This is a genomic window from Halorhodospira halophila (assembly GCF_016653405.1).
In the GTDB taxonomy this organism is placed as follows: Bacteria; Pseudomonadota; Gammaproteobacteria; order Nitrococcales; family Halorhodospiraceae; genus Halorhodospira; species Halorhodospira halophila_A.
Map to the genome: position 1 here is coordinate 1 of NZ_NHSN01000002.1, position 108,695 is coordinate 108,695.

Below are 108,695 nucleotides of genomic sequence, written 5' to 3' on the forward strand. Positions count from 1 at the left end.
CTCCGCCCCGGCAACAATCCCCCCTGCCGCCGCTGCCACCACGGCCACCAGCCCCAAAAGGGCTCGGCCCCGCTGTCCACGTGTCTCGCTCATTACCGGTACACCAATTCCTTCACGCATCGGACTGGGTGCAGCGATGATAGCAGCCCTGAGACGGGACCAGCTGCTCATCCCGACCACCTGCCCCGTCCTTGGCCCCCTCGCCGCCTCTACCCGTCGGGGCTACCCCGACACACTATCGATGCAGTTCTATCGATCCATGTAAAATCGCGCCGTAACCTTGCCGTTTCCACGACCGCAACCAAGAGGATCCACCCATGTACAAGGATTGGGCCAGCACCGCCGACGAACTCTCCGCGCTGTTCAAGGAGGTCCGCAAGGGCCAGCCAGATGTTGCCAAGGGGTTCTCGGCCATCGCCCAGGCCGCGACCGCCGACGGGGCGCTCTCGCCCAAGACCAAGGAATTGATCGCGGTCGCGATCAGTGTGGCGACCCGTTGTGACGGTTGTATCGCCTTCCACACTAAGGCCGCGGCCAAGCATGGCGCCACCCGCGACGAGATCCTCGAGATGATCGGTGTCTCGGTCTACATGGGCGGCGGTCCCTCGATGACCTACGGGGCCCAGGCCCTAGAGGCCTTCGACCAGTTCGCCGCGGATCGTTAGTGCGGTAAAAAGTCCACTCCAAAAGGGAGCGCTTGATAAGCATCAAAACCACGCCGTACGGTAGGGAAGACCACTTGCTCCCTACCGTACGGCACACCGGAGTGCAGCCTGGAATCCATGGAACAGCAAATCCCCAAACGTCGCGTGCTCGAGCAGTTCGCGGTCATCGCCAAGGCGGTGGGACACGAATACCGCCTGGAACTGCTCGAGCTAGTTGCGCAGCGGGAACGCAGCGTCGAGGCCCTGACGCAGTTGACCCAGCTGCCCGTGGGCAGCGTCTCGCAACATCTGCAGCAGCTCCGGCGCGCCGGCCTGGTGACCGCCCGCAAAGAGGGTAAGTACGTCTACTACGCGCTCGCCGACGAGGAGGTTTTGACCCTGATGTCGACCCTGCGCCGGGTGGCCGAGCGCAACATAGCCGAGGTCAATCAGCTGATTGCGCAGTACTTCGAGGACCACCAGGACCTGGACACACTCTCGTCGGCGGAGCTCCTTGAGCGCCTGCAGCGTAACGAAGTCACTTTGATCGACGTCCGCCCGCCCGAGGAGTACGCCTCCGGACACTTGCCGGGCGCCATCAACGTACCCCTGGATGAACTCGAGGCCCGGCTCCAAGACTTGCCCGCCGAGCAACAGGTGGTCGCCTACTGCCGGGGACCGTTCTGCGCCCTGGCTCGCGACGCCGTGCGCCGACTGCGCCGCCAAGGCGTTGACGCAACCCGGCTCAACCAAGGCTTCCCGGAGTGGAAGGCCGAGGGGCTCCCGGTTCAATAAGAGGGTTTACCAGTTCAACCACTTGCGGCACTCGCCCTCGGCGTCGGCCGCCACGGTCTCGGCATCCACCTGCTCCGGGCGCCATTCGCGTACCTGCCCCTGACACTCCAGGTGCAGGACCGGATACTGCGGCCGCGCCGTGTCCCCGTGCAGCGCAGGGAACGCAAAGGACGGCTTGTGATAGAGGCGGCCCTCCACGGTGTAGACGCAGCTTCCCTCCGAGTCGGTTGCGACCATCAATCTGGCCCAGTGCTCGTTGTGCTCGACAAGGGCGGCAAACCCCTCGGCGATCAGGGTGTCGCGGGCCCGCCACAAGCCGGGTAGCACCGCCTCCCGGAAGCTTTGCTCGAGTTGTTGCTCGGCGTCACGGAGCTGTGCTTGCGCCGCCTCGGCATCGGCCATCTGGGGTTCGCCGCTTTTGAGGAGCTTTCTCAGCCAGCGTCTCATTGACGTTTCGTCCTTGTCTGCGGAGTGTCCGAGCTGCCCCGCGGCGGCCATCCACGGCGCCGCCGCCGGCGCTCATCCAGATAGCGGAACAGCCGTTCTAGCTTCGGCTCGGGGATGGGGCTGATCATGTCCGACTGCTGCGCATCGGCACGGAACGCCGCCCACAGCCCCCAGGCCATGAGCAGAAGGATCAGTGACAACGGCAGCGCCGCCGCAATGGTGACTGTTTGCAAGGCCTGTAGCCCGCCGGCGATCAACAGCACCGCGGCCACGGCACCGGTCATGGTGCTCCAGAAGATCTTCTGCAGCAGCGGCGGATTGGGGTTGCCGCCGGAGGCCAGGACATTCATGACCAGCGCCCCCGAGTCTGCCGACGTCACGAAATAGCCCACCACCACGGCGGTAGCCAGTGGAACCGTGATCGCCGCCAGGGGCAGCGCCTCGAGCATGGCGTAGAGCGCCTGCGGCACGCTCTCCTGTACCACTGCCGCGATGCCGGCGCCGGCCTGATCCAGATGCAGTGCACCCGCGCCGAAGGCGGTCAGCCAGACGAAGGTGAACAGCGTCGGTACCAACAACACGCCGAGGATGAACTCCCCCACCGTCCGCCCGCGGGAGACCCGGGCGATGAACATGCCCACGAACGGACACCACGAGATCCACCACCCCCAGTAGAACAGCGTCCAGTCGGCCTGCCAGTCGGGGCTCCGAAACGCGTCGGTCCGGAAGGTCAGCTCCACGAGGCCGTCCACATAGTGGCCGAGGGATTCAAAAAAGCCGGCCAGGACCAGCCGGGTCGGCCCGGCGATCAGCACGAACAACATCAGCGCCGCACCGAGGAACAGATTGGCGCGTGAGAGAAGACGGATCCCGTTGTTCAATCCGCTGACCACGGAGATGGTCGCCGCCCCCATGATGGCGATGATCAGCCCGATCTGGTGCGTCAGTGACTCCTCCAGCAGCCCGACCCGTGCCAATCCGGAGTTGACCTGCATAACCCCCAACCCCAGGGATGTCGCCACTCCGAGCACGGTCCCCACCACCGCCATGGTGTCGACCAGATCGCCAATGACGCCGTGTATACGCTGTCCGAGCAGCGGGTAGAGCGCCGAGCGAAGAGACAACGGCAAGTCGTGGCGGTAGGAGAAAAACGCCAGCGAGAGCGCGACGATGATGTAGATCGCCCAAGGGTGCAAACCCCAGTGGAAGAAAGTGATCTGCAGCGCCTCGAGGGCCGCATCCGGCGTACCCGGCTCGGCCCGGGGCGGATCGGCGAAGTGCATCAGCGGTTCGGCAACGCTGTAGAACAGCAGGCCGATGCCCATACCCGCCGAGAAGAGCATGGCGAACCACGACAGGTAGCTGTACTCCGGATAGGAGTCGGGCGGCCCCAGACGCAGCCTGCGGAAATCAGGACGCAGCAGCACCACCAAAACGAAACCGAGTAGGAACGCAACGACACCGGTGTAGACCCAGCCCAGCTCGACGGCAATGAACGTCTGCAGCCGGGCGATCCCATCACCCATCGCCTCGGTCCAGACGGCGGCGGCCACCACCAGGGTCACCACCAGGGCTGCTGCCGGCAGAAAGACCCTAGGATACATATACCCACCCAAGGGACGCGGATCGACCACCCCGACGGACGCGCGGGGGGGCGGTCATGCTACGTTCGCTCCCAGTCCATGCTCCGGCGCACAGCCTTTTGCCAACCGCTGTAGAGTCGATCACGTTCCTCCTCCGCCATCGACGGTTCGAAGACCCGCTCCAAGGCGACCTGGCGGGCCACGCTCCCCTGATCCCAGACGCCCGCGTTAATACCCGCCAGGTAAGCGGCTCCGAGGGCGGTGGTTTCGGTGATCTCGGGCCGCTCCACCCGCACCCCCAGCACATCGGCCTGGAACTGCATCAGCACGTTGTTGGCCACGGCCCCGCCGTCGACTCGGAGCGCCTTGAGCGGCAGCCCGGAGTCACGCCCCATGGCATCGATCACGTCCCGGGTCTGATAGGCCAGCGCATCCAGGGTCGCGCGGGTGACATGCTCCTTCCGCGTCCCCCGCGTCAGCCCGAAGATCGCGCCCCGGGCGTACATGTCCCAGTACGGGGCACCGAGCCCAGCGAAAGCCGGTACGACGTAGACCCCACCGGCGTCTGGCACCTTGCCGGCGAAGTACTCCGAATCCTCCGCCGAGTCGATCAGCTTCAACTCGTCGCGCAGCCACTGGATGGCGGCGCCGGCGATGAAGATCGCCCCCTCGAGGGCGTACTCCACCCGACCGTCAATGCCCCAGGCGATGGTGGTGAGCAGGCCCGACTCCGAGACCGCGGGTTGCTCACCGGTATGCATCAGCAGGAAACAGCCGGTGCCGTAAGTGTTCTTGGCCATGCCCGGCTCGAAGCAGGCCTGCCCGAACAGTGCCGCCTGCTGATCTCCGGCGATGCCGGCAATGGGGATCTGCGCTCCGCCGAGCATATCCGGGTCCGTGGTCCCGAAATGCCCACAGGAGGGGCGCACCTCCGGCAGCAGCGTCCGCGGGATCGCCAGCGCCTCAAGCAGTTCGTCGTCCCAGGCCAGGCGATGGATGTCGTAGAGCATGGTGCGCGAGGCGTTGCTGTAGTCGGTGACGTGGCATGCCCCGCGGGTCAGATTCCAGACCAGCCAGGTATCCATGGTGCCGAACAGCAGCTCACCCTGCTCGGCTCGTTCGCGTGCTCCCGCGACATTGTCGAGCAACCAGCGGATCTTGGTGCCCGAGAAGTAGGCATCGATCACCAGGCCGGTGGTGTCACGCACTTTCCGCTCCAGATCGCGCTCCTTGAGCGACTCGCACAGGGCGGCCGTGCGTCGGTCCTGCCAGACGATCGCATTGTGAATCGGGCGCCCCGTGTGGCGATCCCAGATCACGGTGGTCTCGCGCTGGTTGGTGATCCCGATGGCGTGGAGTTCGGCCGGCTTGACCCCATGCACCTCGAGAACTTCCCGCACCACCCCCATCTGCGCGCCCCAGATCTCCATGGCGTCGTGTTCCACCCAGCCCGGGTGCGGGTAATACTGCGTCAGCTCCTTCTGCGCGACGCCCACGATCTGCGCCCGCTGATCAAAGAGAATCGCACGGCAGCTGGTGGTGCCCTGATCCAGGGCCAGGATGTAGCGCTGCTGCATGGTTCGACTCCTTCGCTGCGTCCCCCGGCCTGCTTTCAGCGCGGGCCGCTGCCCCGATCATCTCTGCCCGGCCGACGATTGCAAAGAGGCTCGCGAGACTTTGCCGCTGCTGTGCGCTTTCTTGCTAGGGTTCACGCTGGTGGAACCAGATTCCCACGCTGCAACCGATGAGCCAGCCCGATGAGTGGACGGATCCCCGCGGAGCTCGAACACCCCTACGACCTGATCGTCATTGGCGCCGGGATCAATGGCGCCGGCATCGCCCGGGACGCAGCGCTGCGCGGACTCCGGGTACTGGTCCTGGAACAGGACGATATCGGCGGTGCCACCTCCGCCTGGAACAGCCGCCTGGTCCACGGCGGGCTGCGCTACCTCGAACACGGCGAGATCGGGCTGGTCCGGGAGTCTCTGCGCGATCGCGAGATCCTGCTGCGCACCGCCCCCCACCTGGTCACGCCCCTGCCCCTGCTCATCCCTCTCTACGCCGGCCAGCGGCGGGGCCCCGGAATGGTGCGCCTGGGCATGCTCGCCTACGACTTCCTATCCTTGGACAAAAGCCTGCCTTGCCACCGCATGTACGACCGCGCCACAGTCCGTGCCGTCGAACCAGGCCTGGCCGAGCAGGGCCTACTCGGCGCCGCGCGCTATTACGACGCCCAAGTCGCTTACCCGGAGCGGCTGACCCTGGAGAATCTCCTCTGCGCCCGTGCCCACGGAGCCACGGTCTATACCCACGCCCGGGCGCGGCGGGTGCAACGGGAAGCGGCCACGGGTCGTGTCACCGGGGTCGAGATCGAGGACCAGCTCACCGGCGAAACCGCCAGGGCGCGAAGCGCATCGGTGATCAATGTCGCCGGCCCGTGGGTCGACCACCTCCTTGAGGCCACCGCACCCGAGTTCCCGCGGCGCATCGGCGGCACCAAAGGCACGCACATCGTCGTCCCCCCCTTCCCCGGTGCTCCGGGCCACGCGCTCTATGCCGAGGCCCGAGAGGATGGGCGCCCCTACTTCACACTGCCCTGGAACGGGCTCTATCTGATCGGTACCACCGATACCCGCTACGATGCAGACCCCGGGACCGCAGCCCCCACCGAGGACGAAATCCGCTACCTCCTCGATGAGACCAACCGGCTCCTGCCGGATGCAGGGCTCGAGCGCAGCCAGGTACTGTACGCCTACAGCGGTGTGCGCCCCCTACCCCACGTCGCCGCCGGAGAAACAGGGGCAATTACCCGGCGCCACCTGATCGTCGACCACGAGGATCAGGCGCCAGGGCTGTGGTCGGTGATTGGCGGCAAACTCACCACGTACCGCCACCTGGCCGAGGAAGCAGTGGAGCGGATCGGCCGGTCCCGCGGCTGGCAGCTGCCCCCGTGCCCGACGCGCCGGCGGCCTCTCCCGGGAGCTGCGACCCCGGACCTGGAGACGTTTCGGCGCCGCCTAGCGGCAGCCCATGGGCTAACCCCGGTGCTGGCCCAACGCCTGGCGGCGCTCTACGGCGTCAAGGCCGAGCAGATCGCTGCACGCATGAGCGCGGACCCTCGACTGCAGGAGGTGTTCAGCCCGCAGACTGGGGCCGTCGCCGCGGAGCTGATCCACGCTTTCGAGACGGAGATGTCCGAGACGCTCACCGACGCCCTGATGCGTCGCACGATGGTCGGTCTGGGACCGGCGGCGGGGCTGGATGCGGTGGATAGCGCGGCGTGTATCGCCGGAGCGCACCTCGGGTGGGACCGTGACCGTGTGGCAGCAGAGGCGGAAGGATTCCGCACCTACATCGGCCGGTTCTGCCCGCAGACGACCGCCTCGGCACCCTAGCGGATCGGCCGGGCCTGCTCGGCGGCGGCCCGCTGCTGGGCCCGGCGAGCCCGGACGCGCAGCACGGTCCAGATGATGGAGACGGCAGCAGCCGGCAGGGCAAGCCAGCGCAGCAGCTCGTAGAGCGGTAGATGGTCCGTCACGCTCCACCCCGGTGCATAGAGGCGCACGGCCACCGATGCACTGAGGATCGTGAAGGTCAGAACCGTGGCGGCGTAGTAAGGCTCGCGCCGGCGCAGCCCGGCCGCGCCGAAGGCGGCAACGTGGGCCAGGAAGATCAGCAGCAGTAGGGTCAGACCGTGGTCGGCCATGGCAGCGCGTCCCTTCTCGCTGAACCGGACGGAACGGTCCCCATCATAGCGGCCTCAGCCGGTCCCGGCCACGGCCGGGAAGGCGGTACAGGGGGGATATCAGTCGCCCCCGGTTCCCGGCTCGAAGTCCAGCTCGGCCAGCTCGCCGAGCACCGCACTGGCGATGTTGGTCAGGTGCGCGGCCACACGCTTGTAGTGGCGAGCGAGCAGCGAATACGCCACCGCCTCGTGGAATTCGATCTCGCCCTCGTCCTCGAACAGCTCCTCGATGAGCTGATCGCAGCGGCGCTGGATGTCCCGCGCCTGCTCGCGGCGCTCACGGGCGGCCTCCTGCTGGTCCGGATCCCGGCACGCCGAGGCCAACGTGCGAAAAATCCCGCCTAACTCCCCTTCGATCTCCTCCAGGGGCTGGTGGTACTTCGCAACGTGGAAGCCCCGTGTGTAGAAGCGCCCGATTTCAAAGACGTTCTTGCAGTAGTCGCCGATGCGCTCCGCATCCCTGGAGACACTCAGTAGCGCCAGACAAACGGGGACATCGTAGCCGGGGTTCACCGTCAGGTGGCGGAGGAGCTTGCGGCGGACCGAGCGCTCGCGGGCGTTGATCCGCCGATCCCGCTCATAGATCGCGTCCTCGGCCTTTTCCGCCGGTACCCGACTGTGCAGCACCTCGTTGGCCCGCTCGAACATCCACGCCCCGTCCTGGAGCATGGCTTCCAGCTCCGCAAAGGCACGGTCGACGGCCGTCTCTCGGGCAAAGGCACTGAGGATTTCGCGGAACATCGCCATCTCCGGTGGGAGCGTTTAACGGTGAATGAGCAACACCTCGGTGACTGCCAGCCCGACAAGCGGCAGCACCAAGAATACCAAGAACAGGAACAGGAACGCGTACGGCATGCTGCGCCCGGCCAGGCGGCCGTACCAGCTGGCCATGCGGATCGGTATATAGCGTAACGGATACCAGATCGCCGTGCCCAACAGATTGAACAGCACGTGCACGAAGGCCACGGTCAGCGCCGCCGAGACGGGGTTGGCCGTAGCAGCCAGGACACTGGTCGCGGTGGTCCCGAGATTCGAGCCCATCATGAACGGCAGGACCCGCCGCATGGGCACCACACCGGCGCCGGCCAGGGGAACCATCAGACTCGTGGTAATCGTGCTGGACTGGACCATTACCGTGGAGATCGCCCCGATCCCGTAGGAGCGCGGATCCGTGCGGAAGAAATAGCTACGGAACAGACCGTCCATGTGCCGCAGCAGGGCCCCGCGGAGATTCTTCACCATGAGCACCAGGGCGAAGAACATGAGCACCAGGCCGCCGGCAGCCACCAGCAGGCCCTCCGTGCCCCCGGTCGACGCCAGCGCACTCCCGCCCGACTCGAACACGGCCACGATCGGCGCGGTCACCACCCCCACCGGGCTGTCCGGTCGCGCCACTTCCGGCAGACCGACCAACTCGGCAAGCCAGGCAGCGGTCTGGGTGATCACGCCCCGGCCACTCTCGGCGAGAGCCGAGGTCACCCACTCCAGCGGGAAGAGCACGGCAACCGTGAGGATGTTGAAGAAGTCGTGGAGCAGCGCCGCAGTGAACGAGCGCCGGAAGGTCCGGCGGATCCGCATATTCGCCAGCGCCACGAGGAGGGCGGTGACCGAGGTGCCGATGTTCGCGCCCATGATGGCGAACACCGCCGTGCCCAGGGTCATCTCGCCGGTCGCCACCAAGGTGACGATCAGCGCCGTCGTGAACGATGAACTCTGCACGATGGCCGTGACCAGCACGGCACCGAGTAGCGCGATGAACGGGTTCTCGCCATATTCGAAGGCGCGGACGAAGAAGTCGCTGGCCTCGCCGAAAGTCCCCAGCCCGCTGCCGATGACGTTCAGCGCGGCCAGGAAGAGGTACAGACAGAGCCCGGCATAGACCCCGCGCAGCCAGGCCGGCACCTCACGATGCCGGACGACTGCCGGGTCCACCCCGGCAGCGGAGGCTGATTTGCCTTGTGCCATCAGCTGATCGCCCCTGTGTCCAGAACGGTCACCCGGCACGCACCGCGAAGCCCCGCGGCCGGGCGAACCGTAAGCTGCCCACCCGGCTCATGACAGTCAAGTTACAGTTTCATTGCAGCCAATAGGCCGAGCGCCCTGCCCAGGGTCACCCCGAGGGGCGCACCCAGGCGGTGATCCCCACCATCCGCTCGATACGCACCCGATCGCCCGGACGCAGCTCCTGCCCGTCGGCCCCGCGCGCGGGGAAGACCTCGTCATCGACCAGCACTCCGATCCCCTGCCCCCGCCGAACCAGGACACCGCATCGTCCTGCATAGGCATCGGCCGGGGCGACCATCCGGTGGGCGTAGGCCCCGGCAAAACGCTGCGCAAGGCGGTAACCGGTCGGCAGGAGGATCAGTGTGGTGACCAGATAGATCAGCAGCTGGTGAGAGACGGCCATGTCCGCCTTCACTGACGTCACCACCGCCAGAACGAAGGCGGCCACGGCCAGATCCACCAGGAACAGGTGACCACCGAAGAGAGCCGCTGTCACGAGTAGCAGGATGCCGCCGGCCAGCCAGATCCAGGATGGGTCGAACATGCACACCTCCAGCTCGCGGCCACTTTCAGTCTAATCCACAAAAACTGTGGAAGGCCCTGTGGAAAACCCTGCCCCGCCCCGATCCCGTGCGGACCTGCGGCAGGTGGCGATTTTTTCGCCGGCTAGCCGCACCCACCCCGGGGTACGCTATCCTGAGCGGCCGAAACCGGACGCCGGCTCTATTCCCTGGCTCATCAACGAAGGTCTTTGATGCGACTGATCGGCCCCTTATCCACTGTCGGCCTGCTGCTCGGCACCCTGTTCTTTGCCTTCTCGCTGACCCCGAGCCTGGTCCCCCGCCCCTTCGCCTTCCAGGGCGCCATCTCCGGCCTGTCCCTGACCGCGGGATACGCCATTGGTGCCGGGATGAGCGGGCTGTGGCACTACCTGCAACTCCCCGAGCTGCGCGGGCGGCTCGAGCGCATGGTGCGCTGGCTGGCCGTGGCCGGTTGCGCCCTGGTCGCGGTCACCTTCATGTGGCGCGCGGCCGGCTGGCAGGATGCGGTGCGCGCACAGATGGAGCTGGAACCGGCCGGCGGGCTGCCACCGATCGGTGCCGCGCTGGTTGCCTTGCTGGTCTTTGCCGCCGCCCTGCTCCTGGCCCGGCTCTTCCGTGGGACCTTCCGCTTCCTGTCCCAGCGCCTGCAGCGTTACATCCCCCGCCGGGTGTCGCAACTGGCCGGGGTCGTGGTCGCCGTGGGCCTGTTCTGGGCGGTGATCGACGGCGTGCTGTTCACCATGGCCCTGCGCGCTGCCGACAGCTCCTACCAGCAGGTCGACGCCCTCATCGAGGCGGATCAGGAGCGTCCGAGTGAATCCGAACGCGCAGGCAGCCCGGACTCGTTCGTCGACTGGAAGGATCTCGGCCGTCAGGGCCGCAGCTTCGTCTCCTCGGGCCCCACGGCGACGGAGCTCGAGTCGTTTATCGATAAGCCGACCCCCACGCCCATCCGCATCTATATCGGCCTGAACGCCGCTGAGACGCCCGAGGAGCGCGCCCGGCTTGCCCTTCAGGAGCTTCACCGCACTGACGCCTTCGAACGGTCGGTGCTGGTCCTCGCCACACCCACCGGAACCGGCTGGATCGACCCGGCGGCCGCCGACCCGGTGGAGTACCTCCACCGCGGGGACATTGCCACGGTCACCGCGCAGTACTCCTACCTGCCCAGCCCGCTGGCCCTGATGGTGGAGGGGGGATACGGGGCGGAGATGGCCCGGGCCCTGTTCGAGGCCGTCTACGGACACTGGCGGACGCTGCCGGAGGATGAGCGCCCGGCGCTCTATCTCCACGGACTAAGCCTGGGTGCCCTCAACTCCGATCGCGCCTTCGACGTCTTCGATATCATCCAGGACCCCTTCGACGGCGCCCTCTGGAGCGGTCCCCCGTTTCGCAGCGAGACCTGGCGAACCGTCACCGAGCGCCGCGATGAGGGATCGCCGGCCTGGCTGCCGGAGTTCCGTGATGGTGAGGTGGTCCGCTTCATGAATCAGGAGACCCGGCTCGATGCCACCGGCGAGGAATGGGGACCATTCCGGATTGCCTTCCTGCAATACGCCAGCGATCCGATCACCTTCTTCAGCCCAAGCATCCTTTACCGGGAACCCGACTGGATGAGTGAGCCCCGCGGGCCGGACGTCTCTTCGGAGCTGCGCTGGTACCCGGTGGTGACCATGCTTCAGCTGGCCGCGGACATGGCCGCCGGCGGCGCCCCAGCCGGCTACGGACACACCTACGCAGTAGAGGACTACATCGACGCCTGGGTTGATCTCACCGAGCCGGAGAGCTGGGACAGCGACGATCTGGATCAGCTACGCCAGCATCTGGGCGGCTGAAGGCAGCGCCCGGGGAACCCCGCGGTGGCGTTCCGGTCCACTTGCCAGGCAAGGGTGGATCGCCTTTTAATGAATATTTTTGAATACCTTAGAGAGGTTACCTATGCTCAAGCGCATCCTCATCCCGCTGGCCATCGCCCTGCCGGTACTGGGTCTACTCTACGTCGGCCTGGGCATGGACTCCGAGGAGCTGCCCTCGCCCCTGGTCGGCGAACAGGCACCGCCTTTCGAGCTGGAAGACCTCCACGATGGGGACGAGACGATCACCCATGAGGATTTCGTCGGCGACGTGGCTGTCGTCCACGTGTGGGGATCCACCTGCCCGGTCTGCCACGAGGACTTCCCCCACCTTGAGCGCCTCTCGGAGCACGGGGTCAAGGTCTACGCCTTTAACTACCGCGACGACCGCGCGCAGGCCCTGCAGTATCTCCGGGTGCGCGGTGATCCCTACGATCGCATCGCCCACGACCCCGAGGGCGAGGCAGGTATGGAGTGGGGCGTCTACGCCACCCCGGAGACCTACGTACTGGATGAGGACGGCACCATCACCTACAAGGAGATCGGGCCGCTCGATGAGGAGGTGGTGGAAGAGGAGATCCTCTCGCTGGTTGATTGAACCGCAGCGCTGGGCCACGGCCGCGGATGGCCGTGGCCCAGCGCCACCCACTTACGCCACCGCCCCGACCCCTCCCTGGACGCGACGCAGCGCGTCGAGCTTCCTGAGTGCGCCCCCGGTGGCCAGTGCCTCCTTGGCCTGTTCCGTGGCCCGTGCCGGGCTTGGGGCCCGGTCGGCGAGCCAGAGCAACGCGGCCGCATTCATGGCGAAGAAATCGGCCTCCGGCGTATCGTAGCGGCCTTCAAGGGTCGCCAGGATGCGCTGCGCGTTATCCTCGGCGCGATTACTGCTGGCGATCTGTGCCAGCGGCCGCGTCGGTAGCCCGAAATCCGCCGGGGTCACCTCGAACGTGTCGATCCGCCCAGCCTTGAGCTGCACGAGCCGCGTCGGGCCGCAGGGCGAGACTTCATCCATGCCGAACCGCGGATCCTCGCCTTCGGCTCGACCGAATGGGGCCAGCGCCGCCTGCATACCGATCTCGCGCAGGATCGCCACCAGCTGATCGCACACCCCGGGCGAATAGGCCCCGATCACGATATGACTGGTACGGGCACAAGGCATGGCCAGCGGGCCGACAATGTTGAACGCCGACGTAAAGCGCATGCGCTGGATCAGCCGCGCCCATCCAGACCGCAGGAACGCCTCGCCGGGCAAATAGCCAATGCCGTGGGCCTCCAGGCAGGCCTCGGCCCGCGCCATCGGGGCCTCCAGGTCTACGCCGAGGCGCTCTAGGACGTCGGATGCGCCGGATACCCCGGTGACCAGTCGCGCCCCCTTCTTGGCCACCGGTAATCCACAGGCGGCGGCGATCAGGGCCGCAGGGGTCGATGCGTTGACCGTCTTCAGGGAGTCGGAGCCAGTGCCGACGATGTCGCCCACAGGGCCGTCCACCCGCGGGTGAATCTTCACCGTATCGTGGGCATCGAGGGCATCCCAGGCCCCGGAAAACTCCTCGGTAGTGGGTCCCCGGGCCTGATGGGCCGCCAAGAAGGCGCCCTGCTGGAGCTCGGGCTGCTCGTTCAGGATGACCTGCCGATAAGCGTCCGCAGCCTCTTCCCGGGACAGCTCCTCCCCACGGGCCAGCCGGCTGATTATCTTTCCGAAGCCCCGCAGTGCTTCTTCTTCACTGGACATAACTGATTCCCTGTAGCGGTTGCCTTTCAAGCCTGGTAACCGGCCCCCTCCGGGCGCACGACAAAACGCAGAACACCCCCCTGCCCCACTCGACGCAGGGCGTCCGGGCTCTCTTCCAGGGATATCACCGCCTCGATCAGCGCCCCGGCCGCCTTCCGGTACCCGGCCAACAGGTCCACCGCCTCCGTTACTGAGGCGTGCGTGCACCCGAAAGCCCCCACCAGATGCAGCTGCCGATAGTGCACCTCGTTCAGGCGCGAAAGATCATTCCTACCGGCCTCCTGCCGCAGGCCGCTGAAAACGACGTATCGCCCCCCGGAGCGCAACCGCTGAAGCCCCGCACACAGGGCGTGGCTCGACGAAGTGGCGTTGATGGCCACGTCCCAGCCATACCCGGGCTCCTCCCGCGTGACCACCACGCCGCTCAGGGACTGGAAGCGACTGCTCAGTGCGGCTTTCTCCGCATCGACCTCCACAACCAGCGGTTGGGCGCCCCGCGCTCGGGCCGCCAGCGCCAGCAGCAGCCCTACTGGCCCGCCACCGTGGATCAACACCCGCTCCCCCGCCTCGACCCCGGCCTGGTTCAGCGCGTTGACGCCGCAGCCCAGCGGCTCGGCCAGACAGACCACGGCATCCGGCACCTCCCCCGGTACCGGCACCAGGCTGCTACGCGGAACGCGCACCCGCTGCGCAATGCCCCCATCACGATGGAACCCGAGAACCGCCACTGCCCGGCAGAGGTTCTCGGCGCCAGACCGGCAGGCCTGACAGCGGCCACAGCTCGCCCCGGGCCAGACCGCATAGCGACGCCCATCCTCGCCGCGGACACACAGCTCATGCCCGAGGACACGGGGCAACACCAGATCTCGATGTCCGGACTGCCACATGCGTGCATCCGTCCGACAGATCGCGGCAGCGAGGACGTGCAGCACGACCTCCTCCGCCGTATCCGCCGGCAGCGCCTGTTCGACGATCCGCGCCTGCCCCGGCGCCTCGAGTCGCAGTGCCCGCACCGGCATCAAGCCACTGCACGCCAACATCGACGCCGGCACCGGTCAGTCATCGCTGCCCCCGCCCTCCTCGGCGGCCCCACCGCGATGCCCCTCCAGTGCCTGGACACGACGGAAGAGGCTGTCGAGCTGCGTAAAACGAACCGTGTTGCGTCGCCACTGCCGGACCGGTTGCGCCGGCAGCGGCGAGGCGTAGGCGCCGGGCTCCCGAATCGATCCGGTGACCCCGGTCATCCCCATCAGAGAGACGCCGTCGGCGATGCGGATGTTGTCGGTGATCGCGACCAGCCCGCCAATCATGCAATCCCGTCCGATGATGGTGCTGCCCGCAACGACTGCGGCGCCAGCGATGACGGTACGGGCACCCACGCGGCAGTTGTGGGCGATGTGGACGTGGTCATCGAGCTTGACCCCGGCCTCGATGACCGTGTCCTCAAGCGCCCCGCGGTCCACCGTGGCATTGGCACCGATCTCAACGTCATCGCCGATTTCGACCGCGCCGATCTGCGGAACCTTGCGCCACCCCTTGCCATCGGGCAGAGGGGCATAACCGAAGCCATCGGCACCGATCACCGCTCCGGCATGGATACGCACCCGTTCACCGGTGCGACACCCGCCACCGAGCACCGCATTGGGACCGAGCCAGCCGCCCGCCCCCAGCCGGGCCGCGGCTCCGACGAAGGCTCCCGGAGCCACTGTACTGCCCGCGCCGAGCATCGCCCCGGCCTCGACCACCGCGTTGGGACCGACACTGACCCCGTCTTCCAGCACAGCCTCCGACGAGACCACGGCACCGGACTGGACCCCCGTCGGCGCCGGCGCCTCGGGATGTAGAAGCTCCACCGCGTCGATGAAGGCCAGGTAGGGGTCGCCCACCACCAGCGCGGTGACCGGGCACTCGCTCTCGTATTCGGCGCGCACCAGCACGGCCGCCGCGGCGCAGCGGCGCAGGTCGCTCAAGTGGCGCTGGCTGGTGCAGAAGGCTACGGCATCATCCCCGGCCCCGAGCAGCGTGGCGGCACGGCGGACCGGGCGGTCCCCGTCACCGGCCACCCGAGCGCCGACCCGCGCGGCGAGTTCCTGGATGGTCATGGCGCTGGTCATGCTTCCTCCTGGCGGCGGTGTTCGCGGAGCCGGCCCCGACCGGGCCCATCCCGGATCCCCGCACGCGCCCCGGCCCCCCACTGTAGCCGAGGGATCGTAACCGAACGGGTTGCCCGGCCTCCAGCCGGCTCCGATCAGATCCGCCAGAAGGGCGGATAGCCAACGGCGTCCTGCGGGTTGCGGTAGATGCGCGAGCGAATCTCGCGTTCCCGCGCGATGATCTCCATCGAGCTGTCACCGGTGATCCACAGCTGCTGGAGCATCACGCCTGCGGCGGACAGTTCCGCCTCTCGGATGACCTCGTCGCGTTGGCGCACATGACGGATCAGGACGCCCTGCTCGGCCTCCAGTGCATCCACGTAATCGTAATCGAGGATATCCCCCACCCGGCCCGGCTCCCGGGCGGTGATCAGCACGATGAGCGTGAATCGGTGCGGCGCCCCCGCGCGCCACTGATCCCAAGGCGTGGGACGAGCCGGCCGCTGGCCAGCGGCGAGGAGTAGATTGTCCGCATAGAGCGAACTACCGAAGGAGTAGCGGTAGTTGTAGTGGTAACTGTGAGCCGCTCGCGGGTTGATCTCGGTCAGGTGCAGCGAGCCGTCTGGCATCACCCAGAACTCCAGATTGAAGAACTGGTTGCGGTACCCGAGAGCGGCCAGTCGCTGCATGTAGGCGGAGACCCACGCCTCGATGGTGTCGGCCATGTCCCGGCTGATCGATACCGGCGGCGTCAGGTAGCCGAGCGCCTGATGGTTGGAGAAGTAGATCTCCTCGGTCAGGCCGTAGTGGACAACCTGGCCATCGGCGGTGACATAGCCCTCGTAGCAGTATTCCGTGGCGCGGCTCATATCCACCAGATGCTCGGCCACGAAGGGGGGTGCCAGCGCCGGCACCTGCTGCGGTGCCACCCCCTCGAGGTAGGCCGCACACTGCCGCGCCAGCGCCCGCTGCAGCTCCCGGTCCTGCCGGTAATCGGCCAGCACCCGGCGCAACTCCTCCAGGTTGGCGATACGGAAGATCCCCCGGCCGAGCGACAGCGAGGTGTTCTTCAGCATGAAGGGCCACTCGTGCGCCGGGATTCGTGCGGCGATCTGTTCATCGCTCTCCTGAAGCGGGTCGACCGGGGCGTAGAAGAAGGCATCCCGCTCCAGGGTCCGCATCAGGTACTTGTTCATGCAGTAGAAGAAAGCCACCCGCGAAGGGACTGGGTTGCCCAGGCGCTCATTGATGAGCAGATGGTGGAAGGCGTCCTTCTGCGCGAACCCGGCGACAGCCACGACCCCCTGCTCCCGGCAGAACCGCGCCGTGGAGCTGATTTCACCTTCGCTCCAGTGCTCAGGGTGGAGACGCACCACCTCATGTTCCTGCTCCAGCTCCGCCAGCGCCGGCTCCATGTAGGGCTGAGGATTGATAACGCCGAACTTCATATCGGTTTCCCCCTGCAACCAAGATCGCCAGCACGGTTTCGCGCGCCTCGCTGAGGATAGCGGACCGGGCCCGCCCGGAACCGCCCGTCATGCAAATGTCACGCGAACGGCATCGCCACGTCACGGCAGACTGCCAGGCTGCCGTCTAATCTGAATAGATCGACACGAAACGCACTCAAAGGAGATTCGACAATGGCCCGCAAGAGCCCCACGGAGCTTTACCACACCGCGCTGCGCATGTACCGGCACGGCTGGACGATCGAGCAGATCGCCGACGAGCTGGCGATCCACCCGCAATCGCTGCGAACGTGGCTGACGGCCCCGGTGTATCCGGCTGCCCGCCGTAAGCACCCGACTCATGGCTACCCCGCAGAGCCCCGCCAAGTCAAACCCCAGCGGGCAGCACTCTGATCTGACCCGCGCAGGGCGGACGATACGGCTGTCCGCCGCTCACCCCTCTCCTCACAGCACCCCCTGCCCCTAGCGCCGGCATACGCCGCGCGCCGTCTGTGCCCGCGTGCAAACAGCCCGCAACCGCAACGTCTTCCCACCGTTATCCGGCCGTAACCGAACCGCAACAAGCGGCTCCCATACTGCCGCACTGTTCCCACCGCAACTGAACAGGTGCGCCATGAGTCGACCCCAAACCTCCCGGCACGATGCCGCCCGCATCGGCCTTCCCAGCCCGGGCACGCGCAGCGCCGTGCTCGCCCTCATCGCCGGAGGTATCCTGATGACGGCGGGCTGCTCCGGCGACGAGGACGTCCCGACCGGCGCGATCGATGCCGATGACGTGGACGCCGGTCAGGTCGAGCTGCGCGACGACGTGCTCACCGTCTACCTCCACGACCACGGCGATGCCATCGCCGAGCGGTTTACCGACGACACCGGGATCCCGGTCCAGATCGTGGACATGAGCGGCGGCGAGATCCTCGCCCGCATCGAGGCGGAGCGCGCCAACCCGCAGTGGGACGTGGTCTACGTCCAGGGCCACGGCAGCGTGAACCGCCTCTACCAGGAGGGACAGCTCCTCGACGATGGCTGGCAGCCGGACAACGCGGCTCGCTACAACGACCTGGGCCGCCAGATCTACGACCAGGACCCGGATGCGGCGTGGTGGCCGGTCACCGTCAACGCCCCGGCGCTCCTGGTCTACAACCCGAACTGCGCCGACACGGAGCGGGTCGAGGAACTCGGCTGGGATGCCCTGCGCGACCCGGCCTTCGAGGGCAAGGTCGGCATGCCCGACCCGGCCATCTCGGGCCCGGCCTACCCCTACGTGTCCTGGTTCTTCGAGGAGAGCATGGACGACGGCTACGCCTTCTGGGAGGACGTTTTCGACAACGGGGTCCGCATGTACCGCTCCAACAGCCCGGTGGCCGAAGCCCTGGCGGCCGGGGACATCTGCGTCGCCGGCCTTGAGGAGCCGAACACCTACGGCGAGGTGGAGAAGGACGCCGACATCGAGATCGTCTACCCCGCGGAGGGCACCCCCGGGGCCGCCCGCGCCACCGGGATCAGCGCCGACACCACCGTGGCCGATGACGCCCGGGCCTTCATCGAGTGGATGCTCGAGGCGGACACCCAGACCTATCTCACCCAGATCGAGCACCGCAACAAGTACTTCGTGCCGCTGGTCGAAGGCGCCGATCCCAACGAGCTGCTGCCGCCGAACGAGTTTCTCGACCGTGTGACCCCTTACGAGTTCACGGACTACGAGTGGGCCGGCGACGTCGAGAACGAGATCAAGCAGTGGTTCGCCGACCAGTCGGGGTCGTGAGCCGGTGCAGGCAGCTCGACTCTCTCAGGTAGCAACCAGCACCATCGCCCGGCAGGCGGCCCGCAGCGGGGCCGCATTGACCGGGCGGTGGCGCCGCCTTTCCGGCCCGGGGGACCGATCAGTGGCTTGGGCGGTGACGGCCGCCCTGATCGTTTTGGTCGGACTCCCGCTGGCCGCCATGCTGGCCCACCTGGCCTTCCCGCAGCTGTACCTGGGCAGCCTGCAACTCGGCAATTTCGATCTGTTCAGCGACCTGTGGGAACGCAGCCTCTGGCGCAACGCGGTGCGCAACTCGCTGCTGCTCGGCCTTGGGACGATGGTCCTCGGCGCGGCCATTGGCGTCGGACTCGCCTGGATGCGGCACCACTGGCGCTTCCCGGGATCGGGGTTGATCGACTTCTCCGCCTGGTTCGTCCTGGTGATGCCGTCGTTCATCATCGCCCAGGGCTGGGTGCTCTTCGCACGCAGCGGCGGCACCGCCTCGCTGCTCGGCATCCCCTGGGCCGGGGACGTCATCTTCTCGTTGCCGGGGCTGATCCTGGTGATGAGCCTGGCCAACTTCCCGCTGGCCTACCTGGCCTTCAGCGCCGCGCTGCAGTGGGACGTCAGCCGGTACGAGCACGCCGCCCGGCTCTCCGGCGCGCGGCCGTGGACGGTTTTCCGCGCCATCCGGCTACCACTGCTCCTCCCGGCCCTGCTGGCCGCTGGCATCCTCGTCTTCGTGGATACCATCGGTGACTTCGGGCTGCCAGCCGCCTTCATCTCGGTGTTCCGTTTCCCGCTCATTCCCTACGTCATCCGCACCGAGATCCAGACCGTACCCGTGTCTTTTGAGGGGGCCGCCGTGCTGGCCGCGGTCCTGGTCTCGATGGTTGCCGTGGCGATCGCCATCCAGATCCGTGTGCTGCGCGGCGGCGGCCGGGATTTCCTCACCGCGGCGGCAACGCCGCGGCAGCGCCCCAGGCCCCGGTTCTGGCCGCTCCTCTCGGCGATCACCTTCGCGTTCCTCGGCCTGGCGGTCTTCGCCCCGCTGGGAACCAGCCTCTCCGTCTCGTTCATGGAGCGCTACGGGGCCGGCCTGAGCTGGGACAATCTCACCCTGGCCAACTACCAGGCCGTGCTATCCAGCGGCTCGGCCTTGCTGCCGGCGCTCAAGAACAGCTTCGGCATCGCCTTCGCCGCTGCCGCCATCGCCCTGGTCATTGGCTTCCTGGCGGCGTATCTGCTGGCCTACAGCGGGCACCGGCTGCGGCGCTTTATCGATGTGGCCTCGACCGTCACCCTGGCAGTTCCCGGCATTGTTCTGGCCGTAGGCTACATCTTCTGGTGGAACCAGCGCTGGCTGGCCGACATCGGCATCCAGGTCTACGGCAGCGGCTGGGCGATTGCCCTGTGCTCGGCAGCGGCCTCGGTGCCCATCGCCGTGCGGGTTTTGCTCGGCGCCATGTCCCAGACGCCGGGATCGTTCCTGTCGAGCGCCGCACTCCAGGGAGCTGGCCTGTGGACGCGCATCCGCGCCATCCTCCTGCCGCTGACCCTCTCCGGCCTGCTCTCCGCCGGCCTCGCTGTATTCGCCACCAGTGTCTTCGACCTGGCCATCACCACCATGCTACAGCCGCCGGGCTTCCCGACCATCCCGGTGATCATCGACGAGCATTTCCGCACGGTGCAGTACGAATGGGCGACCGCCGCTACGGTCGTGGTCTGCCTGATCACCGCAGCGGTCATCGTCACGGTCCGTTTCAGCGCCCGACGGCTGTTCCGTAGCTACTTCGAAACCACGACGGAGACATCACGATCATGACCACGACGAAACCCGCCAACCGGGCACAGGCCGCCGGCGTGGAGGTGGACGCCGTCAGCCGCCACTTCGACGGGGTCCCGGCGCTGGGACAGGCCTCCCTGAACATCCACCCCGGCGAGGTAATCGCCATCCTCGGCCCTTCCGGTTGCGGGAAGTCCACGCTGCTTCGCCTGATCGCCGGGCTCGACACGCCCAGCGCGGGGGCCATCCGCATCGGCGGCCGGTGCGTATCCCGGCCCGGCGCCGTCGTTCCGCCCGAGCAGCGCCCCGTGAACATGGTCTTCCAGGACTTCGCCCTGTGGCCGCACATGACCGTGGAGCGCATTGTCCGCTTCGGTATGCGTCATCGCGGTGTGCCCAAGGCCGTGTGGGCTTCGCGCACGGCGGAGCTGCTCGGCATGCTCGGCCTGGACGGGATGGCACAGCGCTACCCGCGCCAGCTCTCCGGCGGGCAGCAACAGCGGGTGGCCATCGCACGCGCGCTGGCCACGGACCCGCAGGTGCTTCTGTTCGATGAGCCCCTGTCCAACCTCGATGCCCAGCTGCGGATCCAGATGCGCATCGAGCTCGCCGAGCTGCTGCAGCGGCTCGAGACCACTGCCATTTACGTCACCCACGATATCCACGAGGCGGTCGCCCTAGGGCACCGGCTGGTGGTCATGCGCGGCGGTCAGGTCGAGCAGGTGGGCTCGGCGAAGGAGGTCTTCCAGTCGCCGTCGAACGCCTGGATTGCCGGCCTGGTGGGCTACAACAACCAGCTGCAGGCCGAGATCGTCGGCCACGATGGCGAAGGCCGCCTCAGCGTCCGCAGCGGCGGCACGCACATGACGGTTCGCGGCCATGCCCGGGGCGAGCCCCGCGGCACTGGAGCCACGGTCCGCATCCGTCCGGAAGCCATCCGTCCGCTGCGCGCGGACGAGCCAGCACGCGCCGACGAGCAGCTGGTCACGGCCACCGTGGAGCAGTGCTGTTTCGAGGGTTACCACTGGCGGGTGGTATGCCGCCTCGGCGATGAGCCGCTGACGTTCTTTTCCCGCCATCCGCTGGACGCCGCCGGCCCCGTGCAGCTGGCCATCGATACCGAAGGGACCTGCGCCTACAGCGACGAGCCAACCGCTGCCAACTCCGCCCCGGAAGGCGCCGCAGACTGCCAGCTGCGGACAGCCTGACGCCGGCGGATCACTGTCATCCCCGGCTCACGCAGCCATCACGACCCTGCAACATGGCCCCCGCAGACTCGGGGGCCATGAGCAAAAAGATCTTACCCCCGCCCGCCCCATTGCAACGCGTGAGCATCGTGTCCGAAACCTACGCCCCGGAAGCCAACGGGGTGGCCACGACGCTCTCGCACCTGGTCGCCGGTTTGAGACAGGACACGACCCGGGTTGACCTGATCGTGCCCCACCACCCGGCGCGTCCACGCGGCCAGGAGACCAACCTCTACCCGGTCTGCGGCGTTTCGATACCGGGCTACCGGGAGGTCCGTTGCGGCCTCGTCCGCCCCCGCCTCCTCGAAGAGCTCTGGCGCAGCCAAAGACCGGACGCCGTCTATATCGCCACGGAAGGGCCCCTGGGCTGGTCGGCGCAGCGGGCGGCGGCCCGCCTGCGCCTACCCACCGTCAGCGGCTTCCACACGCGCTTCGATACCTACGCCAGCCACTACGGGCTCGGCCCGCTGAACGGGGCCGTCCAGCGCTACCTGCGCCGATTCCACAATCGAACCGACCGGACACTGGTTCCTGAAACCCGCTTGGCCGAGGCACTGACCGAGCGGGGCTACCGGAACGTCGAGACCCTCGGCCGGGGGGTCGACACCCACCGCTTCCACCCGGACCGGCGCTCGGCCACGTTGCGCGCTGGCTGGGGAGCCGATGACCGTGCCCCGGTTCTGCTCTATGTCGGGCGTCTGGCCGCGGAGAAGAACCTAGGCCTGGCCGTCGAGGCGTTCCGCCATATCCAGCACGTACAGCCGGCGGCAAGACTGGTACTTGTCGGCGACGGCCCGATGCGCGCGGAACTCCAGCGTCAGCACCCGGATCTGATCTTCGCCGGTGTGCGCCGCGGCGCGGACCTCGCCCGCTATTACGCCTCGGCGGATCTGTTCCTCTTCCCCAGCCTGAGCGAGACCTTCGGCAACGTGACGCTCGAGGCACTGGCCAGCGGGGTGCCAGTCATCGCCTTCGACTACGCCGCTGCCCATCGCCACGTCGAGGACGCCGTCAGTGGCCGCCTTGTTGCCCGGGACGACCCCGGCGGCTGGATCGAGGCCGCCGTCGGATCCGCGCTCCTCGCTCCGGAAACCCGCCAGCGCTGGCAAAAGGCCGCCCGCGCCGAGGTTGAATCCCTGAGTTGGCAACACGTCGCTCGGCGTTTCGGCCACATCCTGGCCGAGGCCGTGCGGGGACACGATGGCCTGAACCGAGGAGGGGTCACGCTATGCAGCAAGCCCTGATCCGCTTTCAGCAGTGGGAGCTGCTTCTCTGCCTGGCGCTGCGCCGGGTCCAGCAACGGCAGTTGTCGCGCCGGGTGTTCGTCGCGGCGAGTCGTCTGGGCGACGGTGGGCTCTGGTACGGCCTCATGGCCGGTATCCTCCTGATCGAGGGGATCAACGGAGCGACTGCGGTGCTGCACATGGCCGCAGCGGGCCTGGTCGGCACCCTGCTCTACACGCTCATCAAGCGCGGCACGCGTCGGCTCCGGCCGTATGAGGCAGACCCCTCCCTGACCCCGGGGACACCGGCCCTCGACCGCTACAGCTTCCCCTCCGGGCATACCTTGCATGCGGTCGGATTCACGCTGCTGGCTAGCGCCTACTACCCGGCCCTTGCCGTATGGCTGATCCCGGTCGCCGGGCTCATCGCCGCCTCGCGGGTGGTCCTGGGGCTCCACTACCCGACGGACGTCCTCGCCGGTGCCCTGATCGGCGCCCTGATCGCCCATGGCAGCCTGTGGCTGTTCGTGGTTTAGACTCGGGAGCTACCGCGCCCCCATCCATGGAGGACGCCCATGACCAACACGCGCACCCTGCTCTTCCTCTGCACCGGCAACTCCTGCCGGTCCCAGATGGCCGAAGGTTACGCCCGAACGATGGCGGACGAAAGCTGGCGGGTGCTGTCCGCCGGCATCGAAGCGCACGGCCAAAATCCCCGCGCGATCGCCGTCATGCGCGAGGACGGGGTTGATATAGCCAACCAACATTCGACCGTCTTGACCGAGGATATGCTGAACCAGGCCGATATGCTGGTCACGGTATGCGGACACGCCGACGAGCACTGCCCCGTGGTGCCCGGCCGGGTTGTTAAACACCACTGGCCGCTGCCGGACCCGGCCCGCGCCGAGGGCACCGACGAGGAGATCCTCAATGCCTTCCGTGCCGTTCGGGACGACATCAAGCAGCGTGTCCGCGCGCTCCTCACCGATCCGATCTCCACGACCTAGGAGAATCCACGCGGCAACCGGTCTGGCGGGCACCCGGTCTGTCGGAGTCCCGTAAAGCGCGTTTATATACGGTTGACCGGATATATGGACAAACGTACTCTTGCCGGATAACCGGAGAGATGGGCCGCGTCGATCCGCAGGAGGGCAGGCGATGAAGATCGAACGGATCATGACCCGGGAGCCGACCACGGTCCCCCCGGAAACCCCGGTTCACGAGGTGGCGAATGCGATGCTCGCGCAATGCCTGAACAGCATCGCTGTGGTCGACGCGCAGGGAACCCTGATCGGCATCGTCTCCACCGGCGATCTCACGCACAGGATGGCGGATCTGCGGGTCCCGCAGCGTGAGTCCTGGTGGGTCGAGTCCCTCTACCGCTCCCCCCTGCGCGGCGCCGCTGCCGACGAGCCGGATCGGGTGGAAGGACGCACGGCGCAGCAGGTCATGACCCGCAAGCTAGTGACCGTCACCCCGCAGGATGACACGAGCGTGGCGGCCCGTATGCTCCTCGAGCACCGCATCCATGCAGTGCCAGTCGTCAACCGCGAGGGACGTCTGCTCGGGATGGTCACGCGCTTCGATCTGATGCGCTGCCTGACGCAGCACCCGGAGTGCTGTAACCCCATGAAAGGGGATCTGCCCAGCGACGACTCATCCCCGTGACCCCAACCACCCCAACACCCTCCTGACCCCGAAGACCGGAAGCCATGCTATTAGCCGCCATCGCGATCTTCGTCATCACCATCGCTCTGGTCATCTGGCAGCCCAAGGGGCTGGGCATCGGCTGGAGCGCGACCGCCGGTGCCCTGGTGGCGCTGGTCACCGGCGTGGTCGAGCTAAGCGATGTCCCCGTGGTGGTGGATATCGTCTGGAACGCCACCCTGACCTTCGTGTTCATCATCATCATCTCGCTGCTGCTGGACGAGGCCGGATTCTTCGAATGGGCGGCGTTACACGTGGCGCGCTGGGGCAAGGGCAGCGGCCTGCGCCTCTACGCCTTTATCATCTTCCTGGGCGCAGCAGTGGCGGCGATCTTCGCCAACGACGGCGCTGCACTCATGCTGACCCCGATCGTCCTTGAGATGCTCTTGGCGCTCGGCTTTTCGGCCGGTGCGGCGTTCGCCTTCGTCATCGCGGCGGGGTTCATCGCCGATACCGCCTCGCTGCCGCTGGTCATCTCCAACCTGGTGAACATCGTCTCGGCGGACTTCTTCGATATCGGCTTCAACCAGTATGCGATGGTCATGGTGCCGGTGACGGTGGTCTCGGTGCTCGCCTCACTGGCCGTGCTCACGCTCTTCTTCCGCAAGCAGATCCCGCGGGTCTACTCCGCGGCAGGCCTGCGCGAGCCGCGTCAGGCAATCAAGGATCCGGCCGTGTTCAGGGCCGGCTGGGGCGTACTGGCCCTGCTGCTTCTAGCCTTTCTGGTGATCGAGCCGATGGGCGTGCCCATCTCCGCGATTGTCGGCGCCGGTGCGGCCATCCTGCTGGCCGTTGCCGCCCGGGGCCACGCCATTGCCACTCGACAGGTGCTGAAGAACGCGCCGTGGCAGATCGTGATCTTCTCGGTAGGGATGTACCTGGTCGTCTACGGGCTACGCAACCAGGGGCTGACCGCCGAGATCGCCGGCGCGCTCGATGTCATCGCCGCCCAGGGCGTGGTCGTGGCGACGCTCGGCACCGGCTTCATCGCCGCGTTCCTCGCCTCGGTGATGAACAACATGCCCGGTGTCATGGTGGTGGCACTCTCCATCGATGAGTCCGGCGCCAGCGGGTTGGTCAAGGAAGCCATGATCTACGCCAACGTCATCGGCTCGGACCTGGGGCCGAAGATCACCCCGATCGGCAGTCTGGCCACGCTGCTCTGGCTACACGTACTGGCCCGCAAAGGGGTGCACATCACCTGGGCGAAATACTTCGCCATCGGCATCGTCATCACCCCGCCGGTGCTGTTCGTCACGCTCCTCGCCCTCGCCGGCTGGCTTCAGGTGCTCCACGGCTAGGCCCTCACCGGCGAAAACGGGGCTCAAGCGGCTTTACTGCGCCAACCAAGCCGGGGCTATTCAAGCCGACGCGCCGCGCCCCTGGCCCGCACAGCCGGGCCCGGGGGCGCCAAGCGGGGTACCGGGTGGTTGGTTGCGCGCCGTAGCCCTAATGCCGGTCTCCGGTGGCCTCCTGAGCCATCTGCTCGAAGCTCGTGTGGCGCACGTTCTTGCCGCGGACGAAGTAGACCACGTACTCGCAGATATTGCGGGCGCGATCCCCGATGCGTTCCAGCGAACGAGCTGTCCAGACCACGTCCATGACCCGCGGTACGGTCTCCGGACTGCGCATCATCTGCTCCATCAGACGGTGGACAATCACCTCGTACTGACTGTCCGCCTGGATGTCCTGCTGCGCCACGCGCACGGCCTGCTCGACATCCATGCGGGCGAAGGCATCCAGTGAACCGCGCAGCATCCCCTGCACATGCTCGCCCATCTCGCCGAGTTCCTCGATCGGACCGTTCTGCCGGTCCAGCTCGAGGAAGTGCAGCGCCATCCGCCCGATCCGCTCCGCCTCGTCGCCGATGCGCTCCAGATCCGTGATGGTCTTGATCACCGCCATGACCAGGCGCAGATCCGAGGCGGTGGGCTGTCGGCGGACCAGGATCTGCGTGCAGTCCTCGTCCAGGGCCACCTCCAGGGCGTTGATCTGGTAGTCACTGGTTACCACCTTCTCCGCCAGTTCCGTCCGCGACTCGGCCATCGCCGCCACGGCATCGGCCAGTTGCTGCTCCACCAGGCCGCCCATGCTCAGAACGCGGTCGTGGATCGCCTCTAGCTCGGCGTTGAACCGCTGGGAGATGTGCTCCTGGAAGAAGCTCTTTTCGGTGGGGTTCTCGTCGGTCATCGGCGGTCTCCTCAGCCGTAACGGCCGGTGATGTAATCCTCGGTCTGCTTCTTGCCGGGATTGGTGAAGAGCGTATCGGTATCGTTGTGCTCAATGAGCTCACCGAGGTAGAGGAACGCCGTGAAATCCGACACCCGCGCGGCCTGCTGCATGTTGTGGGTGACGATGGCGATGGTGTAGCGCTCCTTGAGTTCGAACATCAACTCCTCGATCTTGAGCGTAGCCAACGGATCGAGGGCTGATGCCGGTTCGTCGAGCAGCAGCACCTCCGGCTCCACGGCGATGGCCCGGGCAATGACGAGCCGCTGCTGCTGCCCACCGGAGAGGCCGAAGGCGTTCTCGTGGAGCCGGTCCTTGACCTCGTCCCAGAGTGCGGCCCGGCGCAACGACTTCTCGACAACCTCATCGAGGGTACGGCGATTGCGCACGCCCTGAAGACGCAGACCGTAGGCCACATTCTCGTAGATCGACTTCGGGAAGGGGTTCGGCTTCTGGAAGACCATGCCGACCCGGCGGCGCAGCTCGGGCACATCCATGCGCCGGGCGTGGATCTCCTCGCCGTCGAGGGTGATGCGCCCTTCGATCCGGCAGTTGTCGATCAGGTCATTCATCCGGTTGAAACACCGCAGAAGCGTCGACTTCCCGCAACCTGAAGGCCCGATGAAGGCGGTGATCTGGCCTCGGGGGATCTCCAGGTCGACCCCTTTGAGCACCTGCTCCTCCCCGTACCAGAGGCTGAGCTCATGGGTCTGAAGACAGATATCGCTGCCCAACCGTTTTCTCGCCGCCGAGCCATCCCGCTGGCGGTCCTGCAGCGCCTCGCTGCTGAAACCGTGGGTGGGTGCGGACGGGGAATTGGTGGCGTTCATAGCTCCCTCTCTTAATCGCTCTCGGCCTTGTACTTCTCGCGCAGGAAGTTGCGGATCGAGATGGCCGTCAGGTTGAGCACAATGATGACCAGCACCAGGATCAGCGCCGTGGCGTAGACCAGCGGCCGCCCGGCCTCGACGTTGGGGCTCTGGAAGCCGACGTCGAAGATGTGAAAGCCCAGGTGCATGAAACTGCGCTCCAGGTGGATGTACGGGAAACTCCCATCCACCGGCAGCTGCGGGGCCAGCTTGACCACGCCGACAAGCATCAGCGGCGCTACCTCGCCGGCCGCACGGGCCACGGCCAGGATCAGCCCGGTGATCATCGCCGGCGTCGCCAACGGGATCACCACCCGCCAGAGCATCTCCGCCTTAGTCGCCCCCAGGGCCAACGCCCCTTGCCGGATCGACCCGGGGATGCGCGAGAGACCCTCCTCGGTGGAGACGATCACCACCGGCAGGGTCAGCAGCGCCAGGGTCAGCGAGGCCCAGAGCACGCCGCCCTTGCCGAAGGTTGGCGCCGGTAGGCGCTCCTCGAAGAAGAGCTGGTCCACTCCACCCCCGACGAAGTAGACGAAGAAGCCGAGGCCGAAGACGCCGAAGACGATGGACGGGACGCCGGCGAGGTTGTTCACCGAGATGCGGATCATCCGCGTCAGCGGCCCCTGCCGGGCGTACTCACGCAGGTAGATCGCCGCGAGCACGCCGAAGGGTGTGACAAAGACGGCCATGACGATGGTCATCAGCACCGTGCCGAAGATCGCCGGCAGGATGCCGCCCTCGGTGTTGGCCTCCCGCGGATAGCCGCTGACGAAGTCCCAGAAGTCGCCGACGTAGAAGCGGGCCTTGTCCCAGACGCTCATGGCGTTCGGTCGCCATGGCTTGACCACGTCGCCCATGGCGATGACCACCTCTTTACCCGCGGCGGTCTCCATCCCCACGGCGTAGCGTCCGACCTCCTCGAGCAGCTCGTTGCGCCGCTGCTCGAGCTCCGCGTACTCCCCCTCCCAGCGGTCCCGTTCGGCCTCCAGGGCCTCGAGCTGCTCGGTGCGCTCCTCCTCGCTCAGGGTTAGGTCGGCCTCGATTTGGCGCTCGGTCAGGCGGATCTCCTCGATCTCGGCGTTAACCGCGCCGATCTCCACGCGCTCGATGCGCTGGATCTCCTGGATCCGCGAGCGATTCTCCTCGTAGAGCTCCAGGAAACGGTCCCAGGTCGCGTCGCCCTCGTCGCTGACCGTCTCGACCTTCTCCCCGTCGATGCGCACGTCGCGCAGGTAGCCGATGAAATCCCCCCACTGCCGGCGCTCGATGACCACCGCATCCTTGGGGTGACTCCACTCCGACATGTTGACGTCGGCGTACCAAACAAAGTCCCGGCCATCGACGTCCCGGTTGCCGCGCTTGATCCGGTAGCGGGTGATCAGCGCATCGTCGTCGTCCACCTCGAAGCCGCGCTCGCGGGCCGCCGGCGCGGTCAGGGTCTCCGCGGCGTCGACCTCGCCGAGAACCTGCTCGGCGTCACGCCCGGGCTCTTGGTATTCGAAGGCCACGACATTGCTGGGCCAGAAGTGCTGCAGGCCGTTGTAGGCAATATGGCCGATGAGCCCCGCCACCATGACCAGTGATACGGCCACGGCCCCGGCGTTGAGCCAAATCCAGGGTGTTCCCTTGTTGAACCAGTCGCGCATCGTTGCGGCATCCTCCGTATCAGAGCGCGCTGTACTTCTTGCGCAGGCGGTGGCGCACGATCTCCGCCACGGTGTTGACCGCGAAGGTCAGGACGAAGAGCACTAAGGCGGCAAGGAATAGGATCCGGTAGTGGCTGCTCCCCTGCGCGGTCTCCTTCATCTCCACAGCGATGTTGGCCGAGAGCGTGCGCATGCCCTCGAAGAGGTTGAAATTGGTGACTGGCGAGTTGCCGGTGGCCATGACCACGATCATGGTCTCGCCGACGGCCCGGCCGAAGCCGATCATCACCGCCGAAAAGATGCCGGGGCTGGCCGTCAGCAGGACCACGGTGGCCACTGCCTGCCAGGGCGTCGCGCCGAGCGCCAAGGCCCCCTGCGAGAGGTGGCGCGGCACGTTGAACACCGCATCCTCGGAGATGGAGAAGATCGTCGGGATCACCGCGAAGCCCATGGCGATCCCCACAACCAAGGCGTTGCGCTGGTCGTAGTCGATCCCCTGATTGGTGAGCCACTGGCGCATATCACCGCCGAAGAAAGCGAGCTCCATGTAGGGACTGGCGGTGACGCCGAGCCACCCGACCCCGATCACCACCGGGATCAGCAGTGCGGCCTCCCAGCCCGGCGGCACCCGGCTGCGGATGCCCTCGGGGAAGACCCGGGTCCACAGCCAAGCGGCCATCACCATGGCGATAGGCAGGGCGATCAGGATGGAGAAGACTGCCGGGAGATTCCGCTCGAAAAACGGCGCAGCCCAGAGCCCCGCGAGGAAGCCGAGGATGACCGTTGGCAGCGCCTCCATGATCTCGATGGCGGGCTTGGTCATCTGCCGCATGCGTGCGGACATGAAGTAGGCCGAGTAGATCGCCCCGAGGATCGCGATGGGTGTCGCAAAGAGCATGGCGTAGAACGCCGCCTTCAACGTGCCGATGGTCAGCGGTACCAGCGAGAACTTGGGCTCGAACTCGTCGGTAGCGGAAGATGACTGCCAGACGTAGGCGGGCGCATCGCGGCCCTCGTACCAGACCCTCTGCCACAGGGCCTTGAACGAAACCTCCGGGTGCGGGTTGTCGACGTCCAGGTAGTTGAACCGCTCGTTGGCACCGACGGCCATCAGCGCGTTCTGTCGCGGCGCCATCGACAGCGCGGCCACTGAGGGGCCGCCCTCCAGCGCCAGCTGCGTCAACGTGCGCGACGAGGTGGCATAGTGCAGCTGCAGCGTGCCGTCGGCGGCGCCGGTAGCGAAGCCTTTACGGGCGTGCTCCGGTGCGATGCCGGTCACCGCCGCCGGGTGGCCATCGAAGGTACGGATGCGCGTAAGCTGCCGATCCCCCGCCTCGTCCCGGGTCACCATGTATTGTGACACCGATCCGTCGGAGCCACCGGCGATCATCGACGCGGCCCCGAGCAGGAACTGAAGCTGCGTGACCTCGGCATCGTCCCCCTCGATTGCGCGCACTGTGCCGACCAGACGCGGGCGGTTCAGGTTTGAGACATCGAAGTAGTGCAACCGCCCCTTGGCATCGCCAACGAAGAGGTTACGCATGGTGGTGTCGAGGAGGATCCGTGTGACCTCGATTCCCGACTCCGGCCAAGGCAGGTCGTAGACCTCGCGCTCAACGGTCGCCTCACCGGTGATGAAGTCCGTCTCCTCCTCGAAGAGCACCAGGCGCAGGGCCTCCTGCTCGTTGCTGGCACCCACCACGGCGGAGCCACGGCTCCCCCGCTGGACCCCGATGGCGTCGAGCGGATGGCCATCCTCGCCCCAGATCGCCAGGGGTTCGCCCTCGCCCTCCGGATAGGTGATCGACGGGGTGACCTGGCGCTCGCCGTCCGGGTAGCTGACGTCGTAGTCGTGACGGGCGAAGATCGCCGTGCCGTCATCGAGGCCGTAGCCCACCAGCCGATGGCGGGCTTCGGCCGTGTCGAAACTGCGGATCTGTGCCCCGGACGGCTTGTTCAGCTGCCCCTGCTCGATCAGCTCGCCGCTGCGGGGGTCGAAAAAGGCGTAACCGGCCCGGTCGGTGAAGCGCACCCCGACCTCGCGGTAGCGCTCCATGGCGACGTGGACCGTCTCGCCAAGTTCCGGTCCGCCGGGGGCGGCGTAGCTGGCGGCGGGCCGGATCTCCGGCTCGCCAAAGATGGGCATGGTTTCGGAGAAGAGGTAGACGAACATCAGCGCCAGCGCGCCGATGACCCCCACGCCGAAGGTGGCCACGCTGCCACGACTGATCCAGTCCTTGGCCCCGCGCCAGCGGCGCAGGCGGCGCCGACGGGCCGCGTCCGGCAGGCCCCGGGACGGACCCTTGCCACTGCCTCGGCCCGGTTCGGTGAGCCCTGTCGTCTGATCGCTCATGATCTTTGATCGCACCCTGCGAGAAATGAACGCTGACGCAGCCTAAGGGGGGCGGATGACGGTTTCGTGACGAAACGATGAACACCCGCTGAACCCCCTAAACAGAACGGGCCGGCGTAGGGCCGGCCCGCGTAGCGCTCAACGATGGTGCCGGGGCGTATGGGCCCCGGCCAGTGGGTTGCCCCTTACAGACCGAGACGCTCGCGCTCGCGCTCGGCGGCCTGTGCGGGCATGGGGATGAAGCCGTCGCGGCGGACCACGTCCTGGCCTTCCTCGGAGAGGACCAGCTTCAGGAACTCCCGCTCGATGGGCGGCAGTTCGCCGTTGGGGTCCTTGTTCACGTAGACGTAGAGGAACCGCGACAGCGGGTAGTCGCCGCTGACCGCATTCTCGGCGTTGGGCTCGTAGAGGTTGTCCTCGTCGTCGCCCAGGGCGATCGCCTTCACACCGGAGGTCTGGTAGCCGATCCCGGAGTAGCCGATGCCGTTGAGCGACTCGGACACACCCTGGACCACCGAGGCGGAGCCCGGCTGCTCGTTGATGGCGTCCTTAAAGTCGCCGTCGCACAGGGCGTGCTCGCGGAAGAAGCCGTAGGTGCCGGAGACGGCGTTGCGGCTATAGAGCGTGATGTCCCGATTCTGCCAGGGGCCGTCCAGCCCCACGTCGCCCCAGCGCGTGACATCGCTGCCACCACAGCGCTGCGTGGCCGAGAACATCCCGTCCACCTGCTCCATGGTCAGCCCGTCGATCGGATTGTCGCGGTTGACGAAGACCGCGATGGTGTCGATGGCCACCCGCACCTTGGTGGGCTCGTAACCGTGGGCATCCTCAAAGCTCTCGATCTCCGAGGAACGCATATCCCGGCTCATCGGGCCGAAGTTCGCAGTCCCCTCGGTCAGCGCCACCGGCGCCGTCCCCGAGCCGGCCCCCTCGATCTCCACCGAGACGTTGGGGTAAAAATCCTGGAACTCCTCCGCCCATAGCGTCATCAGGTTGTTGAGGGTATCCGAGCCCTGACTGCCCAGGTTGCCGGAAATGCCCGAAACCCGCTCGTAATTCGGCAGGTCGTCATCCACCTCGGCAGCACCCAGCGGCCCGCCGGCCACCAGGGCCATGCTGGCCATGCCCAGGAAACAACCTCTCTTCCACATGATCTCTGCTCCACTCAGCTTGTTCGGGAAGCCTGACTCCAGGCACGAAAGAGTCTGCGCCGCTTCCCTTACCGGCTCGTGAAGGCAGGGTGACGATTCGATGAAACGCCGTCGCGCTCCAAAGTCCGCGCCGGGAAGACCAACGTGAAGGTGGATCCCTGGTCGGGCTCGCTGCGCACGTTCAGCCAACCACCGTGGCGATGCATCACGTGCTTAACGATGGCCAGCCCCAGCCCGGTACCCCCGGTGGCGTTGGAGCGGGCCTTGTCCACCCGATAGAAACGCTCGGTGATCCGCGGCAGGTGCTCGCGCGGGATGCCGATGCCGCTGTCCGCGACCTCGCACCGGGCCGTGTGCGCATCGGCCTGCCAGCGCACGCGGATGGCACCACCGCCCGGTGTGTAGCGCACGGCGTTAGAGACCAGGTTCGCAACCGCGCTGCGCAACTCTCCGTACGATCCGCGCACGAACAGGCCCGGCTCCGCCTCAAGCTCTATCCGATGATTCTGGTCTCCAGAGAGCGTCCGCGCCTCGGCACAGACCTCCTCGAGCAGGGCCTGCATATCCACCGGATCCTCTTCCTCAGCCAGCGACCCGGTCTCCAGTCGGGACAGGGTTAGCAGATCCTGGACCAGTCGCTGCATCCGCGCGGATTGCTCCTGCAGCAGCCGAATCGATCCCGCCCAACCCGGTTGCTCCGGGGCCAGCTCCTCACCCATCTCCTCGGCAACGCCGTAGATCACGGTCAAGGGGGTCTTGAGCTCGTGGGACACATTGGCCACGAAGTCCCGCCGGATCGTCTCAAGCCGCTGCGTGCGGCTGATATCGCGGGCGATGAGCAACCGCTGATTGCGGCCGTAGGGGACCAGACGAAGCTCCAGTGTGATCCGCGGGTCGACCGGCGACGGCATGGTCAGCGGCGCGCTGTGTTTGGTGGCGGTATCCAGGAAGGCCCTGAACTCCGGTTGCCGGAGCAGGTTGCTGATACGCTGCCCCTCGTCGCCCGGCCAGGTCAGGCCGAGGAGCTCGCGTGCCGCATTGTTCCACCAGAGCAGACGATCATCGGCGTAGAGCACCATGGTGGCATCGGGCATCGCCTTGGCGGATTCCCGGTACTCGCGGATGACCCGGCGCAGCCGGTGCCTGCGCTCCCGCTGTCGGCGCTGGCGGCGATGCAGGGCATGGAACACCTCGCCCCAGACCCCGCGGGAGATGGGCGGATCCAGCTTGCGGCCGACCCGCAGCCAGCGCTCCAGCCGCCAGAGTTGATACTGGTTCCACAGGTAACCCAGCGCCAGCAGGATCGCCGCGGCCTCCACCCACCAGCCGGTGGCCAGCCCGGCAATCAACCAGACCGCCAGCGCGGCGAGGAGCGTCAGCAGAAACCCCGGCCAGGGATTGCGTGTCATGGAATCCGCTCTCTCAGCCGCGGATCAGGTCTGTTCCGAGAACCGATAGCCGGCCCCACGGACCGTCTGGACCAGGGCGTCGTGGCCCGTCGCGGCCAGGATCTTGCGCAGTCGGCGGATGTGCACATCCACGGTGCGCTCTTCGACATAGACATTGGTGCCCCAGACCTGATCGAGCAGCTGCGTGCGGGTAAAGACGCGATCGGGATGCGCCATGAAGAATCGCAGCAGCCGGTACTCGGTGGGACCGAGTTCCAGCGACTGGCCGTGTCCGGTGACCCGGTGGCTGACCGGATCCAGGCGCAGGCCGGCCGCCTCCAGGGGGGCATCGGTTGTCGCCGGGGCCGTGCGCCGGAGGACGGCCTTGACCCGGGCAGCCAGCTCGCGCGGCGAGAACGGCTTGGTCACGTAATCATCCACCCCGGAATCGAAGCCCCGCACCTTGTCCTCCTCCTCACCCCGGGCGGTGAGCAGGATGATGGGGATCCCGCGGGTCTGCTCATCCTCCTTGAGTCCCCGCGCCCACTCGACACCGCTGACCTGCGGCAGCATCCAGTCGAGCAGAATCAGATCCGGCGGCCGCTCGCGCAGCTGCTCCGAGGCCTGCATGGCATCAACCACCGGTATGACGTCGAACCCCTGCCGCTCGAGGGAGGTGATCAGCATCTCACGCACCGCCGAGTCGTCCTCAACCACGAGTATCCTTGCTGCCATCAGGCTGTATCCCCTTTTTCGGCATGGCCGTTCATGCCCGCGTCATTAAAAGGCAAGCACATTGCAGGATTGTGACAACGCAAGCTTCACACAAACCCCACACCACCGTCATCGCGACGTAAGAAACACCGCCTAGCGTGTCCTCCGAGTCGGGGCCGTGCTCCCCGGCGACGCTCCAAACCCGAGGAGGACCCTTGATGACAACGAGACGAATCGCGCCGTACCTCTCGACCACCGCCCTGCTGGGCGCGGGCCTGGCCGTGGCCTTCCCCTACGAGGCTCTGGCCAACCCCGAGTTCGACATCCGCGGCCGGCTGCAGATGGACTACCACATGATCGACGAGGACGAGACCGACTTCGTCGACGGCTTCAACAACCGTCGCGCCCGCCTGGGCATGGACGGCAGCATTGACGAGCACTGGGACGGCCGGGTGGAGATCAACGTGGCCGAGGGTGGCGTCAGCGCCGCTGACTTCCGCCTGCGCCGCAGCCTCGGCCCGGGGCGGCTGTGGCTGGGTCAATACAAGGTGCCGCAGGGTCTGAACCAGCTGACCAGCTCCAACAACTACACCTTCATGGAGCGCTCCTCGGTCAGCAACATCATCCCCGACTCGCGGCGCATCGGTATCGCCTATGAGCAGACCGGCGACGAGCTCGGCTTCAAGACCATGTTCTTCGGCCGATCGCTGGGGGACGGCGGTGAGTACGACGGCGATCAGCCCAAGGGCTACGCGGTGCGCGGCGTCTACGCCCCGTTCCTGACCGCCTCCCGCCACAACGAGGCGCCGCGGCTGCACCTGGGCGCCTCGCTGGTCTACGAGGACCAGGACGAGCCGCACGAGCTTGGCTTCAGCGATCGCCCCGAACTGCGCGATGGCGACGGCGGCGGTACCCGCCTGCTTGAGGTTGACGGCGTCTCCGACGTGACCGACACCACCAAGCTCGGCCTGGAGGCGGCCTACATCGCCGGCCCCCTCTCCGCCGAGGCGGAGTACCTCACCGTCTCGATGAACCGCGACAACAGCGACGAGCCCACCTTCAGCGGCTGGCACGTCCAGGGCAGCTACGTGCTCACCGGCGAGAGCCGCACCTACTCCACCGGCGGCTTCGGCGGCGTCACCCCCAGCGGCTCCGGCGGGGCGTGGGAGCTGGCGGCCCGCTACAGCCACATGGACCTGAACGACTCCGGGTTCGAAGGCGGTGAGCAGAACAACGTCACCCTGGGTATCAACTACTACGCCAGCAGCAACCTGCGCTTTATGGGCAACGTCGTCTTCGCCGACGTCAAGGACCGCAGGGAAGACGGCCTCCCGGGACGCGATGTCCTCCCGGACGAGAGTCCGACCCTGGTCGGCTTCCGCGCCCAGTACAACTGGTAGGTGCCACTGCGACGGGAGGTTCCGGAGACCCTGACCGGGCCTCCCGTACATGCCATGGATCCCGGCAGCGCCGGGATCGGGTGCTCCCTCTGGCCACGGCCAGCTTCGGGCGGCGGTCCAGTCGGGCCGCCGCCGCTTTCTCGGTAGCCAACACCATGACCGAATTCGCATTGAAATCGGCGTCGCTCGATGCGGTCATCCAAGGTGGAGGGCTCCGCCCGTTCTTTCAGCCGATCCTGGATACCCGCAGCGGCGATATCTTCGGGTATGAAGCCCTGATCCGTGGCCCGGTCTGCACCGACCTGGCCACGCCCGCCGCCCTATTCCAGGCGGCGGCCGAGCAGGACAGGCTGCTGGAGCTGGACTGGGCGGCACGCCGCGCGTGTATCCAACGGTTCGCGTCGCTGGACCTACCCGGGCTCCTGTTCATCAATGTCATGCCCCAGTCCTTGCTCGACCCGACCTTCCAGCAAGGACTTACGCTGCATTTCCTCCATGAGTACGGCGTATCGCCACATCGGGTCATCATCGAACTCACCGAACAACACCCCATCCACGACTACACGCTGCTCGGCGAGGCTGTCGCTCACTACCGGCGCATGGGCTTCCGCGTGGCGCTGGATGACCTCGGCACCGGCTATTCCGGATTGCGCCACTGGTCGGAGTTGAAACCGGATTTCGTCAAGATCGACCGCCACTTCGTGCAGCAGATCGACCATGACGCGGGCAAGCGCCGTTTCATGGAGTGGCTTCAGGAGGTCGCCGCCGACCTCGACTGCCAGGTCATCGCCGAAGGGGTCGAGACGCAGGGGGAGTATGACTGCCTCTGGGCCCGCAATTGGCGCCTGATGCAGGGGTTCTTTTTCGCCCGTCCAAGCGCCGTACCGCCCCGGAAGCTCGATTGCGCCGCCGGATCGAATCGCCGACACACGAGCCCCCCACGGGGGACCGTCGCCTCGCTCTCCCGACGGTGCGCGACCGTTGCCGCGGAGACTCCGATGGCTGAAGTGGCCCAGCTGCTCCGATGTGCCGAACAGCCGCCGCGGACCATCGCGGTGACCGAGGGGACAGAGCCGGTCGGCCTGATCCGTACCTCCCGATTCCTGTCCCGATTCGCCAACCCCTACGCCCACTCCCTTTACGGCAGACGGCCTGCCCGGGCTTTCGCCGATCCTGAGACACGATTCGTCCAGGAGGACACCTCGCTCGAGGACCTCAGCCGGCAGCTCACCGAATGCAACGAAACCATCGAGGAAGATTTCATTATCGTGGACACAGCCGGCCGATACGCGGGAACCGCTTCCGCAATCGACCTGCTACGCGAGATCACCAACCTACAGTTACGCAATGCCCGGCACGCCAACCCGCTAACGGACCTCCCCGGCAACGTCCCCATCAAAGAGGAGCTTGCGCGCCGCCTGGCCACAGAGAGGGCATTCGTGGTCGTTCACTGCGATATCGATGCCTTCAAGGCGTTCAACGATTACTACGGGTATGCTCAGGGTGATCAACTCATCCAGGCCCTGGCGGACACACTCCGGCAACAACTGCATGAGCGCGACGACTTCCTCGGACACATCGGGGGCGACGACTTTCTCATGATCCTCGGACCGGAGTCCTGGCAAGCGAAGTGCGAATCCGTGCTGGCGCGTTTCGCATGGCTGGCGCCGGAGCATTACGACGCCCATGCCCGCGGCCGTGGCGGTATCGAAAGCATCGATCGACAGCAGCGGCGTCGTTTCTTCCCCATTTGCAGCCTGTCGCTGGCCGTCCTGCCCGTGACGGCGGCGCGCTACAGCCAGCCCCACGAGATCTCCGATACGCTGGCCGAACTCAAGGCTCAGGCAAAGCGTGAGCCCGGCAACTCGATCTTCGTGGAGCGGCGAACAGCCGCCGAGTGAGCCAGGCCTCGAATGAGGAAGGAGACGTAAGCGCGCCCGGTCACAGCCCCTCCCCCTTGAGCAAGGCGCCCGGGTCCCCCCAGCACTACTCGTCCGCCGCAGGCTGCGGCGCCGGCTGATTCTGCACAATGCCGAGCGCCCGCAACCGAGGGGTCTTCTTGCGCTGGTGCTGCTGCATTCGATGGAGGATACCGTCGAGCGTGCGCAGGGCCGTCACGATGTAGGGCCCCTTGTTCAGCATCACGCACTCGGCGCGGCCGGACATCGCCGCATCGGTCAGTTCCGGGCGCGAGGCAATGCCTTTCTTGGCCAGGCTCTCCAGGACCTGCGTGGCCCAGATCACCGGCACGTGGGCAGCCTCGCAGAGCCAGAGCAGTTCCTCCTGAACCTCTGCAAGACGCTCGCCGCCGATCTCCACGGCGAGATCCCCCCTGGCGATCATCACGCCCAGATCGAAGCGCCCCATCCCGCCGAGCAGGATGTCCGGTAGGTTCTGCACGCCGCGTTGGGTCTCGATCTTGGCGATGACACCCAGGTCCACGGCGCCGCGCCGGGCCAGCGCCGCCCCCAGGGCTTCCAGATCCGAGCGGGACTCCGTAAAGGAAAGAGCCACCGTGTCCGCGAGCTCGGCGACGAAATCCAGATCCTGCTCATCCTGCGCGCTCAGCGCCGGCAGACCCAGATCGAGCCCTGGAAAGTTCAGGCCCTTGTCTTCATGCAGCACGGCACCCTGCGGACGGCTCCGCGTAATGCGCAACCGGGCGCCGTGGGCGTCGACACACTCCACCTCGGCACCGATCTTGCCGTCGTCGATCCACACCGCCTGGCCAGGGCCGAGCTGGTCGATCACCTGCGGGTGCGAGCACGCGATGCGCGCGGGCACAACCATCCCCCCGTCCTCGTCCCGCCGCCCGGGGGTTCCCGGCTCGAGCCGACGCAGGAGCACCAGGGTGTCCCCTTCAAAAAGGCGGATTTCCATCTGCGCTTCCGCAAATCCCCCGCACCGGAGGCCGCGAATCACGGTCTGCCACTTACCAGCGCCCCGCCGTTGGAGGGCAAAGCGGGTCCTGGGCGTCACGTAAGCCGTGCTCCCGATATCCGCCCGAAAGCCGCCCGGGATCGCCTCGCGGACCGCCAGCAGGCGACTGGATTTCCGGGCATCCCGAAAGCGCAGACGGTCCCCGACCCTCATACTGGCCAGAGTTTCACTGTCCAGGCAGAGACGGGGGACACCGCCCCGGCCGGTGTCACCGATCTGCTCAGGGTGCACCAGATCGACCTGTGCGCGTCGAACGGTCCGGCCGTAGGCATCCCGCATTGGTTTCAGCCGAACCACTGGAGTTCGCGGGGCAACAGGGCCGGTGCGCACCTTATGGCCAGCCAAGTCCATGTGGACCCGACAGGAACGCCCGGTACGGGCCTCGGCGTCCCGCACATGCCGAGCCATGCGGCGCCACATGGCCGGATCGTCGTGGGCGCAGTTGATTCGCGCCATATCCATCCCGGAAGCGACCAACGAGCGCACCAGATCCGGATCATCGGCGGCGGCGGATGGCAGGGTCACCATGACACGGCTGTCACGGCCTTCCGGCACCGGACCGAGCAGATCGGCTGCATGCGTCGCCAGGCGGAGGTGGGCCTGCTCGAAAGTCGGTCCACCCCGCCTTCGTTGCGTCACCCGCCCGACCCGGGCACCCAGGGCCTCAATGACCTCATTCAAGCCCGCGAGTACATGGGGTTCGTGACGCCCCAGCGACGAAAGCCCGAAGCGGGCCAGGGAGCGCTGCACACTGCGCAGATCGCGGTTGCGCAATGCCAGGTAGTGGGCGAAGTTTTCGGCGCTGGTGGTGACCCCATCCGGGAAGGCGTCCTCGTAGCGACGCAGCCAACGCTCTGCGCCCTCCTCGATGTCCCAGCGCAGCGCCTCCAGGACGTCCAGCAAAGCCTCCGGCTGCCAGACAGAACCGTCGAATCCGGTTTTCTCGTTCATAGCGCCACCGAGGCTAACCCCGCGCGGTGACAGCCGCGTGACAGGCCGGTGACGTCCCGGACATCGTCCCACCGCTGGTGCTGCTCCTGAACCGGTCCCCGGTGCCATCGCTAGCCGCAGCCCGTGTGTCATCCGAACGTCATCGGCATTTCAAAGGCCTGTAAGCGGCATTGCATACGGTGCACCGCGAGTCACGACGGGACCACGGGACGGGCCGTCTTGAGTCCCCTACGGCAACCACCAGGAGTGATCGATGAGACCTACGAGCCAAGCCCTCAGCACCGTGACCGCCGTCGCCCTGCTCAGCGCCGGCATGACGGCCGCCCACGCCGACGTGGCCGAACAGTGTCCGAGCACCCTGCGCCTGGCCGATACCGGCATCGAGGGTGCCGAAGAGCTGCGCCGCGCTTTCGGTCCCTTTGCGGAGCAATTCAGCGAGATCACCGGCGTCAACATGGAGTTCTTCGCCGTCAGCAACCGCACCGCGGCCGCCAACGCCTTGCGCTACGACTCCATTGATCTGGCCCTGGCCGGCCCCTCCGAGTACGTCGTCATGAGCAGTGAAGCAGACATCGATGTCGCCTTCGGCCTTGAGCGCGACGCCTACGGGGCCAAGATTGTCGCCAACGCCAATTTGGGCGCCGAGGACATCGAGGATCTGCGGGGCACGACCCTGGCCTTCGGCGATGTCGGCTCGACGACCAACCACATCACCCAGGGTTGGATGATCGAAGACGCCGGCCTTTCGTTGGATCGTGACCTCGACACCGTCCACGCCGGCGATGCCCGCATCCAGGCTCTGGTCAACGGCGACGTGGACGCCGCCGCTCTCGGCTATCGCGACCTGGATCTGATCCCGGAGTACGACGCGGACTTCGATTACGACGTGGTAGCCGACAGCGGCACCATGCCCAGGGACCCGATGGTCGCCCGCGCCGAGCTCGGTGAAGGTTGCATCGCCGCTATTCGGGATACCGTCCAGGAGCACGAGGAGGAGCTCTTCTCGGCCTTCGTCGAGCCGGGCAAGGATGAGGGCTTCAACGAGGCCCAGGAGCGGGCGAAGTACCTCGGCGCCCGGTTCGTCTACGACATCTCGGACGACGAATACGACATGGTCCGGGAGGCGTACGACTACCTCGGATTCGACCTTTAACCCCTTGCCATCAGCGGGACAAGCCCGACCCCGGCAGCATGACCCGCTACCGGGGTCCCATTCATTGAGGTAGGCGGATATGGCCATCATCGAGTGCAACGACCTGCACAAGAGTTACGAAAAGCTTCGGGTACTGCGCGGGATCGACTTCCGCATGGAAGCCGGCGAGGGTGTCGTTCTCCTCGGTGCCAATGGATGCGGGAAATCGACCCTAATGAGGTGCATCAGCGGGCTGGAACGACCGCAACAAGGCGGCGTCCGTGTACTGGGTACGGATCTGGCCCAGTCCGGGCGCCGCTCACTGCGAGAGGCGCGCACCCGCATCGGTATGGTGTTCCAGAAGTTCAATCTGGTGCAGAACCTGAGCGTCTTTCAGAACGTCCTTTACGGGGCCAGCGGCCGCCACCGCAGTTTCTGGTCCGTCACGGCCCCCTTCGCGGCGGCCGAGGAACGGGACTACGCCATGCACTGCCTGGAGCGGGTCAACCTCGCCGATCGTGCTGGCCAGCGCGCCGACCAGCTCTCCGGCGGACAGCAGCAGCGGGTGGCCATCGCCCGTACGCTGATGCAGCAACCCACCGTCGTCCTCGCCGACGAGCCGGTTGCGAGTCTCGATCCGCGCTCGGCCCGCGAGGTCATGGAGCTGCTCTGGGGGATCGTCCGAGAGGAGCGACTCAGCCTGCTCTGCTGCCTACATCAACTCGACTTTGCCGAAGAGTTCGGTGAACGGGCCCTCGGCATGAAGGCTGGCCGAATCGTGCTCGACCGCCCCATGGCGGACATCCGCCGCGCTGAGCTTGACGCCCTCTACGAGGGCGCCGTGCGCGTCGATGAGGCGGAGACGAAACCCCGGCTCGCCGTCGCTTCCTGAGCCGGACCGCCCTACGTCAAACACCGCACCAATCCGTCTTCGAAGAGGTCAGCGATGACTAGCCACGAGCCCCGCTCGACGGCCACGCCGGAGCGTTTCCAGCGGCCGTCGGTCTTTACCTGGGTGGTACTCGTCGGGTTCCTGGCATTCCTCATCCAGGGACTGAGCACGATCGACACAACCTTCGAGCGGCTTCTGCAAGGCATGGGCAACCTGGGCGATTTCTTCGCCCGTGCAGTACCACCTGATTTCAGCCGCTTCGACAGCATCGCCGGGGCGATGCTGGAGACCCTCAACATGGCGGTGGTCGGCGTCACCGCAGGCGTCATCCTGAGCGTGCCCATGGCGCTGCTCTGCTCCCGCAACACCACACCGCACTGGAGCATCGCGTGGATTTCCCGGGGCGTCGTGGCCACCCTACGGACGGTCCCCGAACTCGTCTGGGCGCTGATCTTCGTAGCGGCCGTTGGCCTGGGGCCTCTGGCCGGCATCCTGGCCATCGTCATGGACACCATCGGCTTCGCGGCGCGGTTCTTTTCAGAACGCATCGAGGAGATCCCCAAGGGGCCCTCCGAGGCACTCGCCTCCACCGGCGCAAGCCGAACAGGGACGATCATCGGCGCCATCCTCCCGGAAGCGAGCGCGTCGATGACGGCCACCAGCCTCTACAGCATCGAGAAAGGGATTCGCTCGGCCATCGTTCTGGGACTGGTCGGCGCCGGCGGGATTGGGGTGGAACTGAGCACCGCCATGAGCATGTTCAACTACGACGCCGCACTGGCGATCATCATCGTGATCCTGCTGGTGGTCATCGGCGTCGAGCAGGTCTCTTCGGCGATTCGACAGCGGCTTCTCTAGCCGTCGGCACGCTGCGTTCCCTGCGCAGCCTGTGCTGCGCAGGGGACAGGCCCTTCGGACAGAGTCAAACGGGAGCGGCTCGCGATCTACGCGATCGTGGCCGCGCGACGCAGCAGGTCGATGGTGGTCACGATGCCGACGTAGCGTCCCTCTTCATCAACGACCAGGCACTCGTCCCCGGCCGAGGGCAGCCCTTCCCGGAAACGGCCGAGCATAAGGCGCCAGGGCTCCTCGGCGCGCCAGATGGCGCGTGGCGGTCGGGACAGCTCATAGACGCGACTCGGCCGTTTCACCGTCACCCAACCGTCGTTCTGGCGCACCCACGCGGTCAGTTCGTCCCGCCGCAGGATGCCAACCGGGAGCCCGCACTCATCAATGACCGGCAGACTACGCAACCCGTACCAGTACCCGGCCGATAGAGGGACCGCAACCAACGGGGCAGTGGCCGCGATGGCCGGCACCCGCCGGGCGAGTTCACCCAGCGTTGCGGGATGGCCTGCCATAGCCGGTGCCGGTTCGCGGATTCCCCCTGGGTCGGACGTCAGCGCGGAGACCGGGGCACGGTCCGGGGAACTTTCCAGGGACATCATCATAGCGGCACCTCCATTGCGGTCAGAAACTGTCGAGGAGGCTACCCGCCAATGTTGTCCGGAACGTGAATGTCGCGCGACTTTTGCGTTGCGCTTATCGACTTCACGACGGTAGCCAAGCACATCCGGCGTACTTAGCATCCTCCGTTCAGGCTGCCGACCCACATACAGACTCCGAGGACTATCGATGGCTGACGCCCCCGCGCTACCCGGTCGCTGGCACACCCTCGCCAGCGTCTTTTTCCGGCCACGCCGGATCCTGGAGGAGTGGCACGACGCCGATCCGGACGTGCCGTGGATCCTGGCGCGGCTGACGGTACCGTTGTTGCTGGCCAGCGTGCTCGGGGCCGGGATCGCCCACGCCCTGATCCCCAGCGGGTTCCCGCCAGAGACCCGCCCCGACCCCATCGGTTTCGGCATCTACAGCGCCCTGACCCAGTTTGTCGGCGTCATCGCCCTGGCGGCCGCAGCGCACTATCTTTGCGACCTATTCCAGGGCTATTCGGACTTCCGGCGTCCACTGACCGCGGTCTCCGTGGCTCTGATCCCCGCCTGGGTAGGCAACGTGGTGGCTGCCCTGCCCTGGCCGGTGGGGCCACACCTGGCCCTGTTGCTGATCCTCTACAGCCTGGGGCTGCTTTACGCCGCCTTTGCCGTCATCGCCGGGGTGCGCAAGGGCAACCGCCTGGGCCACTACCTGGCCGCGCTTGGCGCCGCCCTGCTGGTGACGTTTGCCTTCGGCTGGCAAGCCATGAGCCTGATCCCCGGGGCTGCACCGGAAGTTCGCCTGGGTACCACCTGGTTGATCTAGCGACGGGCTGCAACCCTGGCCTGGTGACGCTATCCTCCGTGCAAGAGCCCGGTGCCGCCCACGGAGAATACGCCCATGTCGATCGAAGAAGGCCAGCCCGCCCCCGATTTCACCCTGTCAGACGCCGACGGCAAGCACGTGACCCTCAGCGCCCTGCGGGGTCAGCCGGTGGTCGTCTACTTCTACCCCAAGGACGAGACGCCGGGCTGCACCAAGGAGGCCTGCGCCTTTCGCGATATCTGGGCCGATTTGCAGGAGACCGGAGCGGCCGTGCTGGGGATCTCCCCCGATGACGCAGCCTCCCACCAACGCTTCCGGGACCGGCACGAACTCCCTTTCACGCTGCTCAGCGACCCGGATAAAGAGGTCATGAGCCGCTACGGCGCCTGGGGCGAGAAGAACATGTACGGGCGCAAGAGCATGGGCGTGATCCGCTCTACGGTCTTGATCGACGCCGAAGGGGTTGTCCGCAAGCATTGGCGCCGGGTCTCGAAGGCCGAGGCCCATCCTCACAAGGTCCTGGAGGCCCTGCAGCAGCTGGTCTAGTCGCGCCCGGAAGCCGGTCGTGGATCAGTCGACCTGCCACAGGCGCAGGCGGCGGTCTTCGCCCACCGAAAGACCCAGCCCCCCGTCCTGAGTGAAGGCCACGCCCCACACCGCCCGGTCGTGGCCCGCATACCTGCGCACCGGCTCGACCGGCTGATCGTCCTCCGGCTCGGCTTCCAGGTCCCAGAGCTTGAGCGACCCGTCCCGAGCCCCGGTCAGCGCACGGTGGCCGTCAGGGCTGACGGTCACCGCCAGCACCTCCGCGCGATGGCCCTCCAGGCGCAGAGCAAGGTGGCCGCGGTCGAGCTGCCAGAGTTTGACCGCACCACTCTGGGTGCCGGCCAGCGCGTGCCGGCCACGCGGGGTGAACGCCACCGCCTCCACCGGCCCTGACTCATCCGGCGCAAAGGCGCCGATCGCGCGACCGTACGTGGCATTCCAAAGCACCAGGGGCTCATCGCCAGCCCCGGCGGAAAGGGCCCGAGCACCATCAGAGTCGTAGGTCACGGCGTGGAAGGCGGCCTGCTGCTCGCGGAACGTGCGCAGCTGACGGCCGCTGGCCGTATCCCAGAGCTGCAGCTTGCCCGCCTCGGTGGCCACCAGGGCCCGCTGCCCCCGAGGGCTCAGCGCCAGTGCACGGATCGGCGAATCGGCCTCAACCAGGGTTCGCTGCGCCTGATCCCGGTCGGTCTGCCAGAGCTTCACCACCCCGGCCGCATCGCCCGAGAGGAAGCTGCGCCCATCGGCACTGGCCGTCACCGCGTTCACCGCCGCGGCGTGCCCCGGGTAGGTGCGCAGCACCTGTCCGTCCTCCAGGCGCCATAGCTTGATCCGGCGGTCCGCCGACGCGGTGAGCACCCGGCCGTCCGGCAAAGACGCGACGGCCCGCACGGCGTCGCGATGCTCCCGGTAGCTGGCCAGCGGATCGCCCGGGCCACTCAGCGTCAGGTGGAAGGTCTGCTCGGTGTCGGCACGCAGGGTCACCTCCCGTTCGGCGCGCATGGGCTCACCGTGGTCGGTGTCCTCGGCAGGGATCTTCGCCTCGATGGCATACGTGCCCGGCGGCAGCCGCACCATGAAGGTGTCCCGCGTCCGCTGCGGCGAGATCCCGTAGGGTTCGCCGTCGATGCGCAGCTCCGCCTCGCCCGGCTCGGTAGAGATGCGCAGGGTCGCGGTGGAGTCGCCAGAAACCGCAGGAGTCAGGCTCAGCAGCGCCACGCCGAGCCAGCCGACCAGGAATCGGTACCAACCCATCGCCCAACCCTCCCGGTTGATCGGTCGCACCCCCACTCGGGCGACGGTACGTTACACCTACCCGAAGCCGGGCCCGAACCGGTCCAGCACACCGCGCTGCCCGAGCAGGCGCTCGGTGACCATCGTCAGGCGCTGCGACCAGCCCTCCCGTTGACGGAAATCGACCTCCAACAGGTGCGCCTGCTCGCGCTGAGCCATGATGCAGTCATCACTGGTCTGCAGCGCGTCGATCAATCCCGCTTCCAGGGCCCGCTCAGCCAGCCAGAACTCTCCAGTGGCCACCGTCTCAACATCCAGCTGCGGGCGGTAACGACGGAGGAACCCCTTGAACTGTTCGTGGATGTGGGCCAGGTCCTCGCGAAAGCGCTCCCGGTCGGCCTCGGTGTTTTCCCCGAACAGGGTCAGGGTCCGCTTGTACGCCCCGGCGGTATGCTGCTCGAAATCGATGTCACGGTTGCGCAGCCAGCGGTGGAAATTCGGCAGGCTCCCGACCACCCCGATGGACCCGATCAACGCAAACGGTGCCGCCACGATACGGTCCCCGACCACCGCCATCAGGTAGCCGCCGCTGGCGGCAACCCGATCCACACATACGGTCAAGTAAATCCCGGCCTCGCGCAGGCGCGCCAGCTGCGAGGCTGCCAGCCCATAGGCCGGCACGGCACCGCCGGGGCTCTCGAGGCGGAGGATCACCTCGTCCTGCCCGGGGCGGGCCGCGGCGATCACCGCGGTAATCTCCTCGCGCAGCCCCTCCACGGCACGGGCCCGGATGTCGCCGCGGAAATCCAGGACGTAGACGCGCTTATCCGGCAGCTCGGCGGGCGGTGGATCCACCGGTTTACGCTGCAGCTTCCTGCGCAGCCGACCTCGCCAGGAGCTCGGGGCACCGGCGCGGCGCAGCGCCTCCGCACGCTGCCGGTAGACACCGTTGAGCGCTCGCACCTGCAGCCGACCCGCCCCAGCGCCTCCCTCCTGGCGCATGCGGAATACCGCCGCGAGGATAAACAGGACGGCGAGCACCACAGTAGCGGTCTTGGCCAGGAACAGCAGGTATTCGTTTAGCATCCGTCGGATCTCGGCAGGGCATCGCTTCGGTAACCCTAGCATGCGCGCGGCCCGATGCTCCTACCTTCCGGAAGCAGCGGCAGATCCCCCGCCTCTCAGAGCCGCTGGAGCGCGATACGCAAGGCGTCCCCCTGGTCCTTGGCCTTGAAGTAGACCTCGTGATAGGGGGTATCCGGGTCGGTGAGATCCACGCGCACCCGCAGCTGCCGGGCCAGGGGCATGGATCGACTCTCCACCTTGCGGATCTCATCGACCTGCACCTGCAGGGCCCGGGCCGCGGTCACAAAGAACGCATGCCGGTTCTCTTTGTCGAGCACCGCCCATTCGCCCCGCCCCTGAAAGACCTCGCTGATCTCAAAGCCTTCCTTCGCCAGCCGGCTCACGTTGCGCTGGCGGAGGAAAGGCGCCAGCAGTAGGTTGTAGAGCACCCCGACCACCATCGAGACCAAAACCAGGGCGAAACCTGCGACGACCACGTAGAACAGCCGCACAGCGGCATCCGCCTCAAGGCCCAGCTGGAGCAGCCCAGCCGGCAGCACCCCCTGGAACAGACCGAGCACCGCGGCCCAGGTATCCGCAGCGAGGAAGACGCTGACAAAGGAGAAGACCAGCATCACGAGCAGCCCCGTGAACGCCAGCAGGAACAGCAGCGACTCGAAAGCGACACCGACCGGATTCTTGACGATCAGCCGGGAAAATACACTGGCCATACGCGACTCCACCCCTCTGTTTGGTCAACGAGACACCCCGCGGCACCGATCCGCTGTGGGCCGCCGACTCATCGAAAACCGATGGATGGTAACGGCAACGACGTGAACCTGGCACCGCAATGCGTCCAGATACCGCGCTGGGCGTGCCCAACGGACATTCGATCGATGTTTGATGACGGATGCGCTCCGCCCCCCCAGGGCGTGAGCGTCGGGGGAAGGAACGAAGCCGCCGACAGCGCCTGAGCGCCCGGTGAGGCGGATTGGGCGGAAAGCGCGGTCAGAATCGGGAGTTGCAGGCCCTGACAATGCCGTCGGCCGAGCTGCGATAGAGGACAATGGAACCTGGGGCAGGTCGTTTCACGGGCGGGGGAGGAAATGGCGTCCCCAACGGGATTCGAACCCGTGTCGCCACCTTGAAAGGGTGGTGTCCTAGGCCAGCTAGACGATGGGGACGCTGTGCCGTAAAGCGAGCGCAATGGTAAGGGCGGCTGACGGGGGTGTCAACACTTCCGGCCATGACGATCGCACCGGCTCTGTTAAACTGGCGGAACACTGACCGAAGAGCACCCTCCAGGTCCTGCATGGCTCCGCAAACCGGCACGACGTTACACCTCCCGGAGGCGGCCCTGTACCGACTGGGGCTGACCGCACAGCCCTTCGTCGGCATCCCCGACCCTCCCTTCGAGGACAGCGCCCGAATCACGCAGATCAACGTCACGCTGAGTCTCCTGCAAAGCGGCGAACGCATCGTGCTCATTAGCGGCGACGCGGGCCTGGGCAAGACGACACTCCTGCGCCGCCTGGCCGAATCTCAGCCCCCCGGGCTGAGCATGCAGCGGGTCCAGGGCGACGGTGCCGACATCGATACCCTGTGGGGCGCTCTGGTCGCCGCCGCGGAGGCCGAGGAAGGCACCCTGGCTCCTCGATCCCGCGAACAGGCCTTGAACTACGTGCGGAGTGCCCGCCGTGGCGGCGTTCGCCCCGCCCTGCTTATCGATGATGCCCACGCCCTGCCCGCACGGGAGATCGACGAGCTGCTTGGACTGTGGACAGAACTCGCCGAGGACGACGAGGCCTTCAGCCTCGCCATGGCCCTCGAGCCCGCCGGCCTGCAGAGCCTCCCGGAGACGCCGCCCGCGGAGCGGTTTCACACCACGACCCTATACCCGCTGAGCCAGGAGCAGACCGGCGCCTACCTGGACCACCGAACCCGAAGCGCCGGTGCCGAGCACACCCTGTTCGACCCGCACGAGATCGAGGACATATTCCGGCAATCCGGCGGACACCCGGAGCGGATCAACGAGGCGGCCTATCGACGCCTGACCGCCCGGCTGGCCAGTTCCGACCAGCCGGCGCCCAAGCCGGGGCCGCGCCCGGCGAAATCGCCCGGGCTCCGCGGCACCGGCTTACGGTGGGCCCTGGCCGGTGTCACCGGGATCACGGCCGCGTCGGCGGGCACCTACTGGCTGCTCACGCACCAGCTATCCACCGGCCCGGCGACGGAGGAACTCGCCATCGAGGATTTCGAGGAACCCGAGGAGGAGACAGTCGCGGCCGAAAGCGAAGAGATCGAGCCGGCAAGCGACACACCCTTTGGCCTGGATCTACCCGGGCGCTACAGCTTCCGGGACAGCCCTGACGAACAGGAGCCACCCTCCCCCACGGGACAGTCGACGACCAACCTGCAGCTCCTCGACACCCCGGATGCTGCGCAAGGGCCAACTGACAGCGGTCCGACCGAGGGCGAGCCGGGCACCGAAACCGCGGAGGAGGACCTGGCCGATAGCGCGGACTGGATCCGCGGCGAGGACGGGGAGCGCTACACCATCCAGCTGCTGGCCGCCTCTGAGCCAGCTCCGCTGCAGGAATACGCGGGGCAACAGCCACTGGATGAGCCGACCCACGTGGTCGCTACGGAGCGCGACGACGGCGATCTGTGGTTCCTGCTATTACACGGCTCCCACGAAGACCGAGAGGCCGCTCACGCAGCCCTTGACGCCCTCCCAGAAGCGGTCGCGGAGCGCGGTGCGTGGGTGCGCTCCTTCGAGTCCGTAGCCGAGAGCCTGGCGGCCGAGGACTAGTCCGGCGTCACCAGGGCGACACCTGTAGCAGAGCGACATTTTTTTGACGCACCAAGGGTGTCAATTGCTTGACATGTCAGCACAACGTCCCACGGTGTGGATCCGCTTCCCAGAGGCCAGCGGCCGGCCGGATCTGCCGTTGCGCCTGGGGGACACCCTGGAGGCGCGGGCCCGGCTCACCGGGGCCGGGCTGATCCTGATCCTCGGCGCCCACCGCCTCCCCGCACGGGCCGATGTACCGGTGGCCGGCGGCGATCGCCTGCGACTGCGTGTGGCCAGCGTGGGCCACCCCCTGGTGCTACAGGTCACCGACCACCTTGGCCCCCGCCCGGCGCTGCAGTGGACCCTGCGCCAGGCCCTGCCCCGCCAGGCCACTGCGGAATCGCTGGTAGGCGACCTGCGCAGCGCACTCCGGCGCCCTCTTACCAACCTTGATTTGCACACAGCGTGCCAAGAGTTCCAGGATGCCGTGCCGTCGGCACGCTCACTGAGCTCCGCCGCCGGTATCCGCGAGACCTTGGCCCACGCCGGCCTCTACTTGGAGGCTCGACTGGCCCGCGGTGCCGACACGGGCGCGGATCTCAAGGGGCGGTTGAGCGCCTGGCTCGCTGCATTGCGCCCACGCCACCCGGAGGGGGGCGACCGCAAGAGGCCCACGCCGGAGTTCCCGCCGGCCGAGCGCGCCCTGCTCGACCAACTGGAGGCCTTCTTCTGGCGCATCCAGGCACTTCAGGCCCACCGTGCCCTCCACACCCGCGGGACACGCGACTGGACGCTCGACATCCCGGTACGCCAGGGCGACGCCCTGCACGCCCTGCGACTGCGCATCCGCCCCGCCACCGGGGCAGACGGCGGCGCAGCGTGGACCATCGAGGCCCGTCTGGCACTCGAGCGACTGGGCCCGGTGGCAGTCTCGCTGCACCTGGCCGGCGGGCGCGCCGATCTGGCCTGGTGGGCCCAGCAGCGTGTCAGCGCCGAGCGCCTGGCCAACGCGCTCCCGAAGCTTGAACAACGCCTCCGCGCCGCCGGCCTCGAACCCGGCGCGATTACCTGCTACCACGGGTGGCCGGCTCACGACGGTACCGCCCCTTCATCCACCGCGACCCAGGGGATCATCGATGAGCAGATCTGATCCGGAGCCGGACGAGTTCGGGCGGACCCTCCTGGAGCGAGCCGCAACCCGGGGCTTCGCGCTACCCGACGACCCCGACCTGGCCGCGGCACTGGCCCGCCTTGAGGACGACGCGGAACCACCCCCCGAGGTTGCGGAGGCCATCGCTGCCCTACTGGCGTTCACCTGGACGGTGGAGCAGGATGTCGGGCCCGCCGGCGCCGGCCCGTCACTCGATCACCCGGAGGCGCCGCCCTCTCCGCGCCCCGGACCGTGAAGCAGAACCACCAGGTCCGCCTCCACCTGACTGATCTCGCAGGTATCGGCGATCTCCCGGGCCTCGGCCCCCTTGCGCGCCATGCGGATCGCCTGATTGAAGCGGCTGCCATCCGTGCCGCCGGCTGCGGCCACCTGATCCAGACGCCGCCGCAGCCGGGCCAGGTTCTGCTCCAGCCGGGCCAGGTGCTCCCCCTGGCCGACCGCCCCCGCGGAGAGCCCCCGGAAGTGCTCGAGGATCTGCCGGGTCGTGGTCTCGACGCTCTCCATGCGTTGCTCAGCCTGCTGGACCCGCTCCAGGGTGCGCTGCACGCGGTAAACGGCATAGGCCGACGCCACCAGGGCACCGGCTAGAACGGCGAGCACCACCCCGATCAGCCACGCCATGCGGCCCTCCTCGTTAGCGGGTTCGCCGCCACTTGGTCCCCTCCGGCGTGTCCTCCAGCTCAATCCCCCGCGCCTGGAGTTCGTCCCGGATCCGATCGGCCTCGGCGAAATCCTTCGCCTTGCGCGCCGCTGCCCGCTGCGCCACGAGCGCCTCGATCTCGTCGACCTCGGCATCCGCAACATCGCCGCGCAGGTAGCTCTCCGGGTCCTGCTGCAACAGCCCGAGGACCGCGCCGAGCTCACGCAGCTCGGCGGCTGCCGCAGCAGCTCCTGCCTCGTCACCGCCCTCGCGCAGCCGGTTGATCTCACGGGCACTCTCGAAGAGCACCGCGAGGGCTTCACGGGTATTGAAGTCGTCGTCCATCGCCTCACGGAAGCGCTCCCGCGCCCGGCTGCACGCCGGTTCTGCCTCCGGCAGTCCGCGCAGGGCGTTGTAGAGCCGCTCCAGCCCCCCGCGGGCCTCGCCCAGTGCATCCCCCGTGTAATTGAGCGGGCTGCGGTAGTGACTCGAGAGCAGGAAAAGACGGACGGCCTCGGCCGGATGCTCGGCCAGGACGTCGCGCACCGTAAAGAAGTTGCCCAGCGACTTGGCCATCTTCTCGTCATCGATGCGCACGTGGCCGTTGTGCATCCAGTAGTTGACGAAACGGTGACCGCTGGCGCACTCGCTCTGGGCGATTTCGTTCTCATGGTGCGGGAACTGCAGATCGACCCCGCCCCCATGGATATCGAAGTGGCTGCCGAGTAGGTCACGGGACATGGCCGAGCATTCGATGTGCCAGCCGGGCCGACCATCTCCCCACGGCGAGGGCCAGGCCGGCTCACCGCTCTTGGCCGCTTTCCAGAGGACGAAATCCACCGGATCACGCTTGGCTTCGTCCGGCTCGATGCGCGAGCCCGAGCGCAGTTCCTCCACCCGACGCCCGGACAGCTTGCCGTACGCCGGGAAGCTGGCCACCGAGAAGTAGACGTCGCCGTTCTCGCCAACGTAGGCGTGGCCGCCGGAGATCAGCTCCTCGATCAGCGCGATCATCGACTCAAGGCGCTCGGTGGCACGCGGCTCATGGTCGGGGCGCTCGACGCCCAGCGCCGCGCAGTCCTCGTGCATGGCCTGGATGAAGCGATCGGTCAGGGCGCTCATTGGCTCGCCGTTCTCCGCCGCGCGGCGGATGATCTTGTCGTCGATGTCGGTGATGTTGCGCACGTAGGTCACCTCGTAACCCTGCCAGCGCAGATACCGGACCACCGCATCGAAGACCACCAGGGCACGGGCGTGGCCCAGATGGCAGAGGTCGTAGACCGTCATGCCGCAGACGTAGATCCGCACCCGCCCCGGCTCAATGGGCCGGAACGGCTCCTTGGCTCCGGTCAGACTGTTGTGGATCTTCAGCATCACTCCCCCTGCGCGCCTTGCTCCGCGGCGAGGGTGGCGGCGCGCCTGAGCCGCTCAACCACCCGCTCACCGCCCATCAGGTCGACCACCGGCTGCAGCTCCGGACCGCTACATCGACCGGTGAGCGCCGCGCGCAGCGGCATGAAGAGTCGCTTGCCCTTGACCCCGGTACGTTCCTTGACCGCCTCGGTCAGCCCCTTGAACCGGGTGTAGCCCTCCTCAGCGGCACCCACGGCAGCCTCGAAGAACTCCGGCCCCGCCGAGACGATGGCCGCCTCGGCGTCGGCATCGAGCCCCGGCGGCCCGGCGAAGACCCGTTTGGCCCAGTCCCGCGCATCCGCCGGGAAACGCACGTTATCGCGCACGGCGTTGACCAGGTCGTCGGCGTACCCGGGGGGCACCAGGGCATCGATCCCCATCCACGGCCGCAGGCGCCGCGCCGGGCTGCGGTGCACCGCCTCGTCCTGCCAGTGCCGCAGATGGTCCGGGTCAAAACGCGACGGCGCCGTGCTGATACGCGCCGGATCGAAGACCTCGGCCAAGCCGGCCAGATCGAGCAGCGCTTCGGACGCGCAGGTGTGCCCGACCCGGGCCAGGTAATTGAGCATGGCCTCGGGCAGATACCCCTCTCGAGCCAACTCACCGACGGAGCGACTGCCGTTGCGCTTGGACAGCGGCGCGCCATCGGCCCCGGTGATCAGCCCCATGTGGCCGTAACGCGGCGCCGACAGCCCCAAGGCCTTCAGGATGAGCAACTGCCGCGGGGTGTTCGTAAGGTGATCATCCCCCCGCAGGACATCGGTGATCCCCATCAGCGCGTCATCGACAGCGTTGGTGAACAGATACGCGGCGGTGCCGTCGGCGCGGCGGATGATGAAGTCGCCGATGTCATCCGTCCGGAAGCTCTGCTCACCGTGGATGCGATCATCGAAGCGCACCTGCTCACCGCTCGGCACCCGGAACCGCAGAGCCGGCTGCACCCCCTCGGCGCGCTTGCGCGCCACCTCATCGGCGCTGAGGCGTGCGCAGGTGCCGGGATAGCGCGGCGGCTGCCCGGCCGAGCGCTGGGCACGCCGGGCCATCTCCAGCTCGCGCTCGCTGCAGAAGCAGGGGTAAGCCCACCCCTCGGCCTCGAGCTGTCGGTAGTAGGCGTCGTAGAGAAATCCCCGGTCAAACTGGTGGTACGGCGGCGCCGGACCGCCCACCTCCGGGCCTTCCTGCCAGTCCAGTCCCAGCCAGCGCAGATCGCCCATCAGCGAGCGGGTCGCCTCCGGGCTGTAGCGCTCACGATCGGTATCCTCGATCCGCAACACGAACCGCCCGCCGTTGCCGTAGGCCAGCAGGGCATTGAACAGGGCCGTGCGCAGGTTGCCGAGGTGCAGGGCCCCGGTCGGGCTCGGTGCAAAGCGCGTCTTGACGGTCATCTCGTTCATGGCGGGGCATTTTAACAGCGTCGCCCTATTCCGGGGGCATCCCACGGCCTTGCCCGCGCTCCGCCCTCGAGGGACACTGGCGCTCCGTTAATGACACCGGACTCGGACCGACGCCATGCCCCGACCCGTTCTGGTCATCGCCGACCTGCACCTGGACCGCAGCCGCCCGGCTGCGACGGACACCTTCCTGCGCTTCCTCGAGAAGGAGGCGCCGGGCGCCGAAGCCGTCTACATCTTGGGCGACCTGTTCGAGGCGTGGATCGGCGACGACGCGGTCTCCGCCGACGACCCCGTCCTGCAGGCCCTCCGTGCAGCCGCGGCGAGCACGGATATCTACGTCATGCACGGGAATCGGGATTTCCTGCTCGGTGCCGATTTCGCCGCAGCCAGCGGCACCCACCTGCTCCCCGATCCCAGCGTGGTGACCATCCACGGCGAACACGCGCTGATGATGCACGGCGACAGCCTGTGCACCGATGACGCCGAGTACATGGAGTTCCGCGCCATGGTGCGCGATCCCGCATGGCAGCAGCACTTCCTGGCGCTGCCGGTGGCGGAGCGACTCGAGCAGGCGCGCCAGGCGCGCGGCGCCAGCACCGAGCGGAACCAGCAGCTAGACGAGGCCATCATGGATGTCACCCCGGTGGCGGTGGATGCGGCACTCAGGGAGCACCAGGTGCGCTGGCTCATCCACGGCCACACGCATCGTCCGGCCATTCACGACTTGGACACACCCTTCGGTTGGGGCAAACGCTTCGTGGTGGGTGACTGGTTCGATCAGGGCAGCCTGCTGCGCTGTCAACCAGAGGGCTGGAGGCTGGAGACCCTGCCCCACGACGCCTAGCGGGCAGCAGGCGCCGCCGTCATGCAGCCTCCCCATGGGCGACGCACTTCAGCGCGCGCTCGATCACGTCGGGGCCGGCCCCCGGCTGCTGACTGCCTTCGGTCAGGGTCCGACGCCAGGCGCGGGCACCGGGCAATCCATTGAACAGCCCCATGAGCACCTTGACCAGCTGGCTCATGGGCACCCCTTCGCGCCGACGCGCCTCGACATAAGGCAGATACGCGGTCACCACAGCGCGACGCCCGGGCAACTCGCCTCCGAACAGCATGCAATCCCACTGTGCCAGCACGTAGGGATTGGAGAAGGCCTCGCGGCCGATCATCGCCCCATCGACCCACTGCAGCTGCTCCCGCAGCGTCGCCGCATCCGCAATACCACCGTTGATCGCCACCTCCAGATCCGGCCGCCGCGCCTTGAGCCGATGCACACGGAGGTAATCCAGGGGCGGGATCTCGCGATTCTCCTTGGGGCTGAGCCCCGAAAGCCATGCCTTGCGGGCATGCACAATAAAGCTCCGGCACCCCGCTGCGGCCACGGCCTCCACGAAAGCGTCCAGGAAGGCCTCGCTGTCGTGATCGTCGACCCCGATGCGGGTTTTGACCGTCACCGGCAAGCGGGTGGCCGCCTGCATCGCGGCGACGCAGTCGGCCACCCGGGCCGGCTCGAGCATCAGGCAGGCCCCGAAACGCCCCGACTGCACACGGTCACTGGGGCACCCGACGTTGAGATTGACCTCGTCGTAACCCCACTGCTCGGCGAGGCGCGCCGCGTGGGCCAGCTCCTGCGGGTCGCTACCCCCGAACTGCACCGCCACCGGGTGCTCCGCCGGGTGAAACGGCAGAAAACGTTCCGCCGCCCCGTGCCAGAGCGCCACGGCCGGCACCATCTCCGTGTAGAGACGCACGTTGGGCGCCAGCAGGCGCAGGAAGTAGCGTGCCGGCGGCGTGGTCCACTCCATCATCGGGGCCACGCTCAAACGCCCGTGTATGCACGGCGGCTCGGTCATCAGTCCCTCTCTGCAGTCACTCAGCGATGGTTTGCCGGGGCCGGCCGGCTGGGTATTATACGCCAAGGTACGGTTGCCAGCGGCACACACGCCACCCATGACCCAATCCGTGACGCTCTACGGGACCAGCGGCTGCCACCTCTGCGACGAGGCGCGCGACCTCATCCGCCGTTATGCGGCCTACACCCCGCTGCAGCTGCACGAGGCCGACGTCCTCGACCACTTCCCGGACGACCCGGCGCTCCAGGAGCGCATCCCCTTCCTGGAGGGCGAGCACCCCGGCGGGCGCCTGTTCTGGCCGTTCGATGCCGGGGACCTGCACCAGTGGCTGCAGACCGGAGGCCGACCGTGAGCCGGATGGCGCGGCTGCTCCTTTGCCTGGCACTGCTTGCGCCGGGTCTGCTCGCGGCGCAGCAGGAGCCGCCGAACGACCTGCCGTTCAAGCCGGAGGACGATGAACGATGGGTTCTGGTGGACACCGATACCTACCGGATAACCGTGTTTGAAGGGGACCGCCCCTTCGCGCATTTTGAAAACCTCGCCGTGGGCCGCTACGGCACGGCGGAAACCCGCCGTCGCGGCGACCGGACCACTCCGCTGGGAAAATTCCGCATCAACCGGATCAATGAAGAGAGCCAGTACCATCTTTTTCTCGGGCTGAATTACCCAAGTCTGGAGAATGCGCGCAAGGCCCGGGATGACGGGACCATCGACCAAGAGGAGTATCTTGATTTTCTGGATGACTTTGCCCGCCTGGGTCGTCCGCCCCAGCGGACGGCTCTGGGCGGGCATATCGGCATCCACGGGGTGGGCGATGGTGATGTCCGGTTCCACCGGCATGTCAACTGGACAGATGGCTGCGTGGCGCTGGAAGACGATCAGGTCGAGGCGCTGGCCAGCCTTGTGGGCATTGGCACACGCGTGTATATCCGCTAGCATTCAAACACGAATAGGCGCAAAAAAACCTTCCCAGCACAAGGAGATACTCGATGCCTCAACGTTTCGCATCCGTTGCCAAGCTCGCGGCTGTCGGCGCCGCCTTCGGCCTGGTCGCCGCCTGCGCCACCGTGGATGAGGATCAGATTGGCGCCGCGGTGGACCGTGAGCTTGAGGACCTCTACGCCGAGATGGACGAAACCCGCGCCATCGCTGAAGACGCCCGCGACACCGCCGAGGGCGCTGACGAGCGGGCGGCCGAGGCACACAGCATCGCCGAGGAGGCGCTGCGCAAGGCTGAGGACAACGAGGAGAAGATCGACCGCATGTTCGAGCGGACGATGCAGAAGTAACCAACCGTCGGAACCCCGGGCGTTAACGCGACGCCCGGCATCCCCGGAAGCCCGGCCCCGCGTCGGGCTTTTTTTTCGCTCCGGGCATGGCAGCAAGGGTCGTCGACCCCACGGCGGCGCAGCACCCCGCCGATAGCCGCTATGCGGCTTGGGGGGGTGCTCACTCCCCGGACGGACGATGCGGGGTGGCGTTACTCCGGGACACACGGCGGATCCGCCCGTCCTGCTCATCGGCAGCCGCGCGGACCCGCGCGCCGTCCACCCGATGGGCCGTATCGCCGAGGGCGTGGGCGACACTCTCGACGGCCATCTCGACGCGCTCCGCCCGCGACGGATCGTCTTCCTCGAAGAACGGAAACGCCTGGAGGTGGAGCACCCCGTCGGCAGACCAACCTGCCTGGAACGGCTGATTGACGATCTTCACCGGCGTGCCCACTGACAACTGATCGTAGAGGTACTCGATATCCCGCGGATGCAGCCGGATGCACCCGTGGGTGGCCCGCATCCCGATGCCCCAGGGGCGGTTGGTGCCGTGAAGCAGATAGCCACTGATGTCGAGCAGGATGGCGTGCCGACCCAGCGGGTTGTCGGGTCCCGGGGGCACTTCGCGTGGCATCGTTTCGCCTCGCTCCTCGGCCTGCTTGCGGATCGACTCCGGCGGGTACCAGGCCGGGTCCTCGATCTTCCCGGTGACCTCGGTACGCCCGAGCGGGGTTGACCAGTCCATGCGTCCGATACTGACCGGGAAGATCTCCACCACTTGCTCGTCTTCCGGGTAGTGGTAGAGGCGCATCTCGGCCAGGTTGATGACCACGCCTTCACGCGGCGCATCGGGGAGGATGTAGCGTGACGGGATGCGAACCTCCGCGCCCTCCCCCGGCAGCCAGGTATCGACGCCCGGGTTGGCCATGCGGATCTGCTCGTAGCCGACCGCATGGCGCTTGGCGACATCCAGCAGGGTATCCTCGGCATTCGCCCGGGCGGTCTGCTCCTCACCAACGACGTCGACGCCGTCCTGCAGCTCGAAGCGGTGAAGGGTCCGATCCCAGTCGTGCTCCTCGAAGGCGTCCTCGTCGACCACCTCGCCCTCGCCCGCCTGCTCGGGCGGAGGGGCTTCGTCAGCCACGACCGGCATCGCCAGCAACAGCAACCAGATCCCCGACCCGAGCAACCCTGCACCTCGCGCAGCGTCCATCCGACACCGCACCCTGCCCGCCATACGTCCCGCCATTTAGCCTATGCCCTGTAATGCTTCTCGGAGTTGCCAGAGCATACCTGCTGTCGCCCCCCAGATCAGCTGCTCCTGATGAATCAGCGCCGGGAAGCGCTCGATCCGTCCGAAGGGGCCGGGCACCCGGACCTCGCCGTCGACACGCCCCTCGAGCAGCCGTTCCAGGGGCAGCTCGAAGACCGACTCGACCTCGCCCGGATCCGGCCGCCAGATGACCGGGCTGCGAATGACGGCAACCACCGGCTGGATCACGAACCCGGTACCCGTATGGTAGCGGCCGAGCCGCCCGAGGACTCGCACCGCGTCGGGCTCGAGCCCAACCTCCTCGTGCGCCTCGCGCAGGGCGGTCGCCTCGGCGCTGGCATCGGCCGGATCGACGCGCCCCCCCGGGAAGCTCACCTGCCCCGGGTGATCACGCAGGCCGCCGGCGCGCCGCGTCAGCAGGATTCGCGGCTGATGCTGCGGCTCAAGCAGGGCGATCAGCACCGATGCCGGCACTGGGTGCCCCGGGGATCGGCGCCACCCGCGCTCAGGCCAGGCCTGCCCGGTCAGGCGGGCCCGCAGGGCCTCCGGGCAACACGCCGGTCCGGACAGGGCGACGGGCATGGCACCGTCAACCAGCGTCCGGGCCGGGGGCTGGCAAGCCGACGTTGTTGCCCTCGAGCACGCGGTCCGCCCGGTAGCTCGAACGCACCAGCGGACCCGCGACGACCTCACGGAACCCCAGCCTGAGCCCCTCCTGGCGAAGGGCCTCGAACTCGTCCGGGCTCACGAACCGCTCCACCGGAAGGTGGTTGCGGGTCGGCTGCAGATACTGCCCCAGGGTGACGATGTCCACCTCCGCCCGGCGCAAATCCTCGAAGGCCTCATGGAGCTCGGCATCCGTCTCGCCGAGCCCCACCATCAGGCTCGACTTGGTCACCACGTCGGGGCGCAACCGCTTGGCCGCCCGCAGCACGTCCAGGCTCTGCTCATAGTCGGCACGCGGGTCGCGCACCTGCGGTGAGAGGCGCCGGACCACCTCGACGTTGTGAGCGAAGACTTCCAACCCGGACTCGACCACCGTCCGCACGGCCTCTTCATCGCCACGGAAATCCGGCGTGAGGGCCTCGACCGCGGTTTCCGGATTCTCCGCCTTGATCGCCCGAACGCACTGGGCGTAATGCTCCGCTCCGCCATCGCGCAGGTCATCACGGTCGACGGAGGTCAGAACGACGTAGCGCAATCCCATCAGGCGCACCGACTCGGCGCAGTGCTGCGGCTCCCGGTCATCCAGACGCCCTTTGGGGTTGCCGGTATCCACGGAGCAGAACCGGCACGTGCGCGTGCACACCGATCCGAGAACCATAAAGGTGGCCGTGCCGTGGCTCCAGCACTCGCCCAGATTGGGACAATGGGACTCCTCGCAGACCGTGCTCAGGTGGTGGTCGTGGACGATACCGCGCACCCGACGATAGCCCTCGCCGCCGGGAGCACGCGCCTTGAGCCACTGCGGCTTGCGTGCGCGCGGCGCCTGCTGCCCATCGCCGCGGCGCTTCACGCCGTCCTTGATAGTGCGCACCCCGTCGCGTTCAAAGACACTACCGCTGCTCACCGGAATCCCCTTGAAATCGGTCATACCCTACCCCTGGCCGCCATCGAAACCGCACCGGATGTACCATCCGGTAGGATCCCATTGTACGCGCAGCAGCGCTGCCCTGCCGAACCACCCAGCCGGGGACGAAGCCCGGCAGCGGTCGCCAACCCAGGCCAGGAGCCCTAAGATGGGGCCGAGGCCACAGGAAGGATCGCCCCATGTCCACGCCCCTGCTGCGCAGCACCACCCTGCTCGCCGGCCTTTTGTTTGCCGGCAGCGCCATCACCAGCCCCTGTGCCGAACCGGGGCAATGGTACGATCCGGGTCACCAACGCACCCTCGGCACCCATGAGGTGCTCGATGCCCTCGAGGGCGTCGATTTCATCCTGCTCGGCGAGCGCCACGACGATGCCGCCCACCACCGCTGGCAGCTCCATACCCTGGCCGCTTTGCACGGGCGAGGGGAGCTTGGGGCCATTGGCTTCGAGATGTTCCCACGCAGCAAACAGAAACCGCTAGAAGACTGGCGCACGGGCAACCTGACGCGCGAGGCGTTCCTCGAGGAGACCGAATGGCAGCGCGTCTGGGGCTACGACGCCGAACTCTACATGCCACTGTTCGAATTCGTCCGCGCGCACCGCGTGCCGGCCGAAGCCCTCAACGTTGAGCGAGACACCGTGCGCGCCGTGCGGGAACGCGGTTTCGACGATCTGGATGAGGACGAGCGTGAATCCGTCGGCCAGCCGGCAGCGGCCAGCGAGGCGTACCGGGACCGCCTGCAGGGTATCTTCCGTCATCACCCCGGCGCCGGCGAGAACGATGCCGACCTGGATCGGTTCATCGAGGCGCAGACGTTCTGGGACCGGGCGATGGCCGAGTCGATGGTCTCCGCCCTAGAGGCCTACGGCGACCCGGTCGTCGGCATCGTCGGCAGGGGTCACGCCGAGTACGGTGACGGCATCGCCCACCAGCTCCGGGATCTCGGCCACGACTCGATCCGCATCCTGCTGCCGCTCGACGCCGCCGCCGCGTGCCCGGACGCCGATCGGGCGGACTTCGTCTTCGCGCTCGAGCCCGAGCGCGCCACCCCCGATCCGCCGCGTCTGGGCATCGCCATGGAGGAGGACGATTCGAAGGTGACCATCCTCGAAGTCTTCCCCGATACACCCGCCGATCAGGCCGGGCTGGCCGCCGGCGACCGCATCGTGAAGGCAGCGGAGACCGAGATCCGGCATCCTCGCGACCTGCAGCACATCGTGTCCCGTCAGGCGCCGGGCACCTGGCTGCCGCTGGTCATCGAGCGGAATGGGGAGACCTTGGAGAAGGTGGCGCGGTTCCCCGCCGAGTAGCCGTGAGCGTTGGGCTGAGCTTCGCGCGGGGTTCCGCTTTGGCGGCCGGGCCCTGGCGACCCGGCCGCCCCGCAGGATCAAAGGGTCGAGAGCATGTACTCGATGGCCTTGACCAGATCCTCGCGGTCGGCACGCCCGTCGTAGGCCGGCATGGCGCCCTTGCCCGCGAGCGTGCTCTCGACCAGCTCGTCCACCGAGGAGGGCCGGTCGGCCCAGTCTTCGGGCGCGTTGAGCTCCGGTGCGCCGGCCACCCCGCGGTCATGGCACGAGGAACAGGTCGGAGCCGTGCCGTTGATGTAGATGGATTCGCCGTCGGCAAGGGCCGCCCCCATGCCGCCGAAGATCAGCGCGGTCGCGGTACCCGCGGCCAGAACAATGCGTTTCATGATCGGCTACTCCTCGGTCTTTTAGTCTCTATGCTTGATGCGCCCGGTAGCAGGGCCGCTCAATAGCCCGTCGAGCATCCCCTGGACGGGTGCCGGTGCGCCAGCCGACGTTCTCAGTGGCGCCCCTCGGGTTGGACTATCTCGATCAGTCTAGCCTAACGAGGCGCAAAGCGGTACCACGAATTCCCTGCTTTGTTGCCGGAAAACCTTCAGGACCGACCCGCCCCCGTCCGGACCAGATCGGCCAGCGCCCGTTCCAGGCAGTCCGCGCCGCGGCGCCAACTGGGCTCAAGCATGGTGGCGTGGCCGGCGCCGGGGATCCAGCGTGGCTCCACGCCATAGAGCCACGCCGTCGTGCGCACCATCCACTGCGGGATGATGACATCCTCCTCGGCCCCGATCACCGCCACCGGCACGGACACGCCGCCCCATCGCGGCCAGCGCGGGAAACCCATCTCAAACAGGGCCAGCTGCGACTCCGGCTGCATGCGGCTGGTGTAATCGAGCAGCACCTCCGGATCCATCTCTTCCGCAAACAGGGCCCGATGGGCCTCATCCACATCGACCCAGGCCGGTCCGAACCCCTGAAGAATGCCCATCTGCCAGAGCAGCCGCGGCTCGGTCAGCATCATCTGCATGCCGGAGGGGGCGAGCCCGGTTGGGGGCACCGAGGCCAAAAGCACAGCGCCGGCGGCCGGTACGCCCTGGCGCAGGGCGATATCCACCACCAAACCGCCCATGGAGTGACCGATGAGCACCGGCGGATGTGGCAGCGACTCGACGGCTTCGGCCACGTCCTCGACGTAGTGGCTCAGGGAGGCCGAGTTGAGCGTCTCCCGGCCTGCGCTCGCCCCGTGGCCGCGGAGGCTCAGCGCGTGAGCCTCGTAGCCCAGGCCGGCGAAGTGCGGCAGGTAGTGGACCTCCCAGCACCAGGCACCGGCGAAGGCGCCGTGGATGAACAGCAGCGGCGGGAACACGGCATCCGATGCCCCGTCGCTGCCCGCGTACCGGATCAGCTCCAGCCCCGTCTCCGGGCCGCCGCCCCCGATCCCCCCGAAACTTGCGTACATTCAGCCTCCCGCGTTGGGTCACCCGTGTGCCCGGAGTGCCCTGATCAGGTAAGCTGCTTATTCCACACCGATCACCTCGCTATATTCAACACGAGCGTCCCCATGAGTGCACCCCGACCGCAGACCATCCGCCTGCGCGACTATCGTCCGCCCGCCTTTCTGGTCGACCGGATCCACCTCCGCGTGGACCTCCATGCTGGCATGGCCCGCGTGGAGGCGGCGCTGGAGCTGCGCCGCAACCCTGCGGCCACCGACGATGAGGCGCCGCTGCGCCTGGACGCAGAGTTCCTGGAGCTGGAAGCGCTGACCGTCGACGGGGTCGAACTGGAGCCCAGCGCGCACCAGGATGAGCAGGGGGCGGTGATCCTCTATGATGCCCCCGAGCGCTGCCGCGTGGAGACCGTCAGCCGGTTCGATCCCGCGGCGAACACCGCCCTCTCCGGCCTTTACCGCTCCGGCAGCATGTTCTGCACTCAGTGTGAGGCGGAGGGGTTCCGGCGCATCACGCCCTACCCGGATCGCCCCGACGTCCTGGCGCCGTTCACCACCACCGTGGTCGCCGACCGCGCCACCTGCCCGGTGCTGCTGTCCAACGGCGACTGCATCGAACGGGGAGAACTTGACGACGGGCGCCACTACGCCATCTGGCACGACCCCTTCCCCAAGCCGTCCTACCTGTTCGCGTTGGTTGCCGGCGACTTGGCCTGTCAGGAAGCGTCCTTCGTAACCGCCTCGGGCCGCGAGGTAGCCCTCCATTTCTATGTGGAGCCAGAGAACACGGGGCGTACCGATCACGCTCTAGCTGCGCTGCAGCGAGCCATGCGCTGGGACGAGGAACACTACGGCCTAGAGTACGACCTGGATACCTACATGGTCGTCGCCGTGGGGGACTTCAACATGGGCGCGATGGAGAACAAGGGGTTGAACATCTTCAACACCCAGTTCGTCCTGGCCAGCCCCGACACCGCCACCGACAGCGACTACGAGAACATCGAGGCGGTCATCGGCCACGAGTACTTCCACAACTGGACGGGCAACCGCGTCACCTGTCGCGACTGGTTCCAGCTCTCGCTCAAGGAGGGGCTGACCGTCTTCCGCGAGCACCAGTTTGCCGAGACCACCGGCTCCGAGGCGGTCCAGCGCATTGGTCAGGTGCGCCTGCTTCGTACCGCCCAGTTCCCGGAGGACGCCGGGCCCATGAGCCACCCGGTCCGCCCGGATGCCTACGTGGAGATCAACAACTTTTACACGGCCACCGTCTACGCCAAGGGTGCCGAGGTCATCCGCATGTACCACACGCTGCTCGGCGACGACGCCTTCCGGCGCGGCGTGCGGCGCTACCTGGAACGCCACGACGGTGAGGCCGCCACCATCGAGGATTTCCTCGCCGCCATGGAGGAAACCGCCGGGGTCGATCTCCAGCAGTTCGCCCTGTGGTATACCCAGGCCGGCACCCCTGAGATCGAGATCGAGGACGACTACGACCCGGAGCGGAACGAGTACACCCTGATCTGCCGTCAATCCCTGCCCGGCAACTCGACCCAGCCGCACCGGGATCCCATGCACATCCCGCTGGCCGTGGGGCTAATCGGCCAGGACGGTTCGCCGCTAGCGGTCCGCGAGGCCCGGGACTCCACCGCACACAGTCGCACCCGCGTACTCGAACTGCGCGAGTCCGAACAGCGCTTCGTTTTCGAGGACTGCCCAGAGCGCCCCGTGCCCTCGCTGCTGCGCGGCTTCTCAGCGCCGGTCAAGCTGCACTACCCGTACAGCGACGACGACCTCGGCTTCCTGCTCGCCCATGACACCGACCCATTCGCGCGCTGGGAAGCGGGGCAACAGCTGGCCATGCGCGTTCTCCTCGACGAGGCGCGGGGCACCCCGCGGCCCGACGGGGTGGAGCGGCTCGAGCAGGCATTCCGCACCTCCCTCGAGGCGCCCGAAGCCGACCCCGCGCTGGTTGCCGAGGCACTCACCCTGCCCGCCGAGACCTACCTCGCCGAGCAGGTGGAGGTGGTCGACCCGCAGGCCATCCACGACGCCCGCCAGCGCGTCCGTGCCCGCCTGGGCGAGGCGCTGGAGGGGCACTGGCTGATCCTGCACAGCCAGGCGACAGGCCCCTGGCGCTACAACCCGGACGAAGCCGCCCGGCGCCGACTGCGCAACCTGGCCTTGAGCTATCTCCACGCCGGCTCGGAGCGCCACCTGAGCCGGGCACTGGAACAGCTCGAGCGCAGCGACAACCTCACGGACCGGCTGGCTGCCCTGGCTGTACTGGCGGACAGCTCGCGCCCGGAGGCCGAGCAGGCGGTGGACGCTTTCTACGAGCGCTGGTCCGGGGAACCGTTGGTGGTCGACAAGTGGTTCCGGACGCAGGCCCTGGCCGATCGACCGGAGACCGTCCACCGGGTGCGCCAGCTCACCGAGCACCCGGACTTCACCCTGGAAAACCCCAATCGAGCCCGGGCCCTACTCGGTGCGTTCGCCCAGGGCAACCCGGCCCACTTTCACAGCCCGGACGGCAGCGGATACCGGCTGCTCAGCGATCACGTGCTGCGCCTGGACCGGAGCAATCCGCAGCTCGCCGCCCGGCTGCTGGCACCGCTGACACAGTGGCGCCGCTACGACCCCGGCCGGCGTCGCTCGATGCGCCAGCAACTCGAACGGATCCTTGAGCGCGATACGCTGTCGAAAGACGTATACGAGGTCGCTTCCAAAAGCCTGGGGGCGATGAGCTAAAGTGAGGTAACAAGCCTCGCGGCAACCGAATACTTGGATTGGAGGCGTATTTTGGCCCGAAGTCACCTGTTGTTGACCCCTGTGCTGGCACTCGGCCTGGCCCTGTTCTCCACGGCTCCGCTGCCGGGATCACCGGGTATACCGACGGCAGCTGCCGGCGAGAACGGCGTGGTGCCCGGCCAGACCGAGTTCGAAAAGGCACGCGTGGTTGCCGATCTGCTCCAGCGCTACCACTACGGCGGTCCCGAGTCCGACGAGAAGCTCATGGAGCAGGCCACCGAGACCTACCTGAAGCAGCTCGACCACGGCCGCTTCTTCCTCCTCGAGGAGGACGTCGAGGCGTTCCGCGAGCGCATGGGCGAACTCGGCCCCGGTCAGGGGGACGCGATCCTCGAGGCGGCCTACGATTTGCACGCCCGCTACCGTGAGCGCGTCGCGGAGCAGACCCAATTCGCCCTCGGGCTTCTCGAGGAGGGGTTCGACTTCGACGGCGACGGCCGCTTCGAGCAGGACCGCAGCGAGGCCGACTGGGCGGCCGATCGCGACGCCCTCGACGACCTCTGGCGCCAGCGGGTCACGCATGATGCCCTGACCCTGGAGCTGGCCGAGCGCAGCACCGAGGAGATCCGCGAGAACCTCGAGCGGCGCTACAACACCCTTCGTGACCGTGCCGTGGATGCCGACAACGAAGACATCATGGACCAGTTCCTGAGCGCCTGGGCAGGCGCCTACGACCCCCACAGCACATTCCTCTCGCCCCAGCGCTCGGAGGAATTCGACATGCAGATGTCGCTGCAGCTCGAGGGGATCGGCGCCAAGCTGACCATGGACCAGGACTTCACCGAGATCGTCGAACTCATCCCCGGCGGTCCGGCCGAGCAGTCCGGTGAGCTGCGCGAGGGCGAGCGCATCATCGGCGTCGCTGACGGCGACGACGGCGAGATGAAGGACGTGGTCGGCTGGCGGCTCGATGAGATCGTGGACATGATCCGCGGCCCCAAGGAGTCAGTGGTCCGGCTCAACGTCCTGCCGCCAGCCGGGGCCAGTGAGAGTTCACCGCGCGAGGTGCGGCTGGTCCGCAACAAGGTCGATCTGGAAGACCAGGCCGCCCGCAAGGAGGTCATCGAGAAGACCGACGCTCAGGGCGAGGAGCAGCGGGTCGGCGTGATCACCATCCCGAAGTTCTACCGGGACTTCGAGGCCGCGCACTCCGGGCAGGACGATTTCCGCAGCACCACGCGTGACGTCCAGCGCCTGCTTGGGGAGTTGCTCGAGGAGGGGATCGACGGCCTGCTGATCGACCTGCGCGGAAACTCCGGGGGGGCCCTGCGCGAGGCCACCGCCCTCACCGCCATGTTCACCGGCGGCGGACCGGCAGTGCAGGTTCGCGACGCCCGCGGCCACCCCGAGCAGGTTGGCGAATCCAGGGGCGAGCCGGCCTACGATGGGCCCCTGGGGGTGCTGGTCGATCGACGCAGCGCATCGGCTTCCGAGATCTTCGCCGCGGCCATTAAAGACTACGGACGGGGCATCGTCCTCGGCGACCAGACCTTCGGCAAGGGCACGGTGCAGCAGATGATCGGCCTGGACAATTACGCCATCCCCGGCGAGGAGCGTTCCGGGCAGCTCAAGCTGACTCTGGCCCAGTTTTACCGGGTCACCGGCGAGAGCACGCAGCTCGAGGGCGTCAAACCGGATATCCACCTGCCCTCGGAGTTCAGCCACGAGGAGTTCGGCGAGCGCGCCACCCGGAACCCGCTGCCGGCAACGGAGATCGCCGGGCTCGATGTCACGGTGCATATCGAACTCGAGACAATCATCGACGAACTGGCCCGTCGCCACCAGACACGGATGGATCAGACCGAGACCTTCCGCGCCCTGGAGCGGGAGCTTGAGGCCAAGCGCGAGATACGGGAGGACACCTCGGTCGCCCTGAACAAGGCCACCCGGCAGGAGGAGCAGAAGGTACGCGAGGAGCGGTTGCTGGAGCTTCACAATGAGCGCCGCAAGGCCCACGGCAAGGAGCCGGTGGAGCGTTACGCGGATGTTGACGCGGATGAGCTGCCGGACGCCCTGCTCAATGCCAGCGCAGCGATCATCGCCGATTTTGCGCAGCTCCTGCGCGAAGCGGGCGACGAGGTCCTCACCGCGGAGGCCCGGGAAGAAGACTGAGACCGGAGCCGGGAGGCGGCCGGACGGCCCGCCTCCCGGTCAACCTGCGGTGGTTAGGTACTCGATGCGCAGCTGCAGGGTGACACTGCCACGAAACCGGTTGACCTCCGGGCGGTAGATCGCGCGAACCGGACCCTCCAGTTGGTTCCAACCCCGTTCGACCCCACCGAAGGCGATGGCCGGGACAGTGGGCCCATTGCCATGGTCAGCATCCAGCTCCAGCCGCAGGTGGCCACCGCGCAGTTCCCGGCTCTGACGGATCCGGAAAACGCCGTCAAAGCACGGCTCGGGGAACCCCTGGCCCCAGGGACCGCCGTAGCGCAGGGCCCAGGCCGTCTCCAGGTTGAGCTCCTCCGGTTGCAACTCGCCGTCGGTCTCCACACGCAGCTCGGGCAACTCACCACCCAGCGCCTCATCCAGCGCACCGGCGAACTCGCGGCGGAACGCATCCAGCTGCCCGGATTCGATGGTGAGTCCAGCGGCCATCGCGTGCCCGCCGAAACACTCGATCAGCTTTGGCGAACGCCCGTGGATGCGCGCCAATAGGTCGCGGATATGCAGCCCGGGCACCGAGCGCGCTGAGCCGCGCAGCATCCCCTGGTCTGCCGGAGCGAAAGCCACCGCCGGGCGGTGATAGCGCTCTTTCAACCTCGAAGCGAGGATCCCGGTCACCCCCTGGTGCCAGCCCTCCGCCGCCACGCACACGCCGAGGCCTACATCCTCGGCGCGGGCCTCGAGCCCGGCCAGTGCCTCCTCAGTCATCTGCGACTCCACCGCGCGGCGCTGACGATTCAGGTCATCCAGCGCGACCGCCCGCTCCCGGGCTCGATGCGGATCTTCCTCGAGCAGGCACTCGACCCCGGCGGTCATGTCGTCCATGCGCCCGGCTGCATTCAGGCGCGGCCCGACGGCGAAAGCCAGATCGGCCGCCGTCGCCTCGGCAGGCTCGCGGCCGGCCTGCTCCAGCAGCGCGACGATGCCGGGACGGGCAACACCGGCGCGGATCCGGCGCAGTCCCTGCTCGACGAGGATGCGGTTGTTGTGATCTAACGGAACCAGGTCTGCCACGGTCCCCACGGCGACCAGATCCAGCAGCCCCAGCAGCGAGACCGGTTCCTCGCGGAGCCACCCGTCCGCCGCAAGGCCACGCTGCAGCGCCAGAGCCAGGTAGAAAGCCACGCCCACCCCGGCCAGGGCCGTACTCGGGAAGTGGTCGTCATCGCGTAGCGGATCCACAACCGCCTCGGCGGCCGGCAACGCTGCGCCGGGCGCGTGGTGATCAGTCACCACCACACCCATGCCCGCCTGGTGTGCCGCAGCGACCCCCTCCAGACTGCTGACGCCGTTATCCACCGTCACCAGCCAGGCCGGCTCCGTGGGGCGCAGCCGTTCGACGACGGCCGCGCTCAAGCCGTAGCCCAGCGAGAACCGATCCGGAACGAAAGACTGGACGGCCGTCGGATCACCGCCAGCCGCCGCAGCGAGACGTCGGAGCGCAAGGACCATGAGCGCGGTCGCTGTCGCCCCGTCGGCATCGTAATCGCCGACGACCACGATGCGCTGGCCCCGGCTCAGGGCCGGAACCAGCGCAGCCACCGCACGGTCCAGATCGGCCATGCCGGTCGGCGGTTGCAGCCGCCGCAGGCTCAGATCCAGCTCCGCGGCATCGCGTAGGCCGCGGCGCTGATAGACCCGCCGCAGGACCGGGTGCAGGTCCTGCGCAACGCCGTCCGGAAGTGCACCCGCCGGACGCCGCCGGATGCGCTCAGGCATCCTCGCCGCCCTCCCGGACCCAGGCGCCGAGGGGCCGGGGCCGGCGCCAGAACCGACGCAGCTCCCGCCGTCCCAAAGTGACACCGTGGTCATCGGCCCGAAAACACAGTTCCAGCGCATCCCAGCGCGACCCCTGCGCAGCGGCCTCGCGCAGCGCCACCAGCGCCGGCGCGGCGATCGCGCGCTCAACCGCCGCCACGGCGTCGATCCACGCCGCCCCATCATCCACGGCCAGCGCCTGCTCCGCCCAAGGGACCGCGACCAGCGTATCCGGCCCCGGGAGGATGGGCGTCGATCCAGCCAGATCCGCCACCTCGGCCCCAGCCAGCACCCCGAGCCCCAACCAGGCCGGATCGTCGCTGAACAGGCGCTGCCAGGGAAACGACGCCGGGGGCGTAGGGCACCGCCCGCTACCCCACGCCCACAGGGCGTTGATGGGCGGCTCGCCGCGCTCTTCCCGATCGCGGTTGACCGGGTGGTCACACAGGGCCATCTCGACTTCGTTGAAGAGCGTCGCCCACCTCAGGGCGTCGCCTCCCCGCGGCAGGTAGGCGTCGATGAAACGGCCGCAGACTTGTTCCGGTGCGGGACGTTCCGGCAGCGGCGCCTGGCTCTGCAAGTACCAACGCCCGGCGGATGTCCGGTGCAGCTGCACGCGCCGTCCGGCCAGCAGATCGGCCAGATCGGTCTCCAGCCGCGCGGCCTCGAACTCGTTGATCGCGACCTGCACCAGGCGCACACCCGCTGCCTCCGGGCGCAGGTGCAATGGCTGCGCACGGCTCCAGTAAGCCTCACAGCCCGGATCCCCGCCGTCGGCCAGCCATCCCAGGGCACCGGCCGCCTCGGGCACCGGCGACGGCGTCAAGGGGCCGTGCCGGCCCCGGGCCAGCCAGGTCTCCAGCGCCGGCTGGCGTGCCAGCACCCCGGGAGGCAGCCGCCCGGGAAGCGGCCCGAGCAGCCCCGGAATCCGCAGGCGTAAACGGTGGGCGTTCAAAGCCGCTTCAGAATGGCCTCGCGGACGGCCTCATAGTCGGCATCCACGGTCTGCACCGCATCCCCGGCCTGGGCGCTGGCCACATCCGGGTCCTTGAGGCCATGCCCGGTCAGGGTACAGACCACCGTGCTGCCCTCGGGGATGCGGCCGCTGCGGATATCGCGCATGGCCCCCGCCACCGAGGTCGCCGAGGCCGGCTCGCAGAACACACCCTCATGATCGGCGAGCATCCGCTGCGCCCGGAGGATCTCCTCGTCACTGAGTTCATCGAACCACCCACCGGACTCCTCGCGAACGGCCTGGGCGTAATCCCACGACTGCGGATCGCCGATGCGGATGGCCGTCGCCACGGTTTCGGGCTCAGCCACTGGCCCGCCCCGCAGGAAAGGTGCGCTGCCGCTCGCCTGGTAGCCGACCATGCGCGGGCGCCGATCCACCAGTGCGGACGCGTAACGACAATGCCCCTCGCAGAAGGCGCAGGCAGCGGTCAGCTGCTCGTCACCCTTGCGTCCGGCGCACTCGCTGTAGCCGATCCAGTGGGCCGTGATGTTGCCGGCGTTGCCCACGGGCAGGCAGTGGTAGTCCGGGGCGCGTTCAAGCTCCTCGATCACTTCGAAGGCCGCCGTCTTCTGACCCTGCAGCCGATACGGGTTGATGGAGTTGACGATGGTCAGCGGCGCGTGCTCGGCCAGCTCCTTGACCAGGCGCATGCCGGCGTCGAAATTGCCGCGGATCTGCAGCACCTGCGCACCGTGCATGATCGCCTGGGCCAGCTTACCCATGGCGATCTTGCCATCGGGAATAAGCACGAAACAGCTGATCCCGGCGCGGGCCGCATAGGCCGCGGCCGAGGCCGAGGTGTTGCCGGTCGAGGCGCAAATGATCGCCTTGGCCCCCTGCTCGACCGCCTTCGTGACCGCCATGGTCATGCCGCGGTCCTTGAACGAGCCGGTCGGGTTCAGGCCCTCGAACTTGACGTAGAGGTCCACGTCGCGGCCGAGCTCCGCCGGGATCCGCGTCAGCTGGATCAGCGGCGTATTGCCCTCGCCCAGCCCGAGAATCCGGGCATCATCGCTGATCGGCAGCCGATCCAGATACTTGGCGATCAGTCCAGTGTAGCGGGGTCGGAAGGGCATGCTCTCACTCCAGGCTCTCGACACGGATGCGCACGACGCGTCCATCGACCTGCTCCAGGTGCTCCAGGCGTTCGATGGCCGCGTCCATGTGACGCTCATGGATACGGTGGGTCAGCAGGATGATCGGGACGTGATCGGCCCCGGCCTGCGGCTGTTTCTGGATGATGGCCTCGATGGAGATCCCGAAATCCCCGAGCACGCGGGTGACGTCGGCCAGCACGCCGGGCTCGTCCCGCGCCGAGAGCCGTAGGTAGTAGGCCGTCTCGACGTCGCGCATGGGCAGCACCGGCTCCCGCGAGAGGGACTCGGTATGGAACGCCAGATAAGGCACCCGGTTCTCGGGCTCCAGGTTGAACTCGCGCACCACGTCGATCATATCGGCCACCACCGCCGAGGCGGTCGGCTCGGCGCCGGCACCGGCGCCGTAGTAGAGCGTCGGCCCGACGGCGTCGCCCTTGACCATGACGGCGTTCATGACGCCGTCGACGTTGGCCAGCATGTGCCGTCGCGGCAGAAGCGTCGGGTGCACGCGCAGCGCGTAGCCGTTCTCCTCATGGAAGGCCAGGCCCAGGTGCTTAATCCGGAAACCCAGCTCCTCGGCGAAGGCCACGTCCTCGCGCGTGATATGATCGATGCCCTCGACATAGACCTTGTCGTACTGCAGCGGGATGCCGAAGGCGATGGAGGCCAGGATGGTCAGCTTGTGGGCGGCGTCGGTGCCGTCGACATCGAAGCTCGGGTCCGCCTCGGCGTAGCCCAGGCGCTGCGCCTCGGCGAGGACGTCTCCGAAATCCCGGCCCTCGTAGAACATCTCGGTGAGGATGTAGTTCGAGGTCCCGTTGATGATCCCCGCGAGCCACTCGATGCGGTTACCGGTCAGCGCCTCGCGCACGGCCTTGATGATCGGGATGCCGCCGGCCACCGCTGCCTCGAAGGCCACCGTAACACCGTTCTCCCGCGCCCGGGCGAAGATCTCGTTGCCGTGGGAGGCGATCAGCGCCTTATTGGCGGTAATAACGTGCTTGCCGTTGTCCAACGCACGCAGCACCAGCTCCCGGGCCGGCTCGTAGCCGCCGATCAGCTCGGCGATGATCTCCACTTCCGGGTCGTCGACCACCTCGAACGGATCGGTGGTCAGGCGGATCCCCTCCAGGCGGCAGCTGCGCGGGCGCTCCGGATGGCGCGCCGAGGCGTGGGTAACGCGGATCTCGCGCCCGGCGCGCCGGCTGATCACATCGGCATTGCGCTCGAGGATATTGACCACCCCCGAACCCACGGTACCGAGGCCGAGCATCCCCACATTAACCGGTTTCAATCCTCACCTCCGAATCTGAGCGGTTCCAGCCCGCCGCGCAGGGCGCGGGCTCAGCAAGCATCATCACGCCGCAGCATCTGTTTGATGCCGCGAATCGCCTGACGCGTGCGGTGTTCGTTCTCGATCAACGAGAAACGGACATACTCATCGCCGTAACTGCCGAAGCCGATCCCTGGGGAGACCGCCACCTTGGCATCGGCCAGCAGCTTCTTCGAGAACTCCAGCGAGCCCATCTCCCGATACGCCTCGGGGATACGGGCCCAGACAAACATGGTCGCCTTCGGCCTTTCCACGGGCCATCCGGCCGCCTCCAGCCCATCACAGAGGACATCGCGCCGGGCCCGGTACATCTCGCGGATCTCCTCGACGCAGTCTTGCGGCCCCTCCAGCGCCAGGATGCCGGCGACCTGGATGGGCGTGAACATACCGTAATCCAGGTACGACTTCATCCGTGCCAGGGCGGCGATCAAGTCCGGATTCCCGCAGACGAACCCGATCCGCCAGCCGGGCATATTGTAAGTCTTGGACAGGGAGTAACACTCCACCGCCACGTCCTTGGCACCCGGCACCTGCAGGATCGACGGGGCCTTGTAGCCGTCGAAGACGATCTCGGCGTAGGCCAGATCCTGCACGACCCAGATGCCCTCCTTGCGGGCGATCTCGACCACTTTCTCGAAGAAGTCCAGCTCGACACACTGCGCCGTCGGGTTCGACGGGAAGTTGAGGATGAGCATCTTGGGCTTGGGGTAGGTATCCCGGATCGCCTTCTCGAGCTCCACGAAGAAGTCCCCGCCCGGGATCATGGGCACGTGGCGGATATCCGCTCCGGCGATCACGACGCCGTAGGGGTGGATCGGGTAGGCGGGGTTGGGCACCAGCACGGCGTCCCCCGGCCCCAGAGTGGCCAGGGCCAGGTGGGCCAGGCCTTCTTTGGAGCCGATGGTGACAATGGCCTCGCTCTCCGGGTCGAGGTGCACATCGAAGTTCTGGGCGTACCAGTTAGCCACCGCCCGACGCAGTCGCGGGATCCCCCGCGACATCGAATACCGGTGCGTGTCGGGTCGCTGGGCAGCCTCGCAGAGCTTGTCCACGATATGCTGGGGCGTCGGCTGGTCGGGATTGCCCATCCCGAAATCCACGATATCCTCGCCCCGCTGGCGTGCGGCCGCCTTGAGTTCGTTGACGATGTTGAAGACGTACGGAGGCAGCCGCTTGATCCGAGGGAAGTCGGCTTTCGGCAGATCGGAGTCCACGGGCGAACCTCAAGGAATGCAGTGTAGGGACCGGGGGCAATGAAGCCTGTGAACGTACTCACCCGGGGCAGGACTGTCAAACGAGATCGAGGCTTGAGCCCATGAAACTCGCCCAAGATCACGGCAATGCCGGTTACCGGATCCGCGCCTTCGAACCGGGCTGGATCCGCATCAATCAGACCGAGTACCAGACCAGCGTCCTGGTGACACCGACCTTGCTGAGCACGGATATCCGCGCCGAGCGCCTGGAGGAACTCACCCTCGCCGACCTGCAGCCGGCCATCGACCTGGAACCGGAGCTGATCCTGCTCGGCACCGGAAGTGAGCAGTCCTTCCCCGATCGCGAGCTGATGCGGGCGCTGATCGGCTCCGGGATCGGTTTTGAAGCCATGGATACCCGCGCCGCCTGCAGGACATTCAACCTCCTCCTCGGCGAGGACCGCTCGGTCGCCGCGGTGCTCCTGCTGCGCTAGTCCGCTGTATACGGTCCGGCCAGGGGCGCCCCGAAGGCGTAGGTACTGCACGAGCGATCGGCCTTAGCGGCGTACATGGCGTCATCGGCGACGCGCTGGAGCTCGTCCGCCGAGCTTCCGTGCTCGGGATACAGGGCAATGCCAATGCTCAGCGAGACCGGGAAAGCCAAGCCGTTGACGGTCACCGGCTCGTCGAGGCTGGCGACGATGTTGTCGGCCACCCGCTCGGCGGCGCGCCGGCTGTCCACGCCCTCGAGCAGGATGACGAACTCGTCGCCACCGTGGCGGGCCACCGTGTCCACCTCCCGCACAGCACCGGTCAGGCGCGTGGCCAACTCTTGGAGGACCCGGTCTCCGACCTCGTGGCCGTGCTCGTCATTGATCGGCTTAAAGTGGTTCAGATCGATGAACAGCAGCGCCACCGACTCGCGGTTGCGCCGCGCCCACTCCAGCGCCTTCTCCAGGCGATCGAGCAGCAGCGCCCGGTTGGCCAGACCGGTGAGGTGGTCGTGCAGGGCCATATGTCGCATCTGCTCTTGGCTCCGCTCGGCCTCAGCCAACGCCTGCATCCTCTCGGTGACGTTGTAGGCGAGCCACAGCACCGAGGGGCGCGCCTCCAGCCCAGGCGGCAGCGGGTAGATCCGCGCCTCGAACCACTGGCGCCCGCGCGGTCCGTGCTCGCCGCCGCCCTCGACCTCATCCATATCGAGTTCGTAGTCCAGCGTCACCAGCCGCCGCTCGGCCAGTGCCTGCTGGATGCTCTCAAGAAAGCTCTCGGCCAGCTCGAAGCGCAGCACCTGATGCAGCCGCCGCCCGACCAGGTTGCGCAAATCCCGGTAAAGGCGCCGCTCCTGCCCGCCGAAAACCTCCCGGAACTGCCCACGATCATCAATCACGAACCCCAGATCGGGGATGGTGGCCATGATGGCCTCAAGCCGATTCTTGAGAAAGCGCAGCCACAGGGCCTGGCGAGCCACCACACCGCCTAGCAGGGCCAGCATCACGCCGCCGCCGGCCCAGACCCACCACCACCAGGCCGGCAACGAGGCCTTCGCCTGCCATCCGCCCTCGGGAATAGCCGCCAGCTGCCAGCTGGATGCCCCGAACGTGATATCCATGCGCACCGGATTCCGCTCGAAGACAAGCGGTTCGCCGAAAAAGACGCCGCCCTTCCGGCCGAGCCCGTCCCGCCCGCGCAGGGCAATCTGCAAACCGGATTGCTCGATCTCCCGCAACCCGGCAGCACGGTAGAAGCTGTCGAGATCCAGCGGGACACTGGCCACCCCCCAGTAGCGCCCATCATCCTCATGGACTGGAACGCGCACGATCAGCGCCTCGCCCCCCTGGACCAGCTCCGTCGGACCAGCAACCACCGGGGCGCTGGTGGCCATGACGCGCTGGAGACTGGGACTCTGGGCCGGATGCTCGCTGATATCCAGGCCCAGGGCCCGGACGTTGCTGGCCAGCGGGTAGACGTAGCGGATCACATTGTCCGGGGCCAGCGTGATATTGCGGATGTGAAACTCGGGGCGCATCATCCGCTGCGCGATCGCGGCGAATCGCCGCCCGTCGATCTCGGGATCCGCCCCTACTAGGACGCCCAGCCCCGTGACCAGCGACACGGAGGCGTTCAGCTCCCCCTCAATCCGTCCCCGCAGCGCCGAAGCCTCCTCGGTCACCTGCGAGCGCGCCTGCTCCAGGCGATACTCCTCCAGCCAGTGCGCGAGCACGCCGGCAAGGATCAAAACGGCGACGAAGACCCCGAGGGCGAGCAGGAGCGGGACGACCCGGCTAAGCCCCTGCACTGCCGGCGGCATACGCCGCTCCCTCCCTGGATCTGCCGCCGACCCGGTCACGTTCCCCCTTCCCTCCCCTTCGTCCTCTGCCAAGCCGCCTCCAGGGCATCGATCGACTGCGCCCCGAGGGTTTCACCACGCGCGGCGAACTCCGCCTCCACGCCACGAAAGCGCGCCTCGAAACGCTGACCGGCGCGACGCAGGGCCGTTTCCGGATCGACGTCGAGATGGCGCGCCAAATTGACTACGGCAAAAAGCAGATCGCCGACCTCGGCCTCGCGACGCTCGGGGCTCCCGTCCACCTCGGCCTCCGCTTCGGCCAGCTCTTCACGGATCTTCGCAGCCGCGCCCCGGTAGTCCGGCCAGTCGAACCCCACCCGCGCCGCCCGGCGCTGGAGCTTGGTGGCCCGAGCCAAGGCCGGCAGTGCCGTCGCCACCCCATCGAGGGCGCTGTCGCCTTCGCCCCGATGCTCACGTTCCTGCTCCTTGATCGCCTCCCAATGATGGGTCACGGATTCCGGTTCAGCCACCCGCGCAGCCCCAAAGACATGCGGATGCCGGCGGATGAGCTTCGCCTCGAGCGTCTCGGCCACCGACTCCAGGTCGAAGTGCCCGCCTTCCTCGCCCATGCGCGCGTGGAAGACGACCTGCAGCAGCAGGTCACCGAGTTCATCCCGCAGCGCATCCATGTCACCGCGCTCGATCGCATCGAAGACCTCGTAAGCTTCCTCGACGGTATGCGGCGCGATAGAGTGGAAATCCTGCTCCACGTCCCAGGGACACCCGCGCTCGGGGTCCCGCAGGCGCTCCATGATCTGCAGCAGGCGGTCGACGGCTTGCACGGGGGCACCTCCTCACTTCCACGTTTCCCGGCAGATTTGACAGGGTTAAACCGGCCAACTTAATTTGAGCAGGTTAACCAGCCAATTGCGGGATGGCCATGGAGAAGACCAGACCCGGTTTGACCCAGGGGGTGGGGCCGGCTACGGAGCGCGGCGAGCGCACGCGCCGCAACCTGCTCGCCGCCGCCGAGGTGGAGTTCGGCGAGAAGGGCTTTCACAACGCATCGATCAGCAGCATCACCCAGCGCGCCGGGGTGGCCCAGGGGACGTTCTACCTCTACTACCGCTCCAAGGAGGAGATCTTCCGCGCGCTGGTCGAGCACATGAACCGCACCATGCGCCGCTATCTCAGCGAAGCCATCGAGGGCGCGGCAAACCGTGCCGAAGCTGAGCGCATCGGCCTGGAGGCGTTCCTACGCTTTTGCCGCGAGCACGAAAACCTTTACCGGATCGTGATGGAGTCGCAGTTCGTCGATCCGGAAGCGCATCGGTGGTACTTCCAGACCCTGGCAGGAGGCTACGCCGAGCGCCTCGAGGCAGCACAGGCCCGCGGCGAAGTCCGCCGCGGGGATCCCTACACCCAGGCACTGGCGCTGATCGGGATCGCATTCTTCATGGGCAAACGCCACCTGATCTGGAGCGAGGACGGCACCCCCGAGAGCGATGTCCTGGCAGCAGCCACGGAGATCATCCAGCACGGGATCACCCCGGACCCGGGTAAACAACCTTAGCGCGGCCCACTCGGGCCGCGCCCCGGGGCCCCAGCCTACTGCTGCCTAAGCACCGCCATCCCCCGCTCCACCGCAGGGCGCTCGCCGATCTCATCCGACCAGCGCAGCACGTTGGGGAAGTCGCCCATGCGCTGCCCCAGGCGCTCGGCCACCTGAACCCACGGATAGGTCGCCATGTCGGCGATGCTGTAGGCCGCCCCACCCAGATAGGGCACCTCGCCCAACCGACGGTCCAGAACCCCGAGCAAGCGCTCCGTTTCCCGGGTGTAGCGCTCGATGCCGTAATCCACCCGCTCCGGCGCCTGGTTGCGGAAGTGGCCCGCCTGACCGAACATCGGTCCGACGCCACCCATCTGGAACATCAGCCACTCGATCACGCGCATCCGCGCGGCCGGATCCGTCGGCAGAAACCGCCCGCTCTTCTCCGCCAGATAGATGAGGATCGCCCCGGACTCGAACACGGAGAACGGCTGCCCGCCGGGCCCCTCGCTATCGACGATCGCCGGTATGCGGCCGTTCGGGCTGATGCGCTGGAACTGCTCGGCAAACTGCTCGCCCTTGCCGATATCCACACCGTGGACCCGGTACGCGAGCCCCATCTCCTCGAGGGCGATGTGCACTTTCTGTCCGTTGGGGGTTGGCCAGCTGTAGAGTTCGATCATGGTGCCTCCCAGGTTCGTGTCGCCACGGCGGGGACACCGCGGCCTTTCGGCATCGTAAAAGACGAATGTTTTCCGGGTCGACGACGGATTGGGCTACAATACCGGCCATGGATGCAGAAACCCGTCCCCTGGAAGCCGAGCCGGCGCCCCGGCGCCGCAGTCGAACCGTCCGCATCGGTGACCTGAGCATCGGTGGCGATGGACCGATCGTGGTCCAGTCGATGACCGACACCGACACCGCTGACGAGGTGAGCACCGCGGTCCAGGCCGCCGATCTGGCCCGGGCCGGATCGGAGCTCGTGCGGGTCACCATCAACAACGAGGAGGCCGCCGCGGCCGTGCCGCGCATCCGCGAGCGCCTCGCCCGTATGGGGGCCGAGGTACCGCTTGTCGGCGACTTCCACTTCAACGGGCACAAGCTGTTGCGCCGCCACCCGGAGTGCGCTGAGGCCCTTGCCAAGATGCGCATCAACCCCGGCAACGTCGGCAAAGGGAGCCGACGCGACCCGCAGTTCGCCGAGATGATCGAGATCGCCTGCACCTACGACCTGCCTGTGCGGATCGGCGTCAACTGGGGAAGCCTCGACGACAGCGTCCTCACCCGGCTGATGGACGCCAATGCGGCGCGAACGGAGCCGCTGCCGCCGGAGACCGTCATGCGCGATGCGGTGGTCACCTCGGCGGTGGAGAGCGCGCAACGCGCCGAGGAGCTGGGCCTGCCCGGTGATCGCATCGTGCTCTCCTGCAAGATGAGCGGCGTCCAGGATCTGGTGGCGGTCTACCGCGACCTCGCCCGGCGCTGCGATTACCCCCTCCACCTGGGCCTGACCGAGGCCGGCATGGGGGTGCCCGGCGTAGTCGCCTCCTCGGCGGCCCTGGCCATCCTGCTCCAAGAGGGGATCGGCGACACCATCCGCGTCTCGCTCACGCCGGATCCCGGAGGCGCCCGAACCCGCGAGGTCGAGGTAGCGCAGCAGGTGTTGCAGAGCATGGGGCTGCGCGATTTCACGCCGCGGGTCACGGCCTGCCCCGGCTGCGGCCGCACATCCAGCGACTTCTTCCAGCGTCTCGCCGAGCACATCCGCAGCCATATCGATGCCCGCATGCCGGAGTGGCGCGAACGCTACCCCGGTGTCGAGGGGCTGCGCATCGCGGTGATGGGTTGCGTGGTCAATGGCCCCGGCGAGAGCCGCCACGCCGATATCGGCATCAGCCTGCCGGGCGCCGGCGAGCAGCCCTCGGCCCCAGTCTTCATCGACGGCGAGCGCTCCGTGACCCTCAAGGGGGAGCGCATCGCCGAAGAGTTCGAGCAGATCGTCGAATCCTACGTCGAGCAGCGTTTCGGCTGACCGCCCCGGGGGACCCCCCGGCGGAGGCGGTCCTACCGCGCCCGTCGGGAACGTCCCGCCCGATGACCGGCATGCTTCGGGCCCCGCTCGGTGAGCACGCCGCACACCTCGCACCGCCACGGACCGGTTCGATACTGCCGCGCAAGCCACTCCCGCGCCGCCGGACGCTCCACCAGATCGGCCACGGTGAGCCGCTCCATGAAGTGGGCAATATCCGCCATCAGCCGGCTCCAGACCGCACCCTCAAGCGCGCTGCGGTAGTGGGTTCCGGCCTCGCGCCGCTCCACCGCCGCGATGATCTCCGCCACCGTCACCTCAGTCGCCGGACGGGCCAGCCGGTACCCGCCCCCCGGCCCGGGGATGCCCTCGATGATCCCGTGTGGCCGCAGATCGGCGAAGATCTGATCCACGTAGGAGGTGGAGATATTCTGACAGACCGAGATCTCGGCCAGCGGGACCGGGCCGATCTCGTCGTGGAGCGCGATGTGCAGCACTGCGCCAACGGCGTAGCGACCACGGGCGGTAACCTGCACCAGGGTGTTCGGATCGGCGTTCGCGTACATGGCACAGCCCTCACGGTTTTGAGCGATTCTATTGTGGACCAGTCTAGTCCATTTTTCGTTCTGTGCCAATTTGCCGCATCACGCCACCCCCTCAATCAATAAGGGGGCACATTGAAGGCGTGGTTCACCGGCCCCGCCCCGGATCCAAGGCCGCGGGCCGTGCGCAGGGCTTCCTGGAGGTAGTCCCGGGCGCGGGCGACGGCATCGGCCATAGGCAGCTCCCGGGCGACCCCGGCAGCGATGGCGCTCGCCAGGGTGCACCCGGTGCCATGGTTGGAGGTCGTGTCGATCCGTCGGCTACGAAAGCACATCTCGCCGTCCGGCGTAGCCAGGCAATCGATAACCTCTTCACCGGCCGCATGCCCGCCCTTGACCAGGACCGCTCCGGGGCCGAAACCGCGCAGGGCTCGGGCCGCCTCCCGCAGGCCGGCCTCGGTGCCCGGCACGGATCGGCCGAGTAGTACCTCCGCCTCGGGCAGATTGGGGGTGAGGAGGGTTGCCCGTGGCAGCAGCACATCGCCGAGCCGCTCGGCGGCCGCTTCGGCCAGGAGTCGATCGCCACTCTGGGCGACCATCACCGGGTCCACCACCAGCGGCACGCCGGGCGCCAGGGCGTCGAGTTCGGCGGCCACCGCATCGATGACCGCAGTGTCGTGGAGCATGCCCGTTTTCACGCAGTCGGCACCGATGTCGGCGAGGACCGAGCGCATCTGAGCGGCCACAAAACCGGGCGGGATCGTGTGCACATCCTGGACACCCCGGGTGTTCTGCGCCGTCAGCGCGGTAATCGCCGTGCTGCAGTAGCCGCCGAGCGCCATCACCGCCTTCAGGTCCGCCTGAATGCCGGCCCCGCCCCCGGAGTCGGAACCCGCCACCACCAGCACCCGCGCGTTACCGAATCGATCCGTCATGCCTACTCCTCTCCCGATGACGCCCCTGCCTCCCCGGCAAGCTGCTCGCGGACGCGGTTGCGGTCCACCTTGCCGGCGCCGGTCAGCGGCAGATCCTCGTAAAAGCGAATCAACCGCGGCACCTTGTACCGTGCCAGCTCCCGCTCGGCAAACTGTAGGATCTGCGCCGCATCGACATCGGCACCCTCGCGTGCGACCACCGCAACCGCCGGCACCGCACCCCAGCGCGGGTCGGGCACGCCCACCACCGCCGCCTTGCGAACACCGGCGTGGCGCAGCAGGACCTGCTCCACCTCCTCCGGGGCGATGTTCTCGCCGCCGCTGATAAACATGTTGTCCGCGCGGCCGACCAGGCGCACATAGCCCTCAGCATCCTCGTGAGCCAGGTCACCGCTGTAGACCCAGCCGTCCGCGAGCAGCGCCCCGGCACTGCGCTCGGGCTCGTCGAGGTAGCCGTCAAAGTTGTGGGGGCTGCGCATCAGCAGCACGCCGACCTCACCCCGGCGCACCGGCTCTAGCCGTTCGGGATCGACGATGCGGTAGTCCGTGTGAAACATCGAGGTGCCCACCGAGTCGTGGTGCTCGCGCAGTTCATCGATGCCCTGATCATCACCGACATAGAGGAAGTTCGACGGACCCGCCTCGGTCATCCCGTAGGACTGACTGACACGGATCCCCCGCTGCCAGAACGGCTGCATGGTCCAGGAGGAACAGGGCGCACCGGCAGTCGTGATCTGCTCCAGCGTGCTCATATCCACCCCGGCGAAGCGCGGATGCTCGGCCATTAACTGCAGCATGGCCTCAACTGCACCGAAATGGGTGATCCCCTCCACCTCGATCAGCTCCAGGGCCTGCCCGGCGTCGAAGCTGCGCGGCATGACGGTGTAGCCGCCGGCGTAGAACACCGGAGTTAGGGTGTTCCAGCCACCGATATGGAACAACGGAAAGGTCAGCAGCTCCTGCTGAGGCCCGAGCGATCCGCCACTGCTGACCAGAATGTCCACGGCGTTCCAGACCATCTGCCGATGGGAAACCACGCAGATCTTGGGCGTGGCCGTGGTTCCACCGGTGTGCACGTAGAGACACGGGTCCGAGAGGGCCAGCGGACGGTTCTGACCGGTGCGCGGATCCTCGCCCGCATCCACGGCCTCGAACCACCGGCCGCGCCCATCGGCCAGCTCGACACGCTGGGCGCCGGCGGGCAAATCCAGGTCCGCGGCCAGCTCGGCGAAGGCCTCATCGTAGAACAGGGCGCGCGGCGCAACCCGCCGGACCAGGTCGTTGAGCTCAGGTTGCGCCAGGCGGTAAGACAGCGGCGCCAGGATCACACCGGTCTTGCCACAGGCAAGATAGAGATCGACCGCCTCGAGCCGATTGCGCGACAGAAGGCAGACCGGTTCGCGGGGGCCGATCCCCAGGGTCTCGGTCAACAGGGCCGCAGCACGCTCGGCCCGCTGATCGGCCTGGCGATAGGTGATGCAACGCTCGCTGTCCGGCTCGTAGAGCGCCATCCGCTCCGGGGTCAGCGCAGCGCGCCGCCCGGCCCAATTGCCCACCCACTCCATGGGCAGATCATCGTAGCTAGACCCCGCTGCCATGCAGCCTCCTCGTCGTATCGGGATGCAGGACGTCAGCCCTGCTTCTGCTTCCAGTAGCGCCGCAGCCCCAGTGCGGACATCCAGGCCGGATTGATCGCCTGATGCCCGGCCCAGTCCGCCGGATCCAGCCCCTGCTCCAGCGCCCACGCCTCTAGCCAGGCGGTGTAACGGGCCTGCAGATCGGCGACATCGTTCGCCTCGGCCACCGTTTCGTCCGCCCAGCGCGTCAGGTCGCGCAGGCCACGGCGCAGGGCCGCCAGATGCTCCGGCGGATCCAGGAACAGGCCAAAATGGGTCAGCGCCAGGTACTCCGGTTGTTGCGCAGCGATGTGCGCCAAGCTCTGCCGCCACCGCTGCGGGTCGAACTCCGGTGGCGGCGCGGGCGGGATGACCACCCCTGAGTGGGGCATGCGCACGCCGCCCACGTCACCGGTGAAGCAGACATCGTCGAGCTGGAAGGCCAGGTGGTGCTCGGCATGCCCCGGCGTGTCCAGGGCGACCACGCCGACTCCGCCCACGGCGACCTCGTCACCGTCATCGAGTGTGGTGATCTGCTCCTCGGGCACCGGCAGGCACTCCCCCCAGAGCCGATCCATGTCGTCTCCATAGATCCGCGAGGCGCTATCGAGCAGACGGCCGGGGTCGATCAGATGGGGGGCACCCCGCGGGTGCACGTACACATGGGCGCCCTGACGGGCCAGCCAACCGGCGGCACCGGCGTGGTCGAGGTGAATATGGGTGAGCAGCAGGTGGGTGATATCCGTCGGCGCCAGGCCCCGCCGCCGAAGCTCGAACTCCAAGCCGCCGATCGTGCTGCCGGGGCCGCTCTCGATCAGCATCGCCCCGCCTTGATGACGGATCAGGAAACTGGCAATGCGCCCGGCCTTGCCCTGGAAGTGGAGATCGATCACCTCCACCGGAACGCCGGTTCGCGAGCGTATGCTGTCCACGACGGACCTCCTCTGCTTGAATGGTAAGGGCCGTATAAGGTCTACGCTAGCATGGAGCAGGCGCCATGGTCCGAGTCACGCCGCGTATCGCCACCCTGACCGGGTTCTCGCTGATCGGCGGGGCCGCCCTGGCCGAAGAGGTCATCGAGGCTCATCACGATACGGAGTATCACGGTGTGCGCATCGTGCAAGTCGCCACCGATTTGGAACACCCCTGGGGACTGGCTTTCCTGCCCGAAGGTGGCATGCTGGTCACCGAACGGCCGGGTCGCATCAATCGGGTCGAAGACGGCCGGGTGGAGCGCTTGTCCGGCGGGCCCGACCGCATCCACGCGCGCAACCAGGGCGGGATGCTGGATATCACCCTGCATCCGGACTTCACCGACAACCGCTGGGTGTACTTCACGTACGCGCGGGGGGATGCCAACGAAACCACCGTGGCCCTGGCCAGGGCGCGCCTCGATGACGGCGCGCCGCGGCTGACCGACCTCGAGGAGATCTTCGTGGCCGATGCCGCCGCCACCCCGGGCCGCCACTACGGGTCGCGGATCGACTTCAAGCCGGACGGCACCCTGCTGATGACCGTCGGCGATCGCGGCGACGACGAGCACGACCCGGATACCCACCGGGCGCAGGACACCGGCGACCACGTTGGTACCACCCTGCGCCTCAACGACGACGGCTCGGTCCCCGGGGACAATCCGTTCGTGGCCGACGACCAGGTGCGCGACGAAATCTACTCCTACGGCCATCGCAACGCCCAGGGCCAGTTCATCCACCCCGAGACCGGCGCGATCTGGCAGACTGAGCACGGCCCGCGAGGCGGCGACGAACTCAACCGGGTCCAGGCGGGGTACAACTACGGCTGGCCGATCATCTCCCACGGCCGCGACTACGCCACCCAGGAGCAGATCGGCATCGGGCGCCACGCCGAGGGCATGGAATCCCCCATCCGTGACTGGACACCGGCGATCGCCCCTTCAGGGCTGGATCACTACAGCGGCCAGGCGTTCCCGCGCTGGGAGGGAGATTTCCTGGCCGGCGCCTTGGTGCGTCCGGCGATACGCCGCGTGGTCATCGAGGACGAAACGGTCGTCCACGAGGAAGAGATCCTGCGCGATACCGTGGGCCGGGTTCGCGCTGTTGAGGAAGGGCCCGGGGGCCATATCTACCTGCTGACCGACGAATCCGATGGCGGGATTTACCGCCTGGAGCCTGCCGACTGAGGGAGCCTGTGCCGCTACTCGAGCTACGCAACGTCCAACTCGCCCTGGGGCACCACCCCCCCTTGCTGGAAGACATCAACCTGACCGTCGAATCAGGCGAACGCGTCTGCCTGGTCGGACGCAACGGCGCCGGGAAATCTACCCTAATGCGCATTCTCACCGGCGCCGTCGAACCCGATGACGGCCAGGTCCTCTGCGACCCGGGCGTCCGGGTCGCGCAACTGGCCCAAGAGTTGCCCGAGGACACCAGCGGCACCGTCTATCAACACGTGGCCGCAGGCCTCGGCAAGCTGGGAGAGACCGTCGAGCGTTACCACCGGGTCGCCGAGGCCGTTGCCGCCGGCGACACTGATCGCCTCGACGAGATGCAGGCCTGCCAGGACGCGCTGGACGCCCAGGGCGGATGGGACCTGAAGCAGCGAGTCGAGGCCGTGATCTCCCGCCTGGACCTCGACCCCGAGGCAGCCATGGCGAACCTCTCCGGCGGCGTGCAGCGTCGCGTGCTGCTCGGCCGCGCACTGGTCACGGCCCCGGACCTGCTCCTGCTCGACGAGCCGACCAACCACCTGGACATCGAGGCCATCACCTGGCTTGAGGGGTTCCTCCGCGACTGGCCAGGGGCGCTGCTGTTCATCACCCACGACCGTGCCTTCCTGCAGAGCCTGGCCACGCGCATCGTGGAGATCGACCGCGGAGCACTGATCAGCTACCCGGGCGACTACCAGAACTACCTGCGCCGCCGCGAAGAGCGCCTCCACGCCGAGGAGCAGCAGCGCGCCGAATTCGACAAGCGCCTGGCCCAGGAGGAAGCCTGGATCCGACAGGGCATCAAGGCCCGGCGCACCCGCAACCAGGGACGAGTCCGGGAACTCCAGCGCATGCGCGCCGAACGGGCCGAGCGCCGTGAGCATCAGGGCAAGGCGCGCTTCAGCGTTCAAGAAGCGGAGCGCTCGGGCAAGATTGTCGCCGACGCCGAAGCAGTAGACTTTGCCTACAACGACGCCACCATCATCCGGGATCTGAACACCACCGTCCTGCGCGGCGACAAGGTGGGCCTCATCGGACCCAACGGCTGCGGCAAGACCACCCTCATTCGGCTGCTGCTCGGGGCACTGGAACCAACCCACGGGACCATCCGCCGCGGCACCCGGCTGGAGATCGCCTACTTCGACCAACAGCGCGCCGTGCTCGACGAGGACGCCAGTGTTCAGGACAACGTCGGCGGGGGGCGCGAGCACATCGAGATCAACGGCCAGTCCCGCCACGTGCTCAGCTACCTGCAGGACTTCCTGTTCCCGCCGCAGCGCGCCCGTCAGCCGGTGCGGGCACTCTCAGGCGGGGAGCGCAACCGCCTGTTGCTGGCCCGGCTGTTCAGCCAACCGGCCAACCTTTTGGTGCTCGACGAGCCAACCAACGATCTCGATGCCGAGACCCTGGAACTGCTCGAGGACCGACTGCTGGATTTCTCCGGGACGGTGCTGGTGGTCAGCCACGACCGCGCCTTCCTCGACGCGGTGGTCACGCAGAGCCTGGCCTATGAGGGCGATGGCCGCTTCCGCGAATACGCCGGCGGTTATACCGACTGGCAGCGACAGCGCCCCGGACCGGCCGCGCAACGCCGCTCCGAGCGCGGCGCCAAGGCATCGCCGGACAACGACGCCCCGGACACTGGCAGGCGAACGTCGGGAGGGCGCAGCTCAGGTGCGCCGAAGCGACTGACCCGGCGCGAGGAGCAGGAGCTGGCCGGCCTGCCGGAGCGTATCGAGGCCCTTGAACAGGAGCAGGCACAGCTGCACGAGCGGTTGGCCGATCCCGCACTTTACCAGAGCGAAGATGGGCATCTTGCCTCGCTGCAGGAGCAGCTGGGGGAGCTTGAGTCGCGCCTGGAGGCCACCTACGAGCGCTGGCAGGAACTCGAGGCGCGCAACCAGTCCCAGTAATCGGCCGACCAGCGACGGACCACCTGGGGCGTCAGTCGGGCCGCTGGTACATCCCGCTGCCCCCCTCGGCTCCGGGGGCGCCACGCGTGTCCCCGGCCGGCGCTGTGATTTCCTCAACCTCCTCCGGCGAGACCTGCTCCACGTCACCCCAGGGTGGTGGCCCCTGCGGCCGACGCTCCATGACGTGTTCCAGGGCCACGGGCTGCAGCACCGTGCCACCATCGATGCGGAGCTCGTGGATCTGCGGAGGGTTCAGGGCGGTACCGAGGGCCGCCAAAGCCAGCGCGGCTGGCGCCAGGATCCAATGCGCCGGACAAGCGGGCCGATCTGCACCATTGAGATCTTCGTAAGCATGCATTTCTGAGGTACCTACAGGCTCTCTTCCAGAATGGACCGCCACTGCTCGGGGCTCAACGCAACCGCGTTGCGCCGGTTCGACCCCTTCTCGACCACGGCGTCCAGGTGGCGATGGTCGATACCGTAGCCGGCCAGCCCGGAAAGGCCGGCGTGCAACCGGGCCTGGTGACGCCAGTGGTCGAGGGCTTCGATCAGCTCGTCGGCCCGGGAACCGCCGCCAAGCTGGACCGAGACCGCAGCCATCCGCTGCTCCACCCGCTCCTGCGTCGCGCCACCTACGGCGCGGGCCTCGGCGAGCGTCTGACGCATCGCCGGCGACAGCACGTTGGCACATGCCACTCCGTGCGGGACCGGCGCCACCGCTCCAAGCGGCCCGATGAGCCCGTGCACGATGCCCAGGCCCGTATGGGTCAACGCCACACCCGAGACAGTGGCGGCCAGAGCCATGGCGTGGCGCTGAGCCTCCAGATCCGCGTCCCCATGGCGGCAGATCAGTTCCGGAAGCGCCGCACCTGCCTGCTCAAGCGCATACATCAGCCAACAATCCAGCAACGGCGAGGTCGTGGGCGCCAGGTAGCTCTCAAGCAACTGCGAGAAGGCGTCCATCCCCGCGCTGGCCACCACCGCCCGGGGCACTGAGGCCGTCAGTCGTGCGTCGAGGAGCACCCGGTCGGCTACGTACCCGGGGTGGCGCAGCGACTTCTTGGAGCCCCGCTCCAGCCCGGGTTGACCGAGTACGGCGTTGTGGGTCACCTCACTGCCGGTGCCCATGGTGGTCGGCACGGCGATCCATGGGACGCGGCGCCCGGAAGGTGCGCGATCCCCGACCCCCTCTAGATAGGCCCGCGTCGGGCCCTGCTCGCAGGCCATCGCCGCCAGGGTTTTGCCGACATCTAGGACACTGCCCCCGCCGAGCGCCACAACCAGGTCGACACCCCCAGCAGGCAGGTGCTGACGCTGCTCATCCACCCACTCGGCGCTCGGCTCACCGCTGACGGTCACCGTCGCCAGGCTCCATCCCCGGGCCTCCAGTTCGCCGACCGCCTGCCGGGCCGCCGGCAGATGCGCGAGCGTAGCCCGCCCGGTGACCAGCACCAGGGTGCCGGGCCCGGGGCAGAGCTCTTCGGCCCAGGGTCGCAGCCACTCCACGGCCCCGGGGCAGTGGGCCATGCGCGGCAACTGGATCGGCTGGAGGATCGGCGGCGCCTCGCCCATACCCTCTTCCTCTAGTCCTTCTCGGCGCCCTGCTCGACCCAGCGGATGATCCGGTCCTTGTCGCGCTCGGAGAGGCTGCCGCCAAGCGGCATCTGCACATCGGCCGTGCCGTCGATGCGCTTGACCAGCTCACTCTCGCCGGGCTCGCCGGGCACCACGATCGGGCCGTTCTTGCTCCCGTCCATGAGCGCTTCGTACGAGGTCAGATCCAGGTCCCAGATGGCGTTCCCGGGAGCATGACAGGAGACACAGGCATCCCGCATGATCCGGTCGATCTGCGCGTAGGAAACCCGGGCATCCGGGTCTTCATCCACCTCCTCGTCCGCGGCCGGACTGGCCGAACCGTGGACCAGCTCACCGCCGTAGTAGCCGAGTACGACCACCACCAGGAACGACGCCAGGTAGCTGGCCAGCACCGCCGGCGAGCGGTAGGTCAGCCTGGCCGGAAGAATAGCCGCGATTCCCAGCAGCACGGCGAGCACGATGCCGAACGAGACCTTGATCTTGAAGGTGGTCGTCCAGTTGCCCCCGTAGTAGTAGAGCCAGTCCATGAAGCCGAGCAGGATGGTCGGGAAGACCATGATGAAGCCCAGCGTCACGCAGTGACGCGCCGTGATCGCGTACTTCTCGTACCGCGGTGACCGCGCTACAAGCGCGAAGACCAGCGCTGCCACCACCAACCCGATGGTGACGTGGACCGCGATCGGGTGCACCGGATGGGTATACCCGAGGCCCGCCAGGAAGTTATAGAAGAAATCGACGCTCATGCCTCACCTTGTATTGATCGTGCGCTGCCCAGCCTGCGGTGCATCGGCCCGGAGCCGCCCTGCCCGCTCAGTAGCGGACCGGGACCGGAAGGCATCGCGCAACAACTTATCAGTCAGCACTCTTTTTGACCATCATCAATGCTCTTTTTCGTCACCCAAAACCATCCTGGCGGCACCGCCCCTGCGCCGTCCACGCCGTGCAAGGATGAGCGCAGCTGCCTGCACGCGTATCATGCTCCCCACGGGCCCGCGACGTCGGGTGCCCGCCACCGGAGCGGCAAGCAAGGGGTCGACGTGTCCGAGCAACTGTCCTCGCGGCAACAACAGCAGCCGCCGCTGCACACCGCGCACATGACGGTGGAGCCGTACGCGCGCCAGGCGCTCGCAGCTGGGCGCTACCGAGAGGCCATCAAGCACTACCGCACCCTGGCGCAGACCGAGCCAGAGAGCACCTGGGCCGAGGGCCTCGCCGCAGCCTACCGCGGGCGCGCCCTGGAACTCGCTGCCAAGGGCATGCCCCGCGAGGCATTGGCCATTTGGGAGAACCGCGAGTGGCGTTGCCCCGGCGCCCTGCCGGAACCGGAGCAGATCCGTCTACTGCTGGAACTCGACGAGGCCGAAGCCGCACAGGCTGCCTACATCCGCATGTGCGAGGCCGGAGCAACGGAGCCGCTGAGCCGGGCCCGCCCTCACCTCGCGGCTTGCTACCTCGCCGCCCCCGAGCGCCTGGCAGAGCTGGATCCCGAAGACCCCGTGCGCGCCGATGGCGATACGGCACTGGCAGCCCTGGCGGCTTACTGTACGGGTCAGGATGAGGTCGCCGCCCAGCATCTGCGGACGATCCCGTACCGCTCGCCCTACCGCGACTTCGTGACCGTGCTCAAGGCGCTCATGATCGAGCCGGAGCAGCAGCTGTCCGCCGAACGTCTGCTCGAGGGCGTCGATGACTCCTCACCCTTCGCCCCGTTGGCCGAGGCCGCACGGCTAGCCCGACTCCCCGACCCCGAGCTGCTGCCGGCACTGACCCGGGTCGACGAACCCCTACGCCGCTTCGCCACTGCGCTGCGTGGCTGGTCGACGCAGCGTTACGAGCTTTGGCGCGAGCTCTTCAGGCCCGAAGCACCGCAGCCAGACGCCGATCTACCCGCCGTCCTGGCGGACTGGCGAAGTGAGCTCGGCGAGCAGTGGTCCCGTCGGCAACGAATCCGCCTCGCCTTCCAGGAGGTGGCCGTCCATGGCCGCGCACTGGTGCTGCCCGAAGAGGCCGACGAGTTCGAGCAGGCGCTCCTGCAGGCCTGGTGCACCGAGTGTTTCCAGGCCGATGACTACACCGCTGTCCTGGCAGCCTGGCAGGCAGTAATCGCCGCGCTTCGCGCCGATGCCGAGCCGGTCCCCGGAGACCAGAACGCCTTGCGTATCGCCGCAATCCAGCGCCGCTTGGCCAGCGAGCTGGGTCTGCTCCACACCCCCCTCGCGGCCGAAGCCGAAAACGCCCTGGCCGAGAGCGTCACCCTGGATCCGGATCATCTCCCCGGCCACCGGCTGCTCATCCAGCGCCACCGCGACTGCGGCCGCATCGCCCAAGCCCGCCGATCGGTGGATCAGGCCCTGGCCCGCTGGCCCGAGGATCGCTCCCTGCTCCAGGAGGCACTGGAACTCGCGCTGCACGGTGAAGATTTCGAGGGGGCTGCGGACTTCGCCCGGCGAATCCTCGAACGCGACCCGATCAATCGCCGGGCCCGGACCGTGCTCCACGACGCCCTGCTGTCCCGCGCACGCTCCGCCTGCGCCGAGGGGAACCCGGAGGCTGCCCACACGGCCCTGGCCCAGGCGGAGACCTGGGCGGACTCGGCGGCGGCGCAGGCCCAGCTCGAACGGCTGCGTACCGTCGTCGACGCCACCCACGGCAGCGGCACCAAAGCCCACCGTTGGCGTGCTCGGACCCTCACCGACGGCCGCACCCTCGGCCACGCCCTGGCGCTGGCCACCGAGGCCGAACTCGCCGGCCAGCCGGCCGCGACAGTGCTCGTGCAAAGCGGCCTGAACCCCCCGAAACGGATCGACCGGCAGCAGCTGCGGGATCTCTGCGAATGGATTCACGAAGTCGCCGCGGAGGCCGGTGGCATCCTCGACCGCGCCCTGGGGCCCTTCGCCCCGGCCCTGCGCCGAGCCGTCCGCATCCGGACCCTCGACCTGGACGATTACGCTGCGGTCTGCGAGGCGCTGCGTGCGGCGGGCCAGGAGGAGCTGCGCGGCCACTTCGCCCGCGAGGCACTGCGCCACCGCCTGGAGGACCCGCTGTTCACCGTGCACAACCTAGAGGCACGATACGCGAACGAGGAAGCCGGCCGCCCCACCAGCCGGGAGCTCGACCAGCTCCGCCGGGCCTTCCGGCAGGCGCGCCGCAGTGATGACAAGCGTACGGCCCACCGGGCCGGGGTTCTGATCAAGCGGCTGATCCCCGACCCGGAGCACGGTGCCTGAACGACGCAGGCCCTTGACCCGAGCACCGTCTATGGATAAGACCCTGAACCCGATGCCAAGGCCCGATCTCGAACACGCGGACCCATACCTCTGTCTGGGCGTCGAGCGCGACGCCGATGACGCGGCCATCCACGCGGCGTATCTGGCCGCGGTCCGAGCCTGTCCGCCGGAGCGCGACGCCCGACGCTTCGAGGCCCTGCGCCAGGCGTACCAGGCCATCCGGACCGAGCGGCTGCGCCTGGCCCAGGAGCTGTTCGATACCCGGCCGGCTACGGCAATCGATCTCCTCGATCGGGCCGCGCCCACCGAGGCGCCGGGACGCCCCGACGAGGAGACCTTCCGTGCGGTACTGGGGCCAAGGGGCAAGCGGTGATGGACAGCAGTGAGCGCGAAGCCCTGGTCGATCGCTTCCGCGACTATCTCGAGCGCAGTGCGGAAGCACCGCAGCCGGAGCAGACGGCCCCGGCGCCGGACCTCCATACCCTGCTCACCGAGATGGCAGCGCTCAAGAACGACGTTCGCCTGGAGTCACGCCAGTACAAAACCGCACTGGATCAGCTCAGCGAGGACTGTGAGACACTGCGTCAGCAGAACCGGCAGCTGCAGGAACACCTGGAGCGGGAGCGCCGCCGCGCCGATCTGGCCCACGACGACGCCGAACACGCCCTCCTCCAGGAACTGATCGACCTGCGCGACCGTCTCGCCGCCGGGCACCGCCAAGTCACGAGCCACCGGCCCGGCTGGCTGGCCCGGCTCGGTGGGGCGCGGCGCTACCTGGGCCGCATGGCCCAGGGCATGGAGATGAACCTGCGCCACCTGGATGAGATCCTGGCGCGCCGCGGCGTACAGGTCCAGGAGACCGTGCGAAAGCCCTTCGACCCGCAAACCATGCACGCGGTCGACACCGCCACCGAGCCGGAAACCGATCACGGCGTGGTCCTGCGCGAGGTCCGCCAAGGCTTCCTGCGCGGCGACCGGGTCCTGCGGACCGCCGAGGTTATCGTCAACAAGAGGGACAGCACGTAGTGAATGACATCATCATCGGCATCGACCTAGGCACGACGAATTCCGAGGTTGCCGTGGCCCGCAATGGCCGCGTGCAGCTCATCGAGGTCGAGGATGCCTACCTGATGCCCTCCGCCGTCGGGCTCGACGAGCACGGCGCCCTGCTTGTCGGCCAGGCGGCCCGCAACCAGCTGGCCCTGCACCCGGAGCGGACCGTGCGCTCGATCAAGCGGCGCATGGGCGAAGACATCAAGATCCCGCTGGGGGATCGCAGCTACACGCCCCAGGAGATCTCCGCGGTGATCCTGGCCCGGCTCAAACAGGCGGCCGAGGTGCAACTGGGCGAACCGGTCCGCAAGGCCGTCATCACGGTGCCGGCTTACTTCTCCGACGCCCAGCGCCAGGCCACCCGCGACGCTGGCACGCTGGCCGGACTGGACGTGGTGCGCATCATCAACGAGCCTACCGCCGCAGCGCTCGCCTACGAAGGGGATCAGCCCGAACGGCGCCACATCCTTGTCTACGACCTGGGCGGCGGCACCTTCGACGTTTCCGTCGTGCGCATGGAGCAGGACGTGGTGGAGGTCCTCGCCAGCCACGGCAACAACCACCTCGGCGGCGACGATTTCGACGCCCTGATCGTCGATCAGCTGCGTGCCTACGTGAAGGACGACCACGGGGTCGACCCGGCCGACGATCCGCGCGCCATGGCTCGGCTCCGCCACGCCGCCGAAGCCGCCAAGATGGACCTCTCCGGTACGCCGATCGCCCGCATCGAGGAGGCCTACCTGCTGGAGGGCCGGCAGGGCCCGATCAACCTGTCGGTGGACCTAACCCGGGCCGATTACGAAGAGATGATCGAACCGCTGCTCGACGAGACCCTGGAGGCAGTGCGCATCGCCCTCGAGGACGCCGAACTGGCGGTGAACGACCTCGATGAGATCGTGCTTGTCGGCGGCACCACCCGCACCCCGCGGATCCAGCAGCGCCTGGAGGAGTTGCTCGGCGTTCAGCCGCGCGGAGAGATCGACCCGGATCTGTGCGTGGCGATGGGCGCGGCGATCCAAGGCGCGGTGATCGCCGGGGAGCAGGTGGCGAGCATGCTCGTCGACGTCACGCCGTACACGTTCGGCACCAGCGCCATCGCCGAACTCAACGGCGAGCGCTATCCCTACTGCTTCATCCCGGTGATCCGCAAGAACACACCCATCCCGGTCACCCGCAGCGAGGCCTTCTTCACCTCGTACGACGGGCAGGAGGCCATCGACGTCCGGGTCTTCCAGGGCGAGGACCCGGATGCGCTCAACAACACCCAGATCGGCTCGTTCCGCATCGAGGGACTCAGCGATGTGCCCGCCGGTAACGTGATCATCACCACCTTCTCCCTGGACGTAAATGGCATCCTCCACGTCTCCTCGGTCGAGAAACTCACCGGCAAGCGCAAGGAGATCACCATCGACAGCGCCACGGCCCGCTTTGAGCGCGAGGAGATGGGTGCGGCCCGCGAGCGGGTCCAGGACCTGATCGACAGCGACGCCGAGTCACCCGGCCGGCAGGCCGTGGCGGATTCGCCCGGGAACCGGACCGCGGAGTTGATCGAGCGGGCGGAACGACTCTTGGATCAGGCCAACCCCGAGGATCGCGAGGACCTTGTCGACGCCATCGAGCAGCTGCGCGACGCGCTCGAGCAGGAGGACGCGGCCGCCATCGAGCAGGCCCGCGAGGCCCTCTCCGACCTGGTGTTCTACCTGGAGTCCTAATGAACCGCTGCCCCAACTGCCGCGCCCGGACCGAGGAGCACACGGAGCACTGCCGGCGCTGCGGCATGGAGCTGGCCCTGCTGCGCCGCACCGAGCAGGCCGCCGAGCAGTGGCTGCAGGAGGCGGTCCGGCGGCTGGCCGCCGGCGAGCCGAGCGCGGCGGAGCAGGCGCTGCAGCGCGCCCGCACTCTGCAGCCCGATCCCCTGGCCGTGCAGCTGATCGGTTTCCTACGCTCCCGCGCTACCGGTTCCGACTGAGTCCACGGGCGTACGCCGGACTCACTCGCGGTCGCCGAGCCGCTCGAGCATGTCGTCCACAGCCGCCTTGAGCTGGCGATCACGCCCCGCCACCTCATCCTCCGGGCGCTGACGGACCCGGATCTCCGGCTCGGCGCCGTGGTGCTCCATATCGGTGCCGTCCGGCAGGTACCAGCCGCGGAAGGGGCGCCGCACCGTAGCGCCATCGATCAGGGTGTGCCGCCCCGTAGAGATCACGCCGCCGTAGGTCTGCTCACCGACCAGGGTCCCCCGCTCCAGGGTGTTGAAGGCGTGCGCCAGGATCTCGGCGTTGGAATAGCTCTTCTGATTGGCAACCATGTTGATCGGCAGCGTGTAGCGGGGGGCGTCCAGGCGGTCCTGCGGGTAGTGTCCGGTGCGCCCCGGATCGGCTCCTGCGGGCACGGTGTAGGCGTGCTCCGCCGCCATGATCGAGGTCAGGATCCGGTCCGTGGTGTGCCCACCACCGTTGTTGCGCACATCGATTACGAGCCCCTCTTTTCCGTCGGCCGCCGCGTACAGGCTCCCCTGAAAGGCCTCCAGGGAGGCCTGGTTCATGGCCTGGATGTGAATGTACCCGAGCCGGCCCTCGGAACGATCCTCGACGAGCCGGCGGCGCTCCTCCCGAAAGGCGTCGTAGCGCAGCTCCGCTAGCGCCGGATAGTCGACCGGGGTCACCAACGTGTGCAGCAGCCGACTGCCGTCACCGTCGGCCTCCGGGCGGCGGAAAGCGATGAGCAGCTCGTCACCGACCCGGCCGCGCAGGCGCTGGAGAAGGGTCTCGTCCGGATCCAGGTCCCGCCCGTCAATAGCCACGATGGTATCGCCGCGCTGCAGGGGCATGGGTCCGTGGGCGGCGGGCGCGTCGGGAATCACCGAACGCACCCGGTACCCCGCACGGCCATCGGCCAGGGCCACGCGCTCGTGGCGGATGCCCAACCGACCGGAGGGCTCGCGCAGCGCCGATCCGGGCCCCGGATTGCTCACGCCGGTATGCGAGGCAGCCAGTTCCCCCATCAGGCGGTTGGCGATGTCACTGAATTCGCTGGCCGTCCGCGCCCGGCGGATCAGCGCCTCGTAGTCGGCCACCAGCGCCCCCCAGTCCAGCCCCTTGAGGTCCGGCTGGTAGAAACCCTCCTCGATGACGCGCGCCGCCTCGCGAAATTTCTGGACGGCCTGGGCCTGGCGGTCGATGCGGATCCGGTCACTGATGTCGGGGCGCTGGTGCTCACCGCCGGAGAGCTGCACCACGCCGGCGCGCCCCCCGGCGACGTACACCACCCGGTCGCCGCGCAGGCTCAGGTGCTGGATATTGGCCACGGGCCCCAGGCGCCGGCGCTCGCTGCCGTCCCAATTCATGACCATCAGCCCCTCGCCGGCACTGTTGAAGACGTAGCGGTCGCCGGCGGGGGTCATCCGGTTCGCGTATTCGTTGCCCGCCGCGCGGCTCACCCGCTCGACCCGCCGCCACGCCCCCTGCAGATCAAACTCCGGCGGATCCTCGGCACCCGTGTCGTCCCGCGTAACATCCACGCTGCCGGCGGCCAGGACCGGCAGCGGCTCACGCTTCTGCTGCGCCTCGCGCCCGCGGCGATAGTAGCGATCGAGCTCCAGGCGGCTGTAACGCGCCAGATCCGGATCCAGGTAGACCCGGTAGAGGTCGTAGCTATCGCCGCTGCGGTTTGATACGAACGTCAGCACGCGCCCGTCGGCGGACCAGCGCGGGTTGAGGTCGTTGCGGGGGTGGCGCGTGATATTGATTGGGTCCGCCGAGCCGTCGGCAGGGACGATGAAGATGTTGGCGCTGAAGTCCAGATCGTTCTGCGCGTAGGCGATGTACCGGCCGTCCGGCGACCAGCGCCAGTCAATGGTGGCATCCCAACCTTCGACCAGCGTGTGCGCTTCGTTCCCGTCGATGCCCTGGACAACGAGATCTCCACGGCCCCGGCGAAACGCGATCCGTGTCCCGTCCGGGGATGGCCGCGCATCGCGCTCGTTCGCCTCGGTCTCAACCAGCGGTCGCACGGTGAACTGCAGCGCGTCGTGCCAGCGCTCCGGATCAGCAGCCGGAGGCACCGGATCGGCCTCCAAGGCGGATAACGGCTCGGACTCCGGGGCCGGCTCCGGGTCGGGCTCCGGCGGCGAAACCGGGTCCGTGGGTCCGGGGTCGAGGCGCGGATCGCCCGGTTCCGGCGGCGGGTCCACCGGATCGGTGGGCGCGAACGGGTCGTCCGGATCAGACGCCGCACCGTTGCCGTTGCCCTCCTGCACCGGGGGCCGCTCCCCGGCCTCGGGGGACCGCTCCACGCCAGCGGATACATCAGCCTCTGCCGGGCTCACCCAGCCCCGACGGACCTCGCCGCGGGTCAGGGCCACCCCAGCGGTGTAGATCGACTCGGAGTCCCCGCTATCCCGGGTGAAGTAAAGCCGCAACCCGTCCGGCGACCAACGCAGGTCTTGGTGACGGGCGTGGGTGTCCGGGGTGACGGGCCGCGTGGGGCTATGCTCGTCCATGTGCCGTATGTAGACCCGGCCGTAGGCAATGTACGCCATTACCTGGCCGTCGGGGCTCAGCGCCGCCTCACTGACCTGGCGCCCCACCGAACGCAGCTCGTAGCGGTCATGTCCCGGATCTCCAGCGCGCAGGGCGACCGGCTCCGGAGCGGGATCCGCCGCCTCGAGATCGAGAAGGTAGAGCCGGTCCCAGACCTGGAGCACCGCCCGGCCCGCCTCCGGGGCCACGTCGAACGCCTGCACGTCACGCTGATCGAAGTCGGTCAGGCGTTCGACACCGCCGGACTCACCCTCCAGGCCGATGCGGAAGAGATTCACCGTGTCGTCTTCCCGATCCGAGAGGAAGACCAGCGTCTGATCGTCCAGCCACTTTGCGCGCCCGTCATCCCCCTCGCTGCGCCGGGTCAGGGCAGCGAAGGCATCCTCGTCACGATCGTACAGCCATAGATCCCGGGCGTCCGGACCGCGGTAGTGCCGCCGACTCCAGCCGTGATAGGCCCCTCCCCGGGTAAACGCGACGTGGCGGCCATCCGGGGAGACGCTCGGTTCGGATCCGAAGGCGTCGTGCAGCCGCTGCGGCTCACCGCCATCTGGCACCACGCCATAGGGGCGCTGGTCGCGGTAAACGTCGGCCTCCAGCTGCCCCGAGAAGGTAATCAGCGGTTCGCCGTCGCGGTCCACACCAAACCCGGGGCTGCGCAGGAAGCGATCGCCGTGGGTAACCTGCTGCAGCCCGGTTCCGTCTGGTCGCATGCGCCAGAGATTGAGATAACCGTCACGCAAGGAGGCGAAGACCAGTTTCTGCCCGTCGGCGGACCAACTGGAATGGAGATCGTCGAGACGATGGCCGGTCAGCCGGGTCGCGGTCCCGCCGGTGGCGCTGACCCGCCACAGGTCGCCGCCCCAACTGAACACCAGTTGCTCGCCGTCGGGGCTGATCGATGGGAACCGCGGCAACTCGACGTCGGTCTCGGACTCGCCGGCCCCGGCCGCCAACGACAGGGCCAGCCCGAGAATCGCTGCGAGCCCGACAACCAGGGGTGGGATCAAGCTTCGCATGCCCTGACGCTACCATCCGCGGCGTCGCCCCACCACACCGCCCAAGCCACCCGCGGGGGCGCCCGGGCGGCTGGCAACGGCTACTCCCTGTGATAGCCGGTGGCCATGGCGCGCAGGTACTCGTACCAGGGGTTGCCCGTGGTCGCAGCCATGTAGATGTGCCCGATCAGGAAGACGATCATGGCAAAAGCCGCGGCGAGATGGACGCCGGCAACGGCCCCGAGGGGCAGGAGCGCCCCGAGGAGGGTGTCGTTCCAGAAGTTGTAAAAAAGCAGCAGCAGTCCGGAGATCCACAGCGCCGGGGCGATCGCCGCCTTGAACCCGAAATAGGCAAGCCGCTGCAGCGGGTTGTGCTTGGCCGACGGCGACTTGGCAAAGGGCTTCGCCTCACCCGAGAACATGCCGTAAGCGTAGTAGCCCGCAGTGCGGCCCAAACCACTGCCGGTCGGTACGTACTGCCGCCACTCCCCGGTGGTCAGGTGCCAGAAGATGGCAAAGGCCCACAGCCCGATCAGTGCCCAGGCGAGCACGATGTGGGTGGAGAAGGCGGCGCCGAAGCCGAGCAGCGAGTAGCTGCCGTGCATTTCCAGACCCGTGAGCAGCAGCCCGAAGATGAGAACGGCCTGCGCCCAGTGCCAGAAGATCTCGAAACGGGTGAAGATACGTACTTGGGTCACGAGCCCTCCCCCTCCTCGCCCGATCGGCCGTCGGGGCGCTCCCGACGGTAGAGATAGTAGCGCACGCCGCCGTGGCCGAGCACCGCGAACAAGGTCAGCCAGACGGCCGCCCAGCCCACCGCTTCAATCCGCGGGTGGCGATCCTGGCCCGGGACGTAGACCCCTTCCAAACCGGCCATGCGGCCGTCGCGACTGTGACAATCGACGCAGGCCACACTCGCCTCCGCCGGCGCAACCATGTGGTTGACCGGCCAGTACATCCGCGTCTCGACGAAGCCGTACGCACCGCTGTAGGCCACCTCGGTTTGACCGACGGCGCGCGCTTCCTCCATGCCGGCCTCGATGGCGCGGTCCCAGTCGTAGCTGCGCCAGAACGCGTCATCATCGCCCTCCTTGCCGAAGAGTTGCGGTACCAGGAGCGTATGATGCTCGGCATCGTAGAGCTGCTTGCCGTACATGATCTTGAACGGCCAGATCTTGGCGCCGCCCTCGCCCGGTCGCCCCTGAGGCCGGTTGACGGGGACCTCGCCATCGGGGTCGATGGTATCGTCCGGCAGGGTGTAGACCATGTTGCCGTCGAACCAGCGGTAGTCCGGCGGGTAGTCTTCCTTCCACTCGAACACGCCCTTCATGCCGTCGTAGATCACGCGCCCCTCGTCGTCCTTCTCGACGACAGGCTGGCCGTCGTCATCCAGCCGACCGGCCTCCGACCAGTCCCAAAGGGTCTTGGTCGGATAACCGCCGCGAGCGATCTCCGGTACGTGACAGGTCTGACAGGCGATGAAATCGCCGTGGGCGTTGAGCTTGTCGTGGATGCGTCCCTCGTGCGGCTCGCTGCCGTGGCAGGCCACGCACGCGGGCTTGTCCTGTGGCCGAGCCGGAATCGGCGCGTCGTCGTAGTCGGGCACCGTCAGGTGGTAACGACTCCCGCTCTGGATGTGGCCGGTGAACTCGTGGCAGTTCGAGCAGCTGAAGTCCGCCCCCTCCGGCGTCATATGCACATCGACCGAGCGCGGCGGGTCAAGTAGTGAGCTGTCGAGATCGCCGTGCTTAACGGCGTTGCCACCACCACCCTCAAAGTGGCAGCTGCCGCAGGTCGCACGGCTGGTGTCTCCGACGTTCTGAGCCACATGGGCGAGATCCGGCGCCTCGAACAGGATGCCGCGGAATTCGGTGTCCTCGTAGGGCGGATGGCCGGCCGCAGTGGGGAATTTCACATACTCGCCGGTGGTGTCATGGCAGACCAGGCAGTCGACCTTCTCCTCGGCCGTGAAGTCGAAGTGCCGGTCCTCCCAGCCGTAGCCGACATGGCACGAGGAGCAGCGCTCATAGCTGCCGGCGATCCCCATGCACAGATTATTGAGCACGTAGCGCTTGCCGAGGGTCTGCTCCGTTTCAGGCTGTTCGTAGGTCCAAGTCCAGTGGATACTGCTGTGGACCTGCTTCGCCGCTTCGGTGTGGCACTGCAGACACGCTTCGGTCACCTCGGGACCGGTCTCGAACGGCCCCTCCAGCAGGGAGAACTTCGTATGGTCGGCCGTGGATCCCGGCTCCGTCGGCGCCTCTTCACCGGGGATCGGCGGCTCGAACTCCTCGGCACCCGCCGCGAAACTCGTGCCCGCCAGGACCATCAACAGACCTGCCAGCCAACACCGAGCTATCACTGTGATCACCTATCCTTCCGCTTAAGGATAGACCATACCGCAAGACGAGCCATGGCGCGAGGTGCCCGCCCTGCCACCCTCGGAGCCGACCGGGCCAAGGGTGTCGTTCACCCTCCCCGCTCGGGGAGTGCCTCCAGCACCGAGGGCAAATCGGCCGGCAGGGCCGGCGCACCGCCGATCTCCCGGCTCGGATGACCGGGACCGTGGAAATCCGAGCCGCTGGAGGCCAGTAACGCATACCGCCGACACCATCCGCCGAGCTGCTGCACGTGGCGCGGCTCGGGCGAGGTTCCGCAGGCGACCTCCATCGCTTCGCCCCCCGCCGCGGTAAAAGCATCCAGCGTCCGCCGGATCCACGCCCCCGTCAGATCGTAGCCGAGCGGATGGGCGAGGACCGCGATGCCCCCGGCCCGGCGAATCCACTCGATCCCCTCCTCCATGGCCACCCAATCGCCGTGCACATAGCCCACCCGGCCACGACGCAGGTAGCGCTTGAATGCCTCCTCGTAGCCACGCACATTACCGCTCTCGACCAACCACCGCGCATAGTGCGCCCGGGTGATCTCCGCGGTGCCGGCCGCCTCCCGTGCGCCCTCCCGCGCGCCACTGAGTCCGGCACGTTCCAGGCGCTCGCCGATGGCCTCGCCGCGCTCCTGCCGGGCCCGCTGCATCCGCGCCAGACCATCCTGCAGCCCGGGCTCGCCCGGATCGACCCCGAGGCCCACGACATGGAACGTCCGGCCCTGCCAGAGCACCGACAGCTCCAGCCCGGCGATCAGTCGGATCCCTGCAGTCGAGGCCGCCGCCTGCGCGTCGCCGAGGCCCGCCACCGTGTCATGGTCGGTCAGCGCCAGGGTGGTCACGCCCTGGTCCGCCGCGCGATGGACCACCGCCGCCGGCGTCAGGTGCCCGTCCGAGGCGGTGGAATGGCAGTGCAGATCGTGCGAAGCGCTCATCGAGCCACGCCCTCCTGATAGCGCCACAGACGGGCGTAAGCGCCGTCACGGTCGAGCAGTTCACGGTGGGTCCCCGCCTCGATGATCGTGCCGCCATCGATCAGCAGGATCTGGTCAGCGTCCTGAATGGTGGACAGGCGATGGGCAATTGCCAGCGTGGTGCGCTGCGCGGCCACCTCTTGCAGCGTCGTCAGGATGGCACGCTCCGAGGCGGAATCCAGCGACGAGGTCGCCTCGTCGAGGATCAGCAGTGGCGGGTCCTTGAGCAGCACCCGGGCAATGGCGATGCGCTGCTTCTCGCCACCCGAGACCTTCAGGCCCCGCTCACCGACGAGGGTATCCAGCCCCTCGGGCAACTCGCTGATGAACCCGTCGAGATGCGCCCGGCGCACAGCCTCGTGGATCTCGGCCTCGCTGGCGTCCGGGCGCCCATATGCAATGTTGTAGCGGATGGTGTCATTGAACAACACGGTATCCTGCGGCACCACCCCGATCGCGGCACGCAGGCTGTGCTGGGTCACGTCGCGCAGATCCTGGCCATTGATCGTGATCCGCCCGTCATCGACGTCATAGAAGCGGAACAGCAGCCGGGCGATGGTCGACTTGCCGGCCCCGCTGGGTCCCACCAGGGCCACCTTCTGGCCCGGCTCCACCGTAAAATCGACGCCGCGCAGGATGGGCCGGTCCGGCTGATAGCCGAAACGTACACCTTCGAAGCGGATGCGTCCGCCATCCGGGGCCAGGGGCACTGCATCGCTCCGGTCGGGCACCTGCGGGTGCTGGTCCATGAGGCCGAACATGCGCTCGATATTGATCAACGACTCGCGCATCTCCCGATAGACGAACCCCAGGTTGTTGAGGGGGATGAAGAGCTGCAGCAGGTAGGCGTTGATCATGGTCAGATCGCCCAGGCTCATGCGCCCTTCCAGGACCTGGAGGGTGGCCATCCCCATCATCACCGTGATCGCCGCGGCCACGATGAAGGCCTGACCGGAGTTAAGGGCGGCCAGCGAGAGCCGGTGCTTGATGCGTGCCTGCTCCCAGGCGGCCAGATCGCGATCGTAGCGCTCCGCCTCGTAACGTTCGGCGTTGAAGTACTTGACCGTCTCGTAATTGAGCAGGCTGTCCACGGCCCGGGTGTTCGACTGGTTGTCCATCTCATTGGCCTCGCGCACGAAACGCGTGCGCCACTCGGTCACGGCCAGCGAGAAGGCGATGTAGAGGGCCACGGCCAGCATCACCGTGAGCACGAAGCTCCAGTCGAAGGCGATGGCCAGGATCAGCGCCACCAGCGCTACCTCGAGGAGGGTGGGCCCGATGTTGAACACCAGGGTGCGCAGCAGGAACGACATGCCGCTGGTGCCGCGCTCAATGTCACGGGCCAGGGCACCGGTCCGTCGAGCCAGGTGGAACCCCAGGTCGAGCCGATGCAGGTGCTCGAACACGCGCAGCGCCGCTCTCCGCATGGTCCGCTCGGCCACCCGGGCGAAGACGGCATCCCGTAGCTCCTGAAACAGCGTCGACGCGAAGCGCAGCAGGCCGTATCCGAGCACGAGAGCCAGGGGTACGAACAGCGCCGCCTCGGCGGTGCCCCGAACCTCGTCCAAATGGTCGACGAGGAACTTCAGCGCCACCGGAACCAGCACGTTCGCCACCTTGGCCAGCACCAGCAGGGCGAGGGCGAGCAGCGCCCGGTTCCGGAACTCGTTCAGGTAGGGCAGGACACTGGCGATGATCCGCCAGTTGGGACGTCCTCCGCTGTAGCTGTTGTTCCGAAACTTGCGCAAAAGAGGCCCCGGACGACTTGACGCGCTCATGGTACTGGCTTGGCCGGGCCCGGCGCCAGTCGGCGGCGGCGGTCATATCGGGGGCCCTCGGGAAGCTGTTAGACTGCGCGGTTACCAGTTAGCGGCAAGCGCTTGAGAGGCGCGGTACCATGCAGTACCTGCACACGATGGTCCGGGTTAGCGACCTCGAGGCCTCCCTCGATTTCTACTGCAACAAGCTCGGCCTGATCGAGATCAGCCGCCGCGAGAGCGAGCGCGGCCGCTTCACGCTGGTCTTTCTGGCGGCCCCGGACGACGTCGAGCGCGCCAGGGCCGAGAAGGCCCCCATGCTGGAACTGACCTGGAACTGGGACCCGGAGACCTACACCGGCGGTCGCAACTTCGGGCATCTGGCCTACCGGGTCGAGGACATCTACGCCACCTGCCAGCGTCTACTGGACGCCGGCATCACCATCAACCGCCCGCCCCGGGACGGCCACATGGCCTTCATCCGTTCCCCGGACGGGATCTCCATCGAGCTGCTACAGGCCGGTGACCCCCTGCCCGAGCAGGAACCCTGGGCCTCGATGCAAAACACTGGAACCTGGTAAACCGAATGGTCGAAAACCTCCGCAACATCGCCATCATCGCCCACGTTGACCACGGCAAGACGACCCTGGTCGATCAACTGCTCCAGCAGTCGGGCACCCTCGACGCCCGCGGCGGCGACGCCGAGCGGGTCATGGATAGCGACGACCTCGAGCGCGAGCGGGGCATCACCATCCTGTCCAAGAACACCGCCATCGACTGGCAGGGGTACCGGATCAACATCGTCGACACCCCAGGCCACGCCGACTTCGGCGGCGAGGTCGAGCGCGTGCTCTCCATGGCCGACTCCGTGCTGCTGCTCGTCGACGCCCAGGACGGGCCGATGCCGCAGACGCGCTTCGTTACCGAGAAGGCCTTCGCCCTCGGGCTCCAGCCGATCGTCGTGGTCAACAAGATCGACCGGCCCGGCGCACGACCCAACTGGGTCATCGACCAGACCTTCGACCTGTTCGCGGACCTGGGCGCCACCGAAGAACAGCTGGATTTCCCGGTCATCTACGCCTCGGCTCTGGGCGGATACGCCGGCGAGGAGCCGAGTATCGATAGCGGTGATATGACGCCGTTGTTCCAGACTATTGTCGACCAGGTGCGTCCCCCGCAGGTCGACAGCGACGGCCCCTTCCAGATGCAGATCACGACCCTGGACTACTCCAAGTACTTGGGGCAGATCGGCATCGGTCGGATCAAACGGGGCCACGTCACACCGGGTACTACGGTCACCGTGGTCGACCGCGAGGGGAACCAGCGCAGCGGACGGATCCAGACCCTGCTCGGCTTCCTCGGCCTGGAGCGGGTGGAGATCGAATCCGCCGACGCGGGCAACCTGGTGGCGATCACCGGCATCGACCCGCTGGACATCTCCGACACGCTCTGCGACCCGCAGCAGGTGGAGGCGCTGCCGGCGCTTACCGTGGATGAACCGACGGTGAGCATGGGCTTCGAGGTCAACAAATCGCCGTTCGCCGGCCGCGAGGGACGATATGTGACCAGCCGCCAGATCCGCGAGCGCCTCGACCGTGAGCTCAAGTCCAACGTCGCCCTGCGCGTCGAGGCCACCGACGACCCGGACCGCTTCCACGTCTCCGGCCGCGGGCTCCTCCACCTGTCGGTGGTCCTCGAGAACATGCGCCGCGAGGGCTATGAGATCGCCGTCTCCCGTCCAGCGGTCATCACCCGCACCGGCGAGGACGGCCGCACCGAAGAGCCCTACGAGCACCTGGTCGCCGACATCGAAAGCGACCACCAGGGCGCGGTCATCGATGCCCTCAACGAGCGCGGCGGCCGCCTGCAGGATATGCAGGTCGACAGCAACGGACGCGTCCGCCTCGAGTACACCATCCCGGCGCGGGGCCTGATCGGTTTCCAGACGGACTTCATGAGCCTGACCTCCGGGACCGGCATCCTCACCCACGTCTTCGATCACTACGGTCCCCGGAGCGACAAGGAAGTCGGCCAACGCCGCGAGGGGGCGATGATCTCCGGCAACGACGGCAAGGCGGTCGCCTACGCGCTGTTCAACCTGCAGGAGCGCGGACGCCTGATGGTCTCGCCCAACGACCCGGTCTACGAGGGGATGCTCATCGGCCTGAACAGTCGCGATGCCGACATGACGGTCAACCCGCTCAAAGCCAAGGAGCTGACCAACGTCCGGGCAGCCGGCAGCGACGAGAACGTCATCCTCACTCCGCCCATGCAGCTGACCCTGGAGTACGCGCTGGAGCTGATCAACGACGACGAACTCGTCGAGATCACCCCGGAATCCATCCGTATGCGCAAGCGCCTGCTCACCGAGAGCGAGCGCAAGCGTCACAAGCGGGCCAGCTAACTGCTGCCGCCCCGGTAGTGGACCTCGGCGTCGAGGCGCAGCGCGTCCTCGGCGTCGAGCACCACCCGCCACCCCCAGATCCGGATCACGCCATCTGCATCCACGGCGATGCCTGCCGACCCGGATGCGTTACGCAGGGTCACCGTCCCGTTCCGACTTCGCAGGGACACGTCCCCGCCCGCCACCAGGCGTAGATCGCCACGCTCCACCTGCCAGTCGCCATCGCCGCGCCGGGTCCGCAGCCGGGTTCCGTCGCCGGCCAGAACCCGAAGCGTGTCGCCAGCCCGCAGGTGCAAATCCCGACCGGAGCGGGCCGCCACCCCGCCGGCACCGCCAAGGCGTACCGGCCCGGTGGCCTGCACGGCGGTTGCCCGTTCGCTCCGACCGGCGACCCCGGACTTCGCCGAAACCCGCCGACTCCCACCAACCCGTTCACGGCGCCGGGCACCGGCACGCTCGCGGAGGCCTCCTGGACCGGCAAGGAGCTCGAGCGGCCCCGCCCCGGCATCCAGCGCCACACGGTGCCCGTGGTCCGCACCACCCCTGACCGCAAGCGCCCTCGCCCCGCCATCCCCGGCATCGAGCACCGCACCGGCGGAGTGCCTGTCCCCACGGTCTCCGGCCCCGGGGAAGAACACCCCGCGGCCGGCGCGCGTAGCGTAGGCCGCCACACGGCCACCGCTTTCGATGGCGGGATGCCGCTGACCGGAGACCGGCAGGCTGCCGAGGATCACCGGCGCGTCCGGATCGCCATCCAGGCAGGTCACCAGCACCCGCTCCCCGTCGACCAGCGGTGCGTGCCAACCACTGCGGCCCCCGCCGCGCGGCAAAGGCAGCAGGCGCACCACGGACTCGGGCAGATCCAACCCGCTGCGCCGCTCATCCCCGGCCACCAACCGACCACCATCGGTGCAAATCCGTGCCGGTACCGGCTGACGCAGGGGGAACTGGGCCGGCTCCGGCGGTCGGTACGGCAGCGCCGTGGCACCGACAACCTCCGGCACCGCCTCAAGCTCGGCCCGGTACCCGAAGAGCGCTGCATCCGCAACCGTATCGTCCTCGCACCAGAGGCTGTGACGGACCCGGGTAATCAGGTACCAGCGACCCCAGTCCGCGATTTCGCGGTCGCCACCCTCCCCGACCACCAGCACTGGCGTCCGCAACCCGGCACGCGGCCCGACCTGCCGAGTCGCTAGCGCCAGCCACCGTCGCCGGGCTGCCTGCGCCTGGCGCCGCATACGGGCCAGATGCACCGCCACCGCATCGTCGAGCCCGGGCGGCACCGGCCGCGGCGAGCCGGTCTCCTGCAACCGCACACACCAACCCGGCTCCGTCAGGCCCGGGCCGGCCCCGCCCCCTGGCAAGCGCAGCGCCCCATCCGCCTGCGGAAACCCTGCGGCCGTGTCGGTCAACAGCGGGCGCTCATGGACCCCGTCCTGCCAAGCCAAGGTCACGCCGGCCTGTGCCCAGAGTCGCTGCAACAGGAGCAGGTCGCTTGCCCCGGCCTGCAGCACCTGCCGTCGCCACGCCGGCGCCTCACTCACCCGCCAGACTGGATCGGCCCACGCATAGCCGACGCCCGCGAGCCAGCAACGGGTCAGCTCCTCCAGGTTGATCCGGGGAAAGAACCGGTGGGCCCCACCAAGGCCCAACCGCGCCAGGCGCGGCTCAATGACGGCTTCGAAGCGATCGCGCTCCCCTCCGGCGCCGGACCCACGCCGCCAAGCCGTCAGCTGCCCGGCCAGGCAGCGCCAACCACCGAGACCATCCCCCCAACGCAGCCGAACCGTGCACCCC

The 108,695-nt window shown here is 67.7% G+C and carries 95 protein-coding genes, 1 tRNA gene and 1 pseudogene; 43 read left to right on the plus strand and 54 right to left on the minus strand.

All coding sequences use genetic code 11. The features are described from left to right. Nucleotides 1–317: 317 nt before the first annotated feature. Together CCR79_RS00665 and CCR79_RS00670 are read left to right on the plus strand one after the other, a co-directional pair. Nucleotides 318–665: a carboxymuconolactone decarboxylase family protein gene (locus CCR79_RS00665; protein ID WP_201167428.1), complete on the plus strand. Its 348-nt coding sequence runs from the start codon at nt 318–320 to the stop codon at nt 663–665. A gap of 117 nt (nt 666–782) precedes the next feature. Beyond that, the gene (locus CCR79_RS00670) at nt 783–1,439 is read left to right on the plus strand and encodes an ArsR/SmtB family transcription factor (protein ID WP_201167441.1); all 657 of its coding nucleotides are present in this window, start codon (nt 783–785) and stop codon (nt 1,437–1,439) included. Nucleotides 1,440–1,445: 6 nt separating this feature from the next. Here the strand turns inward: CCR79_RS00670 and CCR79_RS00675 are convergent, their stop codons facing one another. From CCR79_RS00675 to glpK, 3 genes are read right to left on the minus strand one after another with little or no spacing between them, the layout of a single operon-like run. Continuing rightward, nucleotides 1,446–1,886: a hypothetical protein gene (locus CCR79_RS00675; RefSeq protein ID WP_201167444.1), complete on the minus strand. Its 441-nt coding sequence runs from the start codon at nt 1,884–1,886 to the stop codon at nt 1,446–1,448. Continuing rightward, the gene (locus CCR79_RS00680) at nt 1,883–3,490 is read right to left on the minus strand and encodes a BCCT family transporter (RefSeq protein ID WP_207189755.1); all 1,608 of its coding nucleotides are present in this window, start codon (nt 3,488–3,490) and stop codon (nt 1,883–1,885) included. Before CCR79_RS00680 ends, CCR79_RS00675 begins: the two co-directional genes overlap by 4 nt. 59 nt (nt 3,491–3,549) lie before the next feature. Further along, entirely contained in the window at nt 3,550–5,046 is a 1,497-nt protein-coding gene (glpK, locus tag CCR79_RS00685; RefSeq protein ID WP_201167464.1) for a glycerol kinase GlpK, read from the minus strand. Between the two features lie 180 nt (nt 5,047–5,226). Here glpK and CCR79_RS00690 point away from each other — a divergent pair, with 180 nt between their 5' ends. Continuing rightward, nucleotides 5,227–6,864, plus strand: a complete 1,638-nt coding sequence (locus CCR79_RS00690) for a glycerol-3-phosphate dehydrogenase/oxidase (RefSeq protein WP_201167466.1) — start codon at nt 5,227–5,229, stop codon at nt 6,862–6,864. Here the strand turns inward: CCR79_RS00690 and CCR79_RS00695 are convergent. From CCR79_RS00695 to CCR79_RS00710, 4 genes are all read right to left on the minus strand, one after another. Next, the gene (locus tag CCR79_RS00695; RefSeq protein ID WP_201167469.1) at nt 6,861–7,175 is read right to left on the minus strand and encodes a hypothetical protein; all 315 of its coding nucleotides are present in this window, start codon (nt 7,173–7,175) and stop codon (nt 6,861–6,863) included. The two genes, CCR79_RS00690 and CCR79_RS00695, sit on opposite strands and share 4 nt — an antisense overlap. A gap of 99 nt (nt 7,176–7,274) precedes the next feature. After that, nucleotides 7,275–7,955, minus strand: a complete 681-nt coding sequence (locus tag CCR79_RS00700; RefSeq protein WP_201167471.1) for a phosphate signaling complex PhoU family protein — start codon at nt 7,953–7,955, stop codon at nt 7,275–7,277. Nucleotides 7,956–7,976: 21 nt separating this feature from the next. Next, nucleotides 7,977–9,179: a Na/Pi symporter gene (locus CCR79_RS00705; protein ID WP_201167474.1), complete on the minus strand. Its 1,203-nt coding sequence runs from the start codon at nt 9,177–9,179 to the stop codon at nt 7,977–7,979. Between the two features lie 145 nt (nt 9,180–9,324). Beyond that, nucleotides 9,325–9,762 (minus strand): NfeD family protein, encoded by a 438-nt coding sequence (locus tag CCR79_RS00710; protein WP_201167477.1) that lies wholly within the window; start codon nt 9,760–9,762, stop codon nt 9,325–9,327. Nucleotides 9,763–9,972: 210 nt separating this feature from the next. On the opposite strand from CCR79_RS00710, the gene CCR79_RS00715 reads away from it, so the two are divergent. Further along, the gene (locus tag CCR79_RS00715) at nt 9,973–11,595 is read left to right on the plus strand and encodes an alpha/beta hydrolase (protein ID WP_201167480.1); all 1,623 of its coding nucleotides are present in this window, start codon (nt 9,973–9,975) and stop codon (nt 11,593–11,595) included. 103 nt (nt 11,596–11,698) lie between these two features. Next, the gene (locus tag CCR79_RS00720; protein ID WP_201167483.1) at nt 11,699–12,211 is read left to right on the plus strand and encodes a DsbE family thiol:disulfide interchange protein; all 513 of its coding nucleotides are present in this window, start codon (nt 11,699–11,701) and stop codon (nt 12,209–12,211) included. 51 nt (nt 12,212–12,262) lie between these two features. On the opposite strand, the gene trpD is transcribed toward CCR79_RS00720, so the two are convergent. The 4 genes from trpD to CCR79_RS00740 all read right to left on the minus strand — a co-directional run bounded on the left by trpD (nt 12,263) and on the right by CCR79_RS00740 (nt 16,886). Continuing rightward, entirely contained in the window at nt 12,263–13,345 is a 1,083-nt protein-coding gene (gene trpD, locus CCR79_RS00725; RefSeq protein ID WP_201167486.1) for an anthranilate phosphoribosyltransferase, read from the minus strand. 26 nt (nt 13,346–13,371) lie between these two features. After that, a complete protein-coding gene (locus tag CCR79_RS00730) occupies nt 13,372–14,358 on the minus strand; it encodes an alcohol dehydrogenase catalytic domain-containing protein (RefSeq protein ID WP_201167488.1) in 987 nt (328 codons plus the stop codon). 42 nt (nt 14,359–14,400) lie between these two features. Beyond that, the gene (gene lpxD / locus CCR79_RS00735) at nt 14,401–15,459 is read right to left on the minus strand and encodes a UDP-3-O-(3-hydroxymyristoyl)glucosamine N-acyltransferase (RefSeq protein WP_201167491.1); all 1,059 of its coding nucleotides are present in this window, start codon (nt 15,457–15,459) and stop codon (nt 14,401–14,403) included. A gap of 134 nt (nt 15,460–15,593) precedes the next feature. Continuing rightward, a complete protein-coding gene (locus CCR79_RS00740; protein ID WP_201167494.1) occupies nt 15,594–16,886 on the minus strand; it encodes an ATP-grasp domain-containing protein in 1,293 nt (430 codons plus the stop codon). A 192-nt stretch (nt 16,887–17,078) separates the two neighbouring features. Between CCR79_RS00740 and CCR79_RS00745 the strand changes: the two genes are divergently transcribed. The 9 genes from CCR79_RS00745 to CCR79_RS00785 all read left to right on the plus strand — a co-directional run bounded on the left by CCR79_RS00745 (nt 17,079) and on the right by CCR79_RS00785 (nt 25,909). Beyond that, complete coding sequence (locus tag CCR79_RS00745) at nt 17,079–17,297, plus strand: helix-turn-helix domain-containing protein (protein WP_201167496.1); 219 nt, start codon at nt 17,079–17,081, stop codon at nt 17,295–17,297. Nucleotides 17,298–17,517: 220 nt separating this feature from the next. Then, complete coding sequence (locus tag CCR79_RS00750; protein ID WP_242510762.1) at nt 17,518–18,666, plus strand: ABC transporter substrate-binding protein; 1,149 nt, start codon at nt 17,518–17,520, stop codon at nt 18,664–18,666. A 121-nt stretch (nt 18,667–18,787) separates the two neighbouring features. Then, nucleotides 18,788–20,470 carry an ABC transporter permease gene (locus CCR79_RS00755; protein ID WP_345941475.1) on the plus strand — a complete coding sequence of 561 codons (1,683 nt, stop codon included), beginning with the start codon at nt 18,788–18,790 and terminating at the stop codon, nt 20,468–20,470. Then, nucleotides 20,467–21,639: an ABC transporter ATP-binding protein gene (locus CCR79_RS00760; RefSeq protein WP_201167498.1), complete on the plus strand. Its 1,173-nt coding sequence runs from the start codon at nt 20,467–20,469 to the stop codon at nt 21,637–21,639. Before CCR79_RS00755 ends, CCR79_RS00760 begins: the two co-directional genes overlap by 4 nt. 77 nt (nt 21,640–21,716) lie before the next feature. Beyond that, on the plus strand, nt 21,717–22,922 hold the full coding sequence (locus CCR79_RS00765) for a glycosyltransferase family 4 protein (protein WP_242510763.1): 1,206 nt from the start codon (nt 21,717–21,719) through the stop codon (nt 22,920–22,922). Next, nucleotides 22,907–23,437, plus strand: coding sequence for a phosphatase PAP2 family protein (locus tag CCR79_RS00770; protein ID WP_201167505.1), 531 nt, complete (start codon nt 22,907–22,909; stop codon nt 23,435–23,437). The genes CCR79_RS00765 and CCR79_RS00770 overlap by 16 nt, the downstream gene beginning before the upstream one ends. Nucleotides 23,438–23,476: 39 nt before the next feature. Next, nucleotides 23,477–23,908 carry an arsenate reductase (thioredoxin) gene (gene arsC, locus CCR79_RS00775; protein ID WP_201167508.1) on the plus strand — a complete coding sequence of 144 codons (432 nt, stop codon included), beginning with the start codon at nt 23,477–23,479 and terminating at the stop codon, nt 23,906–23,908. A gap of 151 nt (nt 23,909–24,059) precedes the next feature. Further along, complete coding sequence (locus CCR79_RS00780) at nt 24,060–24,569, plus strand: CBS domain-containing protein (RefSeq protein WP_201167511.1); 510 nt, start codon at nt 24,060–24,062, stop codon at nt 24,567–24,569. 44 nt (nt 24,570–24,613) lie between these two features. Next, nucleotides 24,614–25,909: an arsenic transporter gene (locus CCR79_RS00785; RefSeq protein WP_201167514.1), complete on the plus strand. Its 1,296-nt coding sequence runs from the start codon at nt 24,614–24,616 to the stop codon at nt 25,907–25,909. A gap of 148 nt (nt 25,910–26,057) precedes the next feature. Here CCR79_RS00785 and phoU read toward each other — a convergent pair whose 3' ends face one another. The 7 genes and pseudogenes from phoU to phoB form a co-directional block, all read right to left on the minus strand. After that, on the minus strand, nt 26,058–26,798 hold the full coding sequence (gene phoU / locus CCR79_RS00790; RefSeq protein ID WP_201167517.1) for a phosphate signaling complex protein PhoU: 741 nt from the start codon (nt 26,796–26,798) through the stop codon (nt 26,058–26,060). An 11-nt stretch (nt 26,799–26,809) separates the two neighbouring features. Beyond that, nucleotides 26,810–27,562: pseudogene (gene pstB, locus CCR79_RS00795) on the minus strand (phosphate ABC transporter ATP-binding protein PstB); the annotation flags it as partial. 116 nt (nt 27,563–27,678) lie between these two features. Next, complete coding sequence (gene pstA, locus CCR79_RS00800; protein WP_201167522.1) at nt 27,679–29,355, minus strand: phosphate ABC transporter permease PstA; 1,677 nt, start codon at nt 29,353–29,355, stop codon at nt 27,679–27,681. 19 nt (nt 29,356–29,374) lie between these two features. Further along, entirely contained in the window at nt 29,375–31,708 is a 2,334-nt protein-coding gene (locus CCR79_RS00805) for an ABC transporter permease subunit (protein WP_242510764.1), read from the minus strand. A 185-nt stretch (nt 31,709–31,893) separates the two neighbouring features. Beyond that, nucleotides 31,894–32,859 carry a PstS family phosphate ABC transporter substrate-binding protein gene (locus tag CCR79_RS00810; protein ID WP_201167534.1) on the minus strand — a complete coding sequence of 322 codons (966 nt, stop codon included), beginning with the start codon at nt 32,857–32,859 and terminating at the stop codon, nt 31,894–31,896. A gap of 68 nt (nt 32,860–32,927) precedes the next feature. Further along, nucleotides 32,928–34,268 (minus strand): phosphate regulon sensor histidine kinase PhoR, encoded by a 1,341-nt coding sequence (phoR, locus tag CCR79_RS00815; protein WP_201167536.1) that lies wholly within the window; start codon nt 34,266–34,268, stop codon nt 32,928–32,930. Between the two features lie 24 nt (nt 34,269–34,292). Further along, complete coding sequence (gene phoB, locus CCR79_RS00820; RefSeq protein WP_201167546.1) at nt 34,293–34,982, minus strand: phosphate regulon transcriptional regulator PhoB; 690 nt, start codon at nt 34,980–34,982, stop codon at nt 34,293–34,295. A gap of 197 nt (nt 34,983–35,179) precedes the next feature. Between phoB and CCR79_RS00825 the strand changes: the two genes are divergently transcribed. Further along, nucleotides 35,180–36,361 carry an OprO/OprP family phosphate-selective porin gene (locus CCR79_RS00825; protein ID WP_201167548.1) on the plus strand — a complete coding sequence of 394 codons (1,182 nt, stop codon included), beginning with the start codon at nt 35,180–35,182 and terminating at the stop codon, nt 36,359–36,361. Between the two features lie 155 nt (nt 36,362–36,516). Beyond that, nucleotides 36,517–38,262, plus strand: coding sequence for a bifunctional diguanylate cyclase/phosphodiesterase (locus tag CCR79_RS00830; protein WP_201167550.1), 1,746 nt, complete (start codon nt 36,517–36,519; stop codon nt 38,260–38,262). Nucleotides 38,263–38,347: 85 nt separating this feature from the next. On the opposite strand, the gene CCR79_RS00835 is transcribed toward CCR79_RS00830, so the two are convergent. Beyond that, on the minus strand, nt 38,348–40,252 hold the full coding sequence (locus CCR79_RS00835; RefSeq protein ID WP_201167554.1) for a pyruvate kinase: 1,905 nt from the start codon (nt 40,250–40,252) through the stop codon (nt 38,348–38,350). Nucleotides 40,253–40,505: 253 nt separating this feature from the next. Here CCR79_RS00835 and CCR79_RS00840 point away from each other — a divergent pair, with 253 nt between their 5' ends. From CCR79_RS00840 to phnE, 3 genes are all read left to right on the plus strand, one after another. Then, nucleotides 40,506–41,405: a PhnD/SsuA/transferrin family substrate-binding protein gene (locus CCR79_RS00840; RefSeq protein WP_201167557.1), complete on the plus strand. Its 900-nt coding sequence runs from the start codon at nt 40,506–40,508 to the stop codon at nt 41,403–41,405. 79 nt (nt 41,406–41,484) lie between these two features. Next, complete coding sequence (gene phnC / locus CCR79_RS00845) at nt 41,485–42,276, plus strand: phosphonate ABC transporter ATP-binding protein (RefSeq protein WP_201167559.1); 792 nt, start codon at nt 41,485–41,487, stop codon at nt 42,274–42,276. A 54-nt stretch (nt 42,277–42,330) separates the two neighbouring features. Further along, nucleotides 42,331–43,134 carry a phosphonate ABC transporter, permease protein PhnE gene (gene phnE / locus CCR79_RS00850; protein WP_201167561.1) on the plus strand — a complete coding sequence of 268 codons (804 nt, stop codon included), beginning with the start codon at nt 42,331–42,333 and terminating at the stop codon, nt 43,132–43,134. An 86-nt stretch (nt 43,135–43,220) separates the two neighbouring features. Here phnE and CCR79_RS00855 read toward each other — a convergent pair whose 3' ends face one another. Continuing rightward, nucleotides 43,221–43,637: a CBS domain-containing protein gene (locus tag CCR79_RS00855; protein WP_201167564.1), complete on the minus strand. Its 417-nt coding sequence runs from the start codon at nt 43,635–43,637 to the stop codon at nt 43,221–43,223. A 274-nt stretch (nt 43,638–43,911) separates the two neighbouring features. On the opposite strand from CCR79_RS00855, the gene CCR79_RS00860 reads away from it, so the two are divergent. After that, on the plus strand, nt 43,912–44,535 hold the full coding sequence (locus CCR79_RS00860) for a Yip1 family protein (protein ID WP_201167567.1): 624 nt from the start codon (nt 43,912–43,914) through the stop codon (nt 44,533–44,535). A gap of 75 nt (nt 44,536–44,610) precedes the next feature. Continuing rightward, nucleotides 44,611–45,081 (plus strand): thioredoxin-dependent thiol peroxidase, encoded by a 471-nt coding sequence (gene bcp, locus CCR79_RS00865; RefSeq protein WP_201167570.1) that lies wholly within the window; start codon nt 44,611–44,613, stop codon nt 45,079–45,081. A gap of 24 nt (nt 45,082–45,105) precedes the next feature. On the opposite strand, the gene CCR79_RS00870 is transcribed toward bcp, so the two are convergent. From CCR79_RS00870 to CCR79_RS00885, 4 genes are all read right to left on the minus strand, one after another. Beyond that, nucleotides 45,106–46,335 (minus strand): hypothetical protein, encoded by a 1,230-nt coding sequence (locus CCR79_RS00870; protein ID WP_201167573.1) that lies wholly within the window; start codon nt 46,333–46,335, stop codon nt 45,106–45,108. Between the two features lie 57 nt (nt 46,336–46,392). Beyond that, nucleotides 46,393–47,400 (minus strand): protease SohB, encoded by a 1,008-nt coding sequence (sohB, locus tag CCR79_RS00875; RefSeq protein WP_201167576.1) that lies wholly within the window; start codon nt 47,398–47,400, stop codon nt 46,393–46,395. 95 nt (nt 47,401–47,495) lie between these two features. Then, complete coding sequence (locus CCR79_RS00880) at nt 47,496–48,110, minus strand: hypothetical protein (protein ID WP_201167579.1); 615 nt, start codon at nt 48,108–48,110, stop codon at nt 47,496–47,498. 376 nt (nt 48,111–48,486) lie between these two features. Further along, a tRNA-Glu gene (locus CCR79_RS00885) sits at nt 48,487–48,563 on the minus strand. Nucleotides 48,564–48,691: 128 nt separating this feature from the next. On the opposite strand from CCR79_RS00885, the gene CCR79_RS00890 reads away from it, so the two are divergent. From CCR79_RS00890 to CCR79_RS00900, 3 genes are all read left to right on the plus strand, one after another. Next, nucleotides 48,692–50,191: an AAA family ATPase gene (locus CCR79_RS00890; protein WP_201167582.1), complete on the plus strand. Its 1,500-nt coding sequence runs from the start codon at nt 48,692–48,694 to the stop codon at nt 50,189–50,191. A 73-nt stretch (nt 50,192–50,264) separates the two neighbouring features. Further along, complete coding sequence (locus CCR79_RS13775) at nt 50,265–51,323, plus strand: flagellar hook-length control protein FliK (protein ID WP_201167584.1); 1,059 nt, start codon at nt 50,265–50,267, stop codon at nt 51,321–51,323. Then, nucleotides 51,310–51,579 carry a hypothetical protein gene (locus tag CCR79_RS00900; RefSeq protein ID WP_201167585.1) on the plus strand — a complete coding sequence of 90 codons (270 nt, stop codon included), beginning with the start codon at nt 51,310–51,312 and terminating at the stop codon, nt 51,577–51,579. The genes CCR79_RS13775 and CCR79_RS00900 overlap by 14 nt, the downstream gene beginning before the upstream one ends. Here CCR79_RS00900 and CCR79_RS00905 read toward each other — a convergent pair. The 3 genes from CCR79_RS00905 to gltX are packed head-to-tail and all read right to left on the minus strand — an operon-like array spanning nt 51,540 to nt 54,791. Further along, nucleotides 51,540–51,965 carry a DUF2802 domain-containing protein gene (locus tag CCR79_RS00905; RefSeq protein WP_201167587.1) on the minus strand — a complete coding sequence of 142 codons (426 nt, stop codon included), beginning with the start codon at nt 51,963–51,965 and terminating at the stop codon, nt 51,540–51,542. The genes CCR79_RS00900 and CCR79_RS00905 overlap by 40 nt on opposite strands. Nucleotides 51,966–51,978: 13 nt before the next feature. Continuing rightward, a complete protein-coding gene (gene cysS, locus CCR79_RS00910; RefSeq protein WP_201167589.1) occupies nt 51,979–53,358 on the minus strand; it encodes a cysteine--tRNA ligase in 1,380 nt (459 codons plus the stop codon). Then, complete coding sequence (gene gltX / locus CCR79_RS00915; RefSeq protein WP_201167591.1) at nt 53,358–54,791, minus strand: glutamate--tRNA ligase; 1,434 nt, start codon at nt 54,789–54,791, stop codon at nt 53,358–53,360. The genes cysS and gltX overlap by 1 nt, the downstream gene beginning before the upstream one ends. Nucleotides 54,792–54,906: 115 nt before the next feature. On the opposite strand from gltX, the gene CCR79_RS00920 reads away from it, so the two are divergent. Next, nucleotides 54,907–55,635 carry a UDP-2,3-diacylglucosamine diphosphatase gene (locus CCR79_RS00920; protein WP_201167593.1) on the plus strand — a complete coding sequence of 243 codons (729 nt, stop codon included), beginning with the start codon at nt 54,907–54,909 and terminating at the stop codon, nt 55,633–55,635. 19 nt (nt 55,636–55,654) lie between these two features. On the opposite strand, the gene dusA is transcribed toward CCR79_RS00920, so the two are convergent. Then, nucleotides 55,655–56,641 (minus strand): tRNA dihydrouridine(20/20a) synthase DusA, encoded by a 987-nt coding sequence (gene dusA, locus CCR79_RS00925; RefSeq protein ID WP_201167595.1) that lies wholly within the window; start codon nt 56,639–56,641, stop codon nt 55,655–55,657. A gap of 97 nt (nt 56,642–56,738) precedes the next feature. Between dusA and CCR79_RS00930 the strand changes: the two genes are divergently transcribed. Genes CCR79_RS00930 through CCR79_RS00940 form a run of 3 tightly spaced genes read left to right on the plus strand, consistent with a single transcriptional unit; the run spans nt 56,739 to nt 57,930 of the window. After that, nucleotides 56,739–56,993, plus strand: a complete 255-nt coding sequence (locus CCR79_RS00930) for a glutaredoxin family protein (RefSeq protein WP_201167597.1) — start codon at nt 56,739–56,741, stop codon at nt 56,991–56,993. A 5-nt stretch (nt 56,994–56,998) separates the two neighbouring features. Next, nucleotides 56,999–57,577: a L,D-transpeptidase gene (locus tag CCR79_RS00935; protein WP_207190260.1), complete on the plus strand. Its 579-nt coding sequence runs from the start codon at nt 56,999–57,001 to the stop codon at nt 57,575–57,577. A 53-nt stretch (nt 57,578–57,630) separates the two neighbouring features. Next, nucleotides 57,631–57,930: an Lpp/OprI family alanine-zipper lipoprotein gene (locus CCR79_RS00940; protein ID WP_201167612.1), complete on the plus strand. Its 300-nt coding sequence runs from the start codon at nt 57,631–57,633 to the stop codon at nt 57,928–57,930. 160 nt (nt 57,931–58,090) lie between these two features. Here the strand turns inward: CCR79_RS00940 and CCR79_RS00945 are convergent, their stop codons facing one another. The 3 genes from CCR79_RS00945 to lipA all read right to left on the minus strand — a co-directional run bounded on the left by CCR79_RS00945 (nt 58,091) and on the right by lipA (nt 60,779). Beyond that, complete coding sequence (locus tag CCR79_RS00945) at nt 58,091–59,065, minus strand: L,D-transpeptidase family protein (protein ID WP_238632930.1); 975 nt, start codon at nt 59,063–59,065, stop codon at nt 58,091–58,093. 96 nt (nt 59,066–59,161) lie between these two features. Continuing rightward, complete coding sequence (locus CCR79_RS00950; protein ID WP_201167624.1) at nt 59,162–59,767, minus strand: CoA pyrophosphatase; 606 nt, start codon at nt 59,765–59,767, stop codon at nt 59,162–59,164. A gap of 7 nt (nt 59,768–59,774) precedes the next feature. After that, nucleotides 59,775–60,779 (minus strand): lipoyl synthase, encoded by a 1,005-nt coding sequence (lipA, locus tag CCR79_RS00955; RefSeq protein ID WP_201167630.1) that lies wholly within the window; start codon nt 60,777–60,779, stop codon nt 59,775–59,777. Between the two features lie 176 nt (nt 60,780–60,955). Between lipA and CCR79_RS00960 the strand changes: the two genes are divergently transcribed. Then, a complete protein-coding gene (locus CCR79_RS00960) occupies nt 60,956–62,086 on the plus strand; it encodes a ChaN family lipoprotein (protein WP_201167641.1) in 1,131 nt (376 codons plus the stop codon). Between the two features lie 77 nt (nt 62,087–62,163). Here CCR79_RS00960 and CCR79_RS00965 read toward each other — a convergent pair whose 3' ends face one another. Together CCR79_RS00965 and CCR79_RS00970 are read right to left on the minus strand one after the other, a co-directional pair. Further along, nucleotides 62,164–62,472: a c-type cytochrome gene (locus tag CCR79_RS00965; RefSeq protein WP_201167644.1), complete on the minus strand. Its 309-nt coding sequence runs from the start codon at nt 62,470–62,472 to the stop codon at nt 62,164–62,166. 209 nt (nt 62,473–62,681) lie between these two features. Further along, nucleotides 62,682–63,542 (minus strand): alpha/beta hydrolase, encoded by an 861-nt coding sequence (locus tag CCR79_RS00970; RefSeq protein ID WP_201167647.1) that lies wholly within the window; start codon nt 63,540–63,542, stop codon nt 62,682–62,684. A gap of 102 nt (nt 63,543–63,644) precedes the next feature. Between CCR79_RS00970 and pepN the strand changes: the two genes are divergently transcribed. Beyond that, nucleotides 63,645–66,281 carry an aminopeptidase N gene (gene pepN, locus CCR79_RS00975; protein ID WP_201167650.1) on the plus strand — a complete coding sequence of 879 codons (2,637 nt, stop codon included), beginning with the start codon at nt 63,645–63,647 and terminating at the stop codon, nt 66,279–66,281. A gap of 51 nt (nt 66,282–66,332) precedes the next feature. Next, entirely contained in the window at nt 66,333–68,453 is a 2,121-nt protein-coding gene (locus tag CCR79_RS00980; RefSeq protein ID WP_201167653.1) for a carboxy terminal-processing peptidase, read from the plus strand. 39 nt (nt 68,454–68,492) lie between these two features. On the opposite strand, the gene recJ is transcribed toward CCR79_RS00980, so the two are convergent. The 5 genes from recJ to alaC are packed head-to-tail and all read right to left on the minus strand — an operon-like array spanning nt 68,493 to nt 74,924. Continuing rightward, a complete protein-coding gene (recJ, locus tag CCR79_RS00985) occupies nt 68,493–70,226 on the minus strand; it encodes a single-stranded-DNA-specific exonuclease RecJ (RefSeq protein WP_201167657.1) in 1,734 nt (577 codons plus the stop codon). Then, nucleotides 70,219–71,220 (minus strand): hypothetical protein, encoded by a 1,002-nt coding sequence (locus CCR79_RS00990; protein WP_201167660.1) that lies wholly within the window; start codon nt 71,218–71,220, stop codon nt 70,219–70,221. Before CCR79_RS00990 ends, recJ begins: the two co-directional genes overlap by 8 nt. Then, nucleotides 71,217–72,356, minus strand: a complete 1,140-nt coding sequence (gene thrC, locus CCR79_RS00995) for a threonine synthase (RefSeq protein ID WP_201167663.1) — start codon at nt 72,354–72,356, stop codon at nt 71,217–71,219. Before thrC ends, CCR79_RS00990 begins: the two co-directional genes overlap by 4 nt. A 4-nt stretch (nt 72,357–72,360) precedes the next feature. Then, nucleotides 72,361–73,671 (minus strand): homoserine dehydrogenase, encoded by a 1,311-nt coding sequence (locus CCR79_RS01000; RefSeq protein WP_201167665.1) that lies wholly within the window; start codon nt 73,669–73,671, stop codon nt 72,361–72,363. Nucleotides 73,672–73,721: 50 nt separating this feature from the next. Next, nucleotides 73,722–74,924: an alanine transaminase gene (alaC, locus tag CCR79_RS01005; protein WP_238632872.1), complete on the minus strand. Its 1,203-nt coding sequence runs from the start codon at nt 74,922–74,924 to the stop codon at nt 73,722–73,724. Between the two features lie 101 nt (nt 74,925–75,025). Here alaC and CCR79_RS01010 point away from each other — a divergent pair, with 101 nt between their 5' ends. Further along, nucleotides 75,026–75,397 carry an Mth938-like domain-containing protein gene (locus tag CCR79_RS01010; RefSeq protein ID WP_201167668.1) on the plus strand — a complete coding sequence of 124 codons (372 nt, stop codon included), beginning with the start codon at nt 75,026–75,028 and terminating at the stop codon, nt 75,395–75,397. Here the strand turns inward: CCR79_RS01010 and CCR79_RS01015 are convergent. Continuing rightward, complete coding sequence (locus CCR79_RS01015; RefSeq protein ID WP_201167684.1) at nt 75,394–77,214, minus strand: diguanylate cyclase domain-containing protein; 1,821 nt, start codon at nt 77,212–77,214, stop codon at nt 75,394–75,396. The genes CCR79_RS01010 and CCR79_RS01015 overlap by 4 nt on opposite strands. A gap of 35 nt (nt 77,215–77,249) precedes the next feature. Further along, on the minus strand, nt 77,250–78,035 hold the full coding sequence (mazG, locus tag CCR79_RS01020; RefSeq protein ID WP_201167694.1) for a nucleoside triphosphate pyrophosphohydrolase: 786 nt from the start codon (nt 78,033–78,035) through the stop codon (nt 77,250–77,252). Between the two features lie 98 nt (nt 78,036–78,133). On the opposite strand from mazG, the gene CCR79_RS01025 reads away from it, so the two are divergent. After that, nucleotides 78,134–78,766 carry a TetR/AcrR family transcriptional regulator gene (locus CCR79_RS01025; protein WP_238635269.1) on the plus strand — a complete coding sequence of 211 codons (633 nt, stop codon included), beginning with the start codon at nt 78,134–78,136 and terminating at the stop codon, nt 78,764–78,766. Between the two features lie 35 nt (nt 78,767–78,801). On the opposite strand, the gene CCR79_RS01030 is transcribed toward CCR79_RS01025, so the two are convergent. Continuing rightward, nucleotides 78,802–79,428: a glutathione S-transferase N-terminal domain-containing protein gene (locus tag CCR79_RS01030; RefSeq protein ID WP_201167699.1), complete on the minus strand. Its 627-nt coding sequence runs from the start codon at nt 79,426–79,428 to the stop codon at nt 78,802–78,804. 107 nt (nt 79,429–79,535) lie between these two features. Here CCR79_RS01030 and ispG point away from each other — a divergent pair, with 107 nt between their 5' ends. Beyond that, on the plus strand, nt 79,536–80,777 hold the full coding sequence (gene ispG / locus CCR79_RS01035; protein ID WP_201167702.1) for a flavodoxin-dependent (E)-4-hydroxy-3-methylbut-2-enyl-diphosphate synthase: 1,242 nt from the start codon (nt 79,536–79,538) through the stop codon (nt 80,775–80,777). A gap of 32 nt (nt 80,778–80,809) precedes the next feature. Here ispG and CCR79_RS01040 read toward each other — a convergent pair whose 3' ends face one another. The 4 genes from CCR79_RS01040 to CCR79_RS01055 form a co-directional block, all read right to left on the minus strand. Then, nucleotides 80,810–81,340, minus strand: a complete 531-nt coding sequence (locus CCR79_RS01040) for an Rrf2 family transcriptional regulator (RefSeq protein ID WP_201167705.1) — start codon at nt 81,338–81,340, stop codon at nt 80,810–80,812. Nucleotides 81,341–81,435: 95 nt separating this feature from the next. Beyond that, nucleotides 81,436–82,251, minus strand: a complete 816-nt coding sequence (thiD, locus tag CCR79_RS01045) for a bifunctional hydroxymethylpyrimidine kinase/phosphomethylpyrimidine kinase (protein WP_201167708.1) — start codon at nt 82,249–82,251, stop codon at nt 81,436–81,438. Between the two features lie 2 nt (nt 82,252–82,253). Further along, entirely contained in the window at nt 82,254–83,849 is a 1,596-nt protein-coding gene (locus tag CCR79_RS01050; protein ID WP_201167711.1) for an AMP-binding protein, read from the minus strand. A gap of 32 nt (nt 83,850–83,881) precedes the next feature. Continuing rightward, nucleotides 83,882–84,799 carry an MBL fold metallo-hydrolase gene (locus CCR79_RS01055; RefSeq protein WP_201167713.1) on the minus strand — a complete coding sequence of 306 codons (918 nt, stop codon included), beginning with the start codon at nt 84,797–84,799 and terminating at the stop codon, nt 83,882–83,884. A 65-nt stretch (nt 84,800–84,864) separates the two neighbouring features. Between CCR79_RS01055 and CCR79_RS01060 the strand changes: the two genes are divergently transcribed. Both CCR79_RS01060 and CCR79_RS01065 read left to right on the plus strand, forming a co-directional pair. Continuing rightward, nucleotides 84,865–86,025, plus strand: coding sequence for a PQQ-dependent sugar dehydrogenase (locus CCR79_RS01060; protein WP_201167721.1), 1,161 nt, complete (start codon nt 84,865–84,867; stop codon nt 86,023–86,025). An 8-nt stretch (nt 86,026–86,033) separates the two neighbouring features. Continuing rightward, complete coding sequence (locus CCR79_RS01065) at nt 86,034–87,965, plus strand: ATP-binding cassette domain-containing protein (protein WP_201167723.1); 1,932 nt, start codon at nt 86,034–86,036, stop codon at nt 87,963–87,965. Nucleotides 87,966–87,996: 31 nt separating this feature from the next. Here CCR79_RS01065 and CCR79_RS01070 read toward each other — a convergent pair whose 3' ends face one another. Genes CCR79_RS01070 through CCR79_RS01080 form a run of 3 tightly spaced genes read right to left on the minus strand, consistent with a single transcriptional unit; the run spans nt 87,997 to nt 90,304 of the window. Beyond that, nucleotides 87,997–88,323: a hypothetical protein gene (locus CCR79_RS01070; protein ID WP_201167725.1), complete on the minus strand. Its 327-nt coding sequence runs from the start codon at nt 88,321–88,323 to the stop codon at nt 87,997–87,999. Between the two features lie 11 nt (nt 88,324–88,334). Further along, entirely contained in the window at nt 88,335–89,537 is a 1,203-nt protein-coding gene (locus CCR79_RS01075) for an iron-containing alcohol dehydrogenase (protein ID WP_201167727.1), read from the minus strand. Between the two features lie 11 nt (nt 89,538–89,548). Next, on the minus strand, nt 89,549–90,304 hold the full coding sequence (locus CCR79_RS01080; RefSeq protein WP_201167729.1) for a c-type cytochrome domain-containing protein: 756 nt from the start codon (nt 90,302–90,304) through the stop codon (nt 89,549–89,551). A gap of 294 nt (nt 90,305–90,598) precedes the next feature. On the opposite strand from CCR79_RS01080, the gene CCR79_RS01085 reads away from it, so the two are divergent. The 5 genes from CCR79_RS01085 to CCR79_RS01105 are packed head-to-tail and all read left to right on the plus strand — an operon-like array spanning nt 90,599 to nt 95,810. Further along, the gene (locus tag CCR79_RS01085; RefSeq protein ID WP_201167731.1) at nt 90,599–92,788 is read left to right on the plus strand and encodes a hypothetical protein; all 2,190 of its coding nucleotides are present in this window, start codon (nt 90,599–90,601) and stop codon (nt 92,786–92,788) included. Between the two features lie 31 nt (nt 92,789–92,819). Next, nucleotides 92,820–93,161 carry a molecular chaperone DnaJ gene (locus tag CCR79_RS01090; protein ID WP_201167733.1) on the plus strand — a complete coding sequence of 114 codons (342 nt, stop codon included), beginning with the start codon at nt 92,820–92,822 and terminating at the stop codon, nt 93,159–93,161. Then, entirely contained in the window at nt 93,161–93,814 is a 654-nt protein-coding gene (locus CCR79_RS01095) for a nucleotide exchange factor GrpE (RefSeq protein ID WP_201167734.1), read from the plus strand. The genes CCR79_RS01090 and CCR79_RS01095 overlap by 1 nt, the downstream gene beginning before the upstream one ends. Then, entirely contained in the window at nt 93,814–95,553 is a 1,740-nt protein-coding gene (locus CCR79_RS01100) for an Hsp70 family protein (protein WP_201167735.1), read from the plus strand. The genes CCR79_RS01095 and CCR79_RS01100 overlap by 1 nt, the downstream gene beginning before the upstream one ends. Then, complete coding sequence (locus tag CCR79_RS01105; RefSeq protein ID WP_201167736.1) at nt 95,553–95,810, plus strand: hypothetical protein; 258 nt, start codon at nt 95,553–95,555, stop codon at nt 95,808–95,810. The genes CCR79_RS01100 and CCR79_RS01105 overlap by 1 nt, the downstream gene beginning before the upstream one ends. A 21-nt stretch (nt 95,811–95,831) precedes the next feature. Here the strand turns inward: CCR79_RS01105 and CCR79_RS01110 are convergent, their stop codons facing one another. The 5 genes from CCR79_RS01110 to CCR79_RS01130 all read right to left on the minus strand — a co-directional run bounded on the left by CCR79_RS01110 (nt 95,832) and on the right by CCR79_RS01130 (nt 104,515). Then, nucleotides 95,832–99,401 carry a S41 family peptidase gene (locus CCR79_RS01110; RefSeq protein WP_201167737.1) on the minus strand — a complete coding sequence of 1,190 codons (3,570 nt, stop codon included), beginning with the start codon at nt 99,399–99,401 and terminating at the stop codon, nt 95,832–95,834. A gap of 80 nt (nt 99,402–99,481) precedes the next feature. Beyond that, nucleotides 99,482–100,078: a cytochrome b/b6 domain-containing protein gene (locus tag CCR79_RS01115; protein ID WP_201167738.1), complete on the minus strand. Its 597-nt coding sequence runs from the start codon at nt 100,076–100,078 to the stop codon at nt 99,482–99,484. Continuing rightward, on the minus strand, nt 100,075–101,709 hold the full coding sequence (locus tag CCR79_RS01120) for a tetrathionate reductase family octaheme c-type cytochrome (protein WP_207190259.1): 1,635 nt from the start codon (nt 101,707–101,709) through the stop codon (nt 100,075–100,077). The genes CCR79_RS01115 and CCR79_RS01120 overlap by 4 nt, the downstream gene beginning before the upstream one ends. 140 nt (nt 101,710–101,849) lie before the next feature. After that, nucleotides 101,850–102,698 (minus strand): PHP domain-containing protein, encoded by an 849-nt coding sequence (locus tag CCR79_RS01125; protein WP_201167739.1) that lies wholly within the window; start codon nt 102,696–102,698, stop codon nt 101,850–101,852. Continuing rightward, nucleotides 102,695–104,515 (minus strand): ABCB family ABC transporter ATP-binding protein/permease, encoded by a 1,821-nt coding sequence (locus tag CCR79_RS01130; RefSeq protein ID WP_370645259.1) that lies wholly within the window; start codon nt 104,513–104,515, stop codon nt 102,695–102,697. The genes CCR79_RS01125 and CCR79_RS01130 overlap by 4 nt, the downstream gene beginning before the upstream one ends. A gap of 119 nt (nt 104,516–104,634) precedes the next feature. Here CCR79_RS01130 and CCR79_RS01135 point away from each other — a divergent pair, with 119 nt between their 5' ends. Together CCR79_RS01135 and typA are read left to right on the plus strand one after the other, a co-directional pair. After that, nucleotides 104,635–105,075, plus strand: a complete 441-nt coding sequence (locus tag CCR79_RS01135) for a VOC family protein (RefSeq protein WP_201167744.1) — start codon at nt 104,635–104,637, stop codon at nt 105,073–105,075. 5 nt (nt 105,076–105,080) lie between these two features. Continuing rightward, complete coding sequence (typA, locus tag CCR79_RS01140; RefSeq protein WP_201167746.1) at nt 105,081–106,898, plus strand: translational GTPase TypA; 1,818 nt, start codon at nt 105,081–105,083, stop codon at nt 106,896–106,898. On the opposite strand, the gene CCR79_RS01145 is transcribed toward typA, so the two are convergent. After that, a partial coding sequence (locus CCR79_RS01145; protein WP_201167748.1) for a contractile injection system protein, VgrG/Pvc8 family occupies nt 106,895–108,695 on the minus strand: 1,801 nt, incomplete at its 5' end. The genes typA and CCR79_RS01145 overlap by 4 nt on opposite strands.

Excerpts from the sequence above, each read along its gene's own strand:
- CCR79_RS00665 (WP_201167428.1), top strand. The coding sequence starts at position 318 with ATGTACAAGGATTGGGCCAGCACCGCCGACGAACTCTCCGCGCTGTTC.
- CCR79_RS00670 (WP_201167441.1), top strand. The coding sequence starts at position 783 with ATGGAACAGCAAATCCCCAAACGTCGCGTGCTCGAGCAGTTCGCGGTC.
- CCR79_RS00675 (WP_201167444.1), bottom strand. The coding sequence starts at position 1,886 with ATGAGACGCTGGCTGAGAAAGCTCCTCAAAAGCGGCGAACCCCAGATG.
- CCR79_RS00680 (WP_207189755.1), bottom strand. The coding sequence starts at position 3,490 with ATGTATCCTAGGGTCTTTCTGCCGGCAGCAGCCCTGGTGGTGACCCTG.
- glpK (WP_201167464.1), bottom strand. The coding sequence starts at position 5,046 with ATGCAGCAGCGCTACATCCTGGCCCTGGATCAGGGCACCACCAGCTGC.
- CCR79_RS00690 (WP_201167466.1), top strand. The coding sequence starts at position 5,227 with ATGAGTGGACGGATCCCCGCGGAGCTCGAACACCCCTACGACCTGATC.
- CCR79_RS00695 (WP_201167469.1), bottom strand. The coding sequence starts at position 7,175 with ATGGCCGACCACGGTCTGACCCTACTGCTGCTGATCTTCCTGGCCCAC.
- CCR79_RS00700 (WP_201167471.1), bottom strand. The coding sequence starts at position 7,955 with ATGTTCCGCGAAATCCTCAGTGCCTTTGCCCGAGAGACGGCCGTCGAC.
- CCR79_RS00705 (WP_201167474.1), bottom strand. The coding sequence starts at position 9,179 with ATGGCACAAGGCAAATCAGCCTCCGCTGCCGGGGTGGACCCGGCAGTC.
- CCR79_RS00710 (WP_201167477.1), bottom strand. The coding sequence starts at position 9,762 with ATGTTCGACCCATCCTGGATCTGGCTGGCCGGCGGCATCCTGCTACTC.
- CCR79_RS00715 (WP_201167480.1), top strand. The coding sequence starts at position 9,973 with ATGCGACTGATCGGCCCCTTATCCACTGTCGGCCTGCTGCTCGGCACC.
- CCR79_RS00720 (WP_201167483.1), top strand. The coding sequence starts at position 11,699 with ATGCTCAAGCGCATCCTCATCCCGCTGGCCATCGCCCTGCCGGTACTG.
- trpD (WP_201167486.1), bottom strand. The coding sequence starts at position 13,345 with ATGTCCAGTGAAGAAGAAGCACTGCGGGGCTTCGGAAAGATAATCAGC.
- lpxD (WP_201167491.1), bottom strand. The coding sequence starts at position 15,459 with ATGACCAGCGCCATGACCATCCAGGAACTCGCCGCGCGGGTCGGCGCT.
- CCR79_RS00740 (WP_201167494.1), bottom strand. The coding sequence starts at position 16,886 with ATGAAGTTCGGCGTTATCAATCCTCAGCCCTACATGGAGCCGGCGCTG.
- CCR79_RS00745 (WP_201167496.1), top strand. The coding sequence starts at position 17,079 with ATGGCCCGCAAGAGCCCCACGGAGCTTTACCACACCGCGCTGCGCATG.
- CCR79_RS00750 (WP_242510762.1), top strand. The coding sequence starts at position 17,518 with ATGAGTCGACCCCAAACCTCCCGGCACGATGCCGCCCGCATCGGCCTT.
- CCR79_RS00760 (WP_201167498.1), top strand. The coding sequence starts at position 20,467 with ATGACCACGACGAAACCCGCCAACCGGGCACAGGCCGCCGGCGTGGAG.
- CCR79_RS00765 (WP_242510763.1), top strand. The coding sequence starts at position 21,717 with ATGAGCAAAAAGATCTTACCCCCGCCCGCCCCATTGCAACGCGTGAGC.
- CCR79_RS00770 (WP_201167505.1), top strand. The coding sequence starts at position 22,907 with ATGCAGCAAGCCCTGATCCGCTTTCAGCAGTGGGAGCTGCTTCTCTGC.
- arsC (WP_201167508.1), top strand. The coding sequence starts at position 23,477 with ATGACCAACACGCGCACCCTGCTCTTCCTCTGCACCGGCAACTCCTGC.
- CCR79_RS00780 (WP_201167511.1), top strand. The coding sequence starts at position 24,060 with ATGAAGATCGAACGGATCATGACCCGGGAGCCGACCACGGTCCCCCCG.
- CCR79_RS00785 (WP_201167514.1), top strand. The coding sequence starts at position 24,614 with ATGCTATTAGCCGCCATCGCGATCTTCGTCATCACCATCGCTCTGGTC.
- phoU (WP_201167517.1), bottom strand. The coding sequence starts at position 26,798 with ATGACCGACGAGAACCCCACCGAAAAGAGCTTCTTCCAGGAGCACATC.
- pstA (WP_201167522.1), bottom strand. The coding sequence starts at position 29,355 with ATGCGCGACTGGTTCAACAAGGGAACACCCTGGATTTGGCTCAACGCC.
- CCR79_RS00805 (WP_242510764.1), bottom strand. The coding sequence starts at position 31,708 with ATGAGCGATCAGACGACAGGGCTCACCGAACCGGGCCGAGGCAGTGGC.
- CCR79_RS00810 (WP_201167534.1), bottom strand. The coding sequence starts at position 32,859 with ATGTGGAAGAGAGGTTGTTTCCTGGGCATGGCCAGCATGGCCCTGGTG.
- phoR (WP_201167536.1), bottom strand. The coding sequence starts at position 34,268 with ATGACACGCAATCCCTGGCCGGGGTTTCTGCTGACGCTCCTCGCCGCG.
- phoB (WP_201167546.1), bottom strand. The coding sequence starts at position 34,982 with ATGGCAGCAAGGATACTCGTGGTTGAGGACGACTCGGCGGTGCGTGAG.
- CCR79_RS00825 (WP_201167548.1), top strand. The coding sequence starts at position 35,180 with ATGACAACGAGACGAATCGCGCCGTACCTCTCGACCACCGCCCTGCTG.
- CCR79_RS00830 (WP_201167550.1), top strand. The coding sequence starts at position 36,517 with ATGACCGAATTCGCATTGAAATCGGCGTCGCTCGATGCGGTCATCCAA.
- CCR79_RS00835 (WP_201167554.1), bottom strand. The coding sequence starts at position 40,252 with ATGAACGAGAAAACCGGATTCGACGGTTCTGTCTGGCAGCCGGAGGCT.
- CCR79_RS00840 (WP_201167557.1), top strand. The coding sequence starts at position 40,506 with ATGAGACCTACGAGCCAAGCCCTCAGCACCGTGACCGCCGTCGCCCTG.
- phnC (WP_201167559.1), top strand. The coding sequence starts at position 41,485 with ATGGCCATCATCGAGTGCAACGACCTGCACAAGAGTTACGAAAAGCTT.
- phnE (WP_201167561.1), top strand. The coding sequence starts at position 42,331 with ATGACTAGCCACGAGCCCCGCTCGACGGCCACGCCGGAGCGTTTCCAG.
- CCR79_RS00855 (WP_201167564.1), bottom strand. The coding sequence starts at position 43,637 with ATGGCAGGCCATCCCGCAACGCTGGGTGAACTCGCCCGGCGGGTGCCG.
- CCR79_RS00860 (WP_201167567.1), top strand. The coding sequence starts at position 43,912 with ATGGCTGACGCCCCCGCGCTACCCGGTCGCTGGCACACCCTCGCCAGC.
- bcp (WP_201167570.1), top strand. The coding sequence starts at position 44,611 with ATGTCGATCGAAGAAGGCCAGCCCGCCCCCGATTTCACCCTGTCAGAC.
- CCR79_RS00870 (WP_201167573.1), bottom strand. The coding sequence starts at position 46,335 with ATGGGTTGGTACCGATTCCTGGTCGGCTGGCTCGGCGTGGCGCTGCTG.
- sohB (WP_201167576.1), bottom strand. The coding sequence starts at position 47,400 with ATGCTAAACGAATACCTGCTGTTCCTGGCCAAGACCGCTACTGTGGTG.
- CCR79_RS00880 (WP_201167579.1), bottom strand. The coding sequence starts at position 48,110 with ATGGCCAGTGTATTTTCCCGGCTGATCGTCAAGAATCCGGTCGGTGTC.
- CCR79_RS00890 (WP_201167582.1), top strand. The coding sequence starts at position 48,692 with ATGGCTCCGCAAACCGGCACGACGTTACACCTCCCGGAGGCGGCCCTG.
- CCR79_RS13775 (WP_201167584.1), top strand. The coding sequence starts at position 50,265 with ATGTCAGCACAACGTCCCACGGTGTGGATCCGCTTCCCAGAGGCCAGC.
- CCR79_RS00900 (WP_201167585.1), top strand. The coding sequence starts at position 51,310 with ATGAGCAGATCTGATCCGGAGCCGGACGAGTTCGGGCGGACCCTCCTG.
- CCR79_RS00905 (WP_201167587.1), bottom strand. The coding sequence starts at position 51,965 with ATGGCGTGGCTGATCGGGGTGGTGCTCGCCGTTCTAGCCGGTGCCCTG.
- cysS (WP_201167589.1), bottom strand. The coding sequence starts at position 53,358 with ATGCTGAAGATCCACAACAGTCTGACCGGAGCCAAGGAGCCGTTCCGG.
- gltX (WP_201167591.1), bottom strand. The coding sequence starts at position 54,791 with ATGAACGAGATGACCGTCAAGACGCGCTTTGCACCGAGCCCGACCGGG.
- CCR79_RS00920 (WP_201167593.1), top strand. The coding sequence starts at position 54,907 with ATGCCCCGACCCGTTCTGGTCATCGCCGACCTGCACCTGGACCGCAGC.
- dusA (WP_201167595.1), bottom strand. The coding sequence starts at position 56,641 with ATGACCGAGCCGCCGTGCATACACGGGCGTTTGAGCGTGGCCCCGATG.
- CCR79_RS00930 (WP_201167597.1), top strand. The coding sequence starts at position 56,739 with ATGACCCAATCCGTGACGCTCTACGGGACCAGCGGCTGCCACCTCTGC.
- CCR79_RS00935 (WP_207190260.1), top strand. The coding sequence starts at position 56,999 with ATGGCGCGGCTGCTCCTTTGCCTGGCACTGCTTGCGCCGGGTCTGCTC.
- CCR79_RS00940 (WP_201167612.1), top strand. The coding sequence starts at position 57,631 with ATGCCTCAACGTTTCGCATCCGTTGCCAAGCTCGCGGCTGTCGGCGCC.
- CCR79_RS00945 (WP_238632930.1), bottom strand. The coding sequence starts at position 59,065 with ATGCCGGTCGTGGCTGACGAAGCCCCTCCGCCCGAGCAGGCGGGCGAG.
- CCR79_RS00950 (WP_201167624.1), bottom strand. The coding sequence starts at position 59,767 with ATGCCCGTCGCCCTGTCCGGACCGGCGTGTTGCCCGGAGGCCCTGCGG.
- lipA (WP_201167630.1), bottom strand. The coding sequence starts at position 60,779 with ATGACCGATTTCAAGGGGATTCCGGTGAGCAGCGGTAGTGTCTTTGAA.
- CCR79_RS00960 (WP_201167641.1), top strand. The coding sequence starts at position 60,956 with ATGTCCACGCCCCTGCTGCGCAGCACCACCCTGCTCGCCGGCCTTTTG.
- CCR79_RS00965 (WP_201167644.1), bottom strand. The coding sequence starts at position 62,472 with ATGAAACGCATTGTTCTGGCCGCGGGTACCGCGACCGCGCTGATCTTC.
- CCR79_RS00970 (WP_201167647.1), bottom strand. The coding sequence starts at position 63,542 with ATGTACGCAAGTTTCGGGGGGATCGGGGGCGGCGGCCCGGAGACGGGG.
- pepN (WP_201167650.1), top strand. The coding sequence starts at position 63,645 with ATGAGTGCACCCCGACCGCAGACCATCCGCCTGCGCGACTATCGTCCG.
- recJ (WP_201167657.1), bottom strand. The coding sequence starts at position 70,226 with ATGCCTGAGCGCATCCGGCGGCGTCCGGCGGGTGCACTTCCGGACGGC.
- thrC (WP_201167663.1), bottom strand. The coding sequence starts at position 72,356 with ATGCCCTTCCGACCCCGCTACACTGGACTGATCGCCAAGTATCTGGAT.
- CCR79_RS01010 (WP_201167668.1), top strand. The coding sequence starts at position 75,026 with ATGAAACTCGCCCAAGATCACGGCAATGCCGGTTACCGGATCCGCGCC.
- CCR79_RS01015 (WP_201167684.1), bottom strand. The coding sequence starts at position 77,214 with ATGCCGCCGGCAGTGCAGGGGCTTAGCCGGGTCGTCCCGCTCCTGCTC.
- CCR79_RS01025 (WP_238635269.1), top strand. The coding sequence starts at position 78,134 with ATGGAGAAGACCAGACCCGGTTTGACCCAGGGGGTGGGGCCGGCTACG.
- CCR79_RS01030 (WP_201167699.1), bottom strand. The coding sequence starts at position 79,428 with ATGATCGAACTCTACAGCTGGCCAACCCCCAACGGACAGAAAGTGCAC.
- ispG (WP_201167702.1), top strand. The coding sequence starts at position 79,536 with ATGGATGCAGAAACCCGTCCCCTGGAAGCCGAGCCGGCGCCCCGGCGC.
- CCR79_RS01040 (WP_201167705.1), bottom strand. The coding sequence starts at position 81,340 with ATGTACGCGAACGCCGATCCGAACACCCTGGTGCAGGTTACCGCCCGT.
- thiD (WP_201167708.1), bottom strand. The coding sequence starts at position 82,251 with ATGACGGATCGATTCGGTAACGCGCGGGTGCTGGTGGTGGCGGGTTCC.
- CCR79_RS01050 (WP_201167711.1), bottom strand. The coding sequence starts at position 83,849 with ATGGCAGCGGGGTCTAGCTACGATGATCTGCCCATGGAGTGGGTGGGC.
- CCR79_RS01060 (WP_201167721.1), top strand. The coding sequence starts at position 84,865 with ATGGTCCGAGTCACGCCGCGTATCGCCACCCTGACCGGGTTCTCGCTG.
- CCR79_RS01070 (WP_201167725.1), bottom strand. The coding sequence starts at position 88,323 with ATGCATGCTTACGAAGATCTCAATGGTGCAGATCGGCCCGCTTGTCCG.
- CCR79_RS01075 (WP_201167727.1), bottom strand. The coding sequence starts at position 89,537 with ATGGGCGAGGCGCCGCCGATCCTCCAGCCGATCCAGTTGCCGCGCATG.
- CCR79_RS01080 (WP_201167729.1), bottom strand. The coding sequence starts at position 90,304 with ATGAGCGTCGATTTCTTCTATAACTTCCTGGCGGGCCTCGGGTATACC.
- CCR79_RS01090 (WP_201167733.1), top strand. The coding sequence starts at position 92,820 with ATGGATAAGACCCTGAACCCGATGCCAAGGCCCGATCTCGAACACGCG.
- CCR79_RS01095 (WP_201167734.1), top strand. The coding sequence starts at position 93,161 with ATGGACAGCAGTGAGCGCGAAGCCCTGGTCGATCGCTTCCGCGACTAT.
- CCR79_RS01105 (WP_201167736.1), top strand. The coding sequence starts at position 95,553 with ATGAACCGCTGCCCCAACTGCCGCGCCCGGACCGAGGAGCACACGGAG.
- CCR79_RS01110 (WP_201167737.1), bottom strand. The coding sequence starts at position 99,401 with ATGCGAAGCTTGATCCCACCCCTGGTTGTCGGGCTCGCAGCGATTCTC.
- CCR79_RS01120 (WP_207190259.1), bottom strand. The coding sequence starts at position 101,709 with ATGGTCCTGGCGGGCACGAGTTTCGCGGCGGGTGCCGAGGAGTTCGAG.
- CCR79_RS01125 (WP_201167739.1), bottom strand. The coding sequence starts at position 102,698 with ATGAGCGCTTCGCACGATCTGCACTGCCATTCCACCGCCTCGGACGGG.
- CCR79_RS01130 (WP_370645259.1), bottom strand. The coding sequence starts at position 104,515 with ATGAGCGCGTCAAGTCGTCCGGGGCCTCTTTTGCGCAAGTTTCGGAAC.
- CCR79_RS01135 (WP_201167744.1), top strand. The coding sequence starts at position 104,635 with ATGCAGTACCTGCACACGATGGTCCGGGTTAGCGACCTCGAGGCCTCC.
- typA (WP_201167746.1), top strand. The coding sequence starts at position 105,081 with ATGGTCGAAAACCTCCGCAACATCGCCATCATCGCCCACGTTGACCAC.